The sequence below is a fragment of the Pseudomonas sp. 22490 genome (assembly GCF_052044465.1).
In the GTDB taxonomy this organism is placed as follows: Bacteria; Pseudomonadota; Gammaproteobacteria; order Pseudomonadales; family Pseudomonadaceae; genus Pseudomonas; species Pseudomonas aeruginosa.
Map to the genome: position 1 here is coordinate 217884 of NZ_JBQENS010000002.1, position 112907 is coordinate 330790.

The window sequence follows — 112907 nt, forward strand, 5'->3', positions numbered from 1 at the left end:
GGCGCCTCTGGTTCACCGGCAGCCGCGGCTTCCACGGTCGCCTCGACCCAGCCAGGCGCCTGGTGGAGGTCTGGCCCTCGCCCCAGGGCAAGGCGGCGAACGGCATCTGCGTCACCCCGGACGGCGAGGTCTGGTACGCGCAGGACGACGCGCTGGTGCATGTCGATCCGCTCGACGGCAGCGCCGAGCGGTTGCCCGCGCCTGAAGGCACGAAGGCCTTGCGCGGGATCGGCGCCGACTCCATCGGCAGGCTCTGGGCCAGCGACAGCGGTGGCGCCCGGCTGTACCGCTACGATCCCAGCGATGCCTCGTGGCAGAGCTGGCCGCTGCCGGACAGCCAGGCCCGCCCGGACAGCCTGCGGGTCGACGCCATGGACCGTGTCTGGCTGCACGACGCCGCCAGCGGGGCGCTCTTGCGTTTCGACAGTGAGCAGGCGACATTCCGCGTCCTGCCCAGCGACCGGCCGGCGCCCGGCAACGCCCTGCTCGGCGGTCGCCCCGGAGAAACCTGGAGCGCCGAGCCTGCCGCCGATCGTCTGCGCGTCGTCCGCGACTGATCCTTCCAAGGAGCCCGCATGAGCGCTACCCATACGCTGTTCTACGCCGCCGCCTCGCCCTTCGTGCGCAAGGTCCTGGTCCTGCTCCACGAAACCGGCCAACGCGAGCGCGTGGCGCTCGAGGAAGTCACGCCGACGCCGGTCGCGCCCATCCGGCAGCTCAACGCCAGCAACCCGGCCGGCAAGATTCCCGCCCTGCGCCTGCCGGACGGCCAGGTGCTGCACGACAGCCGGGTGATCTGCGACTACTTCGACCAGCAGCACGTCGGCGAACCGCTGATCCCCCGCGAAGGCAGCGCCCGCTGGCGACGCCTGACCATCGCCTCGCTGGCGGACGCCGTCCTCGACGCCGCGGTGCTGTCCCGCTACGAAACCTTCGTCCGCCCCGAGGAGAAGCGCTGGGACACCTGGCTCGAAGCACAGCGGGAAAAGATCGCGCGGTCCCTGGCGTGGCTGGAGGGCGACTGCATCGCCGAACTGCAGGCGCGCTTCGACATCGCCGCCATCGGCGTCGCCTGCGCCCTGGGCTATCTCGACCTGCGCCAGCCGGAGTGGGACTGGCGCGGCCGCTACCCGCGACTCGCCGCCTGGTTCGCCGAAGTCAGCCAGCGCCCGTCGATGCAGGCCACCCGCGCCTGACCCCGAGGCCCGCCGACGCCTGCTGCCGCCGCAGGCGCTCGGCGCGTTGCAGCCAGGCCGCCGAGGGGCCGGGGAACAGCAGGCCGATCCGCGCCGCCAGGCGCTCGCCGTCGCGACGGTCGTCGCGCAGGCCGACATAGCCATTCATTTCCAGCACACCAGGCGGAACAGCAGCAGGCCCAGCAACAGCGCGCTCTGTCCGAGCCCCATGCAAAGCTCCAGGAAGGAGCGCACGTGCGGATTGCCGGCGGCGCCCTCGATGCCGCTGAGGCCTTCCCAGAATCCGTCCGGCATCAGCACCAGCATGGCGTGGGCCAGGGGCTTGCCGCTGGCGATCCAGTACTCGATCAGGCCGAACTTGCCGAAGAACAGCAGAAAGATCAGGATCACGCCGCTGACCAGCAGGCCGAGGGCGGCACAGAGGGTGAACTCGAAGAACAGGCGCATGCTTTTCCTCCTTGGAAATCGGCGGCGGCCGGCGCCGCCGCCTTCGTCGTCAGGCCCTGGCGGGTACCGCCGGGAAGTCCTTGCGGCCGACCCCGTACCAGTCCAGGCGGCGGGTCAGCACCATCACCGCGGCAAGCACCGCGAACAGCAGCAGCGAGCCCATCAGCAAGGCGTAGTCCTCCGCGCTCAGCAAGCCGTAGAGCAGGCCGTACAGCCCTGCCAGGCCGGCGCTGAAGCCCAGCCCTCGGGCCACGCTGCGCAGGACGAAGCACAGGTAGAAGCCGATCAGGCCGACGCAGGCTCCGGCGGAGACCAGGTAGGCCAGCTCGAAGCCGACGTGCTCGGCCAGCGACAGCAGCAGCAGGTAGAAGAACGCCAGCGCCAGGCCGACCAGCGCGTACTGGACCGGGTGTACCGCCAGGCGCTTGAGCACCTCGAAGAGGAAGAAGCCGGCGAAGGTCAGGGTGATGAACAGCAGCGCGTACTTGATCGCGCGGTCGGCCTTCAGGTACTGGTCCACCGGATCGACCAGGCCGACGCCGAAGGCGCGCGCCTGGAAGCCGTCGCAACGCTGCTCCTCCACGCAACTGCGCAGCGCCTCTTCCATGTTGGTGGCGAAGAAGCTGGTCTGCCAGCGCGCGGTGAAGCCCTGGGCGGTGATCTCCCGCTCGCTGGGCAGGAACTCGCCGCCGAAGCTCGGGTGCGGCCAGTCGGCCTTCAGGATGACCTGGCTGTCGCGGCCCACCGGCACGATGTCCAGCCGCTCGCTGCCGAGCAACGACAGGTCGAAGGCGTACTCCAGGCGCTGCGCCTGGCGCCCGTCGACGCCTTGCAGCGGTGCGTGCACACCGCTGCCGAGCAGGCCGACCCGGCTACCCGGCTCGAAGTCGACGCTGGCACCGTTGAGGGACAGGCGCAGGGCATTCTCGATGCCGCGGATGTCGCTGATGCCCATCGCCAGGAACGGCGTTTCGAACTGGTAGTCCTCCAGGTCTTCTTCGATGCCATAGTGCGCAGGCACCTGGAAGTAGCCGGCAACCTTGTTGTCGACGTGGTACAGGCGCGCCTGGTAGATGCCGCGGTAGCGCAGCTCGGTGCGCATCTGCCCGTCGAGGGCGAAGCGGTCGGGCAGGAAGTACAGCTCGCCGCGCTGCTCGCGCTCCTGCAACACGCGCTTCTCGGTCTTCTCCTCGGTGACCCACTCGCGCACCGTCCTGCGGTACGGCACCACCAGCAGCGGGCCGGTGAGGCGCTGGCTGTAGCTGGAGCTGCGGGCGATATCCTGCAGCACGCCGTCACGAACCTCCTGGCGATCGCGGATCAGGCCGTCGATCATCAACAGGGGAATCAGCAATAGCAGGATGAGTAGGGCGATGGCGCCGAGCTTGTAGGCCAGCGTGCGGTTCATGGGGGGACTCTCCGTCGGGGTGATGGCGGAAAGTCTGCGGCGCCGTGATGGCGGGCTTCGGGTCGCCGTGTGGAGAGTCGATGGAGTTTCCGTGGAGACGCCTCAGCCGCGCGGCAGCCAGAGCAGCGCCTCGACGCCGTCGTCGCGGTTGCCGACCTGCAACCGGCCGCCATGCAGTTGCGCCACCTCGGCGACGAAGTTCAGTCCCAGCCCGGTGCTCTTGCGCCCGCTGGCCGGGCGCGGCAGCGAGTAGAAGCGTTCGGTGAGGCGCGCCAGGGCGTAGTCGGGAATCGCCGGCCCCTGGTTGAACAGGCGCAGGGCGATACCCTCGCCGTCGGCCTCGGCGAGCAGGCGAAGGATGCCGCCGGGCGGGGTGAAGTCGAGGGCGTTGTCGAGCAGGTTGGCCAGCGCCTGGCGCAGCAGGAACTGCTCGCCGCGAACCTCGCAGGGACCTTCCAGGCGGTTCTCCACCCGCAATCGCTGGCGCTGGATACGCGCCGCCTGGCCTTCCAGCAGGGACGCGGCGATCTCCCGCAGGTCGACCTTGCCGACCTCCTCCAGGCCTTGCCGCTGCTCCACCTGGGCCAGGCTCAGCAGGCGCTCGATCAGTTGTTGCAGGCGCTCGCTCTCGCCGGCGATGTTGCCGACGAAGCGCGCCCGCTGCTCGGCCGGCATCTCGCCGTCGAGCAACTCGGCGGCGCCACGGATCGCCGCCAATGGGCTCTTCAGTTCGTGGGTCAGGGTATGCACGTAGCGCTCGACGTAGTCCTTGCCTTCCAGTTGCGTGCGCATGCGTTCCACCGCGTCGGCCAGTTGCGCCATCTCGCCGCCGCGATAGCGCGGCAGCTCGGCGCGGCGCCCCTCGCTGACCGCCTGGGCGTACTGGGTGAGGCGCCGCAGCGCGCCGCTGAGCCACCAGGAGAGCAGGCCGCCGACCAGCAGCCCGAGGGCGATCAGCCCGGCACCGAGCCAGGCCAGGCGCCGCTGCGAGCGGTCGATGTAGGGTTGCAGGCTGCTGTTCGGCTTGGCCACCGAAACCACCCCGATGATCTTCCCACCATCCTTGATCGGCGCCGCCACGTACATCACCGAGGAATCCGGGTCGTCCGGGTCTTCGCGGCTGGAGCGCGCGCCGTACTGGCCCCGGAGAGTCAGGTAGACGTCGTTCCAGCGCGAATAGTCCTGGCCGACAGCCACCCCGGCGGAGTCCAGCAGCACCTTGCCGCTGGCGTCGGTGACGTAGATGCGGTGGTTCACCGCCTCCTTGCGCAAGCCCCAGATATCCGCCTGCGGCACCCGCTTGCCGTAGTCCTCGAGCATCTCCGGCAGGTCGCTCTGTGCCAGGGTGCCGTTCTTCACGTCCTGGCGGAGGATCTCGGCGAGCAGGTTGGCGGTGTCCACCAGGGTTTCCTCGGTGGACTGGCGCACGCCGGGGCGCACTTCGTCCATCACCGTGCTCAGCACGAAGTAGCCGGTGAGACCGACGAACAGGAAGTAGACCAGGAAGATCCGAACGCCGAGCGGCATCAGGCGTGGTCCGGGCTGTAGCTGTAGCCCAGGCCGCGATGGGTCTGGATCGCTTCGCCGCGTTCGTTCACCTGGCGCAGCTTGGCGCGCAGGCTCTTGATGTGGCTGTCGATGTTGCGCTCGTAGCCGGCCTCGCTGGCGACGCCGAGGGCGTCGAGCAACTGCTCGCGGCTGAATACCCGCTCGGGCTGCCCGAGCAGCGTCTGCAACAGGCGGAACTCGTGGCGAGTGAGGTTGAGCGGGGTGTCGCGGTAGTGGATCCGCACGCGCTCCTCGTCGACCTGGAACGGCCCGCTCGGCGCGGCCCCTTCCAGCGCCGCCGGGCGCGGCGCCATGCGCTTGAGGATGGCCTTGACCCGAGCCGCCACCTCGCGCGGGCTGAACGGCTTGACCACGTAGTCGTCGGCGCCGATCTCCAGGCCGACCACGCGGTCGATCTCGGCATCGCGCGCGGTGAGGAAGATCACCGGCACCTCGGAGAACCGCCGCAGGCGCTTGCAGGCCTCGAAACCGCTGATGTCCGGCAGACCGACGTCGAGGATCAGCAGATCCGCCGGCTGGCGCTCCTGCAACGCCAGCGCCTCGCCGGCGAGGGTCACCCAGGTGGTGGCGAAGCCTTCGGCCTGCAGGGCGTAGAGCAGGGTGTCGGCAATCGCGGCTTCATCTTCGACGATCAGGATATGCGGCATGGCGTGACGGCGGCTGACGGGAATGCCGGAACGGTGCCGCAAGCCGGCGCGCGCGTCAATCGCGCCGCCGGTGGCGTAGGACGCTTACTTGCAGGTGGGCTTGTCGGCGACGAAGCGCTCGGAGGGATCGACCGCGACGTGGAATTTGCGCAAGCCCTTGGTGCCCATCAGGAACGGATAGTTGAAGGCGCTGCGGTCGGTGAGGTTGACCTCGATGGTCTTCATCGCTCCGCCCAGGCAGACCTGCAGGTCGATCACCGGGCGTTCGCTCAGGCGGTCCTCATCCTCGTCCTCGCCGTTGCGGTTGTCGGCGCGGTTCTTGATCTTGCCGATGCGCGCCAGCTTGTGCTCGAACACCGAGCCGTCGGCCTCCTTGGTGGCCAGCCGGAAGCGCACCCACTCCTCGCCGTCGCGCTGGAACAACTCGATGTCCTTGGCCGACAGCGAGGAGGTGTAGGCGCCGGTGTCCATCTTCGCCTGCAGGGTGCGGTCCAGCTCCGGCAGGGAGACCCATTCGTAGCGGCCGTAGAGGTTGGGCTCGGCGGCGAGGACCGGCAGGGCGAACAGCGAGAGCAAGGCAAGGGCACGCTTCACGCGGGCATCTCCTGAAGTGATACGAGGTCCACATAGGACTAGCACGGCGCGGTTTCGTTCGCCACGCCGGCGGCTTGGGCGGCGCGGCGCGGATGCGTATGATGGGCCGCGTCGACCCACACCCAGGACAGGGAAACCAACCATGCGGGAACTGTTGACCGGCCTGACCAGCAGCCTTCTGCTGCTTCTCAACACGCTGATCCTGATCGGCCCGATGATGCTGATCGCACTGCTCAAGCTGGTGCTCCCCGGCCAGCGCCTGAAGGACCTCTGCTCCAGGGGCGTGATGTGGATCGCCGAGACCTGGGCGGAGATCGACAAGTGGATCTTCGCCACCTGCACGCCGACGGTCTGGGACGTGCGCGGCGCCGGCGACCTGCGCCAGGACACCTCGTACCTGGTGGTGAGCAACCACCAGTCCTGGGTCGACATCCCCGCGTTGATCCAGGTGTTCAACCGGCGCACCCCGTACTTCAAGTTCTTCCTCAAGAAGGAGCTGATCTGGGTGCCCTTCCTCGGCCTGGCCTGGTGGGCGCTGGAGTATCCGTTCATGAAGCGCTATTCCAAGGCCTTCCTGGAGAAGCACCCGGAACTCAAGGGCAAGGACCTGGAGATCACCAAGGCCGCCTGCGAGAAGTTCAAGCGCATCCCGGTGACCGTGGTGAACTACCTGGAAGGCACGCGTTTCAGCGAGCAGAAGAAGGCCCGGCAACAGTCGCCCTATCGCCACCTGCTCAAGCCCAAGGCCGGCGGGGTGGCCTTCGTCCTCGCCGCGCTGGGCGAGCAGCTGGACGCCCTGCTCGACGTCACCGTGGTCTACCCAAGCGACAAGGTGCCGGGATTCTGGGACCTGCTCTGCGGACGGGTGCCGAAGGTGATCGTCGACATCCAGACCCGCCCGATCGATCCCGCCCTGTGGCAGGGCGACTACGAGAACGACCCGGTGTTCCGCCAGTACGTGCAGGAATGGGTCTCGCGCATGTGGGAAGAAAAGGACGAACGCATCGCCCGCTTGCGGCAACTGCGCTGAAGTACCGGCCGAAACACACCCATCTCGTAGGGCGAATAACCGCAACGCGGTTATCCGCCGTTTCCACGGAGCGGCGGCGGATAACGCCGAGGGCGTTATTCGCCCTACCGGTGCAGGCAACGAATATCCGGGCGCCGCACCCACTTCGTAGGGCGAATAACCGCAGCGCGGTTATCCGCCGATCCGCTGGCGGCAGATCAGAGCAGCGACGAGCCGCCCGCCTTGCTCACTCCCCAGAGATTGCTCAGGCTGCCCAGCAGCTCGCTGTTGGCGCCCTGCTTGCCGAAGTAGTCGACCAGCACCTGGGCGAACTTCTCGGTCATCCCGCTATCCATGCCCAGGGTGCCGAAGGCCTTGTTCACGTCGCCCATGCTGTCCGCATTGCCGAGCAGCGAACCGAGGCCCTTGCTGTCGCCGCCGCTCTTGCCGAGCACGTTGCCGAGCCCGCCGAGACCGGCCAGGGCGTTGTTGCCGGCCAGCTTGTCGAGGCCGGGGATGGTCTTAACCAGTTGCGAATAATCGTTGCCGGCCAACTGGTTCTTGGCCAGGCCGAGCAGGGCGCCGGTACCGCCGACCGCCTGCTCCTGGCTGACCCCGAGCTGGCCGGTGAGTGCGCCGAGCAGACCGCTGGTCTGCGGGGTGGTGGCTACCTGGGCGGAGTCGCCCTGGGACGCCCCGGCGACCGCCTTGGCGGCATCCCCGAGATTGAAGGCGAACGCGGAGGCGGCGCTGAGCAGCAGGGCCGCGGCCAGGGTAGCGTGAGTGGTGACGCGCATCGGCAATTCCTCATGAGATATCGAACGCCCCGGCCGCATTCGCAGGCCGGGGTGAGATTTCGACCGGCCGGCCGGTGCCTTGTTCCCCAACCTTGGTCGGGTCACTTGGCCTTCGGCTTGTCGGCCTTGCCCTTGGCGGCGGCGCCTTTCTTCGCCGCCGGCTTCCTCGCCGCCGTCGCGCGGCCCCTGGGCGTCTCGCCGGCACCGGACTTCTTGCGTGCCGCCGGCTTCGGCGCGGCGCCCTTGCGGTAGCCGACGCCGTCCTTGGCGTCGTAGAAGAAGGTGACCGTCTCGCCCTCCTTCACCTCGCCCTTGAGCATCGCCGTGGCCAGGCGCGTCTCCAGTTGCTGGCGGATCTGCCGCTTCAGTTCGCGGGCGCCGAACTCCGGCTGGTAGGCCTCTTCGGCGAGGTGGCCGACCAGGCTGTCGTCGATGTGCAGGTAGATGTCCTGGGCGTGCGCGGCGCGCTTCACCCGCTCCAGTTGCAGGCGGACGATGTCCTCGATCTGCGCCTTGCTCAACGACTCGAAGACGATCACCTCGTCGAGGCGGTTGAGGAATTCCGGGCGGAAATGCCCGCGCAGGGTAGTCATCAGTTCGCGCTTGAGCTTCTCCGGCGGCTGGGCGAACTCGCCGGCCTGGGCGTTCTTCATGATCAGCTCGGAGCCGAGGTTGCTGGTGGCGATGATGATGGTGTTGGTGAAGTCCACCACGCGCCCCTTGCCGTCGGTCAGGCGGCCGTCGTCGAACACCTGCAGGAGGATGTTGTTGACGTCGGCGTGGGCCTTCTCGATCTCGTCGAGCAGGATCACGCTGTACGGCCGCCGGCGCACCCGCTCGGTGAGCTGGCCGCCCTCGTCGTAGCCGACGTAGCCCGGCGGCGCACCGATCAGCCGGGACACCGCGTGGCGCTCCATGTATTCGCTCATGTCGATGCGGATCATCGCGTCTTCGTCGCCGAACACCACCTCGGCCAAGGCCTTGGCCAGCTCGGTCTTGCCCACCCCGGTCGGGCCGAGGAACAGGAAGGTGGCGATCGGCCGGCTGCCCTGGCGCAGCCCGGCGCGGGCCAGGCGCACGGCGTCGCTGACCGCGGTGATCGCTTCCTGCTGGCCGATCACCCGCTGGTGCAGGCGCTCTTCCATCTGCAGGAGCTTCTCGCGCTCCTCGGCGGTCAGTTCGGTGACCGGGATGCCGGTGAGCTTGGAGATGATCTCGGCGATGTCCTCGACCCGCACCTCCTCGGTCTTCGACCCCTGGGTCTGCTGCCAGCGCTCGGTGATCTGCTCGAGGTGTTCCTTGCGTTCCTGGATGCGTTTCTCGAAGACCTTCGCCTCGTCGTACCACTTGCGGCTGGCGGCGTAGTCCTGCTCGCGCTTGAGCTGCGCCAGCTCGGCCTCCAGTTCCTGGATCTCGGCCGGCCGCGAGGTGCTGGCGATGCGCACGCGGGCGGCGGCCTGGTCGATCAGGTCGATGGCCTTGTCCGGCAGGAAACGGTTGCCGATGTAGCGGTCGGACAGCTCGGCGGCGGCGACGAAGGCCTCGTCGCGGATGGTCACCTTGTGGTGGCCTTCGAGCTTGTCGCGCAGGCCACGGAGGATGGAGATGGTCTGCTCCACCGTCGGCTCGGGGACGAACACCGGCTGGAAGCGCCGCTCCAGCGCGGCGTCCTTCTCGATGTACTTCTGGTACTCGTTGAGGGTGGTGGCGCCGATCAGGTTCATCTCGCCACGCGCCATCGCCGGCTTCAGCACGTTGGCCACGTCCAGCCCGCCTTCGCCGCCGCCCTGGCCGGCACCGACGATGGTGTGCACCTCGTCGATGAACAGGATGATCTCGCTCTGCGCCGCCTGCAGTTCGTCCATCACCTGCTTGAGGCGTTCCTCGAACTCGCCGCGGTACTTGGCGCCGGCGACCATGGCGTTGATGTTCAGTTCGACCAGGCGCTTGTCGCGCAGCACCTCCGGCACCTCGCCCTGGACCATGCGCTGGGCCAGGCCTTCGACGATGGCGGTCTTGCCGACGCCGGGCTCGCCGATCAGCACCGGGTTGTTCTTCTTGCGCCGGGCGAGCACCTCGATGGTGGTCTCGACTTCCTTCGAGCGGCCGATCACCGGATCGAGCTTGCCTTCGCGGGCCAGCCGGGTCAGGTCGCGGCTGAACTTGTCCAGTTGCGGAGTGTTGCTCGGGCCGTCCACGCGGCCGTCCTCGGCGCCCTTGCCGACCACCTTGACCGCTTTCTGCCGTAGCGCCTGCTCGGTCAGGCCGTACTTCTTCAGGAGCGTCCCGGCGAAGCTGTCCGGCACCGCCGCCAGGCCGAGCAACAGGTGCTCGGGGCCGACATAGCTGTGGCCGAGTTCGCGGGACAGGGCGAAGGCATGCTGCAAGGCGCTCTTCACCCGCGGCGAAATGGTCATGTCCTCGCTCGCCTCGCCCTTGCTGGCGCCGCGCACGGCGTTGGCCTCGATGTACTGCTTGAGGTCGGCCGGCGACAGGCCGAACTGCTTGAGCACCGCCTGCACCACGTCGGCGTCGGCCAGGGCGTAGAGCAGGTGCTCGGTGTCCACTTCGCGCTTGCCGAATTCGGCAGCGACCTGCGCGGCGCGTTGCAGGTACTCGGTGGTCTGCTTGCTGAAGTATTCGGCGATGTCCACCGCCTCCGGCTCGCGGGCGCGCACCGGGGTGACCGGGCTCTGCTCGCCGAAGCCGGAGAAGATCTCGTCGAACGGGCTGCCGCCGCCGAACAGCGACTCCAGCGGCGAGCGCATGCGCTGCTGGCGCATCAACTGGCGGTAGTGCAGTTCGCAGAGGGCGAGTTCGCGGCGCTGGCCGTTCTGTACCAGGCTGACGCGGGCGACGGCGGGACGTTCGTGGCAGATAGCGCAAAGTTCCTGGGCCATGGGAGGACTCCTGTTTCCACGGAAGGTGGGCTTCGGCGACGGCAGCGGCGACCGGGGTCGCCGAGCGCTGCGTGGAGAACATCGCGACAAGGCGGTGAAGCACGCGCCGTCGAGCATGCAACGCGGGACATGTCCGTGCGATGACGAAGCGCCGACGTCGCATCCGCAGCCACTGACGGGGTGACTCTTGAGTACTAGCACAGCAGCCGGCGAGCGCCAGCGCTTCGGCTTGACCCAGGACAATGAAAGGCGACCTCTCTGGCCGCGACTTCCGCCGCAATGCCCGCTGTTCGCCCCGATCCGGTCGCCGGCCGTCCCATCGCGGCGAGAACTTCTCTATGCTTGGGCCCTGTCCGCCCGAGGGAGCCCGTCCATGAGCGAGCCGTTCCAGCTCACCCCCCGTATCGCCCGCCAACTGCCCTGGCTGGTCGCCGTCGCCTTCTTCATGCAAGCCCTCGACGGCACCATCCTCAACACCGCGCTGCCGAGCATGGCCAGTTCGCTGAACGAAAACCCGCTGCGCATGCAGGCGGTGGTGATCGCCTACCTGCTCACGGTGGCCCTGCTGATACCGGCCTCGGGGTGGATCGCCGACCGTTTCGGCACGCGCCGGGTGTTCCTCGGCGCGGTACTGCTGTTCAGCCTCGGCTCGTTGCTTTGCGCGCTGTCGCCGAGCCTCGAACTGCTGGTCGGGGCGCGCATCGTACAGGGCGTCGGCGGCGCGCTGATGATGCCGGTGGGACGGCTGGTGATCCTGCGCGTCTACCCGCGCCAGGACCTGGTGCGGGTGCTCAGCTTCGTCACCATTCCCGGCCTGCTCGGCCCGCTGGCGGGACCGACGCTGGGCGGCTGGCTGGTGGAGTACGCCTCCTGGCACTGGATCTTCCTGATCAACCTGCCGGTCGGCCTGCTCGGCTGCCTGGTGGCGATGAAGCTGATGCCGGACCTGCGCAGCCCGGTGCCGAGCCGTTTCGACAGCATCGGCTTCCTGCTCTTCGGCGGCTCCATGGTGCTGATCTCCATCGCCCTGGAAGGACTCGGCGAGCTGCACCTGTCGCACCTGCGCGTGGTCCTGCTGCTGATCGGCGGACTGGTCCTGCTCACCGCCTACTGGCTGCGCGCGCTACGCATCGACAAGCCGCTGTTCCCACCGAGCCTGTTCAAGGCGCGGACCTTCGCCGTCGGCATCCTCGGCAACCTGTTCGCCCGCCTGGGCAGCGGCGCCCTGCCCTTCCTCACCCCGCTGTTGCTGCAGGTGGGACTGGGCTACCCGCCCTCCACCGCGGGCATGACCATGATCCCGCTGGCGCTGTTCGCGATGGTCGCCAAGCCGATGGCCAAGCCACTGCTGGACTTCTTCGGCTATCGCAAGCTGCTGGTCGGCAACACCCTGATCCTCGGCTGCCTGATCGCCGGCTTCGGCCTGGTCGACCAGGACACCCCCTACGTCTGGCTGCTGCTGCACCTGAGCCTGCTCGGCGCGGTGAACTCCCTGCAATTCACGGCGATGAACACCCTCACCCTGATCGACCTGCAGGACAGCAACGCCAGCAGCGGCAACAGCCTGATGTCGGTGGTCGTGCAGTTGTCGATCAGCCTCGGCGTGGCTTGCGCGGCGGCGTTGCTGGGCGGTTTCCAGACCGACCTGGATACGGGGCAGGACACCGTACTCGGCGCCTTCCACGCCACCTATGTCAGCGTCGGCCTGATGTCGATGCTGGCCGCGGCGATCTTCTTCCAGCTCGGCAGCGAGGACGGTCGCACCAGCCCGCGCCGGGTCGATCCGGAAAAGGACCCGGACCTCTAGGATGGCCTGGATCGCTACGCTCAAGCGCTGGGCTCGCGAGCTGAAGACCGAGGTCATCGTCCTCTGGCTGTGCAGCCGCCATCCGCACATGCCCTGGCTGGCCCGACTGGTGGCTCTGCTGGTGGTGGCCTATGCGCTGAGTCCGATCGACCTGATCCCGGACTTCATACCGCTGCTCGGCTACCTCGACGACCTGTTGCTGGTGCCGCTGGGGATCTGGCTGGCGATCCGCCTCACCCCACCCACGCTGCTCGCCGAGTGCCGCGCGCGGGCTCGCGAGGTCGAGACGCACCCGCGCAACCTGTGGATGGCTGCGCTGATCGTGCTGTTCTGGGTGGCGCTGGGCGCTGGACTGCTGCGCTGGTTCTTCTACTGAGCGGCGAGCGCGCTGCAGGTAGGTTTGCGGGTGAAGGTTCGGGACACGTCGACCGCGCCGAGGTGTTCGAGCGTGCGGCGGCCGAGCAGCACCGGATAGTTCATGTTGCCGCGGTCGCGCAGGGAGAACTGCTCGCGCAGCAGCTTGGCGCCCAGGCAGATGTCCATCGCCACCACCGGACGGCTGTCGCTGCCGCCGGCGCCGCGTACCTTGATCAGCCGCAGCACCTTGCGCTCGAAGGTCACGCTGACCGGCGCCTTGCTGTCGGCGGTGGGCAGCACGACATCGAAGCGCACCCAGCGCTCGCCGTCCTTCCTGTAGCGATGGATATTCCTCGCGTCCAGCGACGAGGTCAGCGCGCCGGTATCCAGCTTGGCCTTGGCCTGCATGCGCTCGGGCATCAGCCAGGACTGCTCGATCCAGCCCCAGTGCTCGGTGGCGGCATGGCAGGACGCGGAAGAGAACGACAGCGACAACAGCGCGGCGAAGGCCAGACGACGGGATTGCACAGGCTTCATCGAAACGACTCCGAACGGGACCGGGCCACTCTGGGCGGGAACTCGTCAAGACAGGGTGAACGGCAGGCGAAGACAGTGTGACGGTTTTCTCCGGGCAATAAAAAACCCGGATGCTTCCATCCGGGTTCTTCGGGCTGGGGCCCAGGGATCTTAGTTGATCACCTGAACGCGCTCGGCCTGCATGCCTTTCTGGCCTTGTACGACTTCGAAGCTGACCTTCTGGCCTTCGGCCAGGGTCTTGAAGCCGTTACCTTCGATGGCACGGAAGTGAACGAAAACGTCCGGGCCGCTTTCCGGGGTAATGAAGCCGTAGCCTTTGGTTTCGTTGAACCACTTAACGGTGCCGTTCTGACGGGACATTGCAAGTTCTCCTTGGAACTATGGGTATTGATTTAGCCACGAAATCGTAGCCGGTAACTGAGTTGCAAGGAGTTACAAGGAGTCGAGCAGGACGGGCTGGAATTTCCGACCGCATCAGGTCACGATCGACGGCGACCCATGCAAACACAGTGTCAGCACTCTACGACAAAAAACTGAGGAAAGCGAACCTGTATAAAAATACAGAAACGCGCTTTTTTCGTTTTTCGGACGAACGGTACTGGCCAAAGATACATTGCCTGTCGCTGCTGCTCCGGCGGCGATCGCACGCGGCAAGCCGCCGCAGGCTGCTAGACTAGCCGCTCGTATCGCCTGCCGAGCCCTGCCCCGTGACCTCCACCGCTTTCTCCTCGCTGCCGCTTTCCGCGGACCTCCTGGCCAATCTCGACTCCCTCGGTTACCGGGAGATGACGCCGATCCAGGCGCAGAGCCTGCCGCTGATCCTCCAGGGCCACGACCTGATCGCCCAGGCCAAGACCGGCAGCGGCAAGACCGCGGCCTTCGGCCTCGCCCTGCTCAGCCCGCTGAACCCGCGCTACTTCGGCTGCCAGGCGCTGGTGCTGTGCCCGACCCGCGAACTGGCCGACCAGGTCGCCAAGGAGATCCGCCGGCTGGCCCGCGCCGCCGACAACATCAAGGTCCTGACCCTCTGCGGCGGCGTCCCCTACGGCCCGCAGGTGGCTTCGCTGGAGCACGGCGCGCACGTGGTGGTCGGCACCCCGGGGCGCATCCAGGAGCACCTGCGCAAGGGCACCCTGGTCCTCGACGGGCTCAATACCCTGGTCCTCGACGAAGCCGACCGGATGCTCGACATGGGCTTCTACGACAGCATCGCCGAGATCATCGGCCAGCTCCCCGAGCGCCGGCAGACCCTGCTGTTCTCCGCCACCTACCCGGACGGCATCGAGAAGCTGGCGAAGACCTTCATGCGCGATCCGCGACAGGTGAGGGTCGAGTCGCTGCACGCCGACAGCCAGATCGAGCAGCGCTTCTTCGAGATCGATCCGAAACAGCGCATGGACGCCGTGGTACGCCTGCTCCAGCATTTCCGGCCACAGTCCTGCGTGGCCTTCTGCCAGACCCGCCAGCAGTGCCAGGAGCTGGCCGACGCACTGAAGGCGCAGCGGATTTCCGCCCTGGCCCTGCACGGCGACCTGGAGCAGCGCGAGCGCGACCAGGTCCTGACGGTGTTCGCCAACCGCAGTTGCAACGTACTGGTGGCCACCGACGTGGCCGCCCGCGGGCTGGACATCGCCGCCCTGGAAACGGTGATCAACGTCGAGCTGGCGCGTGACCCGGAGGTCCACATCCATCGCATCGGACGCAGCGGTCGCGCCGGCGAGAAAGGCCTGGCCCTGTCGCTGGTGGCGCCGGCCGAGGCCAGCCGCGCGCAGGCCATCGAGGACCTGCAGAAGCAGCCGCTGGCCTGGTACGCCCTCGGCCAGTTGAAGGCCAGCCCGGAGCCATTGCTGCCGCCGATGAGCACCCTGTGCATCGCCGGCGGACGCAAGGACAAGGTGCGCCCCGGCGACCTGCTCGGTGCCCTCACCGGCGACGCCGGGCTGCCCGGCAGCGCGGTGGGCAAGATCGCCATCTTCGACTTCCAGGCCTTCGTCGCCATCGAGCGCGGCCTCGCCCACCAGGCCCTCAAGCGCCTGAGCGAAGGCAAGATCAAGGGTCGCTCGTTCAAGGTCCGCCTGCTTTAGCGCGCCGCCGCTTCGCTCGCCGGGCCCGCTCCGGCGCGCGATATCACCGCCGGGTAACGTTCGGCGCGGCGACGACGTCTTAGCGTTCGCAGGCACGAAGCCTGCATCCGCCAGATGCCCGGCTCGACCGAGTTGCCCACGGCAGCGCTTCCTGCGACTGCGGCGGGCAGCGGACTTCCAGTCGCGCGAAATCGGCCGATTGAATTAGCCGGACAGGCCACATAGGCTGAACCACGGACCATCGGATAGCACTCCGCCCCCATGCCGCCCTCTTCGTTGACACACACGCTCCGCCGCCTCTGGGCCCTCGACAAGTTCGCCTATAGCCTGCGGGTATTCATCGCCCTGGCCGGCGCCCTGCTGCTGTGCTGGTGGCAGGACCGCATCGAGCTGCTGATCCCGCTGTTCCTCGGGATCATCGCCAGCGCCCTGGCGGAGACCGACGACAACTGGCTCGGCCGCCTGCAAGCGCTGCTGGTGACCCTGCTGTGCTTCAGCGTCGCCGCCTTCGCCGTCGAGTTGCTGTTCCCCTATCCCTGGCTGTTCGTTTCCGGGATGGCGCTGTCGGCGTTCGGCATGATCCTCCTCGGCGCCCTCGGCGAGCGCTATGCGGCGATCGCCTCGGCGACCCTGATCCTCTCGATCTACACCATGATCGGCGTGGACCAGCGCGGCGGCGAGGTCGCCGATGTCTGGCACGAACCGCTGCTGCTGGTGGCCGGGGCGGCCTGGTACGGGCTGCTCTCGGTGCTGTGGAACGCGCTGTTCTCCAACCAGCCGGTGCAGCAGAGTCTTTCCCGCCTGTATTTCGAGCTGGGCGAATACCTGAGGATCAAGTCGAGCCTGTTCGAACCGTTGCGCCAGCTCGACGTAGAGGGCCAGCGCCTTGCCCTGGCACGGCAGAACGGCAAGGTGGTGGTGGCGCTGAACCAGGCCAAGGAGACCATTCTCAACCGTCTCGGCCATGGCCGGCCGGGCCCCAAGGTGAGCCGCTACCTGAAGCTCTATTTCATCGCCCAGGACGTCCACGAGCGCGCCAGTTCCTCGCACTACCCGTACAACCGGCTGGCCGAGGCGTTCTTCCACAGCGACGTGCTGTTCCGCTGCCAGCGCCTGCTCAACCAGCAGGGCAAGGCCTGCCAGGCCCTGGCGCGGGCTATCCGCCTGCGCCAGCCGTTCGACTACGCCGACCGCGAGCTGGCCCTGGAGGACCTCCAGGCCTCGCTCGAACACCTGCGCCAGCAGAGCAACCCGGCCTGGAAGGGCCTGCTGCGCTCGCTCGGCGCCCTGGCCGCCAACCTCACCACGCTGGACCGCAAGCTGGCCGGGGCGAGCAACCCGGACGCCATCGCCGACGAACAGGACAGCGCCCTGCTCGACCGCTCGCCGCGCAGCCTGAAGGACGCCTTCGAGCGCCTGCGCCAGCAGCTCACCCCGACCTCGCTGCTGTTCCGCCACGGCCTGCGCATGGCCCTGGCGCTGACCGCCGGCTACGGCGTGCTGCACTGGATCCATCCGACCCAGGGCTACTGGATACTGCTCACCACGGTGTTCGTCTGCCAGCCCAACTATGGCGCGACCCGCCTGCGCCTGGTGCAGCGGATCCTAGGTACGGTGGTCGGCCTGGTGGTCGGCTGGGCGCTGATCGACCTGTTCCCCAGCCCGCTGGTGCAGTCGCTGTTCGCGGTCGCCGCCGGGGTCGCCTTCTTCGCCACCCGCAGCAGTCGCTATACCCTGGCGACGGCGGCGATCACCCTGCTGGTGCTGTTCTGCTTCAACCAGGTCGGCGATGGCTACGGGCTGATCCTGCCCCGCCTGTTCGATACCTTGCTAGGCAGCCTGATCGCCGGCCTCGCGGTGTTCCTGGTGCTGCCCGACTGGCAGGGCCGCCGGCTCAACCGCATGCTCGCCAACACCCTCGCCTGCAACAGCCGCTACCTGCGGCAGATCATGCAGCAGTACGCCACCGGCAAGCGCGACGACCTCGACTACCGCACCGCCCGGCGCAACGCGCACAACGCCGACGCGGCGCTCTCGACCACCCTGTCGAACATGCTCCTGGAGCCCGGCCACTTCAGGAAGGACGCCGAGATCGGCTTCCGCTTCCTGGTCCTCTCGCACACCCTGCTCAGCTATCTATCCGGCCTCGGCGCGCACCGCGAAAGCCTGCCCGAGGACGCCAGCGACGGCCTCCTGGAGCGCGCCGCCGAGCGGCTCTCCGCCAGCCTCGAGGAAATCGCCGCGAGCCTGGAACAGAAACGCCCGGTCGCCATCTACAGCGAAGAGGAGGAAGCGCTGGCCAAGGAACTGGAGCAGATGCCCGAGGACATGGACGACAGCCATCGCCTGGTACAGACCCAACTGGCGCACATCTGTCGCCAGCTCGCCCCGCTGCGCACCCTGGCCGCGCACTTGCTGAAGAAGGAACTGGCCGGCGCGCAGCCGCTGCCAGGCCAGCCCTAGCGCGCGCCGTAGCGCTCCAGCAGGCGCTGGTAGCTGCCGTCGTCGCGCATGCCGCGGATGGCCAGGTCGAAGCCGTCGACGATCTCGTCATGCCGGGGATTCCTCAGGCTCACCAGCAGGTGCAGGCCGTTCTCGCCAAGCGGGGTGGGCAGTACCTCCAGCTTGTCGCGCAAATCGGCCAGCTCGCCCTTGAAGGCGACCCCCAGCGCCAGCTCGTCCTCCACCGCCAGGTCGACCCGCCCCGCCTCGAGCATCCGCGCGGCGTTGGCGAAGCTGGTCACGTTGACCTTCTGCAAACGGCTGTCACGGTCGAATTCGGGCGCGTAGGCATAGTCGCGCACGACCGCGATGCGGTAGGGACGCAGGTCGCTCAGGCGGGAAAACTCGATACCCCGCCCCTTGCGTTGCAGCAGGCGAATGCGGTTGCTCAGGTAGGCGCGGGAAAACTGCCCGTAGAGGCTGCGGGCGGGCTCGTACCAGGCGCTCAGGGCGATGTCGTAGTCGCCGCTGCGCACGCCGTACAGGGCACGCGACCAGGGTACCTGCTGGAAACTCGAGTCGAAGCCGGCGCGCTTGAGCGCGGTGGTCACCAGTTCCACCGCCAGGCCGTTGCCAGGCAGGCGCGAATCGACGAAAGGCGGCCAGGAGTCGCCGACCAGGCGCAGGTTGGCGGCAGGCAGCGCGCAAGGGAGGAGCAATGTCAGCAGCAGGAGTGCGCATCGCAGCATGAAGGAGCGTCCCGGGAGTGGATCGCCACAGCATAGCCATCCCGACCCCGGGCACGCATGTCCCCGTGTCGCGGCTCGATGATATTTCCATCACAAACCGCGCGCGTTCACCTCTCCTCATCCTCTCCGGCGGCCTTTTCGTTCCGCGGCGCGGCACCTGCGTACTTGCCGCCGAAGAGTTCGATCGGCATCGGGAAGACGATGGTCGAACTCTTGTCGCCGGCGATCGCGCCGAGGGTCTGCATGTAGCGCAACTGCATGGCGCCACTCTGCCGGCCGAGCATCTGCGCCGCCTGCATGAGTTTCTCCGAGGCTTGCAGCTCGCCCTCGGCATGGATCACCTTGGCCCTGCGCTCACGCTCCGCCTCGGCCTGCCGGGCGATGGCGCGGACCATCGATTCGTTGAGATCGACGTGCTTGATTTCCACATTCGCCACCTTGATGCCCCAGGCGTCGGTCTGCGCATCGAGCACTTGCTGGATATCCAGGTTCAGGCGCTCGCGCTCGGCGAGCATCTCGTCCAGTTCGTGCTTGCCCAGCACCGCGCGCAGGGTGGTCTGCGCCAACTGGCTGGTGGCGGCCAGGTAGTTCTCCACCTGGATGATCGCCTTCTGCGGATCGAGCACGCGGAAGTACACCACCGCGTTGACCTTCACCGAAACGTTGTCGCGGGAAATCACATCCTGCGGCGGCACGTCGAGAACGATGGTGCGCAGGTCGATGCGCACCATCTGCTGGATCGCCGGGATCACCAGCACCAGCCCCGGCCCCTTGACCTTCCAGAACCGCCCGAGCTGGAACACCACGCCACGCTCGTACTCGCGGAGGATGCGCAGCGCGCTGAACAGCAGCAGCGCGAGGAACACCAGCAACATCGCCAAACCATAGGAAATACCCATCATCCACCTCCTTCATCGGCCAGCGCGACTTCCAGGAGCAGGCCCTTGCGCGCCAGCACCCAGACCGGCTGGCCCACCGCCAGCGGCCGCGCGGCGAGCACCCGCCAGCGCTCGCCCTGGAGCAGCACCCAGCCTGCGCAGGGTTGTTCGGAATCCACCGCCGCCACCGTCGCCAGGCTGCCGACCAATCCGGCGGTGCCACTTACCACCGCTTGCCGGCGAGTACGCAGGGCCATGCCCAGCAGACCGACGATCAGCGCGGCGCTGAGCAACGCCAGGGCCACCACCAGGCCGGGCGGAATGCCGTAGCCGGGCACCTCGGTATCGATCAGGATCAGCGCGCCGACCACGAACGAGACGATTCCGCCGATGCCGAGCACGCCGAAGCTGGCGACGAACGCCTCGCCCACCATGAACGCCAGGCCCAGCGCGATCAGCGCCAGCCCGGCGTAGTTGACCGGCAGCATCTGCAGGGCGTACAGGCCGAGCAGCAGGCAGATGCCGCCGAGTACGCCGGGCAGCGCCATGCCGGGATTGGCCAGTTCGAAGATCAGACCGTAGATGCCGATCATCATCAGGATCAGCGCCACGCTGGGATCGGTGAGCACCGCCAGCAACCGCGCGCGCCAGTCCGGTGCCTGGCGCTCGACCGTGGCGCCGGCGGTAGCCAGGGTCAGCGCGCGCTCGCCGACGCGCAGGCTGCGGCCGTCGAGCTGGCGCAGCAGGTCGGGCAGGTCGCGGGCCTGCAGGTCGATCACCTTCTGCGCCGCGGCCTCGTGCGCCGCCAGGCTGACCGCCTCGCGCACCGCGCGCTCGGCCCATTCGACGTTGCGCCCGCGCAACTGCGCGAGGCCACGGATATAGGCGGCGGCGTCGTTGACCTGCTTGCGCGCCATGGGTTCGGCGTCCCGCGCCGGGGGCTTCTCTGCGGGCTTGTCCGGCGTCCCCAGGCGCACCGGGGTGGCGGCGCCGAGGTTGGTCCCCGGCGCCATCGCTGCGATATGGCAGGCATACAGGATGTAGGTGCCGGCGCTCGCCGCCCGCGCCCCGCTGGGCGCGACGAAACCGGCGACCGGCACCTGGCTGGCGAGGATCGCCTTGACGATGCGCCGCATCGATGCGTCCAGGCCGCCGGGCGTGTCCAGTTCCAGCACCACCAGTTGCGCGCCGTCCTCGGCGGCACGCTCGATTCCGCGCACCAGGTAATCGGCGCTGGCCGGGCCGATCGCACCATCCACCGAGAGCACCCGAACCGGGCCGGAGGCCGCGAGACAGGCCGGGCCGGCGAAGCACAACAACAGCGCCAGCGCGAGCCGGCACGGCATCCGCATATCGACCTCCCCGACCGCCCGGCCGGGCCACCCCGGGACGAAGGCGCTCGTCCCGCGCACCGGGCCGGCAAGCGACCGGCCCCGCCGCGCACTTCTCAGTCTAGTCCAGTGGCTCTCGCCTTCCCCGCGCGTGTCCGGATCGGCAAATCCCTCAACATGCCAACTTTTTAGCGACGAAATGATGGCACTCGCCACAGGAATTCATTAATCTTCGCGGCCGCAGCGGGCAGGCCGCCTGGCGCCCGACCCCATCCGGCTTCCGGCGGCCTCCCGCGGCCCTTGTCCTTTCTTCGCCAGACGAAGCCGGTATGCGAAAGACATAACTTGTCACAATCGCCTGCCCATCATGTGCCGGTCATCCCCAGCGCGGACCCGCACCATGACCTCCGATGTCCTTCCCGCCGTCGCCGTCGCCAGTGCCGCCGGCAACGCGCACAAGCCCCATCTCGAGCAGCGCCCCGGCCGCCTCACCGCCTTCGTATTCTTCGCCGTGCTCGCCACCGGACTGCTGTTCAGCGCCTACAGCCTGATGCAGGACGTCGATGACGTCGGTTCCGCGATCACCACCTGGACGCCCTTCCTGCTGCTCGGCGTGGCCCTGCTGATCGCCCTCGGCTTCGAGTTCGTCAACGGCTTCCACGACACTGCCAACGCGGTGGCCACGGTGATCTACACCCACTCGCTGCCGCCGCACTTCGCGGTGGTCTGGTCGGGTTGCTTCAACTTTCTCGGCGTATTGCTCTCCAGCGGCGCGGTGGCCTTCGGCATCATCGCCCTGCTGCCGGTGGAACTGATCCTGCAGGTCGGTTCCTCGGCCGGCTTCGCCATGGTCTTCGCCCTGCTGATCGCCGCCATCCTGTGGAACCTCGGGACCTGGTGGCTGGGCCTGCCGGCGTCGTCCTCGCACACCCTGATCGGCTCGATCATCGGCGTCGGCGTGGCCAACGCGCTGATGCACGGGCGCGACGGCACCAGCGGGGTGGACTGGGGCCAGGCGACCAAGGTCGGCTATTCCCTGCTGCTCTCGCCGCTGATCGGCTTCGCCTGCGCCGCCCTGCTGCTCCTGGCGCTGCGCCTGCTGGTGAAGAACCGCGCGCTGTACAAGGCGCCGAAGGGCAAGGCGCCGCCGCCCTGGTGGATCCGCGGCCTGCTGATCCTGACCTGTACCGGGGTGTCCTTCGCCCACGGCTCCAACGACGGGCAGAAAGGCATGGGCCTGATCATGCTGATCCTGGTCGGCACCCTGCCGATGGCCTACGCCCTGAACCGCACCATGCCGGCGGACCAGGCAGTGCAGTTCGCCGCCGTCGCCGAGGTCACCCAGCAAGCGCTGGTGAAGAGCGCGCCGCAACCGGCGCCGGCCGATCCGCGCCAGGTACTCTCCGACTACGTGCGCAGCAAGCAGGCATCGCCTGAGCTGATCCCGGCGCTGGCCGCCCTGACCGGCTCGATCGGCCAGGAAGTGAAAGGCTATGGCGCGTTCTCGCGGGTACCGGCGCAAGCCATGGGCAACGTGCGCAACGACATGTACCTGACCTCCGAGGCGATCCGCCTGATGGACAAGGACGACGTCGGCCGCTTCGACGCAGACACCCGCGGCAAGTTGCAGGCGTTCAAGCGGAAGATCGACGACGCCACCAAGTTCATCCCGCTATGGGTGAAGATCGCCGTGGCCATCGCCCTCGGCCTGGGCACCATGGTCGGCTGGAAACGCATCGTGGTGACGGTCGGCGAGAAGATCGGCAAGACCCACCTGACCTACGCCCAGGGCGCCTCGGCGGAAACCGTGGCGATGCTGACCATTGGCGCGGCGGACCTGTATGGCTTGCCGGTATCCACCACCCATGTACTGTCTTCCGGGGTGGCCGGGACCATGGCGGCGAACGGTTCGGGACTACAGTGGAAGACCATCCGCAACCTGCTGATGGCCTGGGTGCTGACGCTGCCGGCGGCGATCCTGCTCTCGGCCTCGCTCTACTGGCTGCTCACCCGGCTGTTCTGAAACACGGCGGCCGGCACGGGTGCCGGCCGCTCGTCGCGCCGATCAGGGCAGGACTTCGTCTTCCTTGAACTGGTCCTTGATGTAGGTGATCTCGGTCTTGCCGTGGGGCGCCGGCAGGCCGTCCGGGCCGAGGTTGACGAAGACCATCTTGTCGATGGTGAGGATGCTCTTGCGGGTGATCTTGTTGCGCACGTGGCAGGTCATGGTCAGCGAGGTACGACCGAAGTCGGTGGCGGTGATGCCCAGCTCGATGATGTCGCCCTGGCGCGCCGAGCTGACGAAGTTGATCTCGGAAATGTACTTGGTGACCACGCGCTGGTTGCCCAGCTGGATGATCGCGTAGATCGCCGCTTCTTCGTCGATCCAGCGCAGCAGGCTGCCGCCGAACAGGGTGCCGTTGGGGTTGAGATCTTCTGGCTTGACCCACTTGCGGGTGTGGAAATTCATGTGAACTCCTGGTGTGGTGCCCCACGGCCGCCATCCTGGCCGTCGTGGAGGATGCCCGGCGGTATCGCCGCCGCGGCTCCGCGGGACCCGGCGGATCGGCCCGGTCCCGGGGCGGCGCGTCCTGCCTGCGCCACCCGATGTTCCTGCGCGTTCAGCCCAGCCCGTTGGCCTCGCGGTACTGCCTGGCCTCTTCCACCAGCCAGTCGCGGAAGGCATTGAGCATCGCCGATTCGACCCTGCGCTCGGGAATGATCAGGTAATACGCATTCTCGCTCAAATAGGCATGTTGCATGGGCACGATAAGCCTTCCGTCGGCCAGCTCGTCCTGGATCAGGAAGGGCGGTATGAGGGCCACGCCCATGCCGTGCATGGCCGCCTGGGCAAGCATGGAGAACAGCTCGTAGCGCGGCCCGCTCATGTCGTGGGCGACGTTCAGTCCCTGGGAGTGAAACCACTGGCGCCAAGCGTAGGGCCGGGTGCTCTGCTGCATCAGCGGCAGCCCGGCGACCTGCTCGGCGCTCAGCGTTCGACGCCCGCCCAGCAGCTCCGGGCTGCACACCGGCACCGGATTCTCGCGCATCAGGAAATGCGAGACGGTACCCGACCAGTCGGCGTCGCCGAAGTACAGCGCGGCGTCGAACTCGGTGTCGGCGAAGAGGAACGGGCGGGTGCGGTTGGTCAGGTTGATCGTGACCTCCGGGTGCAGCCGCTGGAAGCGCTTGAGCCGCGGCAACAGCCATTGGGTGCCGAAGGTCGGCACCACCGCCAGTTCGATCGCGCCGCCGCCCTGGTGCCCCATCACCGCCAGGGTGTCGCGCTCCACCGCGTCGAGGCGTACCGCCACCCGCCGGCTATAGGACAGCCCGGCCTCGGTGAGCTTGACCCCGCGCCGCGAGCGACGGAACAGCTCGACACCGAGGAACTCCTCGAGCGTGGCGATCTGCCGGCAGATCGCGCTCTGGGTCAGGGACAACTCCTCCGCCGCCTTGGTGAAGCTCTCGTGGCGCGCGGCGGATTCGAAGCTGACCAGCGCGGCGGTGGAAGGGATCTTGCGTCGCATGGAGGACTCCGGAGTGCCAGTTTCGCATCTATGACGCCCAGGTCACGACTCCTCGCGCCTCTTCAAGGGCATGAAATACGAGACTCATTTTCTCGGAGTGAGAAAATAGCACAAGTGCGTGCGAATTCCTCGTTTGCCGCCCCATTCGCTAGGCTCTTAGGATGCTTCCATTCCGGCTGGCCACGCCAGCCTCCGCTACCGCTTGACGAGGATGTACGCATGGCCACCAAAGCTAGCTTCAACTGGGAAGATCCCCTGCTGCTGGACCAGCAGCTCACCGAAGAAGAGCGCATGGTTCGCGACAGCGCCCAGCAGTTCGCCCAGGACAAGCTGGCCCCGCGCGTGCTCGAAGCCTTCCGCCACGAACAGACCGACCCGAAGATCTTCCGCGAGATGGGCGAGACCGGCCTGCTCGGCGCGACCATTCCCGAAGCCTACGGCGGCAGCGGCCTCAACTACGTCTGCTATGGCCTGATCGCTCGCGAAGTCGAGCGCGTCGACTCCGGCTATCGCTCGATGATGAGCGTGCAGTCCTCGCTGGTGATGGTGCCGATCCATGAATTCGGCAACGAAGCCACCCGGCAGAAGTACCTGCCCAAGCTGGCCAGCGGCAAATACATCGGCTGCTTCGGCCTGACCGAGCCGAACCACGGTTCCGACCCGGGCTCGATGGTCACCCGGGCGAAGAAGGTCGACGGCGGCTATCGCCTGAGCGGCAGCAAGATGTGGATCACCAACAGCCCGATCGCCGACGTCTTCGTGGTCTGGGCCAAGGATGACGAAGGGCAGATCCGCGGCTTCGTCCTCGAGAAGGGCTGGGAAGGCCTGAGCGCCCCGGCGATCCATGGCAAGGTCGGCCTGCGTGCCTCGATCACCGGCGAGATCGTGATGGACAACGTGTTCGTTCCGGAAGAGAACGCCTTCCCCGAAGTGCGCGGCCTGCGCGGTCCGTTCACCTGCCTGAACTCGGCGCGCTACGGGATCTCCTGGGGCGCCCTGGGCGCCGCCGAATTCTGCTGGCACACCGCCCGCCAGTACGTGCTCGACCGCCAGCAGTTCGGCCGCCCGCTGGCCGCCAACCAACTGATCCAGAAGAAGCTGGCCGACATGCAGACCGAGATCACCCTGGCCCTGCAAGGCTGCCTGCGCCTGGGGCGGATGAAGGACGAAGGCACCGCGGCGGTGGAAATCACCTCGATCATGAAGCGCAACAGCTGCGGCAAGGCCCTCGACATCGCCCGCCTGGCCCGCGACATGCTGGGCGGCAACGGCATCTCCGACGAATTCGGCATCGCCCGCCACCTGGTCAACCTGGAAGTGGTGAACACCTACGAGGGCACCCACGATGTCCACGCGCTGATCCTCGGCCGCGCGCAGACCGGCATCCAGGCATTCTTCTGAGCCACCGAGCAACACCCCGGCGCGCTTTTTCACGGTAGCGCGCCGGCCGCCGGGGGGACGGGCAAGGAACCCGTCTTCCCGGCCATTTCCGTTTCCAGCCCCCAGCAGCGAGAACCGTCATGCCCGGCGCCCTTTCCCATATCCGCGTACTCGACCTGTCCCGTGTCCTGGCCGGCCCCTGGGCCGGGCAGATCCTCGCCGACCTCGGCGCCGAGGTGATCAAGATCGAGCGCCCCGGCAGCGGCGACGACACCCGCGCCTGGGGCCCGCCGTTCCTCAAGGATGCCGAAGGCAACGACACCAGCGAGGCGGCCTACTACCTGTCGGCCAACCGCAACAAGAAGTCGGTGACGGTGGACTTCACCCAGCCGGAAGGCCAGCGCATCGTTCGCGAACTGGCGGCCAAGGCCGACATCCTGCTGGAGAACTTCAAGGTCGGCGGGCTCAAGGCCTATGGCCTCGACTATGAATCGCTGAAGCAGGTCAACCCGAAGCTGATCTACTGTTCGATCACCGGCTTCGGCCAGTCCGGCCCCTATGCCAAGCGCGCCGGCTATGACTTCATGATCCAGGGCCTGGGCGGCCTGATGAGCCTCACCGGGCGCGCCGACAACGAGGAAGGCGCCGGTCCGGTGAAGGTCGGCGTGGCGCTGACCGATATCCTCACCGGGCTGTACTCCTCCACCGCGGTGCTCGCCGCCCTCGCCCACCGCGACGTCAGCGGCATCGGCCAGCACATCGACATGGCCCTGCTCGACGTGCAGGTCGCCTGCCTGGCCAACCAGACCCTCAACTACCTGACCACCGGCGTGCCGCCGCGGCGCCTGGGCAACGCACACCCGAACATCGTGCCGTACCAGGACTTCCCCACCGCCGACGGCGACATGATCCTCACGGTCGGCAACGACAGCCAGTTCCGCAAGTTCGCCGAGCTGGCAGACCACCCGGAATGGGCCGACGACCCGCGCTTCGCCACCAACAAGGCGCGGGTGGCCAACCGCGAGGTGCTGATCCCGCTGATCCGCCAGGCCACGGTGCTGCACACCACCGCCGAGTGGATTCTTTCCCTGGAGCGCGCCGGCGTGCCCTGCGGGCCGATCAACGACCTGGCGCAGGTGTTCGCCGACCCGCAGGTGCAGGCCCGCGGCCTGCGCGTGGAGCTACCGCACCCGCTGGCCGGGACGGTGCCGCAGGTAGCCAGCCCGATCCGCCTGTCCGAGACGCCGGTGGAATACCGCAACCCGCCGCCCACCCTCGGCCAGCACACCGACGAGGTCCTCGAGACGCTCCTCGGCCTGGACGCGGCCGCGCTGGAAAGGCTGCGCGACGGCAAGGTGATCTGAGCCCCGCGCCCCGCCCCAGCGACGCATCGGCGGACAACGCCCCACCGTACCCCGCGCAACACCGCGACGTAGGGCGCATAACCGCAACGCGGTTATCCGCCGGCCAGCCGAGCATCGGCGGATAGCGCCCCTGGCGTCATTCGCCCTACCGACCCCGTGTAGAAGGCGGTCGATGCCGGCGCCTCGATGGAAGCGCCACTCAGGCCGCCAGGCGGCCGCCGGCGATCGCCTCGGAGGCCTTGAGCATGGCCCGCAACAGCACCGCGCAGCCGGCGGCCAGGTCGTCGGGGCTGGCGTTCTCGATCTCGTTGTGGCTGATGCCGTTCTCGCAGGGCACGAAGATCATCCCCGCCGGACCGAGTTCGGCGAGGAAGATCGCGTCGTGGCCGGCGCCGCTGACGATGTCCATCTGCGGCATGCCCAGCGCCTGCGCCGCCTCGCGCACCGCGCCGACGCATCCCTGGTCGAAGTACAGCGGCGGGAAATCGGCGGTCGGCACCAGCTCGTATTGCAAGCCATGCTTCTCGCAGGTAGCGGCGATCACCTGGCGGACCTCGGCGATCATCGAGTCCAGGCGCTCCGGTTGCAGATGGCGGAAGTCCAGGGTCATCTTCACTTCGCCGGGTATCACGTTGCGCGAACCGGGATAGGCGTGCAGGCAGCCGACCGTGCCGCAAGCATGCGGCTGATGGCCGAGGGCTGCGCGATTGACCGCCTCGACCACCGCCGCGGCACCGACCAGGGCGTCCTTGCGCAGGTGCATCGGCGTTGGCCCGGCGTGTGCCTCGACGCCGCGCAGGGACAGGTCGAACCATTTCTGCCCGAGCGCGCCGAGCACCACGCCGATGGTCTTCTCCTCGTCCTCGAGGATCGGCCCCTGTTCGATGTGCGCCTCGAAATAGGCGCCCACCGGATGTCCGAGACAATCGCGCGCTCCCGCGTAGCCGATGGCGTCCAGCGCCTCGCCTACGCTGACACCGTCGGCATCGCGCTTGGCCAGGGTCTCCTCCAGGGTGAACTTCCCGGCGAATACGCCCGAGCCCATCATGCAGGGCGCGAAGCGCGAGCCTTCCTCGTTGGTCCACACCACCACCTCCAGCGGCGCCTCGGTTTCCACCCCGAGGTCGTTGAGGGTGCGGATCACCTCGAGGCCGGCCATCACCCCGAAGCAGCCGTCGAACTTGCCACCGGTGGGCTGGGTGTCGATGTGGCTACCGGTCATCACCGGGGGCAAGTCCGGGTTACGCCCGGGACGACGGGCGAAGATGTTGCCGACCCGATCGACGCTGACCGTGCAGCCGGCCGCTTCGCACCATTGCACGAAGAGATCGCGGGCCTGGCGGTCGAGATCGCTCAGGGCCAGGCGGCAGACCCCACCCTTGGCGGTGGCGCCGAGGCGGGCGAGATCCATCAGCGATTGCCAGAGGCGCTGGCCATCGATGTGTCGCTGGGTGGATTGCAGGACGTTCCGGGCAGTGCTCATTGTCGTTTCCTCAGGCTTGGAGTAGGTGTCGGCGGCTCGCCGGCCGCCTGTATGCCCATCAGGGCAGCGGTTTGGCCAATGCCGCCGGGCTCCGCGCACGGCGGCCGCAGAGGCCGTAGTAGAGCGCGCCGCCGAGCAGCGAGCCGGTGAACCAGCCGTAGTCGTAGAACCAGTGGAACTGGCGGTTGCCGAGGGCCATGACGGTCAGCGCCACCGGCACCGCGAAGGCGGCGAAGCCGGGCCAGTTCCAGGCCGGGTAGACGTCGTCGCGGTAGAGTCCGGCGAGGTCGAGGCGTTGCCTGCGCACCAGGAAGTAGTCCACCACCATGATCCCCGCGATCGGCCCGAGCAGGCTGGAGTAGCCGAGCAGCCAGTTGGAGTAGACGCTTTCCAGGCTGAGGTCGGAAACGATCCAGCCGAGCTTCTTCAGCAACTCGTGGGCCATCAGCGCCAGGCCGATGAAACCGGTGAGCCAGACGGCGCGGGTGCGGCCGATGAGTTTCGGTGCGATGTTCTGGAAGTCGTTGGTCGGCGAGACGATGTTCGCCGCGGTGTTGGTCGAGAGGGTGGCGACGATGATCAACGCCATCGCCACCGCCACCCAGCCGGGGCTGGGGATGTGCCCGATCAGGCTGACCGGGTCGGAAACCGTCTCGCCCACCAGCGAAGCCGAGGCGGCGGTCATCACCACGCCGAGGGCGGCGAACAGGAACATGGTCAGCGGCAGGCCGAAGATCTGTCCGAGTATCTGGTCCTTCTGGCTGCGCGCATAGCGGCTGAAGTCGGGGATGTTCAGCGACAGAGTGGCCCAGAAGCCGACCATCGCCGTCAGCCCAGCCATGAAGTAGCCGGTGACGCTGGCGCCTTCCGGCCGCTTCGGCGGCTGCGCCAGCAGTTCACTGACCGATATGTGCGGCAGCGCCCACACCAGCAGGCCGAGGCCGACCAGCACCAGCAGCGGTGCCGAGAGTGTCTCCAGCCATTTGATCGACTCCGCGCCGCGCAGCACCACCCACAGGTTCAGCCCCCAGAACAGGAGGAAACCGATCACCTCGCCGGTGCCGCCGAGGGCCTTCCAGGCGGGAAAGATCGAACCGAGGAAAAGATGGATCGCCAGCCCGCCGAACAGCGTCTGGATGCCGAACCAGCCGCACGCGACCACGGCGCGGATCAGGCATGGCACGTTGGAGCCGATGATGCCGAACGAAGCGCGCAGCAGCACCGGGAAGGGAATGCCGTAGCGGGTGCCGGCGAAGGCATTGAGGGTCAGCGGGATCAGCACCACCAGGTTGGCCAGCAGGATCGCCAGCAGCGCTTCGCCGACGCTGAGGCCGAAGTAGGCGGTGAGGACGCCGCCGAGGGTGTAGGTGGGCACGCAGATGGACATGCCGATCCACAGCGCGGTGATGTGCCACCTGTTCCAGGTACGCTGTTCCACCCGGGTCGGGGCGATGTCGTGGTTGTAGCGGGGACTGTCGAGTACGTCGCTGCCGGCGGACAGCTCGACCAAGCCGTCGCGCTCGGTCACTTCCGATCTGCTCTGTTGCATGGGCCTCTCCAGAATTCTTTTAGTTATTCGCTCATCGGGCTAATGCGATGGCCGGAGTACCGCACCACCAGTACTGCACCTCCGGTCCGGACAATGCCGTGGCGGGCGGCACTCAATAAGCGTGCCGAAAACCCCGCGACGTCACTGGGCAGGCCGGTCTACTGGAGGTAACCGACTGATCTGAAACACTTCATCGACAACGTCGGTGACACGCCGACGGGCAGTCCGGCGTGTCACCGGGGGAAATGCGCGAGCCTGTCGCCCCGGTCAGGAACCAAAGGAGTGCAGGCGAACTTTTTTCATCTCCCCACAACCGTTCGAACACGGCTTTCAAGCGGCTGATTTTGCATGGGAAATCTCGACCTTTTTAAATTCTTGTCAAGCGCGTCAAAATGGTGAGAACCCTCACCATTTTGGTGATATTTATTTTTAATTATTTAAAATCAATAAGTTACAAACTCAAACAACCATTTGAAAATAATCTTGCTCAATCGATGATCAGCATCTAGATTCGAATCCTGTCAGCGCTGACAGGATTACAAAAGTCCTCGGCGCATGGCGAGAAAACAATTTCAAGAACCGGCAACGACCGGTCAGCCTGCGAGGAAAGACGGCATGTCCCTGTTGATCCGTGGCGCCACCGTGGTTACTCACGAAGAGAGTTATCGAGCCGACGTGCTCTGTGCCAACGGCCTCATCCAGGCCATCGGCGAGAACCTCGAAACCCCCTCCGGCTGCGACGTCCTCGACGGCGGTGGCCAGTACCTGATGCCGGGCGGCATCGACCCCCATACCCACATGCAGTTGCCCTTCATGGGCACGGTGGCCAGCGAGGACTTCTTCAGCGGCACCGCGGCCGGGCTGGCCGGAGGGACCACCTCGATCATCGACTTCGTCATCCCCAACCCGCGACAGTCGCTGCTGGAGGCCTTCCACACCTGGCGCGGCTGGGCGCAGAAATCCGCTGCGGACTACGGCTTCCACGTCGCCATCACCTGGTGGAGCGACGAGGTCGCCCGGGAAATGGGCGAGCTGGTGGCACAGCACGGGGTGAACAGCTTCAAGCACTTCATGGCCTACAAGAACGCCATCATGGCCGCCGACGATACCCTGGTGGCCAGCTTCGAGCGCTGCCTGGAGCTGGGTGCGGTGCCGACGGTGCACGCGGAGAACGGCGAACTGGTCTTCCACCTGCAGCAGAAACTCCTCGCCCAGGGCCTCACCGGCCCCGAGGCGCATCCGCTGTCGCGTCCGCCGCAAGTCGAGGGCGAGGCCGCCAGCCGCGCCATCCGCATCGCCGAGACGCTGGGTACGCCGCTGTACCTGGTGCATATTTCCAGCCGCGAGGCGCTGGACGAGATCGCCTATGCCCGCGCCAAGGGCCAGCCGGTCTACGGCGAGGTGCTGGCCGGGCACCTGCTGCTCGACGACAGCGTCTACCGCCACCCGGACTGGGCCACCGCGGCCGGCTACGTGATGAGCCCGCCGTTCCGTCCCGTCGAACACCAGGAAGCGCTGTGGCGCGGCCTGCAGTCCGGCAACCTGCATACCACCGCCACCGACCACTGCTGCTTCTGCGCCGAGCAGAAGGCCATGGGCCGCGACGACTTCAGCAAGATTCCCAATGGCACGGCCGGCATCGAGGACCGCATGGCGCTGCTGTGGGACGCCGGGGTCAACAGCGGGCGCCTGTCGATGCACGAGTTCGTCGCGCTGACCTCCACCAACACCGCGAAGATCTTCAACCTGTTCCCGCGCAAGGGCGCGATCCGCGTCGGCGCGGATGCCGACCTGGTGCTCTGGGACCCGCAGGGCAGCCGCACCCTCTCGGCCGCCACCCACCACCAGCGGGTCGATTTCAACATCTTCGAAGGTCGCACCGTGCGCGGCATTCCCAGCCACACCATCAGCCAGGGCAAGCTGCTCTGGGCCGCCGGCGACCTGCGCGCCGAACCCGGCGCCGGACGCTACGTGGAGCGCCCGGCCTACCCGTCGGTGTACGAAGTGCTCGGCCGCCGCGCCGAACGCCAGCGCCCGGTCGCCGTCGAGCGCTGATCCTTCCCGCAATACCGGACCGGCCCGTAGAGGCCGGACGGTGCCGTATTGCCGTTGACTGCCCCGAGAAGAAACCAGAAGAGAGGCTACAACCGTGATCGATTCCCTGAACCACCTCCCCCGTCCGGACGCCGGCGCGGATACGCTCGCCGAGCGCTTCGCCGACCTCGCGCCGCCGCTCAACGCCCGCCAGGCCGCCCTGGAAAGCGCCCGCTGCCTGTACTGCTACGACGCGCCCTGCGTCAACGCCTGCCCGACCGAGATCGACATCCCCGGGTTCATCCGCAGCATCGCCCAGGAGAATGTCCAGGGCGCGGCGCAGAAAATTCTCTCGGCGAACATCCTCGGCGGCAGCTGCGCCCGCGTCTGCCCCACGGAAATCCTTTGCCAGCGGGCCTGCGTACGCAACAACGCCCAGGAATGCGCACCGGTGCTGATCGGCCAGTTGCAACGCTACGCCCTCGACTACGCCGGCTTCGACGAACATCCGTTCAAGCGCTCGCCGGCCACCGGCAAGCGCATCGCCGTGGTCGGCGCCGGGCCGGCCGGGCTGTCCTGCGCCCACCGCCTGGCCATGCACGGCCACAACGTGGTGCTCTTCGAGGCCCGCGCCAAGGCCGGCGGCCTCAACGAGTACGGCATCGCCCGCTACAAGCTGGTGGACGACTTCGCCCGGCGCGAAGTGGAATTCCTCCTGCAGATCGGCGGTATCGAACTGCGCCACGGCCAGCGTCTCGGCGACAACCTGGCGCTCGGCGCCCTGCACGACGAGTACGACGCGGTGTTCCTCGGCATCGGCCTGGCCGCCAGCAAGCGCCTCGGCCTGGAAGACGAGGACGCCCCCGGCCTGCTCGCCGCCACCGACTACATCCGCGAACTGCGGCAGAGCGACGACCTGCTCGACCTGCCCGTCGCCGACCGTTGCATCGTCATCGGCGCCGGCAACACCGCCATCGACATGGCGGTGCAGATGAGCCGGCTCGGCGCCCGCGACGTCAACCTGGTCTACCGCCGTGGCTTCGAGGAAATGGGCGCCACCGGCCATGAGCAGGAGATCGCCAAGGCCAGCCAGGTGCGCCTGCTGACCTGGGCCCGACCGGAACGGGTACTGCTCGACGAGCACGGCCGGGTGCGCGGCATGCGCTTCGCCCGCACGCGCCTGGAGAACGGTCGCCTGGGCGACACCGGCGAGCACTTCGAACTGGCCGCCGACGCCATCTTCAAGGCCATCGGCCAGGCCTTCGAAGGCGCCAGCCTGGGCGATCCGCTGGCAGCGCAACTGCGGCGCGACGGCGAGCGCATCCAGGTCGACGGACAGATGCGCACCAGCATCCCCGGCATCTACGCCGGCGGCGACTGCGTGGCGCTCGGCGAGGACCTCACCGTGCAGGCGGTGCAGCACGGCAAACTGGCGGCGGAAGCGATCCACGCCCAACTCATGCTCAACGTGGAGGCTGCGTGATGGCCGACCTGTCTATCGAATTCGCCGGCATCAAGTCGCCCAACCCCTTCTGGCTGGCCTCCGCGCCGCCCACCGACAAGGCCTACAACGTGGTCCGCGCCTACCAGGCGGGCTGGGGCGGGGTGGTCTGGAAGACCCTCGGCGAAGACCCCGCGGCGGTCAACGTGTCGTCGCGTTATTCCGCGCACTTCGGACCGAACCGCCAGGTGCAGGGGATCAACAACATCGAGCTGATCACCGACCGCTCGCTGGAGATCAACCTGCGCGAGATCGCCCAGGTGAAGAAGGACTGGCCAGACCGCGCGCTGATCGTGTCGCTGATGGTGCCCTGCGTCGAGGAGTCGTGGAAATACATCCTGCCGCTGGTGGAAGCCACCGGCGCCGACGGTATCGAGCTGAACTTCGGTTGCCCCCACGGCATGCCCGAGCGCGGCATGGGCGCGGCGGTGGGCCAGGTACCGGAGTACGTGGAGATGGTCACCCGCTGGTGCAAGACCCACTGCTCGCTGCCGGTGATCGTCAAGCTCACCCCCAACATCACCGACATCCGCCAGTCGGCGCGCGCNCGCCCATCGCGGCGGCGCCGACGCGGTGTCGCTGATCAACACCATCAACTCGATCACCAGCGTCGACCTGGAGCGCATGGTCGCCCTGCCCGTGGTCGGCACCCAGAGCACCCACGGCGGCTACTGCGGCTCGGCGGTGAAGCCGATCGCCCTGAACATGGTCGCCGAGATCGCCCGCGACCCGCAGACCCGCGGCCTGCCGATCTGTGGCATCGGCGGTATCGGCAGTTGGCGCGACGCAGCGGAATTCGTCGCGCTCGGCTGCGGCGCGGTGCAGGTATGCACGGCGGCGATGCTGCACGGCTTCCGTATCGTCGAGGACATGCAGGACGGTCTCGCGCGCTGGATGGACAGCCATGGCTACCAGCGGCTGTCCGATTTCAGCGGCGGCGCGGTGGGCAATACCACCGACTGGAAGTACCTGGACATCAACTACCAGGTGATCGCCCGCATCGACCAGGACGCCTGCATCGGTTGCGGCCGCTGCCATATCGCCTGCGAGGACACCTCGCACCAGGCCATCGCCAGCCTGCCCCGGGCCGACGGTACGCACCGCTACGAAGTGATCGACGCCGAGTGCGTGGGCTGCAACCTGTGCCAGATCACCTGTCCGGTGGAGAACTGCATCGAAATGGTGCCGCAGGACACCGGCAAGCCCTATCTCAACTGGACCCAGGATCCGCGCAACCCCTACCGCGAAGCCTCCTGAACGCAGGGCGGCGCCCGCATCCCCGGCGGACGCCGCCCTGCCGCGCGCCGGCACGCTTCCTGCGTGCCGCTGCGGTCCGACGACGCGCAACGGCGTCTGTCGGATCGACCCGCCTTCGACTACCATTCGCCGCGGCCCGGCCGACGCTCCCGGACGGCCGGCGCCCCACGGAGACTCGCGCATGTCCGCAGACAGCAACTACAGCCAGCAACCGGTCCCGCTGGCAGCGCGCAAGAGCGCGCTGGCCCTGAGCGTGGTGATGCTCGGCCTGACCTTCTTTTCCGCCAGCATGTGGACCGGCGGCACCCTCGGCACCGGCCTGAGCTACGACGACTTCTTCCTCGCCGTGCTGCTGGGCAACCTGATGCTCGGCCTGTACACCGCGATCCTCGGCTTCATCGGCGCGCGCACCGGCCTTTCCACCCACCTGCTGGCGCATTACTCGTTCGGCAGCAAGGGCTCCTGGCTGCCCTCGGCGTTGCTCGGCGGCACCCAGGTCGGCTGGTTCGGCGTCGGCGTAGCGATGTTCGCCATCCCGGTGGCCAAGGCCACCGGCCTCGACGTCAACCTGCTGATCCTGGTTTCCGGAGCGCTTATGACCCTCACGGTGTTCTTCGGCATCGCCGGTCTGACCCTGCTGTCGGCCATCGCGGTCCCGGCGATCGTCGTTCTCGGCAGCTACTCGGTATGGCTCGCGGTGCGCGACGCCGGCGGCCTGGCGGCGCTGCAGCAGGTGACGCCGAGCGCGCCGCTGAGCCTCTCGACCGCGATCGCCCTGGTGGTCGGCTCGTTCGTCAGCGCCGGCACCCTCACCGCCGACTTCGTCCGCTTCGGCCGCAGCGCGCGTACCGCCGTGGTGGTGTGCCTGGTGGCGTTCTTCCTCGGCAACTCGCTGATGTTCATCTTCGGCGCGGCCGGCGCGGCGGCGGTGGGCAAGTCGGACATCTCCGACGTGATGATCGCCCAGGGCCTGCTGATCCCGGCGATCCTGGTCCTCGGCCTGAACATCTGGACCACCAACGACAACGCGCTGTATGCCTCCGGCCTCGGCTTCGCCAACATCACCGGCCTCTCCAGCCGCTTCCTGGCGATGCTCAACGGCGCCCTCGGCACCCTCGCCGCGCTCTGGCTGTACAACCACTTCGTCGGCTGGCTGACCTTCCTCTCCGCCGCCATCCCGCCCATCGGCGGGGTGATCATCGCCGACTACCTGAGTCGCCGCCGGCGCTACCGCCAGCACCCCTGCGCGGACATCCAGGCGATCAACTGGGCGGCGATCCTCGCCGTCGCCTGCGGCACCGCCGCCGGCCACTGGCTGCCGGGGATAGTGCCGGTCAACGCGGTGCTCGGCGCCGCCATCGCCTACCTGCTGCTCAATCCCCTGCTGAGCCGCAGCCCGAACAAACCAGAAGAGGTCCTCCATGCTGATTGACAACCTGCGCCTGCGCGGCCGCGAAGGTCTCTGGCAACTGCGCGTGGCCGATGGCCGTATCGCCGCCCTGGTGCCGATGGAACAGGCCGCCGACGACGCCGGCGAGCGCCTGGACGGCGCCGGCGGTCTTGCCGTGCCGCCGTTCATCGAGCCGCACATCCATCTCGACACCACCCAGACCGCCGGCCAGCCGGAGTGGAACCGCTCCGGCACGCTGTTCGAAGGCATCGAGCGCTGGGCCCAGCGCAAGGCCCTGCTCAGCCACGAGGACGTCAAGCAGCGCGCCTGGCAGACCCTGAAATGGCAGATCGCCAACGGCGTGCAGCACGTGCGCAGCCACGTCGACGTCTCCGACCCGACCCTCACCGCGCTCAAGGCCATGCTCGAGGTGCGCGGCGAAGTGGCGCCCTGGGTCGACCTGCAGATCGTCGCCTTCCCTCAGGAGGGCATTCTCTCCTACCCCAACGGCCTGGAACTGCTGGAGGAGTCGCTGCGCCTGGGCGCCGACGTGGTGGGGGCGATCCCGCATTTCGAATTCACCCGCGAGCTGGGCGTCGAGTCGCTGCACAAGGCCATCGACCTGGCCAAGCGCTACGACCTGCCAGTGGACGTGCATTGCGACGAGATCGACGACGAGCAGTCGCGCTTCCTCGAGACCCTGGCCATGCTCGCCCATCGCGACGGCCTCGGCGCACGGGTCACCGCCAGCCACACCACGGCGATGCACTCCTACAACGGCGCCTACACCTCGCGGCTGTTCCGCCTGCTGAAACTGTCGGGAATCAACTTCGTCGCCAACCCGCTGGTGAACATCCACCTGCAGGGTCGCTTCGACGACTACCCGAAGCGCCGCGGCATCACCCGGGTCAAGGAACTGCTCGGTGCCGGGATCAACACCTGCTTCGGCCACGACGACGTGTTCGACCCCTGGTACCCGCTGGGCACCGCGAACATGCTGCAGGTGCTGCACATGGGCCTGCACGTGACGCAGATGATGGGCTACGACGAGATCGACGGCGGCCTCGACCTGATCACCCGCAACAGCGCCCGCACCCTCGGCCTGCGGGAATACGGCATCGAGGTCGGCCATCCGGCCAACCTGCTGGTGCTGCCGGCCCGCGACGGCTTCGACGCGGTGCGCCGGCAGGTCCCGGTGCGCTACTCGATCCGCGGCGGACGGCTGCTCGCCGAGACGGTCCCGGCGCAGACCACGGTGTTCCTCGAACAGGCGGAAGCGGTGGACTTCACCCGCGCCAGCTGAGCCTTCGCCAGAGCCTTCTAGCGAAGGCTCCGCTGCTCAGGGCTCCAATCCGATTCCGCGCAGGACCACGCTGGTCACCGTCTGCACCGCCCTTTCGAACTGCATGTCGCTGAGCGGCTGGTGGCCGTTGAGCACCTCGACCTGGTAGCCGAAGTCGGCGTAGTGCTGGGTGGAGGCCCAGATCATGTAGAGCAGGCTGCTCGGTTCGATCGACAGGATGCGCTTTTCCTCGACCCACTGGCGGATCTTCGCCTCCTTCATCTTGGCCCATTCGTAGAGGCTGTCGTCGAGGGTGGCGCCGAGCAGCGGCGCGCCATGCATGATTTCGTTGGCCCAGACCTTGGAGCCATGCGGGCGGGTGCGCGAATGGTTCATCTTCGCGCGGATATAGCTGGTCAATACCACCCTTGGGTCATCGAACATCTCGAAGCAGAGGGCGTCCTGCTTCCAGACCTCGAGCAGGCCGAGGAGGACGTCGCGGTACAGCTCGTCCTTGGTGCTGAAGTAGTAGTGCAGGTTGGAGCGCGGCAGTTCGGCTTCTTCGGCGATGTTGCCCATGGAGGTGCCGGCGTAGCCTTTTTCGGCGAAGACTTTTTCGGCGGCCAGGAGAATCTTCTCGACGTTGCGGCGGCGGATCTCGATCTTGTGTGTGCCCATGTGCGATCCATTACTGCGAATTCAACCAAGGCTACCAGCAAATCCGGGCGTGCGGCGACGCCCAGTCTTGCCAGGTAGCCCCTCTCAGCGACGCTTCGGACGGCGGCCGCGCAGGCGACGCCAGCCGATCCAGCAGCCGCTGGCGCAGACCACCAGGCCGCCGAGGCTGAAACCGAGCATCCACAGGTCCCACAGCGGACGCCGGGTCAGCAGCGGCAGCCAGTCCCAGCTATGCAACAGGGAAAACAGCCAGCGGCTGCCGCGCCGACCGTCGTCGAGCACGCCAACCACCGCGCCGCTGTAGGGATCCAGGTGCACCCAGGTATGCCGGGAATCGTCGAAACGCAGGCGCCAGACCGGCAGGCGCCGCTCCAGGTAGCCCATCATGCTGTGTTCTTCGCGCGGGTAGTAATAGAAGTCGTAGCGTTCCAACCGTTCGGCCTGCATCGGCACGCCCGGCAGCAGCGCGCGAGCCGCCGCCAGCAGGCGATCCGCGGGTAGCTCGCGGAGGATTTCGCCATCCGCCGTCAGCAGCAGGCTGTTGCCGCTGGCGCTGCGCCCGAGCGCATAGGGCTCGCCGTCGAGCGCCCGCCACTCCAGCTCGCGCACCCGCAATCCGGCGGCACGCAAGCGCCGCAGGACAGCGTCCGCCTCCAGTCCGGCGGGCAGCGCCCGGTCCCAGCTACCGCCCTGGTAGGCCGCGAGGTCGAGCGGCGTGCCGCGGCCGAACAGGTTCCACGGATTCATCGACATCAGCCCGCTGAAGATCCAGCTCAGCACCAGCGCGCCGAAGAGCAGGCCGGCGAGGTGGTGCCAGCGCTGGAAACCGCCCGCATAGGGCGAGCGCGAGCCGCTGCGGTAGGGCTTGCGGAAGCGCCAGCGGAGCAGGCCGACGAGGATGCCGAGGACGGTCACCAGGGTCGCCAGCAGCGACAGGCCGATCACCAGGTTCGCCCACTGCCCGTCGAACCAGCCGCCGCGCAGCGGATAGAGCCAGTGCAACCAGGCGCCGAGCCAGTTCCAGGCACGCTCCCGGCGGCTGGCGTCGCGTACCACCTCGCCGGTCTGCGAGGACAGGTAGAGCAGCCGGCCCTGCTCGTCCGCGGTCTGCACCCGCCATAGCGGCCGGTGCGGATCGAGGTTGCGGGTATGGGTCCAGGCGTCTTCCTCGATCCGCCCTTGCAACTGCATCGGTACTTCGCCGCTGAAAGCACGGGCCGAAGCCAGCACCCTGTCCGCGTCCACCGCCAGCGGTCGGCCGTCGCGCGCCGCCAGCGCACGCGTGCGTCCGTCGGCATCGTCCAGCAGGTAGGTCGGCAGGCCTCCTACGCTGGCCAGCCGGATGCTCCGCGGGGTCTTTCCATCGCCGCCGGCGAGGGCCGTCCGCAGCGGTACGCAGGCCTCGCAGCCGTCCAGCTCGGGCAGGTGGGCCAGGCGTTCCAGCGGAGTCAGCTTGGGATAGCCGACATACAGCATGACCATGCCGGAGACGAACCAGAGCACCATCAGCAGGCAGCAGCCGATGCCCAGCCAGCGGTGCCACAGGTACAGGTAGCGTTTCATCGACGACTCCTCAGAAGCGCGTCTGCACGCTCAGCTCGAAGGTGCGCGGGTCGCCGACGTAGTACAGCGGCGTGCTCTGCACGAAGCGCGCGTAGACCTCGTCGGTGAGGTTGCGCACGCGCCCGGTGATCCGCGTGCGCTCGTCCAGCCGGTAGCTGAGGAAAGTCCCGTAGACCGTATAGGACGGCACGTGCCAGGTGTTGGCGTTGTTGGCGTACACCGAGGATACGTAGCGCGCGTCCACCCCACCCTGCCAGGCCGGGTCGAAGTCGTAGGTCAGCCACAGGTTGCCGACCCGCTCCGGCACGTTCGGCGGCGTCTTGCCCTTGCGCGAGACGGCGACGCCGCCGACGTTCTCGGTGAACTCGTCGTACTGCGCGTCGACCCAGGCGAAATTGCCCTCGGCCAGCAGCTTCGGGGTGATCCGCAGGGAGGCGGCGGCCTCGATGCCCCTGGAGGTCTGCTGGCCCACCGGCACGCTGAGGTTGGGGTTGTTCGGGTCGGCCACCGAGAAGTCCCGGCGGACGATGCGGTAGGCGGCCAGGGTGGCGCTGCCGCGACCGTCGAGGAAATCGAACTTGCTGCCCAGCTCCCACTGGTCGCCGGTGGACAGGTCGTAGTCGCGGACCTGGCCGAAGCTGGCGCTGGTCAGCACCCCGCCCGGCGGGTCGGCGGCGGTACTGTATTGCAGGTAGACGTTGGCGTGCGGGGTGAACTGGTAGACCAGCCCGGCGCGCCCGGTGAGCACGTCCCAGCGCCGTTCGAAGTGTGCAGGATCGCTGGCGGTCACCGTCCGATGGTTGCGCACGTCGAGGTCGAGGTGGTCGTAGCGCAGCCCGGTGACCAGCGACAGCTCGTCGGTCAGGCCCAGGCGGTTCTCGGCGAACAACGCGCTGGTGCGCACCTCGTTGCTGCGGTCCTTCCGGTGGCCGGGACGCATGCCTGGCAGGTCGTAGAAGTGGCCCGGCTCGAAACTGGCCGGATCGACCGTACCGAACGGCCCGGAGGCGGTACTCGGGAAGCGCGTCTGCTTGTTGATGCTGTAGTCGAAACCCAGCGCCCAGTCGCTGGCCAGTCCGAACAGCGGCTGGCTGCGCTGTAGCTCGAAGCGGTTGCCGTTGAGCTGCTGGTCGTGGCGCTGGAGGAATGCGTTGGAGCGCACCACCCCGCTGTTGTCGGCGTTGTAGCGGTAGGTCTCGAGGTTGCGGTAATCGCGCTCGGCGTCGTAGTGGTAGAAGGTGTTGCGCCAGCGCGTGCTGTCGCTGACCCGGTATTCGAGGATCGAGCGCAGCCAGCGCACGCGCTGTTCGTAGCGGCCATCGGCGACGTTGTAGTTCTCGCGGCGACGGCTCTTGTCGATCTTCAGCTCGCCGGCGTAGGGATTGAGCACCGGTGTGCCCCAGTAGGGGCTGTCTTCCTGCTCGTCCTGGTACTCCAGGGCCAGGGTGTGGGAAAGGTCCGGGGTCAGGTCGCTGAGCAGGGAGAAAGCGACGTTCCACGATTCGCGCGAATTGCGGTCGACGTAGCCGTTGCCGCCGCTGCGGCTGACGTCCAGGCGCACGAAGTGCTTCGGCTCGGGGCCGATGCCCAGGGCCTGGTTGAAGCCGAAGGCGACTTCCGAATCGTCGTAGCTGCCATAGCGCACCCGGCCTTCCATGAAATCGCCGTAGCGGTCGGCGAGCTTGCTGATGTAGTCCAGCGAGCCGCCGACGGCACCGGCGCCGTTGAGGAAGGAGGACGGACCGCCGACCAGCTCGACGCGGTCGACGATCCAGTCGTCCAGCGGACGCATGGCGCTGCTGTATTGCACCGGAATGCCGTTGAACAACTGGTTGACCTGGTTCGAGCTGAAGCCGCGGTAGGTGACGAAGCCGCCGAAGCCGGGCGGCGCCGAGGCGTTCACGCCGGGCAGGCTGTTGGCGATGTCCTGGGTGCTGCGCAGGCCGCGCCGCTCGAAGCTGGCACGGTTGGCCACGCTTACCGAGCCTGGAGTCTCGCGCAGGCTCAGGCCCAGGCGCGAGCCGCCGCCGGCGCTGTCGTCGAGATCGAGGGCCGGCGGGGTTTCCCCGGCGGCGCCGGCGCTGACGGTGAGGGCGGGCAGTTCGGTGGGTTCCTCATCGGCCCAGAGCCAGGCCGGAACGCCGGCCAGGGTGAGGTTGAGACCCAGCGCGAGGACGCGGCGGGCCGTGGAGTGCTTTTTCATCGAGCGATCCTGAAGCAAGGCATGGTGGGCACGCCCGCCTCGCCCGGATGGACAGCGGCGAGCGCTGCGCGGACGAGGCAGGACGGGCGACGGATGCAAATGCCCGGCGCGGCGGGCGTTCAGGATCAGGCGGGGGAAGCGCGCGGGTTGGCCGGCGGCCAGACGTACCGGGGCGGCACCGGCTCGCGCGTGGCGGGCGGGCGGAAACGCGCCTGGCGTCGCCGTTGCAAGCGCCAGGACCAGATCACCCCGAGCGCGACGAACAGCACCAGGGCGCTGCACATCGGGCAGCTCATCGGCAACTGGGGATTGACCGGTGCCGGATCGCCGGCGGACCCGTCGTCGGGATCCAGGGATAGCCATTGGCTGGCACCGGCGACGCAGAACAGCCCGACGCTGGCCTTCTGCCCCTTGTCGCTGCCCACTCCCAGCGCCTGCAGGTGCAGGACGCCGCAAGCCAGCGCGTTGACCAGCACGCAGGCACAGAGGGCGAAGCTCAGCCACTGCAGCAGCGGCGAGCGGGAGATGGGAGCGATTCTCATGACCGCGCACTCTAGCATCCTGACCCGCAAATTCCCCGCGCTTCTGCGCTGCGGTGCATCGCCGCAGCCCGAGGACGCGACGCACGGCGACGAGCGGCGTATCAGGGGTGACTTGGGAGTTTCATGTGGCGCCGCTATAATCGCCCGCTCAGGCGGCCCTTCGGGTCGCTCCCGCCTTCCGTTCGAGGGGCGCTGCAGCAGGCCTAGGCCTGTCAGGCTCGAACGGAGCGCGCTCTCAGGCCGGTCTCGCCGGTCTGTCAACGCACCAACGGCGCCCATTCGCAGACAACGAATGGAGAGTTACGCATGAGCGCTGTCATGACGCCCGCCGGTTTCACCGACTACAAGGTCGCCGACATCACCCTGGCCGCCTGGGGCCGCCGCGAGCTGATCATCGCCGAATCGGAAATGCCCGCACTGATGGGCCTGCGCCGCAAGTATGCCGGCCAGCAGCCGCTGAAAGGCGCAAAGATCCTCGGTTGCATCCACATGACCATCCAGACCGGCGTGCTGATCGAGACCCTGGTCGCGCTGGGCGCCGAAGTCCGCTGGTCGAGCTGCAACATCTTCTCCACCCAGGACCAGGCCGCCGCCGCCATCGCCGCAGCCGGCATCCCGGTGTTCGCCTGGAAGGGCGAGACCGAGGAAGAGTACGAATGGTGCATCGAGCAGACCATCCTCAAGGACGGCCAGCCGTGGGACGCCAACATGGTGCTGGACGACGGCGGTGACCTGACCGAGATCCTGCACAAGAAATACCCGCAGATGCTCGAGCGCATCCACGGCATCACCGAAGAGACCACCACCGGGGTCCACCGCCTGCTCGACATGCTCAAGAACGGTACCCTGAAAGTCCCGGCGATCAACGTCAACGACTCGGTGACCAAGAGCAAGAACGACAACAAGTACGGCTGCCGCCATAGCCTCAACGACGCCATCAAGCGCGGCACCGACCACCTGCTGTCGGGCAAGCAGGCCCTGGTGATCGGCTACGGCGACGTGGGCAAGGGCTCCTCGCAGTCGCTGCGCCAGGAAGGCATGATCGTCAAGGTCGCGGAAGTCGACCCGATCTGCGCCATGCAGGCCTGCATGGACGGCTTCGAAGTCGTCTCGCCGTACAAGAACGGCATCAACGACGGCACCGAGGCCAGCATCGACGCCGCGCTGCTGGGCAAGATCGACCTGATCGTCACCACCACCGGCAACGTCAACGTCTGCGACGCCAACATGCTCAAGGCGCTGAAGAAGCGCGCGGTGGTCTGCAACATCGGCCACTTCGACAACGAGATCGACACCGCCTTCATGCGCAAGAACTGGGCCTGGGAAGAGGTCAAGCCGCAGGTGCACAAGATCCACCGCACCGGCAAGGACGGTTTCGACGCGCACAACGACGACTACCTGATCCTTCTCGCTGAGGGCCGCCTGGTCAACCTGGGCAACGCCACCGGCCATCCGAGCCGGATCATGGACGGTTCCTTCGCCAACCAGGTGCTGGCGCAGATCCACCTGTTCGAGCAGAAGTACGCCGACCTGCCGGCCGCCGAGAAGGCCAAGCGCCTGAGCGTCGAAGTGCTGCCGAAGAAGCTCGACGAGGAAGTGGCCCTGGAGATGGTCAAGGGCTTCGGCGGCGTGGTCACCCAACTGACCCCGAAACAGGCCGAGTACATCGGCGTGAGCGTGGAAGGCCCGTTCAAGCCGGACACCTATCGCTACTAAGCGGACCACGGGGCAGGCGCCATGCGCCTGCCCCGTTCGCATGAGCGCTCCCACGATGTCCACGCACCTCGCCGATCGCTACAACCAGGCCTGGCTGTTCGCCGCCCGCGCCCACCGCAACCAGACCCTCAGCGGCTCGCCGCTGCCTTATCTGGTGCACCTGGGCATGGTCGCCAACGAGCTGCTGGCCGCCGATCGCGACGGTGCCATCGAACGGCTCGGGGAAACCCTGCAGATCGCGGTCCTGCACGACACCCTGGAAGACACGGCGACCTCACCCGAGGAGCTGCGGCAACAGTTCGGCGAGTTCGTCTGTGCCGGCGTGCAGGCCCTGAGCAAGCGCGTGGGCGACGGCCCCAAGCGTTCCCTCGACGACTATCTCCAGGCGCTTGCCGAGGGCCCGGCGCAGTACGCCCTGGTCAAGCTGTGCGACCGCATCACCAACCTGCAGCCACCGCCGCAGACCTGGAACCAGGACAAGATCGCGAACTACCACCAGGAGTCGCAGCTGATCCTCGCTCGCCTCGGCCATGCCCACGCCGCGACGGCCCGACGCCTGCGGGAAAAAATCGAGCACTACCGCCAGTACTACTGAAGTACCCGGCGCTAGTCGGAATCAACAAGAAGAGGCGCGGCCGTGGTCGCGTCCAAGGAACCGATCATGAGTCAGAGCGAACGCCGTTTCAGCTTCGAGTTCTTCCCGGCGAAGACCGAGGCCGGCCATGAAAAGCTGTTGGCCACCGCCCGCAACCTGGCGGGCTACAAGCCCGACTTCTTCTCCTGCACCTACGGCGCCGGCGGATCCACCCGCGACCGCACGTTGAGTACCGTGCTGCAACTGGACGGCGAGGTGAAGGTGCCGACCGCGCCCCACCTGTCCTGTGTCGGCGACTCGAAAGCCGAGTTGCGCGAACTGCTCGGCCGCTACCGCGAGGCCGGCATCCGCCGCATCGTCGCCCTGCGCGGCGACCTGCCGTCGGGCATGGGCATGGCCAGCGGCGAACTGCGCTACGCCAACGAACTGGTGGACTTCATCCGCACCGAGACCGGCGACCACTTCCACATCGAGGTCGCCGCCTATCCGGAGGTCCACCCCCAGGCGCGCAGCTTCGAGGATGACCTGGCGAACTTCGTGCGCAAGGTGAAGGCCGGCGCCAGCAGCGCCATCACCCAGTACTTCTTCAACGCCGATGCCTATTTCTACTTCGTCGAGCGGGTCGCCAAGCTCGGCGTGGACATCCCGGTGGTCCCCGGCATCATGCCGATCACCAACTACTCCAAGCTGGCGCGCTTCTCCGACGCCTGCGGCGCCGAACTGCCGCGCTGGATCCGCAAGCAACTGGAAGCCTACGGCGACGACAGCCGCAGCATCCAGGCCTTCGGCGAGCAGGTCATCAGCGAGATGTGCGAACGCCTGCTGGAGGGCGGCGCACCGGGACTGCATTTCTATACTTTGAACCAGGCCGATCCGAGCCTGGCGATCTGGAAGAATCTCCAGCTGCCACGCTGATACCGCCCACGCGGTTCGGCCCGGCAGCGTATACCGGCAGGGATGCCTCTCACGCGATCCACGACAGACATGGCCAACTCACGCAAGCATCTGATCTACCTGGTCTACGGGCGACAGACCTACCACCAGGAAGCCCTGTTCAGCATCGCCAGCGCCTTCGCCCACCTCCGCGACGGGGCGGCGCATGGCCTGACGGTCAGGGTCTATACCGACGACCCCAGTCCCTACGCCGGCCTGCCGGTGCAGGTCCGCGAAGTGACGGCCGAGGAGTTGGTCGCCTGGTGCCAACCGCACGGCTATCACTTCCGCGCCAAGCACGTGGCCCTGCGCGACGCCCTGGAAGACGCCGACCAGGCATTGCTGATCGACACCGATACCTTCTTCCACAGTTCGCCCCTGCGCCTGTTCGACCGCATCCAGCCCGGCAGCCTGCTGTGCAACGCGATCGGCGCGCGCTATGGCGAACACCGTAACTTCCCGCTCTACCGCGACCTCTCGCCCTACCTGTTCGAGCGCGGCTGGGCCGACGACGAGATGCACCAGCTCAACTCCGGCGTCATCGGCCTGCCTCGGGAAGAGGCGAAAATACTCGACCGTTCGTTGGAATTAATGGATGAACTCTATCCAATTGCCAACGGTGCCTATACTCTTGAGGAATTCGTCCTGGCCGTCGCCGCCCACAAGCGGCTGGAGCTGGTGGGTTGTACCGACCTGATCCACCATTACTGGAGCCGGAAACAGCTGTTCCGCGCGAAGATCCAGGCCTGGTTGTGCAAGCACGGTTCCTCCCTTCTCAGCGCTGCAGCCCTCGACGACACCCTCAAGGTGACCGATCGACTGCCACGCCCACCGCGTGCCAAGCGTCTGCTGTACAAGCTGGGAACCCTGCCGTTGCCGGCTCCGATGCGCCAGTTCAGTATCGAACTGCTCTACGGTTGCCACGAATACAGTAACGAGTTCGACCGGGCCTGCGGCCCCGTCTGGTGGGAGAAAGCCGCGACCAATGCCATCGAACGCTATCCGCAGGAACCGATTGCGGAACAAATCGAGGATTGGCTGAATCACAGCTTGCTGCGCAACCTCCTTGGCTCCCGGGCCAACGAGATCCGCCAGCATTTGCGCCAGCGTGACCTGCTCTGACCGCAGCCCTCCGTTGACGCTGCCCCCGGCCCCCCCACCCAGGGCCGGGAGCGAACCGGCCAGCGCCCCCGACCAGGTGCGCGGCCATGCCCGCGAGGGCACCCGTTCGACACCGGCCACCGAGCGCATACGCAGCGCCGCGGCCAGACCTTCCGCCCTGGCCGACAGGGCCCGAAGGTAGACAGGAGTTCGCAGAACTTGGTGATTTCACAGCAGCCGGCCTCGCCCCGGCCCATATAGGAAAACCCGCATGTCCTTTTCTTCCCTCGGACTCTCCGAGGCGCTTGCCCGCGCTGTGGAGGCTGCGGGCTACAGCCAGCCCACTCCCGTGCAACAGCGGGCGATTCCCGCCGTGTTGCAAGGTCGCGACCTGATGGTTGCGGCACAGACCGGCACCGGCAAGACCGGTGGTTTCGCCCTGCCGGTACTGGAGCGCCTGTTCCCCGCCGGTCATCCCGACCGCGAACACCGCCACGGCCCGCGCCAGGCGCGCGTGCTGGTACTGACCCCGACCCGTGAGCTGGCCGCCCAGGTGCATGACAGCTTCAAGGTCTACGCCCGCGACCTGCCGCTGAACAGCACCTGCATCTTCGGTGGGGTTGGCATGAACCCGCAGATCCAGGCCCTGGCCAAGGGCGTCGACGTACTCGTCGCCTGCCCCGGCCGCCTGCTCGACCTGGCCGGGCAGAACAAGGTCGACCTGTCCCACGTGGAAATCCTCGTCCTCGACGAAGCCGACCGCATGCTCGACATGGGCTTCATCCACGATGTGAAGAAGGTTCTCGCCAAGCTGCCGCCCAAGCGCCAGAACCTGCTGTTCTCGGCAACCTTCTCGAAAGACATCGTCGACCTCGCCAACAAGCTCCTGCACAACCCGGAACGCATCGAGGTAACGCCGCCGAACACCACGGTCGAGCGCATCGAGCAACGCGTGTTCCGCCTGCCGGCGCCGCAGAAGCGCGCCCTGCTGGCGCACCTGGTGACCGTCGGCGCCTGGGAACAGGTGCTGGTCTTCACCCGTACCAAGCACGGCGCCAACCGTCTCGCCGAGTACCTGACCAAGCACGGCCTGCCGGCCGCCGCGATCCATGGCAACAAGAGCCAGAACGCGCGGACCAAGGCGCTGGCCGACTTCAAGGCCAACGACGTGCGCATCCTGGTGGCGACCGACATCGCCGCCCGCGGCCTGGATATCGACCAGTTGCCCCATGTGGTCAACTACGAGCTGCCCAACGTCGAGGAAGACTATGTCCACCGCATCGGCCGTACCGGCCGAGCCGGACGCAGCGGCGAGGCGATCTCGCTGGTGGCGCCGGACGAAGAGAAGCTGCTCAAGGCCATCGAGAAGATGACCAGACAGCGTATTCCCGATGGCGATGCCCAGGGTTTCGACCCCGAGGCCGTGCTGCCCGAGGTGGCCCAGCCGGAGCCCCGCGAAGCGCCGCAGAAGCAGCCGCGCCGCGACAAGGAACGGCGCAGCAGCCGCGAGCGCAAGCCGAAAGACGCCCAGGCGAGCAACCCCGACAGCAATGTCGCTGCGGCCCAGGACGGTACCGAGAAGCCGGCCGGCAAGCGCCGCCGTCGCGGTGGCAAGAACAAGGAAAACCGCGAGGCCGGCCAAGCGCAGCAGCCGCGGCAGAGCCGCGAAGCGCGTCCGGCCAAGCCCAATCGGCCTCCGGAAGTCGACGGTAATCGCGATCCGGAAGAGTTCCTCGACGACGACTTCGACAATTTCGGCAACCGCGCCGACTACGTCAGCCCCTACCAGGGCCAGGAAAACAAGGGACGCGGACGCCGCGGTGGCCAGCAGAAACCCCAGGGCGGCACCAGCCAGCAGGGTCGTGGCCAAGGCCAGGGCCAAGCTCGCGGCAAGAGCCAGGGCGCCGCTCAAGGCGGCGCTCGCGGTCAGGGTGCCGGCCAGGGCAAGGCGAAGAAACCGCGCGCCGGCAAGCCGCGCGGCCAGGGTCGCGAGAATGCCTCGCGGATGAGCGACGCGCCGCTGCGCGAGCCGTCCGAGTATGGCACCGGCAAGCAGCCGAGCCGCCAGCCGGTGGTGATCAACAAGCGCGACCTGGTGCGCATGGATCGCTTCCCCACCGCCGAGCAGCTCGACGAGCTGGAACCGCGGCGCAAGGGCGAGCGCCCCGCACTGCTGACCCGCAACCGCTAAGGCCGAGCGGGTCCGTGACGCGGACCCGCCGACTTCCGCGAGGATAAAAAAACGCCGACCCTAGGGTCGGCGTTCTTGCATGGCGCGGAAGGCGATCAAGCCTGGGGATCTTCCTTCTTCGCGGTCTGCTGCTGGGTCACGGTCTGCTGGTTCCAGCCGCCGCCGAGGGCCTTGTACAGGTTGACCTCGCTGGTCAGCTGATTGAGGCGGTCGGTGATCAGTTGCTGCTGCGCGGTGAACAGCGAGCGTTGCGCGTCGAGCAGGGTCAGGTAGTTGTCCACCCCCGTGCGATAGCGCTTGTCGGCGAGCTGGTAGTACTCGTCGCTGGCCTTGACCAGATCGCGCTGCGCCTGCAACTGCTCGGTGAAGGTACCGCGCGCGGCCAGGCCGTCGGCGACTTCCTGGAACGCCGTCTGGATCGCCTTCTCGTACTGCGCGACGTTGATGTCCTTCTGGATCTTCGCGTAGTCCAGGCTGGCACGCAGGCTGCCGGCGGTGAAGATCGGCAGGTTGATCGACGGCTGGAACAACCAGGAACCCGAACCGGCGTCGAACAGGCCGGACAGTTGGCGGCTCATGGTGCCGGCGTTGGCGGTCAGGCTGATGCTCGGGAAGAACGCCGCGCGCGCGGCGCCGATGCTGGCGTTGGCAGCCATGAGCTGGTGCTCGGCCTCGAGGATGTCCGGGCGCCGTTGCAGCAGGTCCGACGGCAGACCCGCCGGCACTTCGGTCAGCAGGGTCTGGTCCAGGCCCAGGCCTTGCGGCAGGTTCGCCGGGATCCCGGAGCCCAGCAGCAGGACCAGCGCATTCTGGTCCTGGGCTACCAGGCGGGTGTACTGCGCCAGGGTCGCGCGGGCGCCTTCCACGGCGGTCTGCGCCTGGCGCAGGTCGAGCGCGGAGGCGACGCCGACGTCGTAGCTGCGCTGGGTCAGGTCGAAACTCTTCTGGTAGGTGCCCAAGGTGTCCTTGGTCAGCTGCAACTGCGCCTGGTCGGCCTTCAGCGTCAGGTAGGCGGTCGCCACGCTGGCCACCAGGGTGGTCTGCGCGCTGCGCTGCGCCTGTTCGGTCGCCAGGTACTGCTCCAGGGCCTGGTCGCGCAGGCTGCGCAGGCGGCCGAAGAGATCGAGTTCCCAGGCGGTAGTGCCCAGGGTCACCCCGTACTGGCTGGAAATCGCCGGACTGCCGGTGGTCGACAGGTCGCCCGGCAAACGCTGGCGGGTGCCGCTACCGTCCACGCCGATCCGCGGGAACAGGTCGGCCCGCTGGATGCGGTACTGCGCCCGGAAGGCCTCGACGTTCAGCGCGGCGACCCGCAGGTCGCGGTTGTTTTCCAGCGCCACGCCGATCAGTTGCTGCAACTGCGGGTCGCGGAAGAACTCGCGCCAGCCGATGTCGGCGGCCGGAACGGCCGCCGCGCCGGTGTTCTGCCCGTAGGCCTGCCCTTGCGGGTAGGCCGCGGCTACCGGCGCCTCGGGGCGCTGGTAGTCGGGGATCAGCGAGCAGCCGGACAGAACGACAGCGGCTACCGCCAGGGAAAGGAAGGACCGTTTCATATCATTGCCCCTTTTCGACGGACGCTTGCTGCTTGGACGCCTCGTCCTTGAACAGCGTGCTGACCGCCACGTAGAACAGCGGTACCCAGAAGATCGCCAGGACGGTCGCAGTGACCATGCCGCCGATCACGCCGGTACCGATCGCATGCTGGCTGCCCGAGCCGGCGCCGGTGGAGATCGCCAGCGGGACCACGCCGAGGATAAACGCCAGGGAGGTCATCACGATCGGCCGCAGACGCATGCGGCAGGCTTCGATGGCCGCCTCGACGATGCCCTTGCCCTGCTCGTGCAGCTCCTTGGCGAACTCCACGATGAGAATGGCGTTCTTCGCCGACAGGCCGATGGTCGTCAACAGGCCCACCTGGAAGAACACGTCGTTGGACAGGCCGCGCATGGACGTCGCCAGCAGCGCGCCGATCACGCCCAACGGCACCACCAGCATCACCGAGAACGGAATCGACCAGCTTTCGTACAGGGCCGCCAGGCAGAGGAACACCACCAGCAGCGACAGCGCATACAGCGCCGGCGCCTGCGAGCCGGACAAGCGCTCCTCGTAGGACAGGCCGGTCCAGGAGTAGCCAACGCCTTTCGGCAATTGCTTGACGATCTCCTCGACCGCCGCCATGGCGTCACCGGAACTCAGGCCGGGCGCCGGCTCGCCGAGGATCTCCATCGCCGGCACGCCATTGTAGCGCTCCAGCTTCGGCGAACCGTATTCCCACTTGCCGGTGGCGAAGGCGTTGAACGGCACCATCTCGCCCTTGTCGTTGCGCACGTACCACTTGCTCAGGTCGTCCGGGTTCATCCGCGCGTCCGGCCTGCCCTGCAGGTAGACCCGCTTGACCCGGCCACGGTCGATGAAGTCGTTGACGTAGCTGGAACCCCAGGCGATGGACACGGTGCTGTTGATGTCGGCAAGGGACACGCCGAGGGCGCTGGCCTTCTCGTCGTCGATCTCCAGCTTGTACTGCGGTTCGTCGCTCATGCCGTTGGGGCGCACGCGTTGCAGCGCCGGGTTCTGCGCGGCGAGCATGAGGAACTTGTTGCGCGCCTGGAGCAGGACTTCGTGGCCGACACCCGCCTGGTCCTGGAGGAACAGGTCGAAGCCGGTGGCGTTACCCAGTTCCAGTACCGACGGCGGCGCGAAGGCGAACACCATCGCGTCCTTGAAGCTGAAGAAGTGCATCTGCGCGCGCTTGGCCAGTTCGAACACGCTGTTCTCGCCACCGGGACGCTCTTCCCAGGGCTTGAGCATGATGAACGCCATGCCCGAACTCTGGCCGCGGCCGGCGAAGTTGAAGCCGGTCACGGTGAACACCGAGCTGACCGAAGAGCTTTCCTTCTCCAGCAGGTATTCGCGCATCGAGTCCACCACCACCTGGGTACGCTCGGCACTGGAGCCCGGCGGGGTCTGTACCTGGGCGAACAGTACGCCCTGGTCCTCGTCGGGGAGGAACGCGGTGGGAATGCGGGTGAACATCCAGATCATCCCGGCCACGATCACCACGTAGATCAGCAGGTACGGCGCGCGATGCTTGAGGATCGACGCCACGCCCCGCTCGTAGCCGTGGGTGGTGGAAAGGAACATCCGGTTGAACCAGCCGAAGAAGCCGCCCTTGTGCTCGCCATGGTCGCCTTTCTCGATCGGCTTGAGCATGGTCGCGCAGAGCGCCGGGGTGAGGATCAGCGCCACGATCACCGAGAGGGCCATGGCCGACACGATGGTGATGGAGAACTGCCGGTAGATCACCCCGGTGGAGCCGCCGAAGAACGCCATCGGCAGGAATACCGCCGAGAGCACCATGGCGATACCGACCAGCGCGCCCTGGATCTGGCCCATGGACTTGCGCGCCGCCTCCCTTGGCGACAGGCCTTCCTCGGCCATCACCCGCTCGACGTTCTCCACCACCACGATGGCGTCGTCCACCAGCAAGCCGATGGCCAGCACCATGCCGAACATGGTCAGGGTGTTGATCGAGAAGCCGAACGCGGCGAGCACGCCGAAGGTCCCCAGCAGCACCACCGGTACGGCGATGGTCGGGATCAGCGTGGCGCGGAAGTTCTGCAGGAACAGGTACATCACCAGGAACACGAGGAGGATCGCCTCGCCGAGGGTCTTCACTACCTCATGGATCGAGGCCGAGACCACCGGGGTGGTGTCGTACGGGTAGACCACCTTCATGCCCTGCGGCATGAACGGTTCCAGGTTGGCGATGGTCTGGCGGATCGCCTTGGCGGTATCCAGCGCGTTGGCGCCGGTGGCCAGCTTGATCGCGATACCGGACGCCGGGCTGCCGTTGAACTGCGCGTTGATGCTGTAGTCCTGGCCGCCCAGGCCTACATCGGCGACGTCCTTCAGGCGCACCTGGGAACCGTCGGGATTGACCTTGAGCAGGATGTTCTCGAATTGCTCCGCGGTCTGCAGGCGGGTCTTGCCGATGATGGTGGCGTTGAGCTGCTGGCCCTTGACCGCCGGCAAGCCGCCGAGCTGGCCGGAGGAAATCTGCACGTTCTGCGCCTGAATCGCGCTGCTCACGTCGCCGGGGGTCAGCTGGTAGCTGTTCAGCTTGGCCGGGTCGAGCCAGATGCGCATCGAGTACTGCGAGCCGAACACCTGGAAGTCACCGACGCCCTTGGTCCGCGAGAGCGGGTCCTGGATGTTGGAAACGATGTAGTTCGACAGGTCTTCCTTGGTCATGCTGCCGTCGGTGGAAACCACACCGACCACCATGAGGAAGTTCTTCACCGCCTTGGTCACCCGGATCCCCTGGCGCTGCACTTCCTGCGGCAGTAGCGGGGTGGCCAGTTGCAGCTTGTTCTGCACCTGGACCTGGGCGATGTCGGGGTCGGTGCCCTGTTCGAAGGTCACGGTGATGGTCATGCTGCCGTCGGAGTTACTCTCCGAGGAGATGTAGCGCAGATTGTCGATCCCGTTCATCTGCTGCTCGATCACCTGGACCACGGTGTCCTGCACCGTCTCGGCCGAGGCGCCCGGGTAGCTCACCTGCACGGCGATGGCCGGCGGGGCGATGGCCGGGTACTGGTTGACCGGCAGACTGAGGATCGACAGGCCACCCGCGAGCATGATCACCAAGGCGATCACCCACGCGAAAATGGGCCTATCAATGAAAAACTTCGACATTACGAATCCCCTTGATCAGCCCTTGCTGTCGGTTTTCGCCGGAGCGGCGTCGGCCTTCTGCGCGGACGCGACATTCTTCGCCGGCACGGTCTTCACCTCGACACCCGGCTGCACGAACTGCAGGCCTTCGGTAATGATCTTGTCGCCGGCGTTCAGGCCTTCGGTAACCAGCCACTTGTCGCCGATCACCCGGTCGGCCTTGATCACCCGCAGCTCGACCTTGTTCTGCGCGTTCACCACCAGCGCGGTAGCCTGGCCCTTGAGGTCGCGGGTCACGCCTTGCTGCGGAGCGAGGATGGCCTTCTGCTTGACGCCTTCCTGCAACTGCGCGTGAACGAACATGCCGGGCAGCAGCTCGTTGTTCGGGTTGGGGAACACGGCGCGGATGGTGACCGAGCCGGTGCCTTCGTCGACGGAAACCTCGGAGAATTCGAGGCGACCTTCCAGCGGGTATTGGCTACCGTCCTCCAGCTTCAGGGAGACCTTCGCCGCGTTGTCGCCGGCGCGCTCCAACTGGCCGCTGGCCAGTTCGCGGCGCAGGCGCAGCAGGGCGGTGGACGGCTGGGTGACGTCGACGTAGATCGGGTCGAGCTGTTGCACGGTGGCCATCGCGTTGGCCTGGCCGTTGGTCACCAGGGCGCCTTCGGTCACCGCGGAACGGCCGATGCGGCCGGAGATCGGCGACAGCACCTTGGTGTAGCGCAGGTTGATCCGCGCCTGCTCCACCGCCGCCTTGGACTGCAGGTAGGCGGCATTGGCGTCGGCGTACTGCTGCTTGCTCACGGCCTGGTCGGCGACCAGCAGCTTGTAGCGCTGGGCCTGCTCCTGGGTCGAAGCCAGGTTGGCCTGGGCGCTCTGGTAGTCGGCCTCGTAGGTGGCGGGGTCGATCTGGTAGAGCTGCTGCCCGGCCTTGACGTCGCTGCCTTCCTTGAACAGGCGCTTGAGGATGATGCCGTTCACCTGGGGACGCACCTCGGCGATGCGGAACGCATTGGTCCGGCCCGGCAGCTCGGTATTCAGGGTCACCGTCTGCGCTTCCAGGGTCACGATCCCGACCTCCGGCGTTTGCGCCGGCGGCGGCGCCTCGCTTTTTCCGCACCCGGAAAGGGCCGAAATCGCGACCAGCAGGGCCGGAACCAGTACACGCATGGCTGGCGTTCGTTGCATAGCGTTGTCCTCATGAGCGAAAGCGGCCGATGCAGCGTGAAGGCGCTGCACCGGCTCGAAGAAGGCAGGCAAAATACTTACATTCATAGGTGTTTGTAAACGTCCGAAAGCCTCGCGTGAAAACACCTGAAACGTTTTAGCTCGATGGCCGGTTATCCACCCGGCGCCATGGCCCATATTCAGAACCTGAAACAAGGTTGATAAGGTCAACTAAAATAAGCAAAATAGTTGACTGGATCAACCACATTTACATTAGGTTTACTCGGCCAAACCAATGAACTACCCCGTGAATCCCGACCTGATGCCCGCGCTGATGGCGGTCTTCCAGCATGTGCGGACGCGCATCCAGAGCGAGCTCGATTGCCAGCGACTCGACCTGACCCCGCCCGACGTCCATGTATTGAAGCTTATCGACGAACAACGCGGGCTGAACCTGCAGGACCTGGGACGCCAGATGTGCCGCGACAAGGCACTGATCACCCGGAAGATCCGCGAGCTGGAGGGAAGAAACCTGGTCCGCCGCGAGCGCAACCCCAGCGACCAGCGCAGCTTCCAGCTCTTCCTCACCGACGAGGGGCTGGCCATCCACCAGCATGCGGAGGCCATCATGTCACGCGTGCATGACGAGTTGTTTGCCCCGCTCACCCCGGTGGAACAGGCCACCCTGGTGCATCTCCTCGACCAGTGCCTGGCCGCGCAACCGCTTGAGGATATTTAAGAACATTCTTTTCGAAGCACAATGAAAAACGCCGGCGATCGCCGGCGTTTTTCGTTTCAGGTATCCGCTTACTGGCGAATGCCTTCGACGGAGAGCAGCAGCTCGACTTCCTGGGATGCCGGGCCGAGGTCCATCTTGATGCCGAAGTCTTTCAGCTTCAGGGTGGCGCTGCCTTCGAAGCCGGCACGGTAGCCGCCCCACGGGTCGTCGCCCTGGCCGATCAGCTTGGCCTTGATGGTGACCGGCTTGGTCACGCCGTTCAGGGTCAGGTTGCCGGTGATGTCGGCGCTGTCGCCGTTGGCCTTCACTTCGGTGGATTCGAAGGTAGCGGTCGGGTTCTTGCTGACGTTGAGGAAATCACCGCTGCGCAGGTGCTTGTCACGCTCGGCATGGTTGGTGTCCACGCTGTTGGTGTTGATGGTCACCTTGACCTTGTCGGCCGACGGGTTCTTCTCGTCGAAGGTGAAGCTGCCGTCGAAGTCGTTGAAGCGGCCGTACAGCCAGCTATAGCCCAGGTGCTTGATGCGGAACTCGATGAAGGCGTGCTGGCCTTCCTTGTCGATCTTGTAGTCCGCGGCCATTGCCTGGCCGGCGGTGAACAGTGCGGAGCCGAGCGCCAGCGCGGCAAGGGTCTTCTTCAGCATGGACATTCTCCTTAACGTGGTTGTTGATCATTCGACGAGCGACCGAGCATGCGCTTTAGGGTCGGGTCGCGGTCGACGAAGTGATGCTTGAGGGCGGCCAGGGCATGGAGGACGGCGAAGACCACCAGCGCCCAGGCCAGGTAGAGATGGATTTCACCCGCGACGTCTGCCTGGTCGGGCAGCCCGCTGAGGGTTGCCGGCACGGAGAACCAGCCGAACACGCTGATCGGTTCGCCGTCGGCGGTGGAAATCAGGTAGCCCGCGACGATCACCGCCAGCAGCAGCCCGTACAGCGCGAGGTGGCCAAGCTTGCTCGCTACCCGCGTGAGCGGACCGTGGTTGGCCGGCGCCGGCGGCGGCGGGCTGACGAAACGCCAGACGATCCGCACCAGCAGGGCAATGGCCAGCAGGATGCCGATGCTTTTATGCAGGGCCGGCGCGGGGTGGTACCAGGGGTCGTAATAGCTCAGTTCGCGCATCCACAGGCCCAGGCCGAACAGGCCGAAGACCACCAGCGCGCTGCCCCAGTGCAGGAACAGGCTGAATACGCCGTAACGGGATGAGGTATTGCGCCACTGCATGAAAAACTTCCTTGAAAAGCGAAGCCTCAAGACTAGCGGCAAATCCATCGAGTTAAAGCAGAAAATTCTGCTTTGAAACATCGATTCACAAGATAGGTTCGCAGGCTAAGAAAAAACCCCGGATTGCGCTGCGAACCGGGAAGCGCAAGGCGCCGGAGCTTCCGGCGCCGGCGAAGGGGATCAATCGAACAGGCGGGTGAACCAGGCAAACGGGTTCTTCTTCTCGCCGCCGGTCGTCGGTGCGGCCACCTTCTCGGCCTTCGCCACCATCGGCGCGCCCTCGATCACCGGCGTCTTGCCGGCGTACAGGTCGCGCACCTGGCTGGCGGCGCGCTTGCCGCTGCGCAGCGCCCCCTCGATGGTGCCGGGGTACAGCGCATCGGTGTGCTCGCCGGCGAAGGCGACCCGCGACAGCGGCTGTTCCCAGATCCGCCAGAAGCGCGTCACCTGGCCCGGACCGTAGGCCAGGTAGGAACCGCCGGTGCCCGGGTCGGCGCTGTAGCGACGAATTTCGTAGCCGGCGAAGGCACCGCGCATCTTCGGATAGAACTTGTTCATGCGGATCAGCACCTGGTCGACCATCTGCCGGTCGCCGAAAGCCTGCAGCACGCGGGCGTTGTCGCCGGACAGGTTGATCAGCACGTTGGCGCCGCCTTTCAGCGCCGGCTCGACCCAGATCATGCCCAGGCCCTGGTCGCTGAAGATCTCGCCGGAGAGGCGCGACTTGTCGTCCCACACCGGGCGCTTGAACTTCAGCAGGATCTGGTCGCGCCAGCCATAGTTGGTGCCCTTCAGCGCGGACATCTGGGTACCGCTCAGGGACGGGGTCATCTGGATCTGGCCGAGCGCCTTCAGCGGCACGGCGAGAACCACGTAGTCGGCCTTGTAGGTCTCGCTGCCGGCCTTGACGGCGACGCCGTCCTTGGCCTGGACGATGCTCGACACCTTGGATTTGGTCTTGATCGTCTTGATCTGCTTGACGAAGGCTTCCGCCAGCACCTGGCTGCCGCCGGGCAGGCGCGCCGCGCGCAGGTCGCGGTCATCGACGCCACGGTAGGCGCGGCCCTGCTGGGCGAGGTAGAGCAGCGACAGGCGCGACGGTTCGTCGTAGCGCGAGCGGATACGCTGGTTGACCAGCAGGCGCGCGGTCGGCGACAGGTTCAGCTTGTCCAGCCAGCGCGCGGCGTTCATCTGGTCGAGGGCGAACAGGGTATTGCTCGAGGCGGGGTTGAGCGGATCGGAGATCGATGCCGAGAGATCGTCCAGGGTCGACTCGAAGCGCTTGAGGTCGGCGGCGACGTTCGGCTGCTTGAGCGCGAGATCGCTGCTGCTGTAGTACAGGCCGTCGATCAGGTAGCTGGGGGTGCGGACGAAGTCCGGCGCCGGCACCGGCTTCAGCTTGAAGGTGTCCAGGTAGGCATTGAGCGTGGGCTGGACCTTCTGGTTGCCGACCCATTCGCTGGTGGCCAGGCCGGAACGCCCGCCCACCTGCGGCCGCGCCTCGAGCACCGTGACCTGCCAGCCGTCCTTCTGCAATTCGTAGGCCGCGCTCAGGCCTGCCAGGCCCGCGCCGACGACGATCGCCGTAGGCTGTTTATCCTTGCCCAGCGCCACCGCGCTGAACACCCCCAACATGAGAAACGCCGCGGCGCGCAGCCACCTTAACGACATACCGGACTCCCCAGGAAAAAAGCAAAGACGCAACGGCGCGCAGCATACGCCAGAGCCGTTTGGGCCACCATAGGAGTCCGTCGGCGGCTGCTGTCGGATGTGTCCCAACCCACCGGGTTGTTCATCTCACCCCCATTGCATAGGCTTTGCCGATCGATCCGAGGAGACAGCCCATGGGCCTTAACGCCGACTGGATGCAGCGCGACCTGAACGTACTCTGGCATCCCTGTACCCAGATGAAAGACCACGAACGCCTGCCGGTGATCCCGATCCGCCGCGGCGAAGGCGTCTGGCTGGAGGATTTCGAAGGCAAGCGCTACATCGACGCGGTCAGTTCCTGGTGGGTCAATGTGTTCGGCCACGCCAACCCGCGCATCAACCAGCGCATCAAGGACCAGGTCGACCAGTTGGAGCACGTGATCCTCGCCGGATTCAGCCACCAGCCGGTGATCGAGCTGTCGGAGCGACTGGTGAAGATCACCCCGCCGGGGCTCGACCGGGTGTTCTACGCCGACAGCGGCTCGGCGGGCATCGAGGTCGCGCTGAAGATGAGCTACCACTTCTGGCTCAATAGCGGCAGGCCGCGCAAGAAGCGCTTCGTCACCCTGACCAACAGCTACCACGGCGAAACCATCGCGGCGATGTCGGTGGGCGACGTGGCGCTGTTCACCGAAACCTACAAGTCGCTGCTGCTCGACACCATCAAGGTGCCCAGCCCGGACTGCTTCCTGCGTCCGGACGGCATGTGCTGGGAAGAACATTCGCGGAACATGTTCGCCCACATGGAGCGCACCCTGGCCGAAGGGCACGACGAGATCGCCGCGGTCATCGTCGAACCGCTGATCCAGGGCGCCGGCGGCATGCGCATGTACCACCCGGTCTACCTCAAGCTGCTGCGCGAAGCCTGCGACCGCTATGGCGTGCACCTGATCCACGACGAGATCGCGGTGGGCTTCGGCCGCACCGGGACGATGTTCGCCTGCGAGCAGGCCGGCATCGCCCCGGATTTCCTCTGCCTGTCCAAGGCCCTCACCGGCGGCTACCTGCCGATGTCCGCGGTGCTGACCAGCGAGACCGTCTACCGGGGCTTCTACGACGACTACCAGACCCTGCGCGCCTTCCTCCACTCGCACACCTATACCGGCAACCCGCTGGCCTGCGCCGCCGCCCTGGCGACCCTGGACATCTTCGAGGAAGACAAGGTGATCGAGGCCAACCGCGCGCTGTCCACCCACATGGCCAGGGCCACCGCGCACCTGGCCGACCACCCGCATGTCGCCGAGGTGCGCCAGACCGGGATGGTCCTGGCCATCGAAATGGTCCAGGACAAGGCATCCAGGACGCCCTACCCCTGGCAGGAGCGCCGCGGCCTGAAGGTCTTCCAGCATGGCCTGGAGCGCGGCGCGCTGCTGCGCCCGCTGGGCAGCGTGGTGTATTTCCTGCCGCCCTACGTGATTACCCCGGAGCAGATCGACTTCCTCGCCGAGGTGGCCAGCGAAGGCATCGACATCGCCACCCGCGACGCGGTCAGCGTGGCGGTCAGCGACTTCCACCCGGACCACCGCGATCCGGGCTGAACGTCGCCGCCCCTTCGTTCCGAGGGGGCCGGTTCCAGCGCCCCGCGGCAGGCAGTAAACTGCGCGCCTGTCGCCACTACCCTCGAATCGCCATGCGCCTGTCCCGCTTCTTCGTCGACCAGCCTCTCACCCTCGGCCAGCACGACCTGCCCGAGGCCCAGGCCCACTACATCGGCCGCGTGCTGCGGCACGCCACGGGCGACGCCGTGCAACTGTTCGACGGCAGCGGCCGGGAATACCTCGGCGAGCTGGTCGAGGTCGGCAAGAAGAATGTCCGCGTCGAACTCCGCGAGCAGTTCGCCGGCCAGCCCGACTCGCCCCTGCGTATCCACCTGGGGCAAGGCCTGTCGCGCGGCGAGCGGATGGACTGGGCGATCCAGAAGGCCACCGAGCTGGGGGTGGCGGAAATCACCCCGATCGTCAGCGAGCGTTGCGAAGTGCGCCTAAAGGACGAGCGCGCCGACAAGCGCCTGCAACACTGGCGCCAGGTGGCGATCAGCGCCTGCGAGCAGTGCGGCCGTTCGAGCCTGCCGCTGATCCATTCGCCGCTGGCCCTGGAGGACTGGCTGCGCGGGCGGGACGATGACCTCAGGCTGGTCCTGCACCCAGTAGCCGCCCCCCTGGCCAGCCATGCGCCGCCGTCGCGCCTGGCCTTCCTGGTGGGTCCCGAAGGCGGCCTGAGCGATGCCGAGGTGGAGCAGGCGCAGGCGGCCGGTTTCCACTCCGCGCGCCTCGGCCCGCGAGTGCTGCGCACCGAGACCGCGCCGGTGGTAGCGTTGGCGGTGGCCCAGCAACTCTGGGGCGACTTCGCCTGATATCTCTCCCGCCGCTTTACAACGGCGACAGCCAGTGAATACCGTTGCGCAACCCACTTCGCAACGGATCGCACGCATGGACACGCCCGTTACCTTCGATTGGAAGATCCGCCTGCCCGACGTGCTCGGCGTACTCCGCCGAGACTATGCCGGACGCTTCCCGCAGTTGGCCTCCGCCGCACTGGAGACGCTGCTGGAGCGCCTGCGCGACGACCTTCCCGAGGATTTCCTGCCAGCCCTCGGCCAGGAGCTGGAATCCCTCGGACTGGCGTTGGTGGAACGCCTGGACGAAGACGACAGCCTGAACCTGTACGTGGTCGGCGCCCCCCACAGCCAGCGCCTCCTCGATGCGCTCGCAGCGCAGGGCCACAACGCCCGCACGCTGCGCCAGGAAAACGCCCCCGAGGGCGCCCGGGCGGCCCTCCCCGCCGCCGCGCCGGCCGGCCTGGCGCCGGCTTCGGCCTACATCTGCCTCGAACACGCCGAGCACCTGGCGCCCGGCCTGGCCATCGCCCGCCTGCCGGGCGAGGACAGCCGCGACCTGCTGGACCTGCGCCAATGGCCCAGGCTGCAACGCCTGCCCGATGGCGCGGAGGAAACCCAGGGCGCGTTGCTCTGCCGGGCCAGTTCGGCGGACGGCCTGCACGCCTGGGTCAGGATGACCCGTTCGGGAAGCCCCTACGCCTGGCTGCATCGCTCCCGCGACCTCGCCTCGTTGACGCCCGAACTACCGCCCTTGCCGCTGCCGCCGGCGCAGTCGTTGCGCCAACGCCGCACCCCGGAACTTGCCATCGGCCTGGCCGGGAACGACCTGCTCCTGGCCGACCGCGGCCTGTTCTTCCTCTATCCGGGCTTCGCCCAGGGCAACGACGAACCGCGGTTGCTCTTCGAGGTGCCGCAAGCGCGGCGCTCCATCGAGAATCCGCCGGCGGTCTTCACCACTCCGGACCAGCGCGTCTGCCTGCTCTCCCGCGGGCAGTTCTTCGAATGGCGCGAGGCACGCATCCAGCCCCTGCCGTTCCCCGTCGGCAAGGATCTGCCCGCCGATCCGGCGCAACCGACCTCGGCGGCGCCCGGGACCATCGTCTGGCTGGAGCGTGAAACGCTCTGCGAAGGCCGGCTCGACAGCGGCGAGATCCGCAGCCACTCGCTGGACGGCCTGGCCGAAGGCCCCTACCTGAAGCTCCAGGCTCTGGACGGAGGCTGGCTGCTCCTGGCGCCGTGGCTGGAACCGCATCGCTCGCGGGACCTCGCCCAGCTCTGGCACCTCGAATCCGGCCGGGCGCTGCGCATCCGCTACGGCGAACTGGACCTGGAGGGCGGACTACAGCACTGGGCGGAGCTGCCCGACGGCCGGATCGTCGTCGGCGACCATGCCCGGCATGTCGACCTCGGCAGGTTCGAAAGCCTGCGCCAACGCCTGCTGCGGCGGCGCCTGGCGCCGGCCTGAGGCGCGTCTACAGCCCGCGCAGCGCCAGTCCCGCCAGGCCGAGCAGGAGCACGCCGCAACCGGCGTAGCTGACGCGGTGCCAGAACAGCGAGGTGTTGCGCCGCAGCCAGTCCACCAGCGCCGCGCAGCAAAAGCACCAGATCAGCGACGAGAGCATGAAACCGGCGAAGAACACCAGCGACTGCGCCTGGTTCGGCGTGCCGTCGACGATCCCCGCCAGGGCGCTGCCGAGGGCACCCCAGTAGACCACGTTCTTCGGATTGGACAGGGAGATCGCCGCGCCGGCGCCGAAGGCGTTGCGCCCCTGCTCGCCGGCATCCTCCGCCGCCAGCGGCGGACTCCAGGCGTCGCGCAAGCCTTGCACGCCGAGCCAGGCCAGGTAGGCGGCACAGGCCAGGGTCAGGGGAATCCGCACCTGTTCGTAGCCCAGCAGCAGCGCCAGCCCGGTGAGCCCGAGCAGGGCCCAGACGGCATCGCCGATCAGCGACCCCAGTTGCACCAGCAACGCCGGGCGGAAGCCGCCGGTCAAACCGCGGCGCAGCGTTTCGCTGAACACCGCGCCAGGGGAAACATTGAAGGCGAAACCGAACAGCAAGGCGGTGAGGAAGATGGCGAGCATGGAACGACGACTCCGTGGTGGGACGTCGGATTATCCCGGCCGGCGGCTCCGCCGACTTGAACCGGATTGCGCAGTTCAGCCGCGCACGGCGCGCTGGTAGCGGCCCGGCGAAATGCCGTAGGCGCTGGTGAAGTAACGGGTCAGGTGGCTCTGGTCGGCGAAGCCCAGGGCGTGGGCCACCTCGCCCACCGCCAGGCCACGGCGCAACAGGCCGAGGGCGCGGCGGGTGCGCAGTTGCATGCTCCACTGGCGCGGGCTGAGCCCGGTGGCCTTCTTGAACGCCCGCAGCAGGTGGTATTTCGACAGGCCCACCTGCTCCGCCATCCCATCCAGGTCCGGCGGTTCGGCCAGGCGCTCGGCGAGCAGCGCCTGCAGGCGGGCGACAGCCGGGCGCCCAGGATCGGCCCTCTGCGGCAGGCGGGTGCCGCTCGCCGCCAGCAGGCGGCCAAGGAAATCCAGCAGGCGCTCCTCGCCCCGTTCGCGGGCGAAACGGTCGCTGGCCAGCAAGGCTTCGATGCTGGCGGCCAACTCGCGGCCCAGCGCCGGACTGCGCAGCAGCGGGCGGTCGAACTCGACGGAGGAAAGATCCAGGCTGCTCGCCAGTTCGGCGGCAGGCAGATAGAGGCTGGCGAAGCGCCAGGGCTGGCCGTCGCGGACGCCGCCGCCCTGGATCTGCCCCGGGTTGTAGAGGGTCAGGTCGCCGCTGTCGGCCTGGAAGGTACGGCCATCCAGCCAGACATCTTCCAATCCGCAGAGGTTGGCGCTGATGACGAACTCGTCGTGGCTGTGCTTCTCGAAGCGGTGCCCGGCCAGGCTGGCGCTGGCGACCTCGAGGGAGGCGCCGATCCGCGCGTGCTGCAGGCCGGCCATGGACGGCTCAGATCAGGCCGGCGTCGGCGAGCTTCTCTTCGAGCCCGGCCAGGTCCGGAATCCGTGCGGTTTCGCCGCCGATGTCCACCGCCGCCAGTTCCAGCGCCGCCAGCGGCGCGGCGGTGCTCGCGAGATTGGCGTCCAGCCGCACCGAGCGCGGAATGCCCTGCACCAGCAGGGCGAGGAACTTCACATGGGGTCGTCCGCCGAGGGCGTTGATGACCACCACCCGCGCGCTGCTGCCGAGCACCGGCTGCTGTTCGCCGCTGGAGGCCGCCTCGAAGGACAGCAGCGGCAGGCGCAGGTCGCGCCAGGCCACCTGGCCCAGGTACCACTGCGGCAGGCCGGCGGCGACCTGTGGGTTGCGATAGGCGATCAGTTCGGCCACGGCGACGTTGGGCAACAGCAGGGTGCGGTCGCTCAGCGGCAGGAGCAGCCCGGTGAGGCTGTCCGGGGTCGGGTTGGCTGGGGTGTTCCGGCTCATGCCATCCTGCTCGATCACGGCCTGGTTCATGTTTCGACTCCTGTCGGCGCGCAGCGTGCGGCCAGATGCTTGACCAATGCCTCGGCCAGTTCGCGGGGGCTGGCATTGAAACTGCTGTAACCGGCTTCGCGCAAGCTGTCCGGCATGCTCGAACAGACGCAACTGTCGGCGCGCTGGGTCCATACCTCGCCACCCTGGCGCCGCACGTAGGCGGCAGCGGCGCTGCCGTCGCTACCCATGCCGCTGAAAACGATCACCCCGCAGTCGGGGCCGAACTGCTGGGCCAGGTTGAGCATCATCTGGTCGATGGACGGGGTGTAGGGTTCCGGCCAGGGACGCTGGCTGCATTTCAGTCGCCCGTCGTGGTGGAAACCGAGCTCGTGCAGCACCGGCACCACCATGACCTCGCCGCAACGCAGCGCTTCGCCGTCGCGGACGTTCTTCACATGCCACTGGCTGTGCCGGCCGACTGCCTGCGGCAGGTTCTGCTCGAAGCTGGCATCGATGTGCTGGGCATAGAGGAAGCCGATCGGCAGGCCACCGGGCAAGGCGTCGAGAAATGCCTTCACCGCCGCCGGGCCGCCGAGCGAGGCCGCCAGCAGCCACACCTCGCGGGCCGCTTCGCCGGCCTGCAGCGGCATCGCCGCGAGGTCGCCGGGAATCTCCAGGCGCGGCGGACGCTCCTCGTCGAGCAATGCGCCGAGGCTGTCGCCAACGCCATCGCTGGGGTCGCCGATCAAGCGCTTCAGCTTGCCGATCAGCCGCCGCTCCCAGCGCGGGTAATGTTCGGTATGCCGCTCCGGCGCGTGGCCCTCGCCGAACAGCACCGGCGCACGGTCCTGCTCCAGCAGGCTGTCCAGCAGCGGCGAGTCGTCCTGCTGGGTCAGGTCCACCAGCCACAGGTCGGGCGCGCACTCCAGCGCGGCGTCGTCGACCCTGGCCGGGTCGGCGTTGAGCACCACCTCGTAGCCATGGCCGAGCAGCGCCTGTTGCAACACGTGGCGCTGCAACGAGGTGTCGGCGATCACCGCGACCCGTGGCGTGGCGCGCTCACTCATGCTGGCCGACCAGGGACTGGATGGCTTCGAGCAGCTCGGTTTCCTGGTAAGGCTTGCCGAGGTACTGGTTGACGCCGATGCCCAGCGCGCGCTCGCGGTGTTTCTCGCCGGTCCGCGAGGTGATCATGATGATCGGCAGGTTGCCCAGGCGCTCGTCGTGGCGCACCAGGGTGGCGACCTCGAAACCGTCCATGCGCGGCATCTCGATGTCCAGCAGGAGGATGTCCGGACGGTGCTCCTGGAGCTGGGCGATGGCGTCCACGCCGTCCTTCGCGGTCAGCACGTTCATGCCGTTGCGCTCCAGCAGGCGGGTGGTGACCTTGCGCACGGTGACCGAGTCGTCCACCACCATGACCAGCGGCGGCCGCTGCTGCTCGCTTTCGCTCGCCGCCATTTCCTGGCGCAGCGCCAGGCGTTCGCGACGGCTTTCCTGGCCGAGCAGCGCGTGCCGGGAGCGGATGGTCGCCAGCAGGTCGAGGATCACCACCACCCGGCCATCGCCGAGCAGGGTCGCCCCGGAAATCCCGGCGACCCCGGCGAACTGCGGACCGAGGCTCTTCACCACGATCTCGCGGGAACCGGCCAGCGAGTCGACCTGCACCGCCACCGCATGCTCCGAGGAGCGCACCAGGATCACCGGCAAGGGCAGCGACTGGCCGACCAGCTTGGGTTCCTGGCCGTTGTTCAGCAGCTCGCCGAGGTACTTCAGTTCGTAGGACTGCCCGGCGTATTCGAAGCTGGGCGTATCCAGCCCCGCCTCGCCGCGCTGGTCGTAGAGCGCCTCCAGTTCGTAGGGCGAAACCCGCACGATGCCCTCGATGGTGTTCAGCGGCACCGCGTAGAGATCCTCGCCGGATAGCACCATCAGCGCCCGGTTCACCGACACGGTGAACGGCAGCCGCACGTTGAAGCGGGTGCCCTGGCCCGGCTCGGTCTGGATGCTCACCGAGCCGCCGAGCTGCTTGACCTCGGAGTTGGCCACGTCGAGGCCGACGCCGCGCCCGGAGATCTGGGTGACCTTTTCGGCGGTGGAGAAACCGGACTCGAGCACGAACTGCAGCACTTCATGATCGCTGAGGTCGCTGTCGGCGCTCATCAGGCCACGCTCGATGGCCTTGCGCCGTACCGCGTCGAGGCGGATGCCGGCGCCGTCGTCGGAGAGGGTGAGGAGAATGTCGCCGCCCTCGCGGCCGATGTTCAGGCGGATCGTACCGTGCTCCGGCTTGCCCGCCGCGCGGCGCGTCTCGCCGGACTCGATGCCGTGGTCCACGGCGTTGCGCAGCATGTGCTCCAGCGGCGCGACGATGCGTTCGAGGACGGTACGATCCATCTCGCCGTCGGCGTTGCCGACCACGAATTCGACCTGCTTGCCAAGCTCGCCGGCCACCTGCCGGACGATCCGCCGCAAACGCGGTACCAGCCGATCGAACGGCACCATGCGGGTGCGCATCAGGCCTTCCTGGAGTTCGGTGTTGACCCGCGCCTGTTGCAGCAGCAGGGTCTCCGCGTCGCGGTTCTTCGCCGCCAGGGTTTCCTTCAGGTCGAGAAGGTCGGAGGCCGATTCGAAGAGTGCGCGCGAGAGCTGCTGCAACTGCGAATAGCGGTCCATTTCCAGCGGGTCGAATTCTTCGTAGCCGGCGCGTTCGGCATCGGCCTGGTGACGCGAGAGGATCTGCGCCTGGGTCTCGGTGTCGAGGCGGCGCAACTGGTCGCGCACCCGCTCGATGGTGGACTCCATCTCGCCGAGGGTGAAGCCGACGTCGCTCACCTGCTGCTCGACCCGGCCGCGGAAGATCGAGGTCTCGCCCGCCAGGTTGACCAGGTTCTCCAGCAGTTCCGCCGGCACCTTCACCAGTTCCTGCGGGGCACGCCGGGAAGCGGCCTCCTGGGCCGCCTCCTGGGCCTTGCGCACGAACGGCAGGGTGGTGGCCGGGGCAGCCGGAGGCGCCGCCTCGGCCGCCATGATCGCGCCGGCCGCCGGGGCCAGGCGGGTCAGCTCGGCCAGCGCGGAGGCCACCGCGCGGTCGGTATCGTCGGCCTGGACCAGCGCCTGGGCGGGCTCGGGCCGTTCACCGGCCTCGTCGTCCTCGGCCAGCCGCTCGCGCAACAGGTCGACCTGCCGCTGCAGGCCTTCCAGCCCCGACTGCGCATCCAGCAGCAGGCTGTCCGGCCACGGCGCGCCCTGTTGCTGCGCATCGGTGAGATGCTGCTCGAGGTCGTGGGCCAGGTTGCCCAGCTCGGTCTGCCCGGCCAGGCGCGCGCCGCCCTTGAGGGTGTGCAGGATCCGCAGCAGGTCGTCCAGCGGCTGGGCGTCGCCGTTGCCGCCGTCCCAGCGGCCGAGCGCCAGTTCGAGGTTCTCCAGCAGGTCGTCGGCTTCCTCGAGGAAGATGTCGAGGATCTCGCTCTCGTCGGCCGCCGCGCCCTTCGCCGCCAACGGCTTGAGGCTGACGCTGGTGGGTACGCTCAGTTGCTCGTCGGGATCGCTGCGCAGGCGCCTGATCTCCGCGATCAGCGCCTGCCCGTCGGGCAGCGAGCGGTGGCCACGCACCGCCTCGAGCATCTCGGCCAGCTCGTCGTGGCAGCGCTGCAGCAGGCCGAACAAGGCCGGGCTGGCGCGCAGGCGTCCGCCGCAGAGGCCTTCGTAGAGGAATTCAAGCTCATGGGCGAGGTCGCCGATCTCGCCGATCTCGGCCATCCGCGCACCGCCCTTGAGGGTATGCAGGTCGCGCTGCAAGGCTTCCAGTTCGATGGTGTTGTCGACGTCGTCGATCCAGCGCTGCAACGCGGCGGCAGCGCTGTCGAGGATATCGAAGCCTTCCTCGAGGAAGATCTCCACCAGTTCGGGATCGCGCTCTTCGAACGCCTCCGCAGCGGGCGCGGCGGGCTCCTCGACGGCAGGTGCAACGAGTTCCTCGACAGGGCTTTCCGCCTCGCCCGGTGTCGCGGCCTCGGCCACCGGGCCCTGGCGGAACCGGCGGATCGCCTGGATAAGGTCGTGCGGGTCGGCCAGGGGCTGGCCGGCGCTCAACTGGTCGAGCTGTTCGGCCAGGCGGTCGTGACAGGCTTGCAGCAATCCGGCCAGTTGCGGGGAGTGCTGGTAACGGCGGTCGACCAGTCCTTCGTAGAGGGCCTCCAGCTCGTGGGCCAGGTCGCCGATCTCGGCGATCTCGGCCATCCGTGCGCCGCCCTTGAGGGTATGCAGGTCGCGCTGCAGGGCGCTGAGCGAAGACAGCGCGCCCGGCTCGGCCTGCCATTGGGCCAGTGCCTGGCCGGCGCTTTCGAGGATGTCCACCGCCTCTTCGAGGAAGATCGACACCATTTCCTCGTCCAGCTCGCGGCCGGGAGCCGGTGCAGGCGCTGCCGGTACGGTCTCCTCGGCAGGCGTCCCGGCCTCTTCGAAGACCGCCTCGGGGAGGGCCGGTTCTTCGTCTTCCGGGGGGAAATCGTCGGCGCCGAGGCTCTCCGGGTCGATGAACGGAACGGCCTCGGCGGCGGGCGCTTCCAACAGCTCCTGCAGGGCCGCGACCCGCTCCGGACGCGGCGTGACCTGCAGGCCGGCGGCGACCTGGTCCATCATCCCGATCAGCGCCTCGTGGGCCTGGCGGGCTTCCTCGAAGAACGCCGGGCTGACCGCCAGGCGGCCTTCCTCGACGGCATCGTAGAGCGCCAGCAAGGCCTGGCAGAGTTCTTCCACCTGTGGCAGCTCGGCATGCCGGGCGCCCCGGTCCAGAGTGCTGAGCTCCTCGCGCAGCGCACTCAGTTCCTGGCGCTCCTGCGGATGCTCGTGCCAGCGCTCGAGCAGGTCCTCGGCGTCCAGCAGGATGTCCATGCCTTCGACGAGGAACGCCTCGATCAGCAACGGATCGCGGCGCTCGCCGGCATCGCTGTAGCGCTCGGCCTCGAGCGAGGCGATGCGTTCCTGGTGCAGTGCCTCGATACGCTCCAGCAACGCGTCGCTGCCGGGGATCGGGTTCAATGGCCGTTGCGCGCCGACCTGCTCCAGGCCGATGCGGAACAGTTGCTCGGCGTCGTGCAGCAACTCCGCTTCGCGCAGGTCGAAGGCGAGCAGGTTGGACTTGTATTCCTTGACCAGTTTTTCCAGCGGCGTGGCGATCTCCGCGATCGGCAGGATGCCGGCCATGTGCGCGCTGCCCTTGAGGGTATGCAGGGCACGCTGCAAGGCATCGGTGACCGGCTGCGGCAGTTCGCGGGCGCAGTCGGCGAGGAAGCCGACCAAGGCCTCGAGATGGGTCTCCGCCTCGTTGGTGAAGATCTCCAGCAGTTGCGGGTCGAGCAGTTCGACGTCGCTCTGCGCCTCGGCAGCGGCCTGCGGCGCGTCGGCCAATGGCGGCGCCTGGACGCCGCTCTCCAGGCTCGACGGCTGCTCCGCCCCGGCTTCCGGCGGTACTCCGCCGTCGTCCGGCGCCGGCGGTTCCGGCAGCGGCTCGCCCTTGGCCAGGGCATGCGCGGTGGCCGCCAGCAGGTCGACATCGTCGCGCTGGCGCTGGGCATTGGCGGCGAACTCCTCGACCAGCTCCGGCAACAGGGCCACGACCTGGTCCACCACTCGCTGCACCGGCTCGCTGGCGGCGATGCTGCGATCGAGCACGCGGTTGAACAGGTTCTCTATCGACCAGGCCAGTTCGCCGATCACCAGGGCACGGACCATCCGCCCGCTACCCTTGAGGGTATGGAAGGCACGGCGTACCTCGGTCAGCGCTTCGCGGTCGTCGTGGTCGGCTTTCCAGGCCGGCAGGTAGCGGCCGATGGTCTCCAGGACCTCGCCGGCCTCCTCGATGAAGACCTCGCGCAGTTCCTCGTCCACCGGTTCCTCGTCGGCCGGCGGTGGCAGCAGGCTGACCGGAACGTTCTGCGCCGGCGGGTTGATCGGCTGCACCGGCGCAGCCATCACCTCGGCCAGAGACAGGGCCGGCGCTTCGCTGGCGAGCGCCTCGGCGGCAGGCGGCGCCTCGGCCTCAGCCTCGGGCAATTGCACCTCGGGGAGATCGAGGTCGGAAAGATCCAGTTCCTCCAGGCTCGAGCCCTCCCAGGCGGACACCTCGCCCTCCGCCTCCGGCAAGGCTACATCCAGCGGCAGCGGATCGAGCGCATCGAGAACCAGCTCCTGTTCAGCGGAGCCGTCGAAAGGCTCCAGCGCCGGCAACGGCTCGAGGCTTTCCAGCGGCGCGTCGAAGGACAGCGCCGGCTCCTCCAGGCTCAGATCCAACGTCTCGCCGGCCTGCGCCGGCTGCGCCAGGTCATCGCCGAGCCCCCACTGCTCCGGCAGCGACCAGTCCGCCAGGGCCGCCGGCCCGGAGGCCGGGGCCGCATCGGCGGGCAGGTCGAGGCCGGAGAGATCGATCTCGTCGAGGCTGAAATCGTCCAGGCTGCGGGCAGGCGCCGGGGTCGACTGCGGCTGGCCGCTCTCCTCGACCACCTCCGGCAACGCCGGCGGCACTTCGGCGGAATCGTCCAGCGGCAGGTCCAGGGCCAGGTCGAGGGACGGCTCGCCGGCGTCGGGCGCGACTTCGCCAAGGGTCCAGTTGTCGTCGCTGGCCAGCTGCGGGGCATCTTCCCTCGCGGCCTCGGCAGGAGCCGTGTCGGCGGGCGGTTGCTCCGCTGTCTCGGCGACCTCGACGACCGCCTCCGGCCTCTCCGGCTCGGCAGCCGGGGACTCGATGGCAGCGGGCCCGGACAGGCCAGGCTCGGCCGGGGCCGACGAATTCGGTTTCAGCGTATAGCCGAGGTTCGCCAGGCTGTCCTCGGCGACGTCGAGGATCAGGTCGCTCTGGCTGGCATGGTCCTCGCTCAGGCGCTCCAGGTAATACTCGACGCTGGTGATGGCATCGGCCAGGGTATCCAGGCTCTGCCAGTCCGGCACCGCCTTGCGCGCCAGCAGCTGTTCCTGGATATAGCGGTTGCAGGTTTCCAGCAGGGTCGCGGCGCGCTCCAGCGGGATCATCGCCAGGCCGCCGCGGACCTGGGTCAGCAGCTCCGGCACGCGGGCCAGGTGCTCGTGGTTCCACTGCGAGGCGATGAACTCGATGATCGCGTCCTTGGCCTGCTCCAGACCGTTGCGCGCTTCCTTGATCACCAACTGGTGGATCTGCGCCACATCGGTGGTGGGCAGGCGGCTTTCCTCGCTGTTGCGCTCGTCGCCGGGACCGGCCATGCCGGCCAGGGTGGCCTCGACGTAGAGCAACGCGCCGGCGACGTCCATCAGGATCGCGTCGCTCGGCTCGCGGCGGCCCTGGGCCAGGGCGTGGATGACGTCCAACTGGTCGAGGATGACCTTGCGCGGTTGGCCGAAGCCGAGTACCGCCAGGGTATCGGCGATCTGCTTGAGCGGCGCCAGGAGGGCGTCCAGTTCCGAGGGGTGGCCACGGTCGCTGCGCACGAACAGGTCGAGGCTGTCCTTGATCCGCACCAGTTCCTCGCACAAGGCACCGACCACCGAACGCATCGCGTCGCGGTCGGGCCCGGCGAGGCGGGCGCGCTCGGCGTCCACCGTCTCGTGGTCGGGCAGCGCCTCGTCGAGGCGGTACTGTTCCTTCAGAGCGCGGATCCGCGGCGACTGCGAAGGCGCCTTGGCCACGTAGAACAGCAGGTTCTTCACCAGCTCGTCCGGCGCGGCCTGGTTCAGGCCGTCGGCGCCCTGCTCGACCAGGCGCTTGAGTTCGCGGTCGAGCTGGCGCAGCAGGGTGCGCACCGAGGCGCTGTTGACCACGCTACCGTTGGCCAGGCCCTCGACCAGGCCGGAAGCGATGCTCCACAGCGGCCCCAGCGGTGCCTCGCGGCACAGGCCCTCCAGGCGCGCATAGACACGCGCCAGGTAGCCGAGGCTGGTGGCCACGTCCTGGTTGCGCAGCAGGCCGACCAGGGCCATCTGCTGGGTCTGGCGCAGCTTGCGCAGCAAGCCGCCGAGTTCGTCGGTGCGCAGTTGCGCGATGGCCTCGCCGTCCAGCTGCGGCTGGCGCTGCGACAGGTCGGGCGCGAACAGGCTGGTTTCCGAGAGCAGCTTCTCGCCGCGCGCGGCGCGCAGGTCGTTGAGCAGCGGCAGGACCACCATCGGCAGGTCGCGCCGGGCGGTCTGGATCCGGTCGAGGTAGACCGGCAGTTGCAGGATCGCCTGCATCAGCACTTCCAGGGCCTCGCCCTGGTTCGGCACGCGACCGTCCAGCAAGGCCTGGACCAACTGCTCCATTTCCTCGGCGAGCAGGGCCGCGCCGTAGAACTCGACCATCTGCAGGGTGCCCTGCACCTGGTGCACGTAGGTCAGGCAGAACCGCATGCGGGTCGGGTCCTGCGGGTTCTCGACGAACGCTTCCAGCGCCTGGCGCGCCTGTTTCAGGGTTTCGGCGATCTCGCCTTTCACCCATTCCAGAGCGACGTAGTCGTGCCGGTCACCCATAGCCACTCCATTCATGTGCCTGAGTACCCCTTACGGGTAAAGGCCAGGACCCGCTCGTCGGCGACCGGCTCGAGCTCCGGATGGCTCCAGTCGACCACTTCGCCGACCCCGATCACCAGCAAGCCTCCCGGCGCCAGCCGTTCGGCCAACCGGTTGAGGATCTCGCGCCGTCGCCAGCGACGGAAGTAGATCAGCAGGTTCTGACAAAAAATCACGTCCATGCCGGACCAGGGCGCCTTCGCCAGGTCCAGCACATTCAGCCGGGCGCAGCAGACGCGCTCGGTCAGTATCGTTTTCACGCTGAAGCTGCCGTCGGCCTGGCGTTCGCAATAGCGTTCGACCAGTCCGGCCTCCAGTTGCTCCAGCTTGCGGGCCGGATAGTTCGCCTGCCGCGCCCGCTGCAGGGCGTGAAGGCTGATATCCGTCCCGGTGACGCCGAAAAAATCTTCCCGTTCCTGCCCGCGCAACGCCTGCGCGGCGCACATCGCCAGCGAGTAGGGTTCCTCGCCGCTGGAGCAGCCGACGCTCCACAGGGCCCAGGGCCGCGGCATGCCTTCGCGGCGCAGGCGCTCGCCCAGGTAGCGCTCGAGCAGCTCGAAAGACGGGGGATGACGGAAAAAACGGGTTTCCTGGACGGTCAGGCGGTCCAGCAGGGTCGCCCACTCCACTGCGCCACGCGGACCGTCGGTCACCTGGCGGTAGTAGCTGTGGTAGTCGCCGATGCCCAGTTCACGCATGCGCGCGGTCAGGCTGGCCTGCAGGAACGTCCGGCGTTGCTCGTTGAGCACCACGCCGGTGCGGTTCTCCAACAGGACCTGCCAGTCGCGGAACTCCGCTGCCGACATATCGGCCAGCGGCTGCAGTGACCAGACGCCGTTCGCCTGCATGCCGTGCCCCTCGTCCAAGGTGTCGACGCGGCGCCCGCCAGGCGGCCGCCGCGCCTATGCTCAGGCCTGCTCCACGCCCTCCGGCAGTTTGAAGCCGGATACCGAGTTGCGCATCTCGCTCGCCATCTTCGCCAGGTTGCCGATGCTCCGTGCGGTGGCGGTGGTACCGGCGGAGGTCTGCGAGGTGATCTCCTGAATGACGTTCATGGTGTTGGAAATGTGGCCGGCCGACGATGCCTGCTGACGGGCGGCGTTGGAGATGTTCTGGATCAGCGCCGCGAGGGTCTTGGATACCTTCTCGATCTCCTCCAGGGCCACACCGGCGTCCTGGGCCAGGCGCGCGCCGCGGACCACCTCGGAGGTGGTCTGCTCCATCGAGATCACCGCTTCGTTGGTGTCGGTCTGGATGGTCTTCACCAGCGCCTCGATCTGCTTGGTCGCCGCCGAGGAACGTTCCGCCAGTCGCTGTACCTCGTCCGCTACCACGGCGAAGCCGCGGCCCGCGTCCCCGGCCATCGACGCCTGGATCGCGGCGTTCAGGGCGAGGATGTTGGTCTGGTCGGCGATGTCGTTGATCAGGCTGACGATGTCGCCGATCTCCTGGGACGATTCGCCGAGGCGCTTGATTCGCTTCGAGGTGTCCTGGATCTGCTCGCGGATGTTGTCCATGCCGGTGATGGTGTTGTGCACCACCTCGTTGCCCTTGTTGGCAATGGCTACCGAACGTTCCGCTACCGCCGAGGATTCCGAGGCGTTCGCCGATACCTGGTCGATCGACACCGCCATTTCGTTGATCGCCGCCGAGGCGCCGGCGATTTCCTGCGCCTGGTGCTCGGAGGCTTCGGCCAGGTGCATCGCGGTGGACTGGGTTTCCTGGGCCGCTGCGGCCACCTGCACGGCGGTCTGGTTGATGGTCTCCACCAGTTCGCGGAGCTGGTCGATGGAGTAGTTGATCGAGTCGGCGATGGCGCCGGTGAAGTCCTCGGTCACGGTCGCGGCCACGGTCAGGTCGCCGTCCGCGAGGTCGGCGATCTCGTCGAGCAGACGCAGGATCGCGGCCTGGTTGCGGTCGTTCTTCTCGGCGGTCTCGGCCAGCCGGCGGTTGGTCTCGCGCACCATCACCAGGCCGATCAGGATGATCGAGGCCAGGGCCAGGGCGCCGAGGGCGTAACCGGCGAACAGGTTGATGCTGCGCCCGCCGGCCAGGTTCTCGAAGCCGTCGGCCAGTTGCGAGGCCTTGTCCAGCAGGGTCTGCGAAACGCTGAAGATGTTGTTCGCCGCTTCCCGGACCTGGAACAGGTCGGGCGAGGTCTCGAGGATCTCGTCCACCGAACCGGAGACGAACTCGAAGAGTTCGGCGATCTCGTTCAGGCGATCCACCGCCTCGGCGTTGGTCACCTTGGAGATGCTCATCGCCGCGTTGCCTTCCTGCATGCCCTTCAGTACGCGGCCGAACAGGCTGGCGTCGCGGCCGAAGCTGTCGGCGGCCTGCACCGAGTTCTCGTCGCCGGCCAGCACCTTGTTCACCGAGCCGAGGATACGTTCGGCGAGCAGCGACTGGCGCTGGGCGACCGCGACCTGGTCGGCCGGGGCACCGTTCTCCAGCAGGATGTCGACCACCTCTTCGTATTCCACCTGCAGCTGCGGGATGGTTTCGGCGAGGGTCGAGGCCACCTGGTGCAGGGACAGTACGGTCTGTTCGCTGGCGAGGATGGAGTCGGCGTTCTTGCGCAGGCCGTCCCAGTCCTGCTGCACCACGTCCATCTGCGGCTTCACCGCTTCGGGGCTGGGCGGCAGGGATGTGCTCTCGTCGCCGTTGACCAGGATGTTCCAGCGTTTCTCGAAGTCGTTGCGCGCATCCTTCAGGAGCTTGAACGCCTCGCCCTTGCCCGCCGCCGCTTCGGTGGCGTTCTTCGCGATCCGCTGCGACAGGACGCGCAGTTCGCCGGCATGGCCGATGTACTGCTTGTCATGGTTCGACTGGGTGTTGAGGTAGGCAAAGTTGGCGAACAGCAACACGATCGAGACGATGAGGACGATGAACAGCCCCGCGATCACCGAGCTGCTGCGCATGCCCGCGAAAAGATTGCCTGCGTTGATTTTCTTCATATTTGGCCCCCGCCCGGACCGACCACGATTACGATTTCCATGTCACGACACGGGCCGGCAGACCGGCCCAACCGGTGAAGCTGTTTATACGGCGACGTCGAGGAAGCCCTGGTGTTGCGCCAGCGCATGCGGGCTGAACACCAGCCACGGCTGCTCTCGATGGAAGACGCCATGAATGAAGGGTTGCAGTGCCGCTTCTAGTGGCGGCAGCTGTTCGCTGAAGGTGTCCACCGGGAAGTGCTGCATGCCGAACACCTCATCGACGATGAGGCCGGCGAACACGTCCAGGTGCTCCACCACCAGCACCCGCCGCTGCTTGCGCAAGGGCGACAGTTCGGTGCCGAGGAAACCGCAGAGGTCCATGATCGGCAGCAGGCGGCCACGTACGTTGGCCACCCCCTTGACCCAGGTCTTCACGCCCGGCAGCTGGGTGTAGCGCGGTTCGTGCAGGACTTCGCCGACCTCCCCCATGGGGGCGACGAAGAACCGCCCGCCCATGCGGAAGCCGATCCCGCTCCAGCTCTGCACCGCCTCCTGCTGGGCCGGCAGGCCGGCGGCCAGGCGTCGGCAGCGCTGATCGATGTCGACGAGGAGCTGGAAGGGGGTCTGAACGTCCGACATGCGGGGCCTGGTCTTTCCGGGGTCAGGGTGAGCGATGCGCTGCGACGGGCTCAGCCCGCCAGCACCGCATTGATGGTTTTCAGCAGGGTCTCTTCGTCCACCGGCTTGGTCAGGTAGTCGCGAGCGCCCTGGCGCTTGCCCCAGACCTTGTCGGTCTCCTGGTCCTTGGTGGTGACGATGATCACCGGGATGGCGCTGGTCTCGGCGTCCTTGGTCAATTGACGGGTCGCCTGGAAGCCGTTGAGGCCGGGCATGACGATGTCCATCAGGACCACGTCGGGCTTTTCCTGGCGGGCCAGGGCGACGCCGTCGCCGCCGTTCTCGGCCTTGAGTACCTGGTGACCATGCTTTTCCAGCATGGCGGTCAGCTTGTACATCTCGGTCGGAGAGTCATCAACAATCAAAATACGAGCCATGGGATCCCCATCACGAAATAAGCATCAACGGCCATGCGGCCGGATATCAGGAAACGGCGTCCACCGGGGTGAAGCTGGGTACGTGTGCCTTGATCGCGCCCAGCAGCTCTTCCTTGCTGAACGGCTTGGTGAGGTACTGGTCGGAGCCGACGATGCGCCCCTTGGCCTTGTCGAACAGGCCGTCCTTGGAGGACAGCATGATCACCGGAGTGGACTTGAACGCGCTGTTGTTCTTGATCAGGGCGCAGGTCTGATAGCCATCCAGGCGCGGCATCATGATGTCGACGAAAATGATGTTCGGATGGGTATCGGCGATCTTCGCCAGGGCATCGAAGCCGTCGATTGCCGTGATCACGTCGCAACCGACCTTTTTCAGCAGTGTTTCGGCGGTGCGACGAATCGTTTTCGAATCGTCGATCACCATCACTTTCAAACCGTCGGATTGCTGTTCCATGTTCGCCCTATATCGACTCGGTGAATCATTCTTCTGTGTTTTCTTCAGTGCGCTAACGCCCTGTCACCGACGGGCTGCGACCCAATCGCGGGCCTTTTTAGCACACTCGACGCAACTCTATCCATAATGCCCGGAACAGGCCGGCTTTTTCCTTGACCAAGCGCAAACGGGGCGCCAACCTGAGCGTCAAACCCGCTTGCCACGCGGCCTCCCCGCCGCGACCGGACAACCCACCCCCTTTCGGAGGAATTCCCATGAGCGTACGCCTCGGGATCGTCATGGACCCCATCGCGCGCATCAACTTCAAGAAGGACAGCTCGCTCGCCATGCTGCTGGCTGCCCAGGCCCGCGGCTGGTCGCTGTTCTACATGGAACAGCAGGACCTCTACCAGAAGGCCGGCGTCGCGCGTGGACGCATGCGCCCGCTGAAGGTCTTCAACGATGCCTCCCGCTGGTTCGAACTGGAAGCGGAAAGCGACCAACCGCTGCACGAACTGGACGTGATCCTGATGCGCAAGGACCCGCCCTTCGATAACGAATTCGTCTATTCGACCTACCTGCTGGAACAGGCCGAGCGTGCCGGCGCCCTGGTGGTGAACCGGCCGCAGAGCCTGCGCGACTGCAACGAGAAGTTCTTCGCCACGCAGTTCACCCAGTGCACTCCGCCGACGATGGTCAGCCGGCGATCCGATATTCTGCGCGAGTTTGCCGCCGAGCATCGTGACATCATTCTCAAACCCCTGGACGGAATGGGCGGTTCGTCGATATTTCGTCACCGCGAAGGCGACCCGAACCTCTCGGTGATCCTCGAGACCCTCACCCAGCATGGCAGCCAGCAGATCATGGCACAGCGCTATCTGCCGGAAATCAAGGACGGCGACAAGCGCATCCTGATGATCGACGGCGAACCGGTGCCCTACTGCCTGGCGCGCATCCCCGCCCAGGGCGAGACCCGCGGCAACCTCGCCGCCGGCGGCCGCGGCGTGGCCCAGCCGCTGAGCGAGCGCGACCGCTGGATCGCCGCCGAGGTCGGCCCGCACCTGCGCGAGCGCGGCCTGCTGTTCGTCGGCCTCGACGTGATCGGCGATTATCTGACGGAAATCAACGTCACCAGCCCGACCTGCATCCGCGAGATCGACCAGGCCTTCGACACCCGCATCGGCGACAAGCTGATGGACGCCATCGCCGCCCAGCTGGCTGCCCGCTGAATCGCGCGGGCGGGCCTCGGTCCGCCCGCCTCGGCCCGGCCGATGCGCCACGGCGAGCGACCGCGTGTCCAAGGCGCGGAGTGCGTCATAGACTTTTCCGCCCCCCATCGGCAGACTTCGCCCCACGCCAGCCACCACGATCCGCAATGAACGCCGCCGTCCTCAAGTCCCCCTCCGCCGCTGCCGGCGTCCGCCCGGCGGACCGTTTGGGCTTCACCCTGTTCATCGCAGCCATCCTGCACGTCGCCTTCATCCTCGGGGTGGGCTTCTCCATGCCCGCGCCGAGCCAGATCAGCAAGACCCTGGAAATCACCCTGGCCAACTTCAAGAGCGACAAGGCGCCGGAGAAGGCCGACTACCTCGCGCAGATGAACCAGCAGGGCAGCGGTACCCTGGAGCACAAGGCCGCGCCGAAGACCACCGAGGTCGCGCCGTTCCAGGACAACCAGGTGAAGAAAGTCGCGCCGCCGGCTACGCCGAAGCAGGCCAGGAGCGAAGAGGCGCCCAAGGCCGCGGTGACCACCACCCGCCAGCGCCAGCAGAAGGCACCGAGCAAGACCCAGGCACAGAAGGCCGAGCAGGTCGCCAAGCCGGCGCCGCATTTCGACTCAACCCAGCTGTCGGCGGAAATCGCCAGCCTCGAGGCCGACCTGGCCAAGGAGCAGCAGGCCTACGCCAAGCGCCCGCGCATCCACCGCCTGAGCGCCGCCTCGACCATGCGCGACAAGGGCGCCTGGTACAAGGAAGACTGGCGCAAGAAGATCGAACGCATCGGCAACCTCAACTACCCCGACGAGGCCCGCCGGCAGAAGCTCTACGGCAGCCTGCGGCTGCTGGTGTCGATCAACCGCGACGGCACCATCTACGAGGTGCAGGTGCTGGAGTCTTCCGGCGAGCCGATCCTCGACCAGGCCGCCCAGCGCATCGTCCGCCTGGCCGCGCCCTATGCGCCGTTCAGCGGCGACCTGGCCGACATCGACCGGCTGGAGATCATCCGTACCTGGCGCTTCGAACGCGGCGACCGGCTGTCCAGCAAGTAGCGCCGGCAAGGCTGGCTTTCTCGCGTCCGAAGCAGGACACTAGCGGCCATGAAACAGAGCAGCCCAACCTACCTCAAGCATCATTTCCTGATCGCCATGCCGCACATGGCCGACCCCAATTTCGCCCAGACCGTGACCTACCTGGTCGAACACAACGAGCAGGGCGCCATGGGCCTGGTGATCAACCGTCCCAGCGGCCTCAACCTGGCGGAAGTCCTCGAACAGCTCAAGCCGGACGCCCTGCCGCCGGCGCGCTGCCAGCACATCGACATCTACAACGGCGGCCCGGTGCAGACCGACCGTGGCTTCGTCCTCCACCCCAGCGGCCTGAGCTACCAGTCGACCCTGGAACTGGGCGAGCTGGCGATGTCCACCTCGCAGGACGTACTGTTCGCCATCGCCGCCGGCACCGGCCCGGAAAAGAGCCTGATCAGCCTTGGCTATGCCGGCTGGGAAGCCGGCCAGCTGGAGGCCGAACTGAGCGACAACGCCTGGCTGACCTGCCCGGCGGACCCGGCGATCCTCTTCGACCTGCCGCCCGAGGAGCGCCTCAGCGCCGCCGCCGCGCGCCTGGGCGTCAACCTCAGCCTGCTCACCGCCCAGGCCGGTCACGCCTGATGGTCAGCGACAAGCCGCTGCGCCTGCTGCTGGGCTTCGACTACGGCACCCGGCAGATCGGCGTCGCCGTCGGCCAGGCGGTGACCGGCCAGGCCCGCGAGCTGTGCGTATTGAAGGCGCAGAACGGCGTGCCGGACTGGAACCGGGTGGAAGCGCTGATCAAGGAATGGCAGCCGGACGCCATCGTCGTCGGCCTGCCGCTGAACATGGACGGCAGCCCAAGCGAGATGAGCGAGCGCGCGGAAAAGTTCGGCCGCCGCCTCAACGGCCGTTTCAACCTGCCGGTCTTTACCCACGACGAACGCCTCACGACCTATGCCGCCAAGGGCGAGCGCCTGGCCCAGGGCCAGCGCGACGGCTACCGCGAGCGACCGGTGGACGCCCTGGCCGCCGCCCTGCTGCTGGAAGGCTGGCTGGCCGAACACCCGGATTGACCCATGGCAGCCGGCACGCCGCCGTTTGCCATTATGCTTTCGCCACCGCGGGCGCCTCCCTACAGCGGGCTCTCCCGGCGGCCATCCCATCGATGTCAGCGAGGAGCCACCATGAGCCTACCCAATCCCGCCGAACTCCTGCCGCGCATGGCCAGCGACCTGCGCGCCCATCTCGCCGAGCGCGGCATCGAGCGGCCGCGCTTCGTCGGCATCCATACCGGCGGCATCTGGGTCGCCGAGGCGCTGCTGAGGGAACTGGGCAACCAAGAGCCGCTGGGCACCCTCGACGTCTCCTTCTACCGCGACGACTTCACCCAGAACGGCCTGCATCCGCAGGTCCGCCCGTCGGCGCTGCCGTTCGAGATCGACGGCCAGCACCTGGTGCTGGTGGACGACGTGCTGATGAGCGGCCGTACCATCCGCGCCGCACTCAACGAACTGTTCGACTACGGCCGTCCGGCCAGCGTGACCCTGGTCTGCCTGCTCGACCTGAACGCCCGGGAGTTGCCTATCCGCCCCGACGTGGTCGGCCAGACCCTGTCCCTGGGTCGCGATGAACGGGTAAAATTGGTCGGTCCCGCACCGCTCGCCCTCGAGCGCAAGGTCCTTTCCTCCGCTTCCTGATCCTCTTCACTAGGGCCTGCCCCATGCCGACAGACGCCAAGCGCCCGCTGCAGCTCAACGACCAGGGCCAGCTGCGCCACTTCATCTCGCTCGACGGATTGCCCCGCGAGCTGCTCACCGAAATCCTCGATACCGCCGATTCCTTCCTGGAGGTCGGCGCCCGCGCGGTGAAAAAGGTCCCGCTGCTGCGCGGCAAGACCGTCTGCAACGTGTTCTTCGAGAACTCCACGCGCACCCGCACCACCTTCGAGCTGGCCGCCCAGCGGCTGTCGGCCGACGTGATCAGCCTGAACGTATCCACCTCTTCCACCAGCAAGGGCGAGACGCTCACCGACACCCTGCGCAACCTGGAGGCGATGGCCGCCGACATGTTCGTGGTGCGCCACAGCGACTCGGGCGCGGCGCACTTCATCGCCGAGCACGTCAGCCCCAACGTGGCGGTGATCAACGGCGGCGACGGCCGCCACGCGCACCCCACCCAGGGGATGCTCGACATGCTGACCATCCGCCGACACAAAGGGAACTTCGAGCAGCTATCGGTGGCGATCGTCGGCGATATCCTGCATTCGCGAGTAGCCCGTTCGAACATGCTGGCGCTCAAGACCCTGGGTTGCCCGGACATCCGCGTGATCGCCCCGCGCACCCTCTTGCCGATCGGCCTGGAAGAGCAGTACGGCGTGCGCGTGTTCACCAACGCCGACGAAGGCCTGAAGGACGTCGACGTGGTGATCATGCTGCGCCTGCAACGCGAGCGCATGCAGGGTGGCCTGCTACCCAGCGAGGGCGAGTTCTTCAAGCTCTACGGCCTGACCGAGAAGCGCCTGAAGCTGGCCAAGCCGGATGCCATCGTCATGCACCCTGGCCCGATCAACCGTGGCGTGGAGATCGAGTCGGCGGTGGCCGACGGGGCCCAGTCGGTGATCCTCAACCAGGTCACCTACGGCATCGCCATCCGCATGGCGGTGCTGTCCATGGCCATGAGCGGCCAGAACACCCAACGCCAGCTGGAACAGGAGGACGCCGAATGACCATCAGTATCCGAGGCGCCCGCGTCATCGACCCGGCCAGTGGCCTGGACCAGGTCGGCGACCTCCACATCGAGGCTGGCAAGATCGTCGCCATCGGCGCCGCGCCGGCCGGCTTCAGCGCCCAGAAGACCCTCGACGGCGCCGGCCTGGTGGCCGCGCCGGGACTGGTCGACCTCAGCGTCGCCCTGCGCGAGCCGGGCTACGGACGCAAGGGCAACGTCGAAAGCGAGACCCGCGCCGCCGCGGCCGGCGGCACCACCAGCCTGTGCTGCCCGCCCTACACCCGGCCGGTGCTGGACACCCCGGCGGTGGCCGAGCTGATCCTCGACCGCGCCCGCGAGGCCGGCAACGCCAAGGTCTACCCCATCGGCGCGCTGACCCGCGGCTTCGGCGGCGAGCAACTGTCGGAACTGGTGGCCCTGCGCGACACCGGTTGCGTGGCCTTCACCAATGGCCTGCATGGCTTCGCCAGCAACCGCATCCTGCGGCGCGCCCTGGAGTACGCGGCGACCTTCGACCTGACGGTGATCTTCACCTCGCAGGACACCGATCTCGCCGAAGGCGGCCTCGCCCACGAAGGCCCGACCGCCAGCTTTCTCGGCCTCGCGGGGATCCCGGAAACCGCCGAGACCGTGGCCCTGGCCCGCAACCTGCTGCTGGTGGAACAGAGCGGCGTGCGCGCGCACTTCAGCCAGTTGACCAGCGCCCGCGGCATCGAACTCGTCGCCCAGGCCCAGGCCCGTGGCCTGCCGGTGACCTGCGACGTGGCGCTGTACCAGTTGATCCTCACCGACGAAGCGCTGGTGGGCTTCTCCAGCCTCTACCACGTGCAACCGCCGCTGCGCACCAGGGCCGACCGCGAAGCCCTGCGCGAGGCGGTGAAGAACGGCGTGGTACAAGCCATCGCCAGCCACCACCAACCCCACGAGGCGGACGCCAAGAACGCGCCGTTCGCCGCCACCGAGCCGGGCATCAGCGGCGCCGAGCTGCTGCTGCCGCTGGCGATGACGCTGGTGCAGGACGGCCTGCTCGACCTGCCGACCCTGCTCGCCCGCCTCTCCCACGGCCCGGCCCAGGCACTACGCCTGCCTGCCGGGCGCCTGGCGGTCGGCCAGGCCGCCGACCTGGTGCTGTTCGACCCGCAGGGTTCGACCCTGGCCGGTGAGAGCTGGTACTCGAAGGGGCAGAACAGCCCGTTCGTCGGTCACTGCCTGCCGGGACGAGTGCGCTACACCCTGGTGGACGGACACCTGACCCACGAGGGCTGATCCCTGCCACCACGAAAAAGCCCGCCATCCGGCGGGCTTTTTCATCTTCGCGTTCGCGATTCCGGGGGCGGATCCGTTGCCGGGGTGGGCGCCCTATCCCAGCCTCTGCCACCAACCCGCCTCAACGGCAGGGCGAATAACGCGGAGCGTTATCCGCCGAGGCATGCTCGCCGGGAACACCCGATGGCCGGCAGCCGCGCCGGTCGGCGCCGCTCCCTGCGGAGCCTCAGATCTTCGCCAGTGCCTGCGCCAGGTCGGCCTGCAGGTCCTCCAGCGCCTCGACGCCCACCGACAGGCGGATCAGCGAGTCACCGATGCCCAGGTCGGCGCGGGTTTCCGCCGGGATGCTGGCGTGGGTCATGATCGCCGGATGCTCGATCAGGCTTTCCACCCCGCCCAGGCTCTCCGCCAGGGAGAAGATCCGCACGTTCTCCAGGAAGCGCCGGGCGCCGGCCAGGTCGCAGCGCAGGTCGAGGGAGATCATCCCGCCGAAGCCACGCATCTGCCGTTTCGCCAGCTCATGCTGCGGGTGCGAAGCCAGGCCGGGGTAGTAGACCCGCGCCACCTGCGGCTGGCGCTCCAGCCACTGGGCCAGGGCCAGGGCGTTGCTGCAATGGCGCTCCATGCGCAGCGCCAGGGTCTTCACCCCACGCAGGGTGAGGAAGGCGTCGAACGGCCCGGAGATGGCGCCCACCGAGTTCTGCAGGAAGCCCAGGCGCTCGCGCAGGTCCAGGTTGTCGCCGACGATGGCGATGCCGCCGATCACGTCGGAATGGCCGTTCAGGTACTTGGTGGTGGAGTGCACCACCACGTCGAAGCCCAGTTCCAGGGGGCGCTGGATGTAGGGGCTGGCGAAGGTGTTGTCGGCCACGCTGATGATGCCGCGGGCGCGGCAGAGCTGGGCGATGGCGCGCAGGTCGGTGAGGCGCAGCAGCGGGTTGCTCGGGGTTTCCACCCAGACCATGCGGGTTTCCGGGGTCAGCGCGGCCTCGAAGGCCTGCAGGTCGGTCGGGTCGACGAAGCTGAAGCGATGCCCGGCGCTGCGCCGGCGGACCCGCTCGAACAGGCGGAAGGTACCGCCGTAGAGGTCATTGCCGGAAACGATGTGGGAACCGGCGTCGAGCAGCTCCAGCACCGAGGAGATCGCCGCCAGGCCGGAGGCGAAGGCGAAGGCCTGGGCGCCGCCCTCGAGGTCGGCCACGCAGCGCTCCAGGGCCCAGCGGGTCGGGTTGTGCGAGCGGCCGTAGTCGAGCCCCTTGTGTACCCCGGGGCTTTCCTGGATATAGGTGGAGTTGGCGTAGATCGGCGGCATGATCGCGCCGGTCGAGGGATCGGGGGCCTGCCCGGCGTGGATGACCCGGGTCGCAAAGGCCTGGGCCGGGGCGTCGGGATGCTGGTCGTGCTGGCTCATGCGAGCTTTCTCCGCAAATGGTTCAACAGGTCGAAACGGGTGATCAGGCCGTGGAAGCCGCTGGCATCGGCAACGATCGCCACCAGGCCGCGGTCCAGGACCGCCTGCAACTGGGCCAGGCTGGCGCCGGGCGCGAGGGTTTCCGGCGCGGCGTTCATCGCGCTGCTTACCGCATCGCGGAAGCGTGGCGCGTCGGCGTGGACGCCGAGCAGGATATCCGACTCGTCGATCACACCGACCAGTTTTCCATTGTCCAGCACCGGCAATTGCGAAACGTCGGCCAGGCGCATGCGCTGGAAGGCGGTGAGCAGGGTGTCGTCCGGACCGACGCTGATCACCCGGCCCTCCTCGAAGCGCCGCGCGATGATGTCGCGCAGGTCGCCGTAGTGCTTGCGTTGCAGCAGGCCCTGGTCGGTCATCCACTGGTCGTTGTAGATCTTCGACAGGTAGCGGGTGCCGGTGTCGCAGACGAAGCTGACCACCCGCTTCGGCTCCTTCTGCTCGCGACAGAAGCGCAGCGCCGCGGCCAGCAGGGTGCCGGTGGAGGAGCCGCCGGGAATGCCCTCGACGCGCAACAGTTCGCGGGCCATGGCGAAGCTTTCCTCGTCGCTGATGGAATAGGCATGGCGCACGCTGGAGAGGTCGGCGATGGCCGGTACGAAGTCCTCGCCGATGCCCTCCACCGCCCAGGAACCCGGCGTACCCAGGGTGCCGGAGCGGGAGTACTCGGCCATGATCGAGCCCTCGGGATCGGCGAGCACCATCTCCAGCTCCGGCTGGACCTTCTGGAAGAACCGGGTAAGGCCGGTCAGGGTACCGGAGGAGCCGACGCCGACGACGATGGCGTCGAGATCGTGGCCGGTCTGCGCCCAGAGCTCCGGGCCGGTGCCGCACTCGTGGGCCAGCGGGTTGGCCGGGTTGTTGAACTGGTCGGCGAAGAAGGCGCCGGGAATGTCCTGCGCCAGGCGCGCGGCAACGTCCTGGTAGTACTCCGGATGGCCCTTGCCGACGTCCGAGCGGGTGATGTGCACCTCGGCGCCCATGGCGCGCAGGTGCAGGACCTTCTCGGTGGACATCTTGTCCGGCACCACCAGCACCACCCGGTAGCCCTTGGCGCGGCCGACCAGGGCCAGGCCGAGACCGGTGTTGCCGGCGGTGGCCTCGACGATGGTGCCACCGGGCCGCAGGCGGCCGTCACGCTCGGCGGCCTCGATCATGGCGACACCGATGCGATCCTTGATGGAGCCGCCGGGGTTCTGCGATTCGAGCTTGAGGAACAGGGTGCAGGGGCCGGTATCGAAGCGCGTCACGCGAACCAGCGGGGTGTTGCCGATCAGGTCGAGCACGGCGGGGCGTGAGTCGGAAGTCATCTTTTCTCCTTTCGGTGTTTCCGCACGGAGCGATACGGTGCGCGGCCTCGTGAGCCATTGCACCTATCCGTTCTGGGGCTTGCAGACCATAGGGGCTGGCGCGCGCGGGCGCCAATAACCTACAGGTAGAACGTTAGAACCTTTGGTTCCTTAAGTCCCGCCGGAGGAATTCCCTGCCGACCGCGGCGACACCCATGAAAAAGCCCGCCGGATGGCGGGCTTCTCGCGTCTGGCGACGAGCCTCAGATGCGCTGCGGCCCGTTGCGCTCGGACACCTGTCCGTTGAGGGTCCAGAAGTCGTAGAGCACGCCGAGGAAGAACAGGCCGCCGGTGAACAGGTAGATGATCCCGGTGATCCACTTGCCCATGTACATCCTGTGCACGCCGAGCACGCCGAGGAAGGTCAGCAGGATCCAGGCCACGTTGTAGTCCAGGTTGCCGCCCTGGAAGCGCCGGTCGGCCTCGCGGTCCATCGACGGGATGAGGAACAGGTCGATGATCCAGCCGATGAAGAACAGGCCGAAGGTGAAGAACCAGATCGTCCCGGTGATCGGCTTGCCGTAATAGAAGCGGTGCGAACCGGTGAAACCGAAGATCCACAGCAGGTAGCCGATGGCCTTGCTATGGGTGTCGTGCTGTTGAGTCATGCGTCCCCCCTCGTTCCGTGCGCGGCTGCGGCCGCGCTTGAGCCGCAGGTTAGCGGAGCGGCGGACGCCGCGCCAGAGCGGCCCGGCGCATGACAGTTTTGCAATTGCCTATCCTGTAGGCTGGTGCTGCCGCCACCGCCCCACAGGAGCCGCCATGAGCGCCGGACACGAGCACAGCTTCGCCCAGACCAACTCGACCCGCCTGAAATGGGCGTTGCTGCTGACCGGAAGCTTCCTCGTCGCCGAGGTCGTCGGCGGCATCCTCACCGGCAGCCTGGCGCTGATCTCCGATGCCGCGCACATGCTCACCGACGCCGTGGCCCTGGCCATCGCCCTGGCCGCGATCAACATCGCCAGGCGCCCGACCAACGATCGCCTGACCTACGGCTACCACCGCTTCGAGATCCTCGCCGCGGCGTTCAACGCCTTCCTCCTGTTCGGCGTGGCCTTCTATATCCTCTACGCGGCCTACGAGCGGCTCAACCAGCCGGCGGAGATCCAGTCCGTGGGCATGCTGGTGATCGCCGTGCTCGGTCTGCTGGTGAACCTGGCCAGCATGCGCCTGCTGGCGCCGGCCCAGGGCAACAGCCTGAACGTCAAGGGCGCCTACCTGGAGGTCTGGAGCGACATGCTCGGCTCGCTGGGGGTGATCGTCGCCGCGATCGTGATCCGTTTCACCGGCTGGGCCTGGGTCGACTCGCTGGTGGCGGTGCTGATCGGTTTCTGGGTCCTGCCGCGCACCTGGATCCTGCTGCGCGAGAGCCTGCATGTGTTGCTCGAAGGGGTGCCGAAGGAAATCCAGTTGGCCGAGCTGCGCGAAGCGCTGCTGGGGATTCCCGGCGTGACCGGGCTGCACGACTTGCATGTGTGGTCGATCACCAGCGGCAAGATCAGCCTGACCAGCCATCTGGTGTACGACCCGGCCCTGGTCGATGCCGAGGCGCTGCTGGGAACGGTGAAGGCGCTGCTGCACGACCGCTACGAGATCGAACACAGCACCCTGCAACTGGAAACCTCGGCCTGCGCCCAGGCCGAGGAGCCGCTGGCCTACTGAAGACGGTTCAGCGGAAGCGCCGGCCGGCAGGGTCGTCGTCGGTGATTTCCAGGCTCAGGCCCTGGGTCAGGCTCGACAGGTGGTCGGCGTCGCTTTCCGAACCGAGCTTGATCATCAGGCGCAGGTCGTTGGCCGAGTCGGCGTGGGCCAGGGCGTCCTCGTAGGTGATCTCGCCCTGGGTGTAGAGCTGGTACAGCGCCTGGTCGAAGGTCTGCATGCCCTGCTCGGTGGAGCGCTTCATCAGCGGCTTCAGCTCGTGCACCTCGCCCTTGCGGATCAGGTCGGCGGCCAGCGGGGTGTTCAGCAGCACCTCGATCACCGCCCGCCGCCCCTTGCCGTCGGGGGTCGGCACCAGTTGCTGGGCGACGATGGCCTTGAGGTTCAGCGACAGGTCCATCCACACCTGGCCATGACGGTCGGCCGGGAAGAAGTGGATGATCCGCTCCAGCGCCTGGTTGGCGTTGTTCGCGTGCAGGGTCGCCAGGCACAGGTGGCCGGTCTCGGCGAAGGCCACGGCGTGGTCCATGGTCTCCCGCGAGCGCACCTCGCCGATCATGATCACGTCCGGCGCCTGGCGCAGGGTGTTCTTCAGCGCCACCTCGAAGGAGTCGGTGTCCAGCCCCACCTCGCGCTGGGTGACGATGCAGCCCTGGTGCTGGTGGATGTACTCGATCGGGTCCTCGATGGAGATGATGTGCCCGGTGGAGTTCTTGTTGCGGTAGCCGATCATCGCCGCCAGCGAGGTGGACTTGCCGGTGCCGGTGGCGCCGACGAAGATCACCAGGCCGCGCTTGGTCAGCGCCAGCTTCTTGAGGATTTCCGGGAGCTTCAGCTCTTCCAGGGTCGGGATGTTGGTCTCGATCCGGCGCAATACCATGCCCACCAGGTTGCGCTGGTAGAAGGCACTGACCCGGAAGCGGCCGATGCCGCGGGCGCTGATGGCGAAGTTGCACTCATGGTTCTCGGCGAAATCGCGGCGCTGCTGCTCGTTCATCACGCCTAGCACGGTCTCGCGGGTCTGCTCCGGCGACAGCGGCGTCTTGGTCACCGGCATCACCCGGCCGTTGACCTTCATCGACGGCGGTACGCCGGCGGTGATGAACAGGTCGGAGCCGCCCTTTTCCACCATCAGGCGCAGCAGCTTTTCGAATTCCATGATGTTCTCGCTCACTCAGGGGCGCGCCGCGACGGCGAGCCGGATGCGGGCGAGCGGGCGCTGGACGCGCTCGCCGGCAAGGATAGGTAGGAATGCGCCTACGGTACCGCTCTCCCGCTCTTGAATCCTAGACGCAGTTCCGGGATTCGGGCGAAGCGCGGCGGAACGGCGCCAGGATCAGAAGTTTTCCGGGATCTTCGCCTTCTCGCGGGCGTTCTCGCGGCTGATCAGGCCCTTGGCGACCAGGCCCTTGAGGCACATGTCGAGGGTCTGCATGCCCAGCGAGCCGCCGGTCTGGATCGCCGAATACATCTGCGCGACCTTGTCCTCGCGGATCAGGTTGCGGATCGCCGGGGTGCCGATCATGATCTCGTGGGCCGCCACCCGGCCGCCGCCGATCTTCTTGATCAGGGTCTGCGAGATCACCGATTGCAGCGACTCGGAGAGCATCGAGCGGACCATGGCCTTTTCCTCGGCCGGGAACACGTCGACCACCCGGTCGATGGTCTTCGCCGCCGAGGTGGTGTGCAGGGTGCCGAATACCAGGTGGCCGGTCTCCGCCGCGGTCAGGGCCAGGCGGATGGTTTCCAGGTCGCGCATCTCGCCGACCAGGATGATGTCCGGGTCCTCCCGCAGCGCCGAGCGCAGCGCTTCGCTGAAGCCGAGGGTGTCGCGATGCACCTCGCGCTGGTTGACCAGGCACTTCTTCGATTCGTGGACGAATTCGATCGGGTCCTCGATGGTGAGGATGTGGTGGTACTTGGTGTTGTTCAGGTAGTCGAGCATCGCCGCCAGGGTGGTGGACTTGCCCGAACCGGTCGGCCCGGTGACCAGTACCAGCCCGCGCGGGACGTCTGAAACACGTTTGAACACTTCTCCCATGCCAAGCTCCTCCATGGTCAGTACCTTGGAGGGAATGGTCCGGAATACCGCGCCGGCGCCACGGTTCTGGTTGAAGGCGTTGACCCGGAAACGCGCGACGCCCGGCACCTCGAAGGAGAAGTCGGTCTCGAGGAATTCCTCGAAGTCCTTGCGCTGCTTGTCGTTCATGATGTCGTAGATCAGCGCATGCACCTGCTTGTGTTCCAGCGGTGGCAGGTTGATCCGGCGTACATCGCCATCCACCCGGATCATGGGCGGCAGGCCGGCGGAGAGGTGCAGGTCCGAAGCGCCCTGTTTGGCACTGAAGGCGAGCAGCTCGGTAATATCCATGGGACTCCCCAATTACAAGCAAGCAGGTAGAATGCCGCCAAAGCCGCCGTCTCGGACAAGGAAAACACCGGATGAACCAGGGTGCTTCCAGGACACGCGTGGTGTCCTGCGCCAGACGCGGAACCTCGACACTGGAACAGGAAGATGGCCATCGAGGCCGGCGGTTTCGAGGGCGTCTAGCCGACGCCGACCGCACTTCCATAGGGCGCAGGTAATGTCCACGATAGCAGAGAATATTGCAAAGGTTGCCGCGCGCATCCGTGAGGCAGCGCAAGCTGCGGGGCGCGATCCGGCCACGGTCGGCCTGCTCGCCGTGAGCAAGACCAAGCCCGCCGCCGCGGTGCGCGAGGCGCACGCCGCCGGCCTTCGCGACTTCGGCGAAAACTACCTGCAGGAGGCCCTCGGCAAGCAGGCCGAACTGGCCGACCTGCCCTTGAACTGGCACTTCATCGGCCCCATCCAGTCGAACAAGACGCGGCCCATCGCCGAGCATTTCCAGTGGGTGCACTCGGTGGACCGGTTGAAGATCGCGCAGCGCCTGTCGGAGCAACGCCCGGCCGGGCTGCCGCCCCTGAATGTCTGCCTGCAGGTCAACGTCAGCGGCGAAGCCAGCAAGTCCGGCTGCGCCCCCGAGGACCTGCCGGCCCTGGCCGAGGCCGTGAAGCAACTGCCCAACCTCCGATTGCGTGGCCTGATGGCCATCCCCGAACCCACCGCCGAACGCGCCGCGCAACACGCCGCGTTCGCCCGCCTGCGCGAACTGCTGCTGGACCTGAACCTTGGCCTGGACACCCTGTCCATGGGCATGAGCGACGACCTCGAGGCAGCCATCGGCGAAGGTGCGACCTGGGTCCGCATCGGTACCGCCCTGTTCGGCGCCCGCGACTACGGCGCGCCGGCTTCTTGAAGGAATCCCCTATGAGCACACCCCGCATAGCGTTCATCGGCGCCGGCAACATGGCCGCCAGCCTGATCGGCGGCCTGCGCGCCCAAGGCGTGCCGGCGGCGCAGATCCGCGCCAGCGACCCGGGCGCCGAGCAACGCGCGAAGATCGCCGGCGAGTTCGCCATCGACGTGGTCGAGTCCAACGCCGAGGCCGTGGCCGACGCCGACGTCGTGGTCCTGTCGGTCAAGCCGCAGGCCATGAAAGCCGTGTGCCAGGCCTTGGCGCCGGCGCTGAAGCCGGAGCAACTGATCGTCTCCATCGCCGCCGGCATCCCCTGCGCCAGCCTCGAAGCCTGGCTCGGCCAGCCGCGCCCGGTGGTCCGCTGCATGCCCAACACCCCGGCGCTGCTGCGCCAGGGCGCCAGCGGGCTGTACGCCAACGCGCAGGTCAGCGCCGCGCAACGCGAGCAGGCCGGGCAGTTGCTGTCTGCGGTAGGCATCGCCCTGTGGCTGGACGACGAAGCGCAGATCGACGCGGTGACCGCGGTGTCGGGCAGCGGCCCGGCGTATTTCTTCCTGCTGATGCAGGCCATGACCGACGCCGGCGAGAAGCTCGGCCTGTCCCGCGAGACAGCCTCGCGCCTGACCCTGCAGACCGCCTTCGGTGCGGCGCAGATGGCGCTGTCCAGCGAGGTCGAGCCGGCCGAACTGCGGCGCCGGGTGACTTCGCCCAACGGCACCACCGAGGCGGCGATAAAATCCTTCCAGGCCAACGGCTTCGAAGCACTGGTGGAGCAGGCCCTGAACGCCGCCAGCCAGCGCTCCGCCGAGCTGGCCGAACAGCTTGGCCAATAAGGAGTAGTCGATGATCGGCCTCAACACCGCTGCTATCTATATCCTCCAGACCCTCGGCAGCCTCTACCTGCTGATCGTGCTGCTGCGCTTCATCCTGCAGCTGGTCCGCGCGGACTTCTACAACCCCCTCAGCCAGTTCATCGTGCGCGCCACCAAGCCGCTGCTGAACCCGCTGCGGCGGATCATCCCCGGCTTCGGTGGGATCGACCTGGCCTCGCTGGTGCTGGCGATCCTGATCCAGCTGGTGCTGATGATCCTGATCCTGATGCTGATGGGCTACGGCGTCGGCGGCTTCATCATGCAACTGCTGATCTGGTCGATCATCGCCGTCACCTCGCTGTTCCTGAAGGTGTTCTTCTTCGCCCTGATCATCAGCGTGATCCTTTCCTGGGTCGCCCCGGGCAGCTACAACCCCGGCGCGCAACTGGTGAACCAGATCTGCGAACCGCTGCTGATGCCGTTCCGCAAGCTCCTGCCGAACCTCGGCGGACTGGATCTCTCGCCGATCTTCGCGTTCCTCGCGCTGAAGCTGATTGACATGCTGGTGATCAACAACCTGGCGGCCATGACCGGCATGCCCCAGCAGTTGAGCATTTTCCTCTGAGCTTCTACCGCTGGGACGGCGAGGACCTGCTCCTCGATTGCCACCTGCAGCCCAAGGCGAGCCGCGACGAGTTCGCCGGGCTGCACGGCGAGCGCCTGAAGATCCGCCTCACCGCACCGCCGGTGGAGGGCAAGGCCAACGCCCATCTGCTGGCCTTCCTCGGCAAGGCCTTCGGCGTGGCCAAGAGCCTGGTGAGTCTCGAAAGCGGCGAGCTGAACCGGCAGAAACGGGTGCGCATCCGCCGTCCGACCCGATTGCCGGAGGAACTGGGGATCGCCGCTCGACCCGCTTGACCGACCTTACGTGCAGGAATGTGAAGCAGGCCAATTGACGCTCCCCCGCTCCCCCGCATAATCCACGCCATCCTTCCCCCGCCGGTCCCGCGCCCTGGAGCCCCTGGATGAGCATGGAAAGACTCAGCCATCAAATCGACGCCTACGTCGCCTGGAAGCGCGAGCTGATGCGGGAAATCACCCGCTATCGCGGCTGGCTGGAGCGCAGCCGGCTGAACAGCCCGGCGGTCGAGGCCAAGCTCGAACGCGCCCTGCGCCAACTACGCGCGGACCACATCACCCTGGCCTTCGTCGGCGAGTTCTCGCGTGGCAAGACCGAGCTGATCAACAGCCTGTTCTTCGCCGGCTACGGCCAGCGCATGCTGCCGTCCCACGCCGGGCGCACCACCATGTGCCCCACCGAGCTGTTCCACGATCCGCGCGCCGAGCGCAGCTACATCCGCCTGCTGCCGATCGAGACGCGCCTGGCCGACGCCAGCGTCGCCCAGTTCAAGCGCGTGCCGCGCCACTGGGTGAACATTCCGCTGGACACCGGCGACCCGGAGGGCATGGCCCAGGCCTTCGCCCAGGTCGCCAAGACCAAGGCGCTGCCGGTGGAACAGGCGATCCAGCTCGGCTTCCACCCGGATGCCCTGGAAGCCGCCGACGAGCCCGACCAGGTGCGCGTCCCGGCCTGGCGCCACGCCCTGGTCAACTTCGACCACCCGCTGCTGCGCCAGGGCCTGCGGATCCTCGACACACCCGGCCTGAACGCCCTCGGCAGCGAGCCGGAGCTGACCCTGTCGATGCTGCCCAACGCCCAGGCGATCCTGTTCCTGCTGTCCGCCGACGCCGGTGTCACCGCCTCGGACATGGAAATCTGGCAGAAGTACATCCAGCCACTGCGCGAGGACGGCCACAGCAGCCTGTTCGCCGTGCTGAACAAGATCGACGTGCTCTGGGACGACCTTTCCGGCGAGCGCTTCGTACAGAACGCCATCCGCCTGATCCAGGACGGCACGGCCCGCCAGCTCGGCCTGCAGCGCGGCGACGTGCTGCCGCTGTCGGCGAAGCAGGCGCTGCTGGCCAAGGTCCGCGGCGAACCGGCGCTGCTCGAACGCAGTCGCCTGGATCGGCTGGAAGCGCTGCTCTGCGAGCGCATCGTCGCGCAGAAGGAAGCGCTGCTGGAGAACGCCGTGCTCGGCCAGGTCCTTGGCCTGCTGCACAACAGCCAGCATCTGCTGCGCCTGCGCCTGGAGAAGGTCGAGGAACAGCGCGCGCTGCTCGACGACAAGCAGCGCGACAGCGGCCAACTGCTGTTCGAACTGACCGCGAAGACCAAGGACGACCACGGCCGCCACCACCGCCGCCTGCTCAACCTGAAGACCAACCAGCGCCTGCTGCAGCACCAGGGCGCGACGCTGCGCGAGACGATCCGCAGCGAACGCATGGAACAGCACCTGCAGAAGGTGCGGCGCAACCTCAACGGCAGCCTGACCACGGTCGGCATCAACCAGGCGATCCTGGCGTTCTTCCGCGCGGTGGAGCACGACCTCGACAACCTCGAGCACGAGGCCGGCATGGCCAACCGCATGGTCGCCGCCATCTACCGCCGGCACAACGAGGAGAACCCGCTCTACGCCCTCGACGCGCCGCAGCTACGGGTCCAGCGCTACCAGCGCGAACTGTTGCAACTGAAGAAGAAGGGCGACCAGTTCCGCCTGCAGCTGAAGACCGTGCTTACCGAGCAACGCCTGCTGACCCGGCGCTTCTTCGCCACCCTGGTGCAGGAGGTGGTCGGCCTGCACCAGCGCCTGCGCGAGGAAACCGAGCGCTGGGCCAACGACGCGCTGATGCCGCTGATGCAGCACACCCTGGAAAACAAACAGTTGCTCGAAAGCCACATGCTCCGCCTCAAGGGCCTGGCCCAGGAGACCCAGCAGGTACGCCAGCGCAGCCAGGCCTTCGCCGGGTTCGCCGGGGAATTGCAGGAACAGTTGCGCGAAGCCGGCGACATCCTCCGCCAGTTGCGCCGCCCCTCGCCCCTGCAGCGCCAGGCCAAGGTGGTCAACCTGCCCGGCTCGCAGCGCGCCTGACCCCGCTCCCACGGCGCGCGCCAGCGCGCTTGCCGCTGGGGGCGACGCTCTTTAGACTGGCGCCCTCCTTTGTTCGAGAGCAGGGTCGATGCCCACAGTCTTCCCCGACGACTCCGTCGGTCTGGTCTCCCCCCAGACGCTGCACTTCAACGAACCGCTCGAGCTGACCAGCGGCAAGTCCCTGGCCGAGTACGACCTGGTGATCGAAACCTACGGCGAGCTGAATGCCACGCAGAGCAACGCGGTGCTGATCTGCCACGCCCTCTCCGGCCACCACCACGCCGCCGGCTACCACAGCGTCGACGAGCGCAAGCCGGGCTGGTGGGACAGCTGCATCGGTCCGGGCAAGCCGATCGACACCCGCAAGTTCTTCGTCGTCGCCCTCAACAACCTCGGCGGTTGCAACGGTTCCAGCGGCCCCGCCAGCATCAATCCGGCGACCGGCAAGGTCTACGGCGCGGACTTCCCGATGGTCACGGTGGAAGACTGGGTGCATAGCCAGGCGCGCCTGGCAGACCGCCTCGGCATCCGCCAGTGGGCCGCGGTGGTCGGCGGCAGCCTCGGCGGCATGCAGGCGCTGCAATGGACCATCAGCTACCCCGAACGCGTCCGTCACTGCCTGTGCATCGCCAGCGCGCCGAAGCTGTCGGCGCAGAACATCGCCTTCAACGAAGTCGCCCGGCAGGCGATTCTTTCCGACCCTGAGTTCCTCGGCGGCTACTTCCAGGAACAGGGCGTGATTCCCAAGCGCGGCCTCAAGCTGGCGCGGATGGTCGGCCATATCACCTACCTGTCCGACGACGCCATGGGCGCCAAGTTCGGCCGCGTACTGAAGACCGAGAAGCTCAACTACGACCTGCACAGCGTCGAGTTCCAGGTCGAGAGTTACCTGCGCTACCAGGGCGAGGAGTTCTCCACCCGCTTCGACGCCAATACCTACCTGCTGATGACCAAGGCGCTGGACTATTTCGACCCCGCCGCCGCCCACGGCGACGACCTGGTGCGCACCCTGGAGGGCGTCGAGGCGGACTTCTGCCTGATGTCCTTCACCACCGACTGGCGTTTCTCGCCGGCCCGCTCGCGGGAAATCGTCGACGCCCTGATCGCGGCGAAAAAGAACGTCAGCTACCTGGAGATCGACGCCCCGCAAGGCCACGACGCCTTCCTCATGCCGATCCCCCGGTACCTGCAAGCCTTCAGCGGTTACATGAACCGCATCAGCGTGTGAGGATCCGATGCGCGCCGATCTCGAAATCATCCAGGAATGGATTCCCGCCGGCAGCCGCGTCCTCGACCTCGGCTGCGGCGACGGCGAACTCCTGGCCTGGCTGCGCGACCACAAGCAGGTCAGCGGCTACGGCCTGGAGATCGATCCCGACAACATCGCCCGTTGCATCGAAAACGGGGTGAACGTGATCGAGCAGGACCTCGACAAGGGCCTGGGCAACTTCGCCAGCGACAGCTTCGACGTGGTGGTGATGACCCAGGCGCTACAGGCCGTGCACTATCCGGACAAGATCCTCGAAGAGATGCTGCGGGTCGGCAAGACCTGCATCATCACTTTCCCCAACTTCGGCCACTGGCGCTGCCGCTGGTACCTGGCGCGCAACGGCCGGATGCCGGTCTCCGAGTTCCTGCCGTATACCTGGTACAACACGCCGAACATCCATTTCTGCACCTTCCAGGACTTCGAGCGCCTGTGCCGCCAGTTGCGCATGCGCGTGCTCGACCGCCTGGCCGTAGACCGTGACCACCGGCATGGCTGGGCCAGTCGGCTGTGGCCTAATCTATTGGGTGAGATTGGAATCTACCGGGTCACCGGACCCGGAGTGCAGACCCGCAACCTCGCCGTCTAGGAACGCGCCAGGCTGCGGGCCAGGGCCGGGCGCCCCTCCGCTCGTCCTCGGGAGAGCGCTGCCGAAGCCGGCCAAGGCCGCCGGCAGCAGACCATGGACAACGTCCATGCCACCTTTCAGGAGAAACCATCATGCGCCGCTTCACCGCTTTCGTCCTCGGCCTCTGCCTGAGCCTGCCGGTCCTCGCCGAGCAGGTGCAGCGCTTCGGCGACCTGGACGTCCACTACAACGTGTTCAACTCCAGCTTCCTCCAACCCAACGTGGCCAGCGCGGTCGGCCTGGTACGCAGCAAGGCGCAGGGCGTGATCAACGTGGTGCCGATGGAGAAAGGCAAGCCGGTGGAAGCCAGCGTGACCGGCTCCGCCAAGGACCTGACCGGCAAGGTCATTCCCCTGGAGTTCCGCCGGGTCAGCGAGGAAGGCGCCATCTACAACCTGGCGCAGTTCCCGATCAGCCAGCGCGAGACCCTGGTCTTCACCATCAAGGTCGAGGCCAAGGGCGAACCTGCGCAAACCTTCAGTTTCAACAAGGAAATCTTCCCGGACGAATGATCAAGCTCGAACAGCTGGTGCTGGCCAGCCACAATGCCGGCAAACTCAAGGAACTCCAGGCCATGCTCGGCGCCAGCGTGAAGGTGCGCTCGATCGGCGAGTTCAGCCAGGTGGAACCGGAGGAAACCGGTCTTTCCTTCGTCGAGAACGCCATCCTCAAGGCACGCAACGCCGCACGCCTCTCCGGCCTGCCGGCGCTGGCCGACGACTCCGGGCTGGCGGTGGACTTCCTCGGCGGCGCGCCGGGCATCTACTCGGCGCGCTATGCCGACGGCCGGGGCGACGCGGCGAACAACGCCAAGCTGCTGGAGGCCATGAAGGATGTCCCGGACGCCGAGCGCGGCGCACAGTTCGTCAGCGTGCTGGCGCTGGTGCGCCACGCCGACGACCCGCTGCCGATCCTCTGCGAGGGCATCTGGGAAGGCCGCATCCTTCGCGAAGCCCGCGGCGCCCACGGCTTCGGCTACGACCCGCTGTTCTGGGTGCCGGAACGCGACTGCTCCAGCGCCGAGCTGGCGCCCGAGGAGAAGAACCGCCTCAGCCACCGGGCCCGCGCCATGGCCCTGCTCAAGCAGCGCCTGGGCCTCTGAGCCGCAACCGCCGGCGCCGCCCCCGGGCGGCGTCGACACGGCGTTTCGTCCGGCCGCCTTGGAGGTTGGCCGAACTCATGCCACGATAGCGCCCCGAAACCGCCTCCACCCCGCCCCGCCGTGACCCAAGCCACCCCGTTCCAGCTCCCGCCCCTGGCCCTGTACGTGCACATCCCGTGGTGCGTGCGCAAGTGCCCGTATTGCGACTTCAACTCCCACGCCGCTGGCCCGGAGCTGCCCGAAGAGGCCTATGTCGACGCCCTGCTCGCCGACCTGGAGCAAGACCTGCGCCATGTCCACGGCCGGCGCCTGGGTTCGATCTTCTTCGGCGGCGGCACGCCCAGCCTGTTCTCGGCCAAGGCCCTGGGCCGGCTACTGGAAGGCGTCGAGCGCAGGGTCGGCTTCGCCGACGGCATCGAGATCACCCTGGAAGCCAATCCCGGCACCTTCGAACAGGTCAAGTTCGCCGACTACCGGCGCCTCGGCATCAATCGCCTGTCCATCGGCGTGCAGAGCTTCCAGGCCGACAAGCTGCAGGCCCTGGGGCGCATCCACGACGGCGCCGAGGCAGTGCGCGCCGCCGACATGGCGCGCCAGGCCGGCTTCGACAACTTCAACCTCGACCTGATGCACGGCCTGCCCGGGCAGAGCCTCGACGACGCCCTGGCCGACCTGCGCCAGGCCCTCGCCCTGGCCCCCACGCACCTCTCCTGGTACCAACTGACCATGGAGCCGAACACGGTGTTCTGGAGCCAGCCGCCGGAGCTGCCCGAGGACGACATCCTCTGGGACATCCAGGAAGCCGGCCAGGCCCTGCTCGACGAGCACGGCTACCGCCAGTACGAGACCTCCGCCTACGCCCGCGACGGCCTGCGCGCCCGGCACAACCTGAACTACTGGAGCTTCGGCGACTTCCTCGGCATCGGCGCCGGCGCCCACGCCAAGCTGAGCGCGCCGGACGGACGCATCGTGCGGACCTGGAAGACCCGCCTGCCGAAGGACTACCTCAACCCGCAAAAGGCCTTCCAGGCCGGCGAGCGCCCGCTGGAAGCGGCCGACCTGCCATTCGAGTTCATGATGAACGTGCTGCGCCTGGTCGACGGCGTCCCCGCCGCGCTCTACCCGCAGCGCACCGGCCAGCCACTGGCGGCGATCGCCGATGCCTGCGCCGCCGCGCGCGACGCCGGGCTGCTCGCCGACGACCCGCAGCGCCTGCGCCCCAGCGAACGCGGCCAGCTGTTCCTCAACGACCTGCTGCAACATTTCCTGCCGTGACGACGGATGCACGCCCATCCGTGCCGGCAGGCAGGTAAACTCCGCCGACCGACACGCCGATTCGTTACAAGGAACCCTCGATGGATTACGCGCTGGACCTGATCGCCACCCTGTCGCGCTGGAGCCGCAGCCACCTGTCGGACATTTCCCTGGCCATCATGGCCACCCTGCTGGTGCTGTTCGGCCCGGCGATCAACGCCTGGGTACAGCAGCGCATCGGCAGCCTCAACTTCGTCTTCCGCACCCTGCTGTTCGTGTTGATCTGCGCGGTCGGCTACGGCCTGGCGATGGTCTTCGTCACCCCCTGGCTGGCCAAGGGCCTCGGCTACTTCAACAACTACACCCTGGCGCCCGTGCTCCTGCTAGTGTTCTTCGTGATCGGCATGATCGCCGATCGCAGCTGAGCCCCCGGTCTCCCGGCGGCCAGCGCCGTCCCCAAGAGCGTCATGGCCTCCGGGAGCCCGCATGAAACCGATCAAGCACCTCTACCTGCATTTCACCGACGGCCAGCGCCTGTCGCTGCGCTTCCCGCGCCAGCAGGACGACCCGGCCGAGGTTGCCCGCAGCATCCGTCAGCAACTGGACACGCCCTATCTCAGCGTCGAGGTCGACGGCGACCTGCTGCTGATTCCGCGGGACAGCATCAAGTACCTGCAGATCAGCCCGGCGCCGGCGCGCCTGGACGACGACGGCACGCTACGCGGCGCCGAGCTGATCGTCTGAGGGCCGTCCGCCTCAGTTCCCCTCCCGGCGCAGCGCCTGCGGGGTGAAGTCGCGCGGCCCGACCTGCACGCCGAAGTCGTACATCGGCTCGTTGTTGTCCAGCCCATCGACGAAGTAGCGGCCGCCCTTGAAGTCGTAGATCGCTTCCAGGGTGCTGGAGACCAGCGGCACATCGTAGTAGTTGATCGGATGGACTTCCTGGGCCCGGGTCAGCACGCCATCCTTGTCGTAGATGTCGGCGGCGAGGATCTGCCAGCTGTCTTCGTCGAAGTAGAAGCGGCGCTTGGCGTAGGGATGGCTGAAGCCCTTGCGCAGGGTCGCCTCGACCACCCAGACGCGATGCAGCTCGTAGCGCAGCAGGTCGGGATTGATGAAGCGGCTCTTGAGTATGTCGCCATAGGCGAGGCCCTTCTGGTGCACCGCGTAGCTGTTGTAAGGCACCAGCATCTCGCGCTTGCCGAGCAACGCCCACTCGTAGTGGTCCGGTGCGCCGTTGTAGACATCCACGGTGTCCGCCGTGGCCATGCCGTTGGTATCCGGCTGCAGGCTGTCGTAGGCCAGGGTCGGCAAGCGGCGCACGCGCCGCTCGCCACGGTTGAAGCGCCAGGCCTTGCGGATCGACAGCACCTGGTCGAGGGTTTCCTGCACCACCAGCGCCGAACCGGCCAGGCGCGCCGGCGCGACCACCTTGTACTTGTAGTAGAACAACGTGTTGTCGAGGTTCTCCGGGATCATCCCCTCGCGGCCATAGACGAAGTACAGGTAGCGGTCGAGCTTGAGCAGGTTGTAGCTGCCGTTGGCCAGCACCGCCGCCTGGTTGGTCTGCAGGTGCAGTTGCTCGCCGCGGTAGCGCATGATGTGGTTCCAGATCGCTTCCTGGCCGCTCTGCGGCAGGGGGAAGGGCACGCCGGCGGCAGCGCCCTGCACGCCGTTGCCGTCGGCGATCAGCTCGGCGCGGCTGGCGTTGGCGCGGGTAGCGTCGTACAGGCGCTGCGGCAGGGATGCGCTGCGGCGGGTGGGGAAGACCAGCAGGTGGTAGTCCGGGTTGGCCTGCAGCAAGGCCTGGGTGCCCGGCGTCAGCAGCGCCTGGTAGGCGGCCATGTTGCGGCTGTCGACGACCAGGCGCGGACGATCGGCGGCGAACGGGTCGAGGTGATGCATGCCGGGCCGGTAGCCGGCCGGCGCCTGGGTGATGCCGCCGGTCCAGGGCGGGATGCTGCCATCGGCGTTGCCGGCCCGCTCCGCTCCCAGCGGGGTCAGGTCCTGGTCCAGGCGTGCGGCCTGGACTTCGTCTACCTTGGCCTGCGCCGCCCAGGCGCAACCGGCCCCGAGCAACAGGATGCCCAGTTTCTTCAACACAGCAGTCTCCTTTGCAGCCGGCCGAGCCGTGCCGCTCTTATTATTGGATCCGGCCGAAGCCGGGAAACGTGCAGCTTGAAGGTGAGGTCCGCCGGGTGTGCCCGGTCTGCTTGGAGTCCCGGCGCCGGTTCGGCGCCAGGGGTACGTCGCTGGTGCGGTGGGTCAGTCGATGCGCTCGAACTTGAGGTCCCAGACGCCATGTCCCAGGCGCTCCCCGCGCCGTTCGAACTTGGTCACCGGACGCTCTTGCGGGCGCGGTACGAAGCGGCCGTCTTCGGCCTGGTTGCGGTAGCCCGGCGCCGCGCTCATGACGTCCAGCATGTGCTCGGCATAGGGCTCCCAGTCGGTGGCCATGTGCAGCACGCCGCCGACCTTCAGCTTGCGCCGCACCAGTTCGGCGAATTCCGGCTGGACGATCCGCCGCTTGTGGTGGCGCTTCTTGTGCCAGGGATCGGGGAAGAACAGCAGCAGCCGATCGAGGCTGGCGTCGGACACGCAGTGGCGCAGCACTTCCAGCGCGTCGCAGCTATACACCCGCACGTTGCCCAGGCCCTGGGTCAGCAGGCCGTTGAGCAGCGCGCCGACGCCCGGCTTGTGCACCTCGACGCCGATGAAGTCGATGTCAGGCGCGGCGGCGGCCATTTCCAGGGTGGAATGGCCCATGCCGAAACCGATCTCGAAAGTCCGCGGCGCCTGGCGACCGAAGATCGCGTCGAAGTCCTGAACCTCATCGCTCAGTTCCAGGCCGAACTTCGGCCAGCCCAGGTCGAGGCCACGCTGCTGGCCTTCGGTCATGCGCCCGGCGCGCATCACGAAGCTCTTCACGGTGCGCATCGGCCGTGCTTCGTCGTGTTCCGCCAGGGAGTCCTGGGCCGGGGATTGCGGGGTATCGCTCATGGAAAAGAAAACCTTGCTAGAGACAGAAGGGCGGGNCGGACGCTTCCCGCATCCGGCGGACAGCCCGCCCCAGGTAGTCGGTATCAGTCGATCAGGCCGTCCAGCGGCGACGAGGCGCTGGCATACAGCTTGCGCGGCATGCGTCCGGCCAGGTAGGCGAGACGACCGGCGACGATCGCGTGCTTCATGGCCTCGGCCATCATCACCGGGTCCTTGGCATGGGCGATGGCGGTGTTCATCAGCACCGCCTCGCAACCCAGCTCCATGGCGATCGCTGCATCGGAAGCGGTGCCCACGCCGGCGTCGACCAGCACCGGGACCTTGGCTTCCTCGAGGATGATGCGCAGGTTGTAGGGGTTGCAGATGCCCAGGCCGGAGCCGATCAGGCCGGCCAGCGGCATCACCGCGATGCAGCCGATCTCGGCCAGCTGGCGGGCGATGATCGGGTCGTCGCTGGTGTACACCATCACGTCGAAGCCGTCCTTCACCAGTTGCTCGGCGGCCTTGAGGGTCTCGACGACGTTGGGGAACAGGGTCTTCTGGTCGGCGAGGACTTCCAGCTTGACCAGGTTGTGCCCGTCCAGCAGCTCGCGGGCCAGGCGGCAGGTGCGCACGGCCTCGACCGCGTCATAGCAGCCGGCGGTGTTCGGCAGGATGGTGTAGCGATCCGGCGGGATCACATCCAGCAGGTTCGGCTCGTCGGGATTCTGCCCGATGTTGGTGCGCCGCACCGCCACCGTGACGATCTCCGCTCCGGAGGTCTCAATGGCCCGGCGGGTCTCGTCGAGGTCCTTGTACTTGCCGGTCCCCACCAGCAGGCGCGAGCCATAGGTACGGCCGGCGATGACGAAGGGGGTATCGGTACTGGATGCTTGGCTCATCGGATGACTCCTGGATGGAAAGGCTTGCGGGGCCGATGGAAGGGTTCGGGGGTCAGGCCTAGCCGCCGCCGATGGCGTGGACGATCTCCACGCGGTCGCCATCCTTGAGCGCGGTGCTGGCGTGCTGGCTGCGCGGCACGATATCCAGGTTCAGCTCGACGGCCACGCGGCGGCCGCCAAGCTCCAGGCGGGCCAGCAGGTCCGCGACGCTCTGCGCGTCGGGCAGCTCGAAGGGCTCGCCGTTCAGTTGAATCTGCATGGCTGGACGGTCACGAAAGTGAAAGGGAGCGGCATTCTAGCCCGATCCACCCCGATGACCAAGGCGCCTTGTCGACAAGTGCGCCGCCTGAGGCAACCGGTCTCAGGCGTTGCCCAGGCGCCAGGCGGCCAGCCCCAGGCACAGCCAGCCGGCGAGGAAGGAGACGCCGCCGAACGGGGTGACGATGCCGAGCTTGCCGATGCCACTGAGGGTCAGCAGGTAGAGGCTGCCGGAGAACAGCAGGATGCCCAGCGTGAACAGGCCACCCGCCGCGCTCACCAGGCGGCCGTCCAGGCGGGTGGCGAGCAGCGCCACGCCGAACAGCGCCAGGGCATGGATCAACTGGTAGTGCACGCCGGTCTGGAATACCGCCAGGTACTCGGCGCTCAGCTGCTTCTTCAGGCCGTGGGCGGCGAACGCCCCGAGGGCCACGCCGGTGAAACCGAAAAATGCCGCCAACAACAGGAAGGGACGAAGCATGGACAAGACTCCGGTGATAGCATCCAGCCCGCTATAATGGCCGCCCCCTTCTTCCAAGCCAAGCCGCGCATGTTGCGATCCCTGTTCCGCCGCCTGTTCAAGTACCTGCTCTGGTTCATGGCCGCCAGCGTCGTGCTGGTCGCGGTCCTGCGCTGGGTGCCGCCACCGGGGACCATGGTCATGGTCGAACGCAAGGTCGGCTCCTGGGTCGACGGCCAGCCCATCGACCTGCAGCGCGACTGGCGCTCCTGGGAGCAGTTGCCGGACAGCCTGAAGGTCGCGGTGATCGCCGGCGAGGACCAGCACTTCGCCGAGCACCACGGCTTCGACCTGCCGGCCATCCAGCAGGCCCTCGCGCACAACGAGCGCGGCGGCAGTATCCGCGGCGCCAGTACGCTCAGCCAGCAGGTGGCGAAGAACGTCTTCCTCTGGTCCGGGCGCAGTTGGCTGCGCAAGGGCCTGGAGGCCTGGTTCACCCTGCTGATCGAGACGCTCTGGACCAAGCAACGGATTCTCGAGGTCTACCTGAACAGCGCCGAATGGGGCCCGGGCGTCTTCGGCGCGCAGGCTGCGGCACGCTATCACTTCGGCCTCGACGCCGAGCGCCTGAGCCGCACCCAGGCCAGCCAGCTCGCCGCGGTGCTGCCCAGCCCGCTGAAATGGAGCGCGGCCAGGCCGGGCCCCTACGTACGCCAGCGCGCGGCCTGGATTCGCCAGCAGATGTGGCAGTTGGGCGGCGACGACTACCTGCTGCGCCTGGAGCGCTGAAAGCTCAACGCGGCGGTTTTTCCAGGGCCTGGCGCGGCACCGCGAGCATCAGTCGCAAGTCGTCGTCCGGCAGGTGCGCGGTCAGGCCCAGTTGCGGATAGACCCAGGCCTCGCCCTGGGCCAGTTGCAGGCGCAGGCGCGGCTGGCCGAGACTGGCCAGCAGCCGCTCGGCACCGACCCTGCCTTCGGGAATCATGCTCAGCGCCACGATCGGCTTGTCGCCCAACTGTCCTTCCAATCCGGCGCTCAATGGCTGCGGCGCGCTGCCAGGCTGCAACGCAGATGCCCGCTGCAGGCTCAGTTGCTCCTCGGCGCTCAGGCCCAGCTCGCCTTCCACCTGCCAGGGGCCGCCGTCGCCCAGCAGGCGGCCACGGAAGGCCAGGCGCACGCCATCCAGGCGCGGGTCCACCCACAACTCGCCATCCACCGCGTCGTGCAGCTGGCGCAGGGTCAGGGCGTTGTCCGCCAACGGCGCCAGCACCTGCTCCTGCCAGTCGGCCAGCCACGGCAACGGTCGCGCCGGTTCCGGCGTACGGACCAGCCAGGCGCCGACGACGAAGGTCAGGACCGCCAGCGACAGGTAGAACAGCCAGCGGGTATTGCGCGGCATGGGATTCCTCCGGGCAGAAAAAAACCGCACCCTTGCGGGGTGCGGTTTTCGCGAGGCGCGGCGATCAGGCGAGAATCCGCCCTTTCAGCTTGCTCATGGCGTTCTTTTCCAGCTGCCGGATACGCTCGGCGGAAACGTTGTACTTTTCCGCCAGGTCGTGCAGCGTGGCCTTCTCCTCGGACAGCCAGCGCTGCTGGAGAATGTCGCGGCTGCGCTCGTCGAGGCCTTCCAGCGCCTCGTGCAGGTTGGCGCTGGAGCTGTCGCTCCAGTCGGCGTCTTCCAACTGGCGCGCCGGGTCGTAGCGGTGGTCTTCGAGGTAATGCGCCGGCGACTGGTAGGCGCTCTCGTCGTCCGCGTCGGCGGCCGGGTCGAACGCCATGTCCTGGCCGGTCAGGCGGCTTTCCATCTCGCGCACTTCGCGGGGCTCGACCCCCAGGCTCTCGGCGACGCGATGGACTTCCTCGTTGTTCAACCAGGCCAGGCGCTTCTTCTGGCTGCGCAGGTTGAAGAACAGCTTGCGCTGCGCCTTGGTGGTGGCGACCTTGACGATCCGCCAGTTGCGCAGGATGAACTCGTGGATCTCCGCCTTGATCCAGTGCACGGCGAAGGACACCAGGCGAACGCCCATTTCCGGGTTGAAACGCTTCACGGCCTTCATCAGGCCGACGTTGCCTTCCTGGATCAGGTCGGCCTGGGCCAGGCCGTACCCCGAATAACTCTTGGCGATATGAACAACGAAGCGCAGGTGCGCCAACACCATCTGCCGCGCCGCTTCCAGGTCTTGCTGATAGAAGAGGCGTTCGGCCAGTTCACGCTCCTGTTCCGGCGACAACAGCGGAATGCTGTTCACCGAGTGCACGTAGGCTTCCAGGTTTGCGCCTGGAACCAAGGCATGTACAGGTTGCAAAGAAGTGGTCATGCGAATCCTCCGATTCACGAAACTCGCGCAGTGTAGCACTCGGATATCTGACTGCAAGCGGGTGTATAAGTTCCTTTACAGCGACCCGCTGGCCGGTCGTGATCCCCCTGTCCTCAGCGCGGCGCCAGCTCGCGCAGGTGGCGGGCCACGGCCAGCCAGGCGCCGACCCAGCCAAGCAGCACCGCGCCCACGGTCAGCGACAGGCCGTCGTCCAGCGGCACGCCCTGCAGGCCGAAGTCGCTGCCGTACAGCCCTGAAAGGTTGACCACCGAACCGTTCAGCCAGTTCAGCGAATAGGCCAGCAGCGCCCAGGACAGGATGCCCGCGCCCAGGCCGTACAACGCGCCCATGTACAGGAATGGCCGGCGCACGTATCCGTCCGTCCCGCCGACCAGCTTGATCACCTCGATTTCGTTACGGCGATTTTCGATGTGCAGGCGGATGGTGTTGCCCACCACCAGCAAGAGGGTCAGCACCAGCAGGATGGTAAGGCCGAAGACGAAGCGTTCGCCGAGCTTGAGGATCGCGCTCAGGCGCTCGACCCATACCAGGTCGAGCTGCGCCTGCTGCACATGAGGCAGCTCCGCGAGCTGCTGGCGCAGTGCCTCCAGGCCGGCCCGGTCGATCTGCTTGGGCGTGACCGAGATCACCGGCGGCAGCGGGTTCTCCGGCAGCTCCTTGAGCGCTTCGCCCAGGCCGGACTGTTCCTGCAATTCGCTGAGCGCCTGCTCGCGGCTGATCAATTGGGCCTCGATCACGTCCGGCAGGCGCTCGATCTGCTCGCGCAGGTCCTGGCCCTGGTTTTCGCTGGTCTTCAGGTCGAGGAACAGGGAGATCTGCGCCGCCCGCTGCCAGGAGCCGCCGAGCCGTTCGACATTGTTCAGCAGCAGCGAGAGGCCCATCGGCAGGCTCAGGGTGATACCCATCACCAGGCAGGTGAAGAAGCTGCCGAACGGGTGGCCGAACAACCGGCGCAGGCTGTCCACCAGGCTGGCGCGATGGCTTTCCAGGTAGGCGCTGAACGAGCCGCTCCAGTCGGTCTGCTCCTGGCTCGGTTTCTCGCGGGTCTTGCGTTCCGGTGCGCCCTCTTCGGGGCCACGGGGAAGATCGTTGGCGCTCATCAGGCCTCATCCTCACGGTCAGCGATGATCCGGCCACGCTGCAGGGTCAGCATGCGATGGCGCATACGGGCGATCAGGGCCAGGTCGTGGCTGGCGATCAGTACGGTGGTGCCCAGGCGATTGATATCCTCGAACACACCCATGATTTCCGAGGCGAGTCGCGGGTCGAGGTTGCCGGTGGGTTCGTCCGCCAGCAGCAGGGCCGGCTGGTGGACGATGGCGCGGGCAATGCCGACCCGCTGCTGCTGGCCGGTGGAAAGGTCGGAAGGCAACGCCTCGCCCTTTTCCTTCAGGTTCACCCGCTCCAGGGCCGAGGCCACGCGCTTGGCGATCTCCGGCTTGGGCATGCCGAGGATCTGCAGCGGCAGGGCGATGTTGTCCGCCACCGTACGATCGGTGAGCAGTTGGTGGTTCTGGAACACCACGCCGATCTGCCGGCGCAGGAAAGGGATCTGCGCGGTGGTGATGCGCCCCAGGTCCTGGCCGCCGAGCAACAGCTTGCCGCTGGTCGGTCGCTCCATCGCCAGGATGAGGCGCAGCAGGGTGCTCTTGCCGGCGCCGGAGTGGCCGGTGACGAAGAGGATCTCGCCACGGTGCACGCGGAAGGACACCTCGTGCAGGCCTACGTGGCCGTTGGGATAGCGTTTGCCGACCTGCTCGAAGCGGATCATGCGTTCTCCCGCTCTGCGAAGAGTGCCTGGACGAAGGCGTCGGCCTCGAAGGTACGGAGATCGTCGATCCCCTCGCCGACACCGATATAGCGGATCGGCAGGCCGAACTGCTTGGCCAGGGCGAAGATCACCCCGCCCTTGGCGGTGCCGTCCAGTTTGGTCAGGGCCAGGCCGGTCAGCTCCACCGCGAGGTTGAACTGCTTGGCCTGGTTGATGGCGTTCTGCCCGGTGCCGGCGTCGAGCACCAGCAGGACCTCATGGGGCGCCGTCTCGTCCAGCTTGCCGATCACCCGGCGCACCTTCTTCAGCTCCTCCATCAGGTTGTCCTTGGTATGCAGGCGTCCGGCGGTATCGGCGATCAGCACGTCGATGCCGCGGGCCTTGGCGGCCTGCACCGCGTCGAAGATCACCGAGGCGGAGTCGGCGCCGGTGTGCTGGGCGATCACCGGGATACGGTTGCGCTCGCCCCAGACCTGCAACTGCTCCACGGCGGCAGCGCGGAAGGTGTCGCCGGCGGCCAGCATGACCTTCTTGCCCTCGAGTTGCAGCTTCTTCGCCAGCTTGCCGATGGTGGTGGTCTTGCCCACGCCGTTCACCCCGACCACCAGGATCACATAGGGCTCGCGCGCGACGTCGACCTGCAACGGCTGCTCCACCGGGCGCAGCAGGCTGGCCAGCTCTTCCTGCAGCGCCTTGTACAGCGCGCCGCTGTCGGCCAGCTCCTTGCGCGCCACGCGCTTGGTCAGGTTCTGCACGATCAGGGTGGTGGCCTCGACGCCGACGTCGGCGGTCAGCAGGCGCGTCTCGATGTCGTCGAGCAGGTCGTCGTCGATTTCCTTGCGGCCGAGGAACAGGCTGGCCATGCCTTCGCCGATGCTGGCGCTGGTCTTGGACAGTCCCTGCCGGAGGCGGGCGAAGAAGCCCGGCCTGGTCGCCGGCTCGCTGACTGCCGGAGCGGCGGCCAGCGGCGCAACGGGCTCGGGCTCGGGCTCGGGCTCGGGCTCGGGCTCGGGCTCGGGCTCGGCAGCCAGGATAGGTTCGGGTTGCGCGACGGGCGCCTCGGGCCGGGGCGAATGCTCCTCGGCCGACGCTGGCTCGCCACTGGCGAGCGGTGCTTCGGCAACCGGCGCCGGCTCGGCCGGCTCGGCAGCGGAGGGCTGCTGCCGACCTGGCTGTTCTGTCAGGGATTGCGCCACGTCATCGGCAGGCGCGCGCTGCTCGGCGGCCGCTGTCTCGGAGACCGGCTCGACAGGCTGATCGGCAGGCTGCTCGCCGGCTTGCGGCTTTTTCCGCCACCAGCCGAACAGACCTTTCTTTTCCCCGCCCTGCGGGGCCTTCTTGTCATCGTTGGAACCAAACATGAATGCTTGTATCTCAAGGGAGCGGCACGGGACGTGGCCGCCCGGAAAACGGATGGGTATCCTAGCATCTCCTCGCCCGACGGGGCTAAGGGTCCTGCCCCGCAGTGACCTGAGACCCCGGTGGCGGCACGAAAGGTCCAGATCACCATGAAAACCCCAGCTCGCCGCCGCGTCGGCCTGCTCCTAGCCAGCCTTTGTCTCCCGCTTTTCGCCCAGGCGGCGGAAACCCAGCCCACCCACGAGTTCAGCCTCGACAACGGCCTGAAGGTCATAGTGCGTGAAGACCACCGCGCCCCGGTGGTGGTTTCCCAGCTCTGGTACAGGATCGGCTCCAGCTACGAGACACCCGGGCTCACCGGCCTGTCCCACGCCCTCGAACACATGATGTTCAAGGGCAGCCGCAAGCTCGGCCCGGGCGAAGCCTCGCGGGTGCTGCGCGACCTGGGTGCGGAAGAGAACGCCTTCACCACCGACGACTACACCGCCTATTACCAGGTCCTGGCCCGCGACCGCCTGCCGGTGGCCCTGGAGATGGAAGCCGACCGCATGGCCCACCTGAGCCTGCCGGCCGACCAGTTCAAGAGCGAGATCGAGGTGATCAAGGAGGAGCGCCGCCTGCGCACCGACGACAATCCCAACGCCCTCGCCTTCGAGCGCTTCAAGGCCGCCGCCTACCCGGCCAGCGGCTACCACACCCCGACCATCGGCTGGATGGCCGACCTGCAGCGCATGACCATCGACGACCTGCGCCACTGGTACGAATCCTGGTACGCGCCGAACAACGCCACCCTGGTAGTGGTCGGCGACGTCACCGCCGACGAGGTCAAGACCCTCGCCAAGCGCTACTTCGGCGAGATCCCCTGGCGCCAGCTGCCGCCGGCGCGCAAGCCGCTGGAACTGGCCGAGCCCGGCGAGCGCCGGCTCAAGCTGTACGTACGCACCCAGCTGCCGAACCTGATCATGGGCTTCAACGTGCCCAGCCTGGGCAGCAGCGAGAACCCTCGCGAAGTCAACGCCCTGCGCCTGATCGGCGCGCTGCTCGATGGCGGCTACAGCGCCCGCCTGGCCTCGCGCCTGGAGCGCGGCGAGGAGCTGGTCGCCGGCGCCTCCACCTACTATGACGCGTTCAACCGCGGCGACAGCCTGTTCGTCCTCTCGGCCACGCCGAACGTGCAGAAGGGCAAGACCCTCGAGCAGGTCGAGGCCGGTCTGTGGAAGCAGCTCGATGACCTCAAGCAGAACCCGCCCAGCGCCGCGGAGATCGAGCGCGTGCGCGCGCAGATGATCGCCGGGATGGTCTACGAGAAGGACTCCATCGCCGCCCAGGCCAGCAGCATCGGCCAGCTGGAAAGCGTCGGCCTGTCCTGGAAGCTGATCGACCAGGACCTGGAGGCCCTCAAGGCAGTGACTCCGGACGATATCCAGAAAGCCGCCCGCACCTATTTCACCCCGTCGCGCCTGACCCTGGCGCAAGTGCTGCCTGTGAAGGCCGAGGAAAAGGAGGCCCGTCATGAGTGAGCGCACAGGGCTGCGTTATGGCCTGCTCGGCCTGATCGTCATTGCGTTGCTGGCCGCGCTGGCCTATTTCGTCGCGCGTCCCACCCAGACCCCGGCGGCGGCCCATGCCGCGGCGGTCGAGGAAAACCAGTTGCAGTCGCTGAAGGACGTCGCCAAGCAGGCGCCGGTCCATCGCAAGCTGGACATCCAGGAATGGAAGACCGCCGAAGGCGCCAAGGTGCTGTTCGTCGAGGCCCATGAACTGCCGATGTTCGACCTGCGCCTGACCTTCGCCGCCGGCAGCAGCCAGGACGCCGGCACCCCCGGCCTGTCGATGCTGACCAACGCCATGCTCAACGAAGGCGTGCCGGGCAAGGACACCACTGCCATCGCCGCCGGCTTCGAGGACCTCGGCGCCTCGTTCAGCAACGGTTCCTACCGCGACATGGCGGTGGCCGGCCTGCGCAGCCTGTCCGACGCCGACAAGCGGACCCAGGCGCTGAAGCTGTTCGAACAGGTGATCGGCCAGCCGACCTTCCCCGAGGACGCCCTGGCACGCATCAAGAACCAGGTCCTGGCCGGTTTCGAGTACCAGAAGCAGAACCCCGGCAAGCTGGCCGGGCTGGAGCTGTTCAAGCGCCTCTATGGCGAGCATCCCTACGCGCACTCCAGCGACGGCGACGAAAAGTCCGTTCCAACGATCAGCCGCGAACAATTGCAGGCGTTCCACAAGAAGGCCTACGCCGCCGGCAACGTGGTCATCGCGCTGGTCGGCGACCTCTCGCGGCAGGAGGCCGAAGCGATCGCCGCAGAAGTCTCCAAGGCGCTGCCCCAGGGCCCGGCGCTGGCCAAGACCGTCCAGCCGGAAACGCCCAAGCCCGGCCTGACGCGCATCGACTTCCCCTCCGAGCAGACCCACCTGATGCTCGCCCAGCTTGGCATCGACCGCCAGGATCCCGACTACGCGGCGCTCTACCTGGGCAACCAGATCCTCGGCGGCGGCGGCTTCGGCACCCGCCTGATGGACCAGGTGCGAGAAAAGCGCGGCCTGACCTACGGCATCTATTCCGGCTTCACCGCCATGCAGGCACGCGGTCCGTTCATGATCAACTTCCAGACCCGCGCCGAACTCAGCGAGGGGGCGCTGAAGCTGGTCCAGGACATCGTCCGCGACTACCTGGCCAACGGCCCGACCCAGAAGGAACTGGACGACGCCAAGCGCGAACTGGCCGGCAGCTTCCCGCTGTCCACCGCGAGCAACGCCGACATCGTCGGCCAGCTCGGCGCCATCGGTTTCTACGGCCTGCCGCTGGACTACCTGGAAAGCTTCCTCAAGCAGGTCGAGGGACTCAGCGTCGAACAGGTCAGGAGCGCCATGGCCAAGCACCTGGACGCCGACGCCTTCGTCATCGTCAGCGCCGGCCCGAGCGTGCCGCAGAAACCCTTGCCGCCACCCACCGCCAAGCCGGCCCAGCAACCCAGCGGCGTTCCGGAGCATTGATGAGCAAACCTACTGCGAAAGCCCCCGGCCGCCACGGCGGCCAGGGACAGCTGCGGATCATCGGTGGCGAATGGCGCAGCCGGCGTTTCGTCTTTCCCGACGGGCCCGGCCTGCGACCGACCCCGGACCGGGTCCGCGAGACCCTGTTCAACTGGCTGGCACCCTATGTCGAAGGCGCACGGGTGCTCGATCCCTTCGCCGGCAGCGGCGCGCTGTTCCTCGAGGCGTTGTCGCGCGGCGCCCGCGAAGGGCTGGCCCTGGATACCAACGGCGAAGCGGTGGCGGCCCTGCGCAACCACCTCGACGCGCTCAAGTGCGGCACCGCCCAACTGGTCCTCGGCGATGCCGTGCGCTACCTGGGAAACCAGGCTCCGAGCGCCTTCGACCTGGTGTTCCTCGACCCGCCGTTCCATCAGAACCTGCTGCAGGACGCCTGCCGCCTGCTCGAAACCCGCGGCTGGCTGAACCCCGACGCCTGGATCTATACCGAGAGCGAGAGCGTCCCCTCGTCCCTC

General features: G+C 67.4%; 99 protein-coding genes, 1 pseudogene and 1 riboswitch (2 of these 101 cut by a window edge). Of the genes and pseudogenes, 48 read left to right on the forward strand and 52 right to left on the reverse strand.

The genetic code is table 11. The annotated features are described in order from the left end of the window. Positions 1 to 557: the 3' portion of a Vgb family protein gene (locus tag ACTJJX_RS03195; protein WP_003099948.1), read on the forward strand. It extends 394 nt beyond the left edge of the window; only the last 557 of its 951 coding nucleotides appear in the window; the start codon falls outside the window, past its left edge; the stop codon is at positions 555 to 557. Between the two features lie 18 nt (positions 558 to 575). Beyond that, positions 576 to 1196, forward strand: a complete 621-nt coding sequence (locus ACTJJX_RS03200) for a glutathione S-transferase (protein WP_003117918.1) — start codon at positions 576 to 578, stop codon at positions 1194 to 1196. On the opposite strand, the gene ACTJJX_RS03205 is transcribed toward ACTJJX_RS03200, so the two are convergent. The 6 genes from ACTJJX_RS03205 to rloA2 all read right to left on the reverse strand — a co-directional run bounded on the left by ACTJJX_RS03205 (position 1159) and on the right by rloA2 (position 5861). After that, entirely contained in the window at positions 1159 to 1344 is a 186-nt protein-coding gene (locus tag ACTJJX_RS03205; protein ID WP_003084739.1) for a hypothetical protein, read from the reverse strand. The genes ACTJJX_RS03200 and ACTJJX_RS03205 overlap by 38 nt on opposite strands. Further along, complete coding sequence (locus tag ACTJJX_RS03210; RefSeq protein WP_003084737.1) at positions 1341 to 1643, reverse strand: hypothetical protein; 303 nt, start codon at positions 1641 to 1643, stop codon at positions 1341 to 1343. Before ACTJJX_RS03210 ends, ACTJJX_RS03205 begins: the two co-directional genes overlap by 4 nt. A gap of 49 nt (positions 1644 to 1692) precedes the next feature. Then, positions 1693 to 3051 carry a cell envelope integrity protein CreD gene (gene creD, locus ACTJJX_RS03215; protein ID WP_003099944.1) on the reverse strand — a complete coding sequence of 453 codons (1359 nt, stop codon included), beginning with the start codon at positions 3049 to 3051 and terminating at the stop codon, positions 1693 to 1695. A 102-nt stretch (positions 3052 to 3153) separates the two neighbouring features. After that, entirely contained in the window at positions 3154 to 4578 is a 1425-nt protein-coding gene (gene creC, locus ACTJJX_RS03220; RefSeq protein WP_003113267.1) for a two-component system sensor histidine kinase CreC, read from the reverse strand. After that, positions 4578 to 5267: a two-component system response regulator CreB gene (gene creB, locus ACTJJX_RS03225; protein ID WP_003084734.1), complete on the reverse strand. Its 690-nt coding sequence runs from the start codon at positions 5265 to 5267 to the stop codon at positions 4578 to 4580. The genes creC and creB overlap by 1 nt, the downstream gene beginning before the upstream one ends. Positions 5268 to 5351: 84 nt before the next feature. Continuing rightward, positions 5352 to 5861: a retropepsin-like aspartic peptidase RloA2 gene (gene rloA2 / locus ACTJJX_RS03230; RefSeq protein ID WP_003084733.1), complete on the reverse strand. Its 510-nt coding sequence runs from the start codon at positions 5859 to 5861 to the stop codon at positions 5352 to 5354. Between the two features lie 142 nt (positions 5862 to 6003). On the opposite strand from rloA2, the gene ACTJJX_RS03235 reads away from it, so the two are divergent. Further along, complete coding sequence (locus ACTJJX_RS03235; RefSeq protein ID WP_003099939.1) at positions 6004 to 6891, forward strand: acyltransferase; 888 nt, start codon at positions 6004 to 6006, stop codon at positions 6889 to 6891. A gap of 197 nt (positions 6892 to 7088) precedes the next feature. Here ACTJJX_RS03235 and ACTJJX_RS03240 read toward each other — a convergent pair whose 3' ends face one another. Together ACTJJX_RS03240 and clpG are read right to left on the reverse strand one after the other, a co-directional pair. Then, positions 7089 to 7667 carry a DUF2780 domain-containing protein gene (locus ACTJJX_RS03240; protein WP_003084725.1) on the reverse strand — a complete coding sequence of 193 codons (579 nt, stop codon included), beginning with the start codon at positions 7665 to 7667 and terminating at the stop codon, positions 7089 to 7091. A gap of 101 nt (positions 7668 to 7768) precedes the next feature. Continuing rightward, positions 7769 to 10567 carry an AAA family protein disaggregase ClpG gene (clpG, locus tag ACTJJX_RS03245; RefSeq protein ID WP_003084722.1) on the reverse strand — a complete coding sequence of 933 codons (2799 nt, stop codon included), beginning with the start codon at positions 10565 to 10567 and terminating at the stop codon, positions 7769 to 7771. Between the two features lie 373 nt (positions 10568 to 10940). On the opposite strand from clpG, the gene mdtD reads away from it, so the two are divergent. Both mdtD and ACTJJX_RS03255 read left to right on the forward strand, forming a co-directional pair. Further along, positions 10941 to 12374, forward strand: a complete 1434-nt coding sequence (mdtD, locus tag ACTJJX_RS03250; protein ID WP_003084717.1) for a multidrug transporter subunit MdtD — start codon at positions 10941 to 10943, stop codon at positions 12372 to 12374. A gap of 1 nt (position 12375) precedes the next feature. Next, positions 12376 to 12750 (forward strand): YkvA family protein, encoded by a 375-nt coding sequence (locus tag ACTJJX_RS03255; protein WP_003142684.1) that lies wholly within the window; start codon positions 12376 to 12378, stop codon positions 12748 to 12750. On the opposite strand, the gene rloA3 is transcribed toward ACTJJX_RS03255, so the two are convergent. After that, positions 12744 to 13268: a retropepsin-like aspartic peptidase RloA3 gene (gene rloA3, locus ACTJJX_RS03260; RefSeq protein WP_003099931.1), complete on the reverse strand. Its 525-nt coding sequence runs from the start codon at positions 13266 to 13268 to the stop codon at positions 12744 to 12746. The genes ACTJJX_RS03255 and rloA3 overlap by 7 nt on opposite strands. Before the next feature lie 150 nt (positions 13269 to 13418). Then, positions 13419 to 13628, reverse strand: coding sequence for a cold-shock protein (locus ACTJJX_RS03265; protein WP_003084710.1), 210 nt, complete (start codon positions 13626 to 13628; stop codon positions 13419 to 13421). A gap of 347 nt (positions 13629 to 13975) precedes the next feature. Here ACTJJX_RS03265 and dbpA point away from each other — a divergent pair, with 347 nt between their 5' ends. Together dbpA and yccS are read left to right on the forward strand one after the other, a co-directional pair. Beyond that, entirely contained in the window at positions 13976 to 15352 is a 1377-nt protein-coding gene (gene dbpA / locus ACTJJX_RS03270) for an ATP-dependent RNA helicase DbpA (protein WP_003113273.1), read from the forward strand. 261 nt (positions 15353 to 15613) lie between these two features. Further along, positions 15614 to 17815 (forward strand): YccS family putative transporter, encoded by a 2202-nt coding sequence (gene yccS, locus ACTJJX_RS03275; RefSeq protein ID WP_003084700.1) that lies wholly within the window; start codon positions 15614 to 15616, stop codon positions 17813 to 17815. Here the strand turns inward: yccS and ACTJJX_RS03280 are convergent. The 3 genes from ACTJJX_RS03280 to ACTJJX_RS03290 form a co-directional block, all read right to left on the reverse strand. Continuing rightward, entirely contained in the window at positions 17812 to 18543 is a 732-nt protein-coding gene (locus ACTJJX_RS03280; protein WP_003109736.1) for a substrate-binding periplasmic protein, read from the reverse strand. The two genes, yccS and ACTJJX_RS03280, sit on opposite strands and share 4 nt — an antisense overlap. Positions 18544 to 18650: 107 nt before the next feature. Further along, entirely contained in the window at positions 18651 to 19445 is a 795-nt protein-coding gene (locus ACTJJX_RS03285) for a slipin family protein (RefSeq protein ID WP_003084693.1), read from the reverse strand. Further along, positions 19442 to 20773: an NfeD family protein gene (locus ACTJJX_RS03290; protein WP_003099925.1), complete on the reverse strand. Its 1332-nt coding sequence runs from the start codon at positions 20771 to 20773 to the stop codon at positions 19442 to 19444. Before ACTJJX_RS03290 ends, ACTJJX_RS03285 begins: the two co-directional genes overlap by 4 nt. A 379-nt stretch (positions 20774 to 21152) precedes the next feature. On the opposite strand from ACTJJX_RS03290, the gene ACTJJX_RS03295 reads away from it, so the two are divergent. After that, positions 21153 to 22775 carry an inorganic phosphate transporter gene (locus ACTJJX_RS03295; protein ID WP_016852381.1) on the forward strand — a complete coding sequence of 541 codons (1623 nt, stop codon included), beginning with the start codon at positions 21153 to 21155 and terminating at the stop codon, positions 22773 to 22775. Between the two features lie 42 nt (positions 22776 to 22817). Here the strand turns inward: ACTJJX_RS03295 and ACTJJX_RS03300 are convergent, their stop codons facing one another. Then, the gene (locus ACTJJX_RS03300) at positions 22818 to 23222 is read right to left on the reverse strand and encodes an acyl-CoA thioesterase (protein ID WP_003084686.1); all 405 of its coding nucleotides are present in this window, start codon (positions 23220 to 23222) and stop codon (positions 22818 to 22820) included. A 151-nt stretch (positions 23223 to 23373) separates the two neighbouring features. Beyond that, positions 23374 to 24282 (reverse strand): transcriptional regulator GcvA, encoded by a 909-nt coding sequence (gene gcvA / locus ACTJJX_RS03305; protein ID WP_003084684.1) that lies wholly within the window; start codon positions 24280 to 24282, stop codon positions 23374 to 23376. A gap of 219 nt (positions 24283 to 24501) precedes the next feature. On the opposite strand from gcvA, the gene ACTJJX_RS03310 reads away from it, so the two are divergent. Beyond that, complete coding sequence (locus ACTJJX_RS03310; protein WP_016852380.1) at positions 24502 to 25683, forward strand: acyl-CoA dehydrogenase; 1182 nt, start codon at positions 24502 to 24504, stop codon at positions 25681 to 25683. Between the two features lie 119 nt (positions 25684 to 25802). Beyond that, positions 25803 to 27026 carry a CaiB/BaiF CoA transferase family protein gene (locus ACTJJX_RS03315; protein ID WP_003084679.1) on the forward strand — a complete coding sequence of 408 codons (1224 nt, stop codon included), beginning with the start codon at positions 25803 to 25805 and terminating at the stop codon, positions 27024 to 27026. 199 nt (positions 27027 to 27225) lie between these two features. Here ACTJJX_RS03315 and ACTJJX_RS03320 read toward each other — a convergent pair whose 3' ends face one another. Together ACTJJX_RS03320 and ACTJJX_RS03325 are read right to left on the reverse strand one after the other, a co-directional pair. Further along, on the reverse strand, positions 27226 to 28509 hold the full coding sequence (locus ACTJJX_RS03320; protein ID WP_003084676.1) for a Zn-dependent hydrolase: 1284 nt from the start codon (positions 28507 to 28509) through the stop codon (positions 27226 to 27228). Between the two features lie 58 nt (positions 28510 to 28567). Then, positions 28568 to 30058 carry an NCS1 family nucleobase:cation symporter-1 gene (locus ACTJJX_RS03325; RefSeq protein WP_003084674.1) on the reverse strand — a complete coding sequence of 497 codons (1491 nt, stop codon included), beginning with the start codon at positions 30056 to 30058 and terminating at the stop codon, positions 28568 to 28570. Positions 30059 to 30673: 615 nt separating this feature from the next. Here ACTJJX_RS03325 and hydA point away from each other — a divergent pair. The 5 genes and pseudogenes from hydA (at position 30674) to ACTJJX_RS03350 (ending at position 37543) form a co-directional block, all read left to right on the forward strand. Further along, positions 30674 to 32113 (forward strand): dihydropyrimidinase, encoded by a 1440-nt coding sequence (gene hydA / locus ACTJJX_RS03330; RefSeq protein ID WP_003099919.1) that lies wholly within the window; start codon positions 30674 to 30676, stop codon positions 32111 to 32113. A 94-nt stretch (positions 32114 to 32207) separates the two neighbouring features. Continuing rightward, the gene (locus ACTJJX_RS03335; RefSeq protein ID WP_016852379.1) at positions 32208 to 33575 is read left to right on the forward strand and encodes an NAD(P)-dependent oxidoreductase; all 1368 of its coding nucleotides are present in this window, start codon (positions 32208 to 32210) and stop codon (positions 33573 to 33575) included. Beyond that, positions 33572 to 34850 (forward strand): annotated as a pseudogene (gene preA, locus ACTJJX_RS03340) (NAD-dependent dihydropyrimidine dehydrogenase subunit PreA). Before ACTJJX_RS03335 ends, preA begins: the two are co-directional and overlap by 4 nt. A 181-nt stretch (positions 34851 to 35031) precedes the next feature. Then, a complete protein-coding gene (codB, locus tag ACTJJX_RS03345) occupies positions 35032 to 36282 on the forward strand; it encodes a cytosine permease (RefSeq protein ID WP_003084659.1) in 1251 nt (416 codons plus the stop codon). Next, positions 36272 to 37543: a cytosine deaminase gene (locus ACTJJX_RS03350; RefSeq protein WP_003084657.1), complete on the forward strand. Its 1272-nt coding sequence runs from the start codon at positions 36272 to 36274 to the stop codon at positions 37541 to 37543. Before codB ends, ACTJJX_RS03350 begins: the two co-directional genes overlap by 11 nt. Positions 37544 to 37579: 36 nt before the next feature. Here the strand turns inward: ACTJJX_RS03350 and ACTJJX_RS03355 are convergent, their stop codons facing one another. The 4 genes from ACTJJX_RS03355 to ACTJJX_RS03370 all read right to left on the reverse strand — a co-directional run bounded on the left by ACTJJX_RS03355 (position 37580) and on the right by ACTJJX_RS03370 (position 42508). After that, positions 37580 to 38200, reverse strand: coding sequence for a TetR/AcrR family transcriptional regulator (locus tag ACTJJX_RS03355; RefSeq protein ID WP_003084655.1), 621 nt, complete (start codon positions 38198 to 38200; stop codon positions 37580 to 37582). A gap of 84 nt (positions 38201 to 38284) precedes the next feature. Continuing rightward, positions 38285 to 39763, reverse strand: coding sequence for a PepSY domain-containing protein (locus tag ACTJJX_RS03360; protein WP_016852378.1), 1479 nt, complete (start codon positions 39761 to 39763; stop codon positions 38285 to 38287). Between the two features lie 10 nt (positions 39764 to 39773). Beyond that, on the reverse strand, positions 39774 to 41966 hold the full coding sequence (locus ACTJJX_RS03365) for a TonB-dependent receptor (protein ID WP_016852377.1): 2193 nt from the start codon (positions 41964 to 41966) through the stop codon (positions 39774 to 39776). A gap of 125 nt (positions 41967 to 42091) precedes the next feature. Then, a complete protein-coding gene (locus ACTJJX_RS03370; protein WP_003109726.1) occupies positions 42092 to 42508 on the reverse strand; it encodes a DUF2946 domain-containing protein in 417 nt (138 codons plus the stop codon). Between the two features lie 178 nt (positions 42509 to 42686). Next, positions 42687 to 42792, forward strand: a riboswitch (S-adenosyl-L-homocysteine riboswitch). A gap of 22 nt (positions 42793 to 42814) precedes the next feature. On the opposite strand from ACTJJX_RS03370, the gene ahcY reads away from it, so the two are divergent. From ahcY to ACTJJX_RS03395, 5 genes are all read left to right on the forward strand, one after another. After that, entirely contained in the window at positions 42815 to 44224 is a 1410-nt protein-coding gene (ahcY, locus tag ACTJJX_RS03375; protein WP_003099900.1) for an adenosylhomocysteinase, read from the forward strand. 40 nt (positions 44225 to 44264) lie between these two features. Continuing rightward, positions 44265 to 44819 carry an HD domain-containing protein gene (locus ACTJJX_RS03380; protein WP_003118822.1) on the forward strand — a complete coding sequence of 185 codons (555 nt, stop codon included), beginning with the start codon at positions 44265 to 44267 and terminating at the stop codon, positions 44817 to 44819. Positions 44820 to 44885: 66 nt separating this feature from the next. Next, positions 44886 to 45734, forward strand: a complete 849-nt coding sequence (metF, locus tag ACTJJX_RS03385) for a methylenetetrahydrofolate reductase [NAD(P)H] (protein WP_003084639.1) — start codon at positions 44886 to 44888, stop codon at positions 45732 to 45734. A 69-nt stretch (positions 45735 to 45803) separates the two neighbouring features. After that, the gene (locus tag ACTJJX_RS03390; protein WP_003084637.1) at positions 45804 to 46874 is read left to right on the forward strand and encodes a hypothetical protein; all 1071 of its coding nucleotides are present in this window, start codon (positions 45804 to 45806) and stop codon (positions 46872 to 46874) included. Positions 46875 to 47124: 250 nt separating this feature from the next. Further along, positions 47125 to 49044, forward strand: coding sequence for a DEAD/DEAH box helicase (locus ACTJJX_RS03395; protein ID WP_003121761.1), 1920 nt, complete (start codon positions 47125 to 47127; stop codon positions 49042 to 49044). 95 nt (positions 49045 to 49139) lie between these two features. On the opposite strand, the gene oprM is transcribed toward ACTJJX_RS03395, so the two are convergent. From oprM to mexA, 3 genes are read right to left on the reverse strand one after another with little or no spacing between them, the layout of a single operon-like run. After that, positions 49140 to 50597: a multidrug efflux RND transporter outer membrane channel subunit OprM gene (oprM, locus tag ACTJJX_RS03400; RefSeq protein ID WP_003084633.1), complete on the reverse strand. Its 1458-nt coding sequence runs from the start codon at positions 50595 to 50597 to the stop codon at positions 49140 to 49142. A 1-nt stretch (position 50598) separates the two neighbouring features. Then, positions 50599 to 53739 carry a multidrug efflux RND transporter permease subunit MexB gene (gene mexB / locus ACTJJX_RS03405; RefSeq protein WP_003107312.1) on the reverse strand — a complete coding sequence of 1047 codons (3141 nt, stop codon included), beginning with the start codon at positions 53737 to 53739 and terminating at the stop codon, positions 50599 to 50601. 15 nt (positions 53740 to 53754) lie between these two features. Next, on the reverse strand, positions 53755 to 54906 hold the full coding sequence (gene mexA / locus ACTJJX_RS03410) for a multidrug efflux RND transporter periplasmic adaptor subunit MexA (protein WP_003118819.1): 1152 nt from the start codon (positions 54904 to 54906) through the stop codon (positions 53755 to 53757). 274 nt (positions 54907 to 55180) lie between these two features. Between mexA and mexR the strand changes: the two genes are divergently transcribed. Next, on the forward strand, positions 55181 to 55624 hold the full coding sequence (gene mexR, locus ACTJJX_RS03415; protein ID WP_003114897.1) for a MarR family transcriptional repressor MexR: 444 nt from the start codon (positions 55181 to 55183) through the stop codon (positions 55622 to 55624). 68 nt (positions 55625 to 55692) lie between these two features. Here mexR and ACTJJX_RS03420 read toward each other — a convergent pair whose 3' ends face one another. The 3 genes from ACTJJX_RS03420 to ACTJJX_RS03430 form a co-directional block, all read right to left on the reverse strand. After that, positions 55693 to 56268, reverse strand: coding sequence for a YceI family protein (locus tag ACTJJX_RS03420; RefSeq protein ID WP_003084626.1), 576 nt, complete (start codon positions 56266 to 56268; stop codon positions 55693 to 55695). Positions 56269 to 56279: 11 nt separating this feature from the next. Then, positions 56280 to 56849: a cytochrome b gene (locus ACTJJX_RS03425; protein ID WP_003106133.1), complete on the reverse strand. Its 570-nt coding sequence runs from the start codon at positions 56847 to 56849 to the stop codon at positions 56280 to 56282. 180 nt (positions 56850 to 57029) lie between these two features. Continuing rightward, positions 57030 to 58520, reverse strand: a complete 1491-nt coding sequence (locus tag ACTJJX_RS03430; RefSeq protein WP_003118815.1) for a flavin monoamine oxidase family protein — start codon at positions 58518 to 58520, stop codon at positions 57030 to 57032. A gap of 173 nt (positions 58521 to 58693) precedes the next feature. On the opposite strand from ACTJJX_RS03430, the gene ACTJJX_RS03435 reads away from it, so the two are divergent. From ACTJJX_RS03435 to ACTJJX_RS03445, 3 genes are all read left to right on the forward strand, one after another. After that, entirely contained in the window at positions 58694 to 60097 is a 1404-nt protein-coding gene (locus ACTJJX_RS03435) for an adenosylmethionine--8-amino-7-oxononanoate transaminase (protein WP_003117900.1), read from the forward strand. A 92-nt stretch (positions 60098 to 60189) separates the two neighbouring features. After that, a complete protein-coding gene (locus tag ACTJJX_RS03440) occupies positions 60190 to 60912 on the forward strand; it encodes a 16S rRNA (uracil(1498)-N(3))-methyltransferase (protein ID WP_016852376.1) in 723 nt (240 codons plus the stop codon). A 34-nt stretch (positions 60913 to 60946) separates the two neighbouring features. Further along, positions 60947 to 62362 carry a hypothetical protein gene (locus ACTJJX_RS03445; RefSeq protein WP_016852375.1) on the forward strand — a complete coding sequence of 472 codons (1416 nt, stop codon included), beginning with the start codon at positions 60947 to 60949 and terminating at the stop codon, positions 62360 to 62362. Positions 62363 to 62369: 7 nt separating this feature from the next. Here ACTJJX_RS03445 and ACTJJX_RS03450 read toward each other — a convergent pair whose 3' ends face one another. The 10 genes from ACTJJX_RS03450 to pilG all read right to left on the reverse strand — a co-directional run bounded on the left by ACTJJX_RS03450 (position 62370) and on the right by pilG (position 77291). After that, a complete protein-coding gene (locus tag ACTJJX_RS03450) occupies positions 62370 to 62981 on the reverse strand; it encodes a LysE family translocator (protein WP_004352097.1) in 612 nt (203 codons plus the stop codon). Between the two features lie 75 nt (positions 62982 to 63056). After that, a complete protein-coding gene (locus ACTJJX_RS03455; protein WP_014602391.1) occupies positions 63057 to 63851 on the reverse strand; it encodes an AraC family transcriptional regulator in 795 nt (264 codons plus the stop codon). 7 nt (positions 63852 to 63858) lie between these two features. Continuing rightward, complete coding sequence (locus ACTJJX_RS03460; RefSeq protein WP_003106119.1) at positions 63859 to 64365, reverse strand: chemotaxis protein CheW; 507 nt, start codon at positions 64363 to 64365, stop codon at positions 63859 to 63861. Then, entirely contained in the window at positions 64362 to 65393 is a 1032-nt protein-coding gene (locus ACTJJX_RS03465) for a chemotaxis protein CheB (protein WP_003084598.1), read from the reverse strand. Before ACTJJX_RS03465 ends, ACTJJX_RS03460 begins: the two co-directional genes overlap by 4 nt. Next, complete coding sequence (gene chpA, locus ACTJJX_RS03470) at positions 65386 to 72804, reverse strand: chemotaxis signal transduction system protein ChpA (protein WP_016852374.1); 7419 nt, start codon at positions 72802 to 72804, stop codon at positions 65386 to 65388. The genes ACTJJX_RS03465 and chpA overlap by 8 nt, the downstream gene beginning before the upstream one ends. Before the next feature lie 11 nt (positions 72805 to 72815). After that, entirely contained in the window at positions 72816 to 73691 is an 876-nt protein-coding gene (gene pilK, locus ACTJJX_RS03475) for a type 4 fimbrial methyltransferase PilK (protein WP_003084594.1), read from the reverse strand. Between the two features lie 60 nt (positions 73692 to 73751). After that, positions 73752 to 75800, reverse strand: a complete 2049-nt coding sequence (gene pilJ / locus ACTJJX_RS03480; protein ID WP_003100940.1) for a chemotaxis chemoreceptor PilJ — start codon at positions 75798 to 75800, stop codon at positions 73752 to 73754. A gap of 84 nt (positions 75801 to 75884) precedes the next feature. Further along, positions 75885 to 76421 (reverse strand): chemotaxis protein CheW, encoded by a 537-nt coding sequence (locus ACTJJX_RS03485; RefSeq protein ID WP_003084590.1) that lies wholly within the window; start codon positions 76419 to 76421, stop codon positions 75885 to 75887. Between the two features lie 50 nt (positions 76422 to 76471). Further along, complete coding sequence (gene pilH, locus ACTJJX_RS03490; protein ID WP_003084587.1) at positions 76472 to 76837, reverse strand: twitching motility response regulator PilH; 366 nt, start codon at positions 76835 to 76837, stop codon at positions 76472 to 76474. Positions 76838 to 76883: 46 nt separating this feature from the next. After that, positions 76884 to 77291 (reverse strand): twitching motility response regulator PilG, encoded by a 408-nt coding sequence (gene pilG / locus ACTJJX_RS03495; RefSeq protein WP_003084583.1) that lies wholly within the window; start codon positions 77289 to 77291, stop codon positions 76884 to 76886. Positions 77292 to 77545: 254 nt separating this feature from the next. On the opposite strand from pilG, the gene gshB reads away from it, so the two are divergent. The 7 genes from gshB (at position 77546) to ACTJJX_RS03530 (ending at position 83511) form a co-directional block, all read left to right on the forward strand. Further along, on the forward strand, positions 77546 to 78499 hold the full coding sequence (gshB, locus tag ACTJJX_RS03500; RefSeq protein WP_003100943.1) for a glutathione synthase: 954 nt from the start codon (positions 77546 to 77548) through the stop codon (positions 78497 to 78499). 146 nt (positions 78500 to 78645) lie between these two features. Then, the gene (locus ACTJJX_RS03505) at positions 78646 to 79539 is read left to right on the forward strand and encodes an energy transducer TonB (protein WP_003160914.1); all 894 of its coding nucleotides are present in this window, start codon (positions 78646 to 78648) and stop codon (positions 79537 to 79539) included. A gap of 48 nt (positions 79540 to 79587) precedes the next feature. After that, the gene (locus tag ACTJJX_RS03510; protein WP_003100947.1) at positions 79588 to 80157 is read left to right on the forward strand and encodes a YqgE/AlgH family protein; all 570 of its coding nucleotides are present in this window, start codon (positions 79588 to 79590) and stop codon (positions 80155 to 80157) included. Next, the gene (ruvX, locus tag ACTJJX_RS03515; RefSeq protein ID WP_003121753.1) at positions 80157 to 80591 is read left to right on the forward strand and encodes a Holliday junction resolvase RuvX; all 435 of its coding nucleotides are present in this window, start codon (positions 80157 to 80159) and stop codon (positions 80589 to 80591) included. Before ACTJJX_RS03510 ends, ruvX begins: the two co-directional genes overlap by 1 nt. 111 nt (positions 80592 to 80702) lie before the next feature. Then, positions 80703 to 81215 (forward strand): bifunctional pyr operon transcriptional regulator/uracil phosphoribosyltransferase PyrR, encoded by a 513-nt coding sequence (pyrR, locus tag ACTJJX_RS03520; protein WP_003084574.1) that lies wholly within the window; start codon positions 80703 to 80705, stop codon positions 81213 to 81215. Between the two features lie 23 nt (positions 81216 to 81238). Continuing rightward, complete coding sequence (locus tag ACTJJX_RS03525; protein WP_003084569.1) at positions 81239 to 82243, forward strand: aspartate carbamoyltransferase catalytic subunit; 1005 nt, start codon at positions 81239 to 81241, stop codon at positions 82241 to 82243. After that, positions 82240 to 83511: a dihydroorotase gene (locus ACTJJX_RS03530; protein ID WP_003128956.1), complete on the forward strand. Its 1272-nt coding sequence runs from the start codon at positions 82240 to 82242 to the stop codon at positions 83509 to 83511. Before ACTJJX_RS03525 ends, ACTJJX_RS03530 begins: the two co-directional genes overlap by 4 nt. A gap of 226 nt (positions 83512 to 83737) precedes the next feature. Here ACTJJX_RS03530 and ACTJJX_RS03535 read toward each other — a convergent pair whose 3' ends face one another. The 3 genes from ACTJJX_RS03535 to ACTJJX_RS03545 all read right to left on the reverse strand — a co-directional run bounded on the left by ACTJJX_RS03535 (position 83738) and on the right by ACTJJX_RS03545 (position 86939). Continuing rightward, positions 83738 to 84922 (reverse strand): cystathionine gamma-synthase, encoded by a 1185-nt coding sequence (locus tag ACTJJX_RS03535; RefSeq protein WP_016852373.1) that lies wholly within the window; start codon positions 84920 to 84922, stop codon positions 83738 to 83740. Next, complete coding sequence (locus ACTJJX_RS03540; protein WP_003459266.1) at positions 84919 to 86292, reverse strand: pyridoxal-phosphate dependent enzyme; 1374 nt, start codon at positions 86290 to 86292, stop codon at positions 84919 to 84921. Before ACTJJX_RS03540 ends, ACTJJX_RS03535 begins: the two co-directional genes overlap by 4 nt. Before the next feature lie 242 nt (positions 86293 to 86534). Beyond that, positions 86535 to 86939 (reverse strand): NINE protein, encoded by a 405-nt coding sequence (locus tag ACTJJX_RS03545; RefSeq protein ID WP_003084560.1) that lies wholly within the window; start codon positions 86937 to 86939, stop codon positions 86535 to 86537. Positions 86940 to 87093: 154 nt separating this feature from the next. Here ACTJJX_RS03545 and czcD point away from each other — a divergent pair, with 154 nt between their 5' ends. Then, positions 87094 to 87993: a CDF family zinc transporter CzcD gene (gene czcD, locus ACTJJX_RS03550; protein ID WP_003100957.1), complete on the forward strand. Its 900-nt coding sequence runs from the start codon at positions 87094 to 87096 to the stop codon at positions 87991 to 87993. A 7-nt stretch (positions 87994 to 88000) separates the two neighbouring features. On the opposite strand, the gene pilU is transcribed toward czcD, so the two are convergent. Together pilU and pilT are read right to left on the reverse strand one after the other, a co-directional pair. Next, positions 88001 to 89149 (reverse strand): type IV pilus ATPase PilU, encoded by a 1149-nt coding sequence (gene pilU / locus ACTJJX_RS03555; protein WP_003100959.1) that lies wholly within the window; start codon positions 89147 to 89149, stop codon positions 88001 to 88003. 177 nt (positions 89150 to 89326) lie between these two features. After that, on the reverse strand, positions 89327 to 90361 hold the full coding sequence (pilT, locus tag ACTJJX_RS03560; protein ID WP_003084552.1) for a type IV pilus twitching motility protein PilT: 1035 nt from the start codon (positions 90359 to 90361) through the stop codon (positions 89327 to 89329). A gap of 214 nt (positions 90362 to 90575) precedes the next feature. Between pilT and ACTJJX_RS03565 the strand changes: the two genes are divergently transcribed. From ACTJJX_RS03565 to ACTJJX_RS03620, 12 genes are all read left to right on the forward strand, one after another. Then, positions 90576 to 91268: a YggS family pyridoxal phosphate-dependent enzyme gene (locus tag ACTJJX_RS03565; protein WP_003084549.1), complete on the forward strand. Its 693-nt coding sequence runs from the start codon at positions 90576 to 90578 to the stop codon at positions 91266 to 91268. An 11-nt stretch (positions 91269 to 91279) separates the two neighbouring features. Beyond that, positions 91280 to 92101: a pyrroline-5-carboxylate reductase gene (gene proC, locus ACTJJX_RS03570; protein ID WP_003142635.1), complete on the forward strand. Its 822-nt coding sequence runs from the start codon at positions 91280 to 91282 to the stop codon at positions 92099 to 92101. A 10-nt stretch (positions 92102 to 92111) separates the two neighbouring features. After that, positions 92112 to 92705 (forward strand): YggT family protein, encoded by a 594-nt coding sequence (locus tag ACTJJX_RS03575; protein ID WP_003084544.1) that lies wholly within the window; start codon positions 92112 to 92114, stop codon positions 92703 to 92705. Beyond that, positions 92702 to 92998: a DUF167 domain-containing protein gene (locus ACTJJX_RS03580; protein WP_031628111.1), complete on the forward strand. Its 297-nt coding sequence runs from the start codon at positions 92702 to 92704 to the stop codon at positions 92996 to 92998. Before ACTJJX_RS03575 ends, ACTJJX_RS03580 begins: the two co-directional genes overlap by 4 nt. A gap of 107 nt (positions 92999 to 93105) precedes the next feature. Beyond that, positions 93106 to 95073, forward strand: a complete 1968-nt coding sequence (locus ACTJJX_RS03585; RefSeq protein WP_003121751.1) for a dynamin-like GTPase family protein — start codon at positions 93106 to 93108, stop codon at positions 95071 to 95073. A gap of 88 nt (positions 95074 to 95161) precedes the next feature. Next, positions 95162 to 96301: a homoserine O-succinyltransferase MetX gene (metX, locus tag ACTJJX_RS03590; protein ID WP_003084535.1), complete on the forward strand. Its 1140-nt coding sequence runs from the start codon at positions 95162 to 95164 to the stop codon at positions 96299 to 96301. Between the two features lie 7 nt (positions 96302 to 96308). Then, positions 96309 to 96929 carry a methionine biosynthesis protein MetW gene (gene metW, locus ACTJJX_RS03595; protein WP_003084530.1) on the forward strand — a complete coding sequence of 207 codons (621 nt, stop codon included), beginning with the start codon at positions 96309 to 96311 and terminating at the stop codon, positions 96927 to 96929. Between the two features lie 131 nt (positions 96930 to 97060). Further along, positions 97061 to 97480, forward strand: coding sequence for a DUF4426 domain-containing protein (locus ACTJJX_RS03600; protein ID WP_003084528.1), 420 nt, complete (start codon positions 97061 to 97063; stop codon positions 97478 to 97480). After that, on the forward strand, positions 97477 to 98070 hold the full coding sequence (rdgB, locus tag ACTJJX_RS03605; protein ID WP_003084527.1) for an RdgB/HAM1 family non-canonical purine NTP pyrophosphatase: 594 nt from the start codon (positions 97477 to 97479) through the stop codon (positions 98068 to 98070). The genes ACTJJX_RS03600 and rdgB overlap by 4 nt, the downstream gene beginning before the upstream one ends. Positions 98071 to 98190: 120 nt before the next feature. Further along, the gene (gene hemW / locus ACTJJX_RS03610) at positions 98191 to 99345 is read left to right on the forward strand and encodes a radical SAM family heme chaperone HemW (RefSeq protein ID WP_003117893.1); all 1155 of its coding nucleotides are present in this window, start codon (positions 98191 to 98193) and stop codon (positions 99343 to 99345) included. An 80-nt stretch (positions 99346 to 99425) separates the two neighbouring features. Next, positions 99426 to 99749, forward strand: coding sequence for a DUF3392 domain-containing protein (locus ACTJJX_RS03615; RefSeq protein WP_003084525.1), 324 nt, complete (start codon positions 99426 to 99428; stop codon positions 99747 to 99749). A 61-nt stretch (positions 99750 to 99810) separates the two neighbouring features. Beyond that, a complete protein-coding gene (locus ACTJJX_RS03620; RefSeq protein ID WP_003084524.1) occupies positions 99811 to 100068 on the forward strand; it encodes a hypothetical protein in 258 nt (85 codons plus the stop codon). Between the two features lie 12 nt (positions 100069 to 100080). Here ACTJJX_RS03620 and ACTJJX_RS03625 read toward each other — a convergent pair whose 3' ends face one another. From ACTJJX_RS03625 to ACTJJX_RS03645, 5 genes are all read right to left on the reverse strand, one after another. Then, positions 100081 to 101427 carry a DUF1329 domain-containing protein gene (locus ACTJJX_RS03625; RefSeq protein WP_016852371.1) on the reverse strand — a complete coding sequence of 449 codons (1347 nt, stop codon included), beginning with the start codon at positions 101425 to 101427 and terminating at the stop codon, positions 100081 to 100083. Positions 101428 to 101589: 162 nt separating this feature from the next. After that, positions 101590 to 102261 (reverse strand): tRNA (guanosine(46)-N7)-methyltransferase TrmB, encoded by a 672-nt coding sequence (trmB, locus tag ACTJJX_RS03630; protein ID WP_132894823.1) that lies wholly within the window; start codon positions 102259 to 102261, stop codon positions 101590 to 101592. A 146-nt stretch (positions 102262 to 102407) separates the two neighbouring features. Continuing rightward, positions 102408 to 103205 carry a thiazole synthase gene (locus ACTJJX_RS03635; RefSeq protein ID WP_016852369.1) on the reverse strand — a complete coding sequence of 266 codons (798 nt, stop codon included), beginning with the start codon at positions 103203 to 103205 and terminating at the stop codon, positions 102408 to 102410. A 58-nt stretch (positions 103206 to 103263) separates the two neighbouring features. Further along, the gene (gene thiS, locus ACTJJX_RS03640) at positions 103264 to 103464 is read right to left on the reverse strand and encodes a sulfur carrier protein ThiS (RefSeq protein ID WP_003084514.1); all 201 of its coding nucleotides are present in this window, start codon (positions 103462 to 103464) and stop codon (positions 103264 to 103266) included. 102 nt (positions 103465 to 103566) lie between these two features. Beyond that, positions 103567 to 103944 (reverse strand): DUF423 domain-containing protein, encoded by a 378-nt coding sequence (locus ACTJJX_RS03645; protein WP_003084513.1) that lies wholly within the window; start codon positions 103942 to 103944, stop codon positions 103567 to 103569. Positions 103945 to 103980: 36 nt separating this feature from the next. On the opposite strand from ACTJJX_RS03645, the gene mtgA reads away from it, so the two are divergent. Beyond that, a complete protein-coding gene (gene mtgA / locus ACTJJX_RS03650; RefSeq protein ID WP_003100972.1) occupies positions 103981 to 104712 on the forward strand; it encodes a monofunctional biosynthetic peptidoglycan transglycosylase in 732 nt (243 codons plus the stop codon). A gap of 4 nt (positions 104713 to 104716) precedes the next feature. Here mtgA and ACTJJX_RS03655 read toward each other — a convergent pair whose 3' ends face one another. The 5 genes from ACTJJX_RS03655 to ftsY form a co-directional block, all read right to left on the reverse strand. Then, the gene (locus tag ACTJJX_RS03655) at positions 104717 to 105322 is read right to left on the reverse strand and encodes a hypothetical protein (protein ID WP_003084511.1); all 606 of its coding nucleotides are present in this window, start codon (positions 105320 to 105322) and stop codon (positions 104717 to 104719) included. A gap of 64 nt (positions 105323 to 105386) precedes the next feature. Continuing rightward, positions 105387 to 106241 carry an RNA polymerase sigma factor RpoH gene (rpoH, locus tag ACTJJX_RS03660; protein WP_003084510.1) on the reverse strand — a complete coding sequence of 285 codons (855 nt, stop codon included), beginning with the start codon at positions 106239 to 106241 and terminating at the stop codon, positions 105387 to 105389. 113 nt (positions 106242 to 106354) lie between these two features. Next, positions 106355 to 107362 (reverse strand): permease-like cell division protein FtsX, encoded by a 1008-nt coding sequence (gene ftsX, locus ACTJJX_RS03665; protein WP_003084508.1) that lies wholly within the window; start codon positions 107360 to 107362, stop codon positions 106355 to 106357. Next, positions 107362 to 108033, reverse strand: coding sequence for a cell division ATP-binding protein FtsE (ftsE, locus tag ACTJJX_RS03670; protein WP_003084505.1), 672 nt, complete (start codon positions 108031 to 108033; stop codon positions 107362 to 107364). Before ftsE ends, ftsX begins: the two co-directional genes overlap by 1 nt. Continuing rightward, positions 108030 to 109394, reverse strand: a complete 1365-nt coding sequence (ftsY, locus tag ACTJJX_RS03675; protein WP_023082628.1) for a signal recognition particle-docking protein FtsY — start codon at positions 109392 to 109394, stop codon at positions 108030 to 108032. The genes ftsE and ftsY overlap by 4 nt, the downstream gene beginning before the upstream one ends. A gap of 120 nt (positions 109395 to 109514) precedes the next feature. On the opposite strand from ftsY, the gene ACTJJX_RS03680 reads away from it, so the two are divergent. The 3 genes in view from ACTJJX_RS03680 to rsmD are tightly spaced (each overlapping or abutting the next) and all read left to right on the forward strand, a layout consistent with a single transcriptional unit that may run on beyond the window. Continuing rightward, the gene (locus ACTJJX_RS03680) at positions 109515 to 110912 is read left to right on the forward strand and encodes a M16 family metallopeptidase (protein ID WP_003084498.1); all 1398 of its coding nucleotides are present in this window, start codon (positions 109515 to 109517) and stop codon (positions 110910 to 110912) included. After that, positions 110905 to 112392, forward strand: a complete 1488-nt coding sequence (locus tag ACTJJX_RS03685; RefSeq protein WP_016852367.1) for a M16 family metallopeptidase — start codon at positions 110905 to 110907, stop codon at positions 112390 to 112392. Before ACTJJX_RS03680 ends, ACTJJX_RS03685 begins: the two co-directional genes overlap by 8 nt. Continuing rightward, positions 112392 to 112907, forward strand: partial view of a 16S rRNA (guanine(966)-N(2))-methyltransferase RsmD gene (gene rsmD / locus ACTJJX_RS03690; RefSeq protein ID WP_009875718.1) — the 5' portion only. It continues 81 nt past the right edge of the window; the window shows 516 of its 597 coding nt (coding positions 1-516); the start codon lies at positions 112392 to 112394; the stop codon falls past the right edge of the window. The genes ACTJJX_RS03685 and rsmD overlap by 1 nt, the downstream gene beginning before the upstream one ends.

Bases quoted from the DNA above. Each gene is read 5' to 3' on its own strand.
- ACTJJX_RS03200 (WP_003117918.1), top strand. From the start codon at position 576: ATGAGCGCTACCCATACGCTGTTCTACGCCGCCGCCTCGCCCTTCGTG.
- ACTJJX_RS03205 (WP_003084739.1), bottom strand. From the start codon at position 1,344: ATGAATGGCTATGTCGGCCTGCGCGACGACCGTCGCGACGGCGAGCGC.
- ACTJJX_RS03210 (WP_003084737.1), bottom strand. From the start codon at position 1,643: ATGCGCCTGTTCTTCGAGTTCACCCTCTGTGCCGCCCTCGGCCTGCTG.
- creD (WP_003099944.1), bottom strand. From the start codon at position 3,051: ATGAACCGCACGCTGGCCTACAAGCTCGGCGCCATCGCCCTACTCATC.
- creC (WP_003113267.1), bottom strand. From the start codon at position 4,578: ATGCCGCTCGGCGTTCGGATCTTCCTGGTCTACTTCCTGTTCGTCGGT.
- creB (WP_003084734.1), bottom strand. From the start codon at position 5,267: ATGCCGCATATCCTGATCGTCGAAGATGAAGCCGCGATTGCCGACACC.
- ACTJJX_RS03235 (WP_003099939.1), top strand. From the start codon at position 6,004: ATGCGGGAACTGTTGACCGGCCTGACCAGCAGCCTTCTGCTGCTTCTC.
- ACTJJX_RS03240 (WP_003084725.1), bottom strand. From the start codon at position 7,667: ATGCGCGTCACCACTCACGCTACCCTGGCCGCGGCCCTGCTGCTCAGC.
- clpG (WP_003084722.1), bottom strand. From the start codon at position 10,567: ATGGCCCAGGAACTTTGCGCTATCTGCCACGAACGTCCCGCCGTCGCC.
- mdtD (WP_003084717.1), top strand. From the start codon at position 10,941: ATGAGCGAGCCGTTCCAGCTCACCCCCCGTATCGCCCGCCAACTGCCC.
- ACTJJX_RS03255 (WP_003142684.1), top strand. From the start codon at position 12,376: ATGGCCTGGATCGCTACGCTCAAGCGCTGGGCTCGCGAGCTGAAGACC.
- rloA3 (WP_003099931.1), bottom strand. From the start codon at position 13,268: ATGAAGCCTGTGCAATCCCGTCGTCTGGCCTTCGCCGCGCTGTTGTCG.
- ACTJJX_RS03265 (WP_003084710.1), bottom strand. From the start codon at position 13,628: ATGTCCCGTCAGAACGGCACCGTTAAGTGGTTCAACGAAACCAAAGGC.
- yccS (WP_003084700.1), top strand. From the start codon at position 15,614: ATGCCGCCCTCTTCGTTGACACACACGCTCCGCCGCCTCTGGGCCCTC.
- ACTJJX_RS03280 (WP_003109736.1), bottom strand. From the start codon at position 18,543: ATGCTGCGATGCGCACTCCTGCTGCTGACATTGCTCCTCCCTTGCGCG.
- ACTJJX_RS03285 (WP_003084693.1), bottom strand. From the start codon at position 19,445: ATGATGGGTATTTCCTATGGTTTGGCGATGTTGCTGGTGTTCCTCGCG.
- ACTJJX_RS03290 (WP_003099925.1), bottom strand. From the start codon at position 20,773: ATGCGGATGCCGTGCCGGCTCGCGCTGGCGCTGTTGTTGTGCTTCGCC.
- ACTJJX_RS03295 (WP_016852381.1), top strand. From the start codon at position 21,153: ATGACCTCCGATGTCCTTCCCGCCGTCGCCGTCGCCAGTGCCGCCGGC.
- ACTJJX_RS03300 (WP_003084686.1), bottom strand. From the start codon at position 23,222: ATGAATTTCCACACCCGCAAGTGGGTCAAGCCAGAAGATCTCAACCCC.
- gcvA (WP_003084684.1), bottom strand. From the start codon at position 24,282: ATGCGACGCAAGATCCCTTCCACCGCCGCGCTGGTCAGCTTCGAATCC.
- ACTJJX_RS03310 (WP_016852380.1), top strand. From the start codon at position 24,502: ATGGCCACCAAAGCTAGCTTCAACTGGGAAGATCCCCTGCTGCTGGAC.
- ACTJJX_RS03315 (WP_003084679.1), top strand. From the start codon at position 25,803: ATGCCCGGCGCCCTTTCCCATATCCGCGTACTCGACCTGTCCCGTGTC.
- ACTJJX_RS03320 (WP_003084676.1), bottom strand. From the start codon at position 28,509: ATGAGCACTGCCCGGAACGTCCTGCAATCCACCCAGCGACACATCGAT.
- ACTJJX_RS03325 (WP_003084674.1), bottom strand. From the start codon at position 30,058: ATGCAACAGAGCAGATCGGAAGTGACCGAGCGCGACGGCTTGGTCGAG.
- hydA (WP_003099919.1), top strand. From the start codon at position 30,674: ATGTCCCTGTTGATCCGTGGCGCCACCGTGGTTACTCACGAAGAGAGT.
- codB (WP_003084659.1), top strand. From the start codon at position 35,032: ATGTCCGCAGACAGCAACTACAGCCAGCAACCGGTCCCGCTGGCAGCG.
- ACTJJX_RS03350 (WP_003084657.1), top strand. From the start codon at position 36,272: ATGCTGATTGACAACCTGCGCCTGCGCGGCCGCGAAGGTCTCTGGCAA.
- ACTJJX_RS03355 (WP_003084655.1), bottom strand. From the start codon at position 38,200: ATGGGCACACACAAGATCGAGATCCGCCGCCGCAACGTCGAGAAGATT.
- ACTJJX_RS03360 (WP_016852378.1), bottom strand. From the start codon at position 39,763: ATGAAACGCTACCTGTACCTGTGGCACCGCTGGCTGGGCATCGGCTGC.
- ACTJJX_RS03365 (WP_016852377.1), bottom strand. From the start codon at position 41,966: ATGAAAAAGCACTCCACGGCCCGCCGCGTCCTCGCGCTGGGTCTCAAC.
- ACTJJX_RS03370 (WP_003109726.1), bottom strand. From the start codon at position 42,508: ATGAGAATCGCTCCCATCTCCCGCTCGCCGCTGCTGCAGTGGCTGAGC.
- ahcY (WP_003099900.1), top strand. From the start codon at position 42,815: ATGAGCGCTGTCATGACGCCCGCCGGTTTCACCGACTACAAGGTCGCC.
- ACTJJX_RS03380 (WP_003118822.1), top strand. From the start codon at position 44,265: ATGAGCGCTCCCACGATGTCCACGCACCTCGCCGATCGCTACAACCAG.
- metF (WP_003084639.1), top strand. From the start codon at position 44,886: ATGAGTCAGAGCGAACGCCGTTTCAGCTTCGAGTTCTTCCCGGCGAAG.
- ACTJJX_RS03390 (WP_003084637.1), top strand. From the start codon at position 45,804: ATGGCCAACTCACGCAAGCATCTGATCTACCTGGTCTACGGGCGACAG.
- ACTJJX_RS03395 (WP_003121761.1), top strand. From the start codon at position 47,125: ATGTCCTTTTCTTCCCTCGGACTCTCCGAGGCGCTTGCCCGCGCTGTG.
- oprM (WP_003084633.1), bottom strand. From the start codon at position 50,597: ATGAAACGGTCCTTCCTTTCCCTGGCGGTAGCCGCTGTCGTTCTGTCC.
- mexB (WP_003107312.1), bottom strand. From the start codon at position 53,739: ATGTCGAAGTTTTTCATTGATAGGCCCATTTTCGCGTGGGTGATCGCC.
- mexA (WP_003118819.1), bottom strand. From the start codon at position 54,906: ATGCAACGAACGCCAGCCATGCGTGTACTGGTTCCGGCCCTGCTGGTC.
- mexR (WP_003114897.1), top strand. From the start codon at position 55,181: ATGAACTACCCCGTGAATCCCGACCTGATGCCCGCGCTGATGGCGGTC.
- ACTJJX_RS03420 (WP_003084626.1), bottom strand. From the start codon at position 56,268: ATGCTGAAGAAGACCCTTGCCGCGCTGGCGCTCGGCTCCGCACTGTTC.
- ACTJJX_RS03425 (WP_003106133.1), bottom strand. From the start codon at position 56,849: ATGCAGTGGCGCAATACCTCATCCCGTTACGGCGTATTCAGCCTGTTC.
- ACTJJX_RS03430 (WP_003118815.1), bottom strand. From the start codon at position 58,520: ATGTCGTTAAGGTGGCTGCGCGCCGCGGCGTTTCTCATGTTGGGGGTG.
- ACTJJX_RS03435 (WP_003117900.1), top strand. From the start codon at position 58,694: ATGGGCCTTAACGCCGACTGGATGCAGCGCGACCTGAACGTACTCTGG.
- ACTJJX_RS03440 (WP_016852376.1), top strand. From the start codon at position 60,190: ATGCGCCTGTCCCGCTTCTTCGTCGACCAGCCTCTCACCCTCGGCCAG.
- ACTJJX_RS03450 (WP_004352097.1), bottom strand. From the start codon at position 62,981: ATGCTCGCCATCTTCCTCACCGCCTTGCTGTTCGGTTTCGCCTTCAAT.
- ACTJJX_RS03455 (WP_014602391.1), bottom strand. From the start codon at position 63,851: ATGGCCGGCCTGCAGCACGCGCGGATCGGCGCCTCCCTCGAGGTCGCC.
- ACTJJX_RS03460 (WP_003106119.1), bottom strand. From the start codon at position 64,365: ATGAACCAGGCCGTGATCGAGCAGGATGGCATGAGCCGGAACACCCCA.
- ACTJJX_RS03465 (WP_003084598.1), bottom strand. From the start codon at position 65,393: ATGAGTGAGCGCGCCACGCCACGGGTCGCGGTGATCGCCGACACCTCG.
- chpA (WP_016852374.1), bottom strand. From the start codon at position 72,804: ATGGGTGACCGGCACGACTACGTCGCTCTGGAATGGGTGAAAGGCGAG.
- pilK (WP_003084594.1), bottom strand. From the start codon at position 73,691: ATGCAGGCGAACGGCGTCTGGTCACTGCAGCCGCTGGCCGATATGTCG.
- pilJ (WP_003100940.1), bottom strand. From the start codon at position 75,800: ATGAAGAAAATCAACGCAGGCAATCTTTTCGCGGGCATGCGCAGCAGC.
- ACTJJX_RS03485 (WP_003084590.1), bottom strand. From the start codon at position 76,421: ATGTCGGACGTTCAGACCCCCTTCCAGCTCCTCGTCGACATCGATCAG.
- pilH (WP_003084587.1), bottom strand. From the start codon at position 76,837: ATGGCTCGTATTTTGATTGTTGATGACTCTCCGACCGAGATGTACAAG.
- pilG (WP_003084583.1), bottom strand. From the start codon at position 77,291: ATGGAACAGCAATCCGACGGTTTGAAAGTGATGGTGATCGACGATTCG.
- gshB (WP_003100943.1), top strand. From the start codon at position 77,546: ATGAGCGTACGCCTCGGGATCGTCATGGACCCCATCGCGCGCATCAAC.
- ACTJJX_RS03505 (WP_003160914.1), top strand. From the start codon at position 78,646: ATGAACGCCGCCGTCCTCAAGTCCCCCTCCGCCGCTGCCGGCGTCCGC.
- ACTJJX_RS03510 (WP_003100947.1), top strand. From the start codon at position 79,588: ATGAAACAGAGCAGCCCAACCTACCTCAAGCATCATTTCCTGATCGCC.
- ruvX (WP_003121753.1), top strand. From the start codon at position 80,157: ATGGTCAGCGACAAGCCGCTGCGCCTGCTGCTGGGCTTCGACTACGGC.
- pyrR (WP_003084574.1), top strand. From the start codon at position 80,703: ATGAGCCTACCCAATCCCGCCGAACTCCTGCCGCGCATGGCCAGCGAC.
- ACTJJX_RS03525 (WP_003084569.1), top strand. From the start codon at position 81,239: ATGCCGACAGACGCCAAGCGCCCGCTGCAGCTCAACGACCAGGGCCAG.
- ACTJJX_RS03530 (WP_003128956.1), top strand. From the start codon at position 82,240: ATGACCATCAGTATCCGAGGCGCCCGCGTCATCGACCCGGCCAGTGGC.
- ACTJJX_RS03535 (WP_016852373.1), bottom strand. From the start codon at position 84,922: ATGAGCCAGCACGACCAGCATCCCGACGCCCCGGCCCAGGCCTTTGCG.
- ACTJJX_RS03540 (WP_003459266.1), bottom strand. From the start codon at position 86,292: ATGACTTCCGACTCACGCCCCGCCGTGCTCGACCTGATCGGCAACACC.
- ACTJJX_RS03545 (WP_003084560.1), bottom strand. From the start codon at position 86,939: ATGACTCAACAGCACGACACCCATAGCAAGGCCATCGGCTACCTGCTG.
- czcD (WP_003100957.1), top strand. From the start codon at position 87,094: ATGAGCGCCGGACACGAGCACAGCTTCGCCCAGACCAACTCGACCCGC.
- pilU (WP_003100959.1), bottom strand. From the start codon at position 89,149: ATGGAATTCGAAAAGCTGCTGCGCCTGATGGTGGAAAAGGGCGGCTCC.
- pilT (WP_003084552.1), bottom strand. From the start codon at position 90,361: ATGGATATTACCGAGCTGCTCGCCTTCAGTGCCAAACAGGGCGCTTCG.
- ACTJJX_RS03565 (WP_003084549.1), top strand. From the start codon at position 90,576: ATGTCCACGATAGCAGAGAATATTGCAAAGGTTGCCGCGCGCATCCGT.
- proC (WP_003142635.1), top strand. From the start codon at position 91,280: ATGAGCACACCCCGCATAGCGTTCATCGGCGCCGGCAACATGGCCGCC.
- ACTJJX_RS03575 (WP_003084544.1), top strand. From the start codon at position 92,112: ATGATCGGCCTCAACACCGCTGCTATCTATATCCTCCAGACCCTCGGC.
- ACTJJX_RS03585 (WP_003121751.1), top strand. From the start codon at position 93,106: ATGAGCATGGAAAGACTCAGCCATCAAATCGACGCCTACGTCGCCTGG.
- metX (WP_003084535.1), top strand. From the start codon at position 95,162: ATGCCCACAGTCTTCCCCGACGACTCCGTCGGTCTGGTCTCCCCCCAG.
- metW (WP_003084530.1), top strand. From the start codon at position 96,309: ATGCGCGCCGATCTCGAAATCATCCAGGAATGGATTCCCGCCGGCAGC.
- ACTJJX_RS03600 (WP_003084528.1), top strand. From the start codon at position 97,061: ATGCGCCGCTTCACCGCTTTCGTCCTCGGCCTCTGCCTGAGCCTGCCG.
- rdgB (WP_003084527.1), top strand. From the start codon at position 97,477: ATGATCAAGCTCGAACAGCTGGTGCTGGCCAGCCACAATGCCGGCAAA.
- ACTJJX_RS03615 (WP_003084525.1), top strand. From the start codon at position 99,426: ATGGATTACGCGCTGGACCTGATCGCCACCCTGTCGCGCTGGAGCCGC.
- ACTJJX_RS03620 (WP_003084524.1), top strand. From the start codon at position 99,811: ATGAAACCGATCAAGCACCTCTACCTGCATTTCACCGACGGCCAGCGC.
- trmB (WP_132894823.1), bottom strand. From the start codon at position 102,261: ATGCGCACCGTGAAGAGCTTCGTGATGCGCGCCGGGCGCATGACCGAA.
- ACTJJX_RS03635 (WP_016852369.1), bottom strand. From the start codon at position 103,205: ATGAGCCAAGCATCCAGTACCGATACCCCCTTCGTCATCGCCGGCCGT.
- thiS (WP_003084514.1), bottom strand. From the start codon at position 103,464: ATGCAGATTCAACTGAACGGCGAGCCCTTCGAGCTGCCCGACGCGCAG.
- ACTJJX_RS03645 (WP_003084513.1), bottom strand. From the start codon at position 103,944: ATGCTTCGTCCCTTCCTGTTGTTGGCGGCATTTTTCGGTTTCACCGGC.
- mtgA (WP_003100972.1), top strand. From the start codon at position 103,981: ATGGCCGCCCCCTTCTTCCAAGCCAAGCCGCGCATGTTGCGATCCCTG.
- ACTJJX_RS03655 (WP_003084511.1), bottom strand. From the start codon at position 105,322: ATGCCGCGCAATACCCGCTGGCTGTTCTACCTGTCGCTGGCGGTCCTG.
- rpoH (WP_003084510.1), bottom strand. From the start codon at position 106,241: ATGACCACTTCTTTGCAACCTGTACATGCCTTGGTTCCAGGCGCAAAC.
- ftsX (WP_003084508.1), bottom strand. From the start codon at position 107,362: ATGAGCGCCAACGATCTTCCCCGTGGCCCCGAAGAGGGCGCACCGGAA.
- ftsE (WP_003084505.1), bottom strand. From the start codon at position 108,033: ATGATCCGCTTCGAGCAGGTCGGCAAACGCTATCCCAACGGCCACGTA.
- ftsY (WP_023082628.1), bottom strand. From the start codon at position 109,394: ATGTTTGGTTCCAACGATGACAAGAAGGCCCCGCAGGGCGGGGAAAAG.
- ACTJJX_RS03685 (WP_016852367.1), top strand. From the start codon at position 110,905: ATGAGTGAGCGCACAGGGCTGCGTTATGGCCTGCTCGGCCTGATCGTC.